The sequence below is a fragment of the Halorhabdus sp. SVX81 genome, assembly GCF_029207715.1.
Classification (GTDB): Archaea; Halobacteriota; Halobacteria; order Halobacteriales; family Haloarculaceae; genus Halorhabdus.
In genome coordinates, this window is the sequence record NZ_CP104322.1 from 792424 (window position 1) to 901384 (window position 108961).

At 64.1% G+C, this 108961-nt stretch carries 120 protein-coding genes, 4 tRNA genes and 2 pseudogenes (2 of these 126 running past the window's edge); 66 read left to right on the plus strand and 60 right to left on the minus strand.

The features are described from left to right. Positions 1-176, plus strand: the 3' end of a protein-coding gene (locus SVXhr_RS03820; RefSeq protein ID WP_275739605.1) for an SDR family NAD(P)-dependent oxidoreductase. 616 nt of this gene lie to the left of the window's left edge; the window shows 176 of its 792 coding nt (coding positions 617-792); its start codon lies off the left edge, out of view; its stop codon occupies positions 174-176. Between the two features lie 139 nt (positions 177-315). Continuing rightward, positions 316-2667, plus strand: coding sequence for a glycoside hydrolase family 3 N-terminal domain-containing protein (locus SVXhr_RS03825; RefSeq protein ID WP_275739607.1), 2352 nt, complete (start codon positions 316-318; stop codon positions 2665-2667). Positions 2668-2729: 62 nt separating this feature from the next. Here the strand turns inward: SVXhr_RS03825 and SVXhr_RS03830 are convergent, their stop codons facing one another. From SVXhr_RS03830 to SVXhr_RS03855, 6 genes are all read right to left on the minus strand, one after another. Next, positions 2730-3218, minus strand: coding sequence for a hypothetical protein (locus tag SVXhr_RS03830; RefSeq protein WP_275739609.1), 489 nt, complete (start codon positions 3216-3218; stop codon positions 2730-2732). Beyond that, positions 3211-3900 (minus strand): nucleotidyltransferase domain-containing protein, encoded by a 690-nt coding sequence (locus SVXhr_RS03835; protein WP_275739610.1) that lies wholly within the window; start codon positions 3898-3900, stop codon positions 3211-3213. The genes SVXhr_RS03830 and SVXhr_RS03835 overlap by 8 nt, the downstream gene beginning before the upstream one ends. 176 nt (positions 3901-4076) lie before the next feature. Further along, positions 4077-4559: a hypothetical protein gene (locus tag SVXhr_RS03840; RefSeq protein ID WP_275739612.1), complete on the minus strand. Its 483-nt coding sequence runs from the start codon at positions 4557-4559 to the stop codon at positions 4077-4079. A 3-nt stretch (positions 4560-4562) separates the two neighbouring features. Next, positions 4563-5153, minus strand: coding sequence for an Rrf2 family transcriptional regulator (locus SVXhr_RS03845; RefSeq protein WP_275739614.1), 591 nt, complete (start codon positions 5151-5153; stop codon positions 4563-4565). A 105-nt stretch (positions 5154-5258) separates the two neighbouring features. Beyond that, complete coding sequence (locus SVXhr_RS03850) at positions 5259-5807, minus strand: hypothetical protein (protein ID WP_275739616.1); 549 nt, start codon at positions 5805-5807, stop codon at positions 5259-5261. Between the two features lie 104 nt (positions 5808-5911). Continuing rightward, on the minus strand, positions 5912-7369 hold the full coding sequence (locus SVXhr_RS03855) for a glycoside hydrolase family 4 (RefSeq protein ID WP_275739618.1): 1458 nt from the start codon (positions 7367-7369) through the stop codon (positions 5912-5914). Between the two features lie 210 nt (positions 7370-7579). Here SVXhr_RS03855 and SVXhr_RS03860 point away from each other — a divergent pair, with 210 nt between their 5' ends. The 5 genes from SVXhr_RS03860 (at position 7580) to SVXhr_RS03880 (ending at position 14233) form a co-directional block, all read left to right on the plus strand. Further along, positions 7580-8761, plus strand: a complete 1182-nt coding sequence (locus SVXhr_RS03860) for an ABC transporter substrate-binding protein (protein ID WP_275739619.1) — start codon at positions 7580-7582, stop codon at positions 8759-8761. 139 nt (positions 8762-8900) lie between these two features. Further along, entirely contained in the window at positions 8901-9782 is an 882-nt protein-coding gene (locus SVXhr_RS03865; RefSeq protein WP_275739621.1) for a transketolase, read from the plus strand. Then, positions 9779-10711: a transketolase family protein gene (locus SVXhr_RS03870; protein ID WP_275739623.1), complete on the plus strand. Its 933-nt coding sequence runs from the start codon at positions 9779-9781 to the stop codon at positions 10709-10711. The genes SVXhr_RS03865 and SVXhr_RS03870 overlap by 4 nt, the downstream gene beginning before the upstream one ends. Positions 10712-10733: 22 nt before the next feature. Continuing rightward, a complete protein-coding gene (gene fsa, locus SVXhr_RS03875) occupies positions 10734-11390 on the plus strand; it encodes a fructose-6-phosphate aldolase (protein ID WP_275739625.1) in 657 nt (218 codons plus the stop codon). 143 nt (positions 11391-11533) lie between these two features. Then, positions 11534-14233 carry a PAS domain S-box protein gene (locus SVXhr_RS03880; protein WP_275739628.1) on the plus strand — a complete coding sequence of 900 codons (2700 nt, stop codon included), beginning with the start codon at positions 11534-11536 and terminating at the stop codon, positions 14231-14233. Between the two features lie 16 nt (positions 14234-14249). On the opposite strand, the gene SVXhr_RS03885 is transcribed toward SVXhr_RS03880, so the two are convergent. From SVXhr_RS03885 to SVXhr_RS03900, 4 genes and pseudogenes are all read right to left on the minus strand, one after another. Further along, positions 14250-15089, minus strand: coding sequence for an aldo/keto reductase (locus tag SVXhr_RS03885; RefSeq protein WP_275739630.1), 840 nt, complete (start codon positions 15087-15089; stop codon positions 14250-14252). Between the two features lie 66 nt (positions 15090-15155). Further along, entirely contained in the window at positions 15156-15842 is a 687-nt protein-coding gene (locus tag SVXhr_RS03890; RefSeq protein WP_275739631.1) for a triose-phosphate isomerase, read from the minus strand. A 77-nt stretch (positions 15843-15919) separates the two neighbouring features. Further along, on the minus strand, positions 15920-16885 hold the full coding sequence (locus SVXhr_RS03895; protein WP_275739633.1) for a patatin-like phospholipase family protein: 966 nt from the start codon (positions 16883-16885) through the stop codon (positions 15920-15922). A 23-nt stretch (positions 16886-16908) separates the two neighbouring features. Beyond that, positions 16909-17029 (minus strand): annotated as a pseudogene (locus SVXhr_RS03900) (D-beta-hydroxybutyrate dehydrogenase); the annotation flags it as partial. A 73-nt stretch (positions 17030-17102) separates the two neighbouring features. Between SVXhr_RS03900 and SVXhr_RS03905 the strand changes: the two are divergent. Then, positions 17103-17546 carry a hypothetical protein gene (locus SVXhr_RS03905; protein ID WP_275739636.1) on the plus strand — a complete coding sequence of 148 codons (444 nt, stop codon included), beginning with the start codon at positions 17103-17105 and terminating at the stop codon, positions 17544-17546. A 358-nt stretch (positions 17547-17904) separates the two neighbouring features. Here the strand turns inward: SVXhr_RS03905 and SVXhr_RS03910 are convergent, their stop codons facing one another. The 4 genes from SVXhr_RS03910 to SVXhr_RS03925 form a co-directional block, all read right to left on the minus strand. Then, positions 17905-18657, minus strand: a complete 753-nt coding sequence (locus SVXhr_RS03910) for a DUF6293 family protein (RefSeq protein WP_275739639.1) — start codon at positions 18655-18657, stop codon at positions 17905-17907. Positions 18658-18928: 271 nt separating this feature from the next. After that, a complete protein-coding gene (locus tag SVXhr_RS03915) occupies positions 18929-19306 on the minus strand; it encodes a hypothetical protein (protein WP_275739641.1) in 378 nt (125 codons plus the stop codon). Between the two features lie 2 nt (positions 19307-19308). Then, on the minus strand, positions 19309-19533 hold the full coding sequence (locus tag SVXhr_RS03920) for a hypothetical protein (RefSeq protein ID WP_275739643.1): 225 nt from the start codon (positions 19531-19533) through the stop codon (positions 19309-19311). Positions 19534-19945: 412 nt separating this feature from the next. Then, positions 19946-20176: a hypothetical protein gene (locus SVXhr_RS03925; RefSeq protein ID WP_275739645.1), complete on the minus strand. Its 231-nt coding sequence runs from the start codon at positions 20174-20176 to the stop codon at positions 19946-19948. Between the two features lie 193 nt (positions 20177-20369). On the opposite strand from SVXhr_RS03925, the gene SVXhr_RS03930 reads away from it, so the two are divergent. The 3 genes from SVXhr_RS03930 to prs all read left to right on the plus strand — a co-directional run bounded on the left by SVXhr_RS03930 (position 20370) and on the right by prs (position 23042). Continuing rightward, a complete protein-coding gene (locus SVXhr_RS03930; protein ID WP_275739647.1) occupies positions 20370-20753 on the plus strand; it encodes a winged helix-turn-helix transcriptional regulator in 384 nt (127 codons plus the stop codon). Next, positions 20754-22121 carry a dihydrolipoyl dehydrogenase gene (locus tag SVXhr_RS03935; RefSeq protein WP_275739649.1) on the plus strand — a complete coding sequence of 456 codons (1368 nt, stop codon included), beginning with the start codon at positions 20754-20756 and terminating at the stop codon, positions 22119-22121. 78 nt (positions 22122-22199) lie between these two features. Beyond that, on the plus strand, positions 22200-23042 hold the full coding sequence (prs, locus tag SVXhr_RS03940; RefSeq protein WP_275739650.1) for a ribose-phosphate diphosphokinase: 843 nt from the start codon (positions 22200-22202) through the stop codon (positions 23040-23042). Between the two features lie 28 nt (positions 23043-23070). On the opposite strand, the gene rpe is transcribed toward prs, so the two are convergent. Both rpe and SVXhr_RS03950 read right to left on the minus strand, forming a co-directional pair. Next, positions 23071-23721 (minus strand): ribulose-phosphate 3-epimerase, encoded by a 651-nt coding sequence (gene rpe / locus SVXhr_RS03945; RefSeq protein WP_275739653.1) that lies wholly within the window; start codon positions 23719-23721, stop codon positions 23071-23073. A gap of 58 nt (positions 23722-23779) precedes the next feature. Continuing rightward, positions 23780-25717, minus strand: coding sequence for a methyl-accepting chemotaxis protein (locus SVXhr_RS03950; protein ID WP_275739654.1), 1938 nt, complete (start codon positions 25715-25717; stop codon positions 23780-23782). A 148-nt stretch (positions 25718-25865) separates the two neighbouring features. Between SVXhr_RS03950 and rpiA the strand changes: the two genes are divergently transcribed. Then, a complete protein-coding gene (gene rpiA / locus SVXhr_RS03955) occupies positions 25866-26552 on the plus strand; it encodes a ribose-5-phosphate isomerase RpiA (protein ID WP_275739656.1) in 687 nt (228 codons plus the stop codon). A gap of 10 nt (positions 26553-26562) precedes the next feature. Here rpiA and SVXhr_RS03960 read toward each other — a convergent pair whose 3' ends face one another. Next, the gene (locus SVXhr_RS03960; protein ID WP_275739661.1) at positions 26563-27234 is read right to left on the minus strand and encodes a ThuA domain-containing protein; all 672 of its coding nucleotides are present in this window, start codon (positions 27232-27234) and stop codon (positions 26563-26565) included. Positions 27235-27460: 226 nt separating this feature from the next. Here SVXhr_RS03960 and SVXhr_RS03965 point away from each other — a divergent pair, with 226 nt between their 5' ends. Genes SVXhr_RS03965 through hflX form a run of 3 tightly spaced genes read left to right on the plus strand, consistent with a single transcriptional unit; the run spans position 27461 to position 29647 of the window. Continuing rightward, positions 27461-27805, plus strand: coding sequence for an HTH domain-containing protein (locus SVXhr_RS03965; RefSeq protein WP_275739662.1), 345 nt, complete (start codon positions 27461-27463; stop codon positions 27803-27805). A gap of 3 nt (positions 27806-27808) precedes the next feature. Further along, the gene (locus SVXhr_RS03970; RefSeq protein ID WP_275739663.1) at positions 27809-28270 is read left to right on the plus strand and encodes a PIN domain-containing protein; all 462 of its coding nucleotides are present in this window, start codon (positions 27809-27811) and stop codon (positions 28268-28270) included. Positions 28271-28327: 57 nt separating this feature from the next. Further along, on the plus strand, positions 28328-29647 hold the full coding sequence (gene hflX / locus SVXhr_RS03975; RefSeq protein WP_275739664.1) for a GTPase HflX: 1320 nt from the start codon (positions 28328-28330) through the stop codon (positions 29645-29647). 14 nt (positions 29648-29661) lie between these two features. Here hflX and SVXhr_RS03980 read toward each other — a convergent pair whose 3' ends face one another. Continuing rightward, on the minus strand, positions 29662-30108 hold the full coding sequence (locus SVXhr_RS03980) for an acyl-CoA thioesterase (RefSeq protein WP_275739665.1): 447 nt from the start codon (positions 30106-30108) through the stop codon (positions 29662-29664). Between the two features lie 54 nt (positions 30109-30162). Further along, entirely contained in the window at positions 30163-31614 is a 1452-nt protein-coding gene (locus SVXhr_RS03985) for an NAD(P)H-hydrate dehydratase (RefSeq protein WP_275739666.1), read from the minus strand. A 109-nt stretch (positions 31615-31723) separates the two neighbouring features. On the opposite strand from SVXhr_RS03985, the gene SVXhr_RS03990 reads away from it, so the two are divergent. Beyond that, on the plus strand, positions 31724-31876 hold the full coding sequence (locus SVXhr_RS03990; RefSeq protein ID WP_020936015.1) for a hypothetical protein: 153 nt from the start codon (positions 31724-31726) through the stop codon (positions 31874-31876). A gap of 26 nt (positions 31877-31902) precedes the next feature. Here SVXhr_RS03990 and SVXhr_RS03995 read toward each other — a convergent pair whose 3' ends face one another. After that, positions 31903-32181: an acylphosphatase gene (locus SVXhr_RS03995; RefSeq protein WP_275739667.1), complete on the minus strand. Its 279-nt coding sequence runs from the start codon at positions 32179-32181 to the stop codon at positions 31903-31905. 57 nt (positions 32182-32238) lie between these two features. Beyond that, positions 32239-33159 (minus strand): DNA glycosylase, encoded by a 921-nt coding sequence (locus SVXhr_RS04000; RefSeq protein WP_275739668.1) that lies wholly within the window; start codon positions 33157-33159, stop codon positions 32239-32241. A gap of 84 nt (positions 33160-33243) precedes the next feature. Here SVXhr_RS04000 and SVXhr_RS04005 point away from each other — a divergent pair, with 84 nt between their 5' ends. After that, positions 33244-33747, plus strand: coding sequence for a DUF555 domain-containing protein (locus SVXhr_RS04005; protein WP_275739669.1), 504 nt, complete (start codon positions 33244-33246; stop codon positions 33745-33747). 147 nt (positions 33748-33894) lie between these two features. Here SVXhr_RS04005 and SVXhr_RS04010 read toward each other — a convergent pair whose 3' ends face one another. After that, positions 33895-34134 carry a UPF0058 family protein gene (locus SVXhr_RS04010; protein WP_275739670.1) on the minus strand — a complete coding sequence of 80 codons (240 nt, stop codon included), beginning with the start codon at positions 34132-34134 and terminating at the stop codon, positions 33895-33897. Between the two features lie 274 nt (positions 34135-34408). On the opposite strand from SVXhr_RS04010, the gene SVXhr_RS04015 reads away from it, so the two are divergent. Further along, the gene (locus SVXhr_RS04015) at positions 34409-34813 is read left to right on the plus strand and encodes a translation initiation factor IF-2 subunit beta (RefSeq protein ID WP_275739672.1); all 405 of its coding nucleotides are present in this window, start codon (positions 34409-34411) and stop codon (positions 34811-34813) included. Between the two features lie 45 nt (positions 34814-34858). On the opposite strand, the gene SVXhr_RS04020 is transcribed toward SVXhr_RS04015, so the two are convergent. After that, positions 34859-35038, minus strand: a complete 180-nt coding sequence (locus SVXhr_RS04020) for a hypothetical protein (RefSeq protein WP_275739674.1) — start codon at positions 35036-35038, stop codon at positions 34859-34861. Between the two features lie 89 nt (positions 35039-35127). After that, positions 35128-35538 (minus strand): thioredoxin, encoded by a 411-nt coding sequence (trxA, locus tag SVXhr_RS04025; RefSeq protein WP_275739676.1) that lies wholly within the window; start codon positions 35536-35538, stop codon positions 35128-35130. Between the two features lie 247 nt (positions 35539-35785). Between trxA and SVXhr_RS04030 the strand changes: the two genes are divergently transcribed. Continuing rightward, positions 35786-36190, plus strand: a complete 405-nt coding sequence (locus SVXhr_RS04030) for a helix-turn-helix domain-containing protein (RefSeq protein WP_275739679.1) — start codon at positions 35786-35788, stop codon at positions 36188-36190. A gap of 123 nt (positions 36191-36313) precedes the next feature. Beyond that, positions 36314-37120, plus strand: coding sequence for a DnaJ domain-containing protein (locus SVXhr_RS04035; protein WP_275739680.1), 807 nt, complete (start codon positions 36314-36316; stop codon positions 37118-37120). A gap of 26 nt (positions 37121-37146) precedes the next feature. On the opposite strand, the gene menD is transcribed toward SVXhr_RS04035, so the two are convergent. Further along, on the minus strand, positions 37147-38901 hold the full coding sequence (gene menD / locus SVXhr_RS04040; protein ID WP_275739682.1) for a 2-succinyl-5-enolpyruvyl-6-hydroxy-3-cyclohexene-1-carboxylic-acid synthase: 1755 nt from the start codon (positions 38899-38901) through the stop codon (positions 37147-37149). Then, positions 38898-40253 (minus strand): isochorismate synthase, encoded by a 1356-nt coding sequence (locus SVXhr_RS04045; protein WP_275739684.1) that lies wholly within the window; start codon positions 40251-40253, stop codon positions 38898-38900. Before SVXhr_RS04045 ends, menD begins: the two co-directional genes overlap by 4 nt. A gap of 216 nt (positions 40254-40469) precedes the next feature. Here SVXhr_RS04045 and SVXhr_RS04050 point away from each other — a divergent pair, with 216 nt between their 5' ends. Both SVXhr_RS04050 and SVXhr_RS04055 read left to right on the plus strand, forming a co-directional pair. Continuing rightward, positions 40470-41000 (plus strand): amino acid-binding protein, encoded by a 531-nt coding sequence (locus SVXhr_RS04050; RefSeq protein WP_275739686.1) that lies wholly within the window; start codon positions 40470-40472, stop codon positions 40998-41000. Then, positions 41000-41968: a homoserine dehydrogenase gene (locus SVXhr_RS04055; protein ID WP_275739687.1), complete on the plus strand. Its 969-nt coding sequence runs from the start codon at positions 41000-41002 to the stop codon at positions 41966-41968. The genes SVXhr_RS04050 and SVXhr_RS04055 overlap by 1 nt, the downstream gene beginning before the upstream one ends. Before the next feature lie 34 nt (positions 41969-42002). Here SVXhr_RS04055 and SVXhr_RS04060 read toward each other — a convergent pair whose 3' ends face one another. Then, positions 42003-42488, minus strand: a complete 486-nt coding sequence (locus SVXhr_RS04060; protein ID WP_275739689.1) for an SHOCT domain-containing protein — start codon at positions 42486-42488, stop codon at positions 42003-42005. 272 nt (positions 42489-42760) lie between these two features. Between SVXhr_RS04060 and tuf the strand changes: the two genes are divergently transcribed. From tuf to SVXhr_RS04075, 3 genes are all read left to right on the plus strand, one after another. Next, the gene (tuf, locus tag SVXhr_RS04065) at positions 42761-44032 is read left to right on the plus strand and encodes a translation elongation factor EF-1 subunit alpha (protein ID WP_275739691.1); all 1272 of its coding nucleotides are present in this window, start codon (positions 42761-42763) and stop codon (positions 44030-44032) included. Beyond that, a complete protein-coding gene (gene rpsJ, locus SVXhr_RS04070) occupies positions 44029-44340 on the plus strand; it encodes a 30S ribosomal protein S10 (protein ID WP_198408540.1) in 312 nt (103 codons plus the stop codon). The genes tuf and rpsJ overlap by 4 nt, the downstream gene beginning before the upstream one ends. 121 nt (positions 44341-44461) lie before the next feature. After that, positions 44462-44533: transfer RNA gene (locus SVXhr_RS04075), tRNA-Ala, on the plus strand. A gap of 460 nt (positions 44534-44993) precedes the next feature. On the opposite strand, the gene SVXhr_RS04080 is transcribed toward SVXhr_RS04075, so the two are convergent. Further along, positions 44994-45140 (minus strand): hypothetical protein, encoded by a 147-nt coding sequence (locus tag SVXhr_RS04080; protein ID WP_275739693.1) that lies wholly within the window; start codon positions 45138-45140, stop codon positions 44994-44996. Positions 45141-45526: 386 nt separating this feature from the next. Between SVXhr_RS04080 and SVXhr_RS04085 the strand changes: the two genes are divergently transcribed. From SVXhr_RS04085 to SVXhr_RS04095, 3 genes are all read left to right on the plus strand, one after another. Continuing rightward, the gene (locus SVXhr_RS04085; RefSeq protein WP_275739695.1) at positions 45527-46138 is read left to right on the plus strand and encodes a hypothetical protein; all 612 of its coding nucleotides are present in this window, start codon (positions 45527-45529) and stop codon (positions 46136-46138) included. A 356-nt stretch (positions 46139-46494) separates the two neighbouring features. Then, a complete protein-coding gene (locus SVXhr_RS04090; RefSeq protein ID WP_275739697.1) occupies positions 46495-47748 on the plus strand; it encodes a hypothetical protein in 1254 nt (417 codons plus the stop codon). 162 nt (positions 47749-47910) lie between these two features. Further along, a complete protein-coding gene (locus SVXhr_RS04095; protein ID WP_275739699.1) occupies positions 47911-49014 on the plus strand; it encodes an aminotransferase class V-fold PLP-dependent enzyme in 1104 nt (367 codons plus the stop codon). 20 nt (positions 49015-49034) lie between these two features. Here the strand turns inward: SVXhr_RS04095 and SVXhr_RS04100 are convergent, their stop codons facing one another. Beyond that, complete coding sequence (locus tag SVXhr_RS04100) at positions 49035-49694, minus strand: hypothetical protein (protein ID WP_275739701.1); 660 nt, start codon at positions 49692-49694, stop codon at positions 49035-49037. A gap of 494 nt (positions 49695-50188) precedes the next feature. On the opposite strand from SVXhr_RS04100, the gene SVXhr_RS04105 reads away from it, so the two are divergent. Next, complete coding sequence (locus tag SVXhr_RS04105; protein ID WP_275739703.1) at positions 50189-50635, plus strand: zinc ribbon domain-containing protein; 447 nt, start codon at positions 50189-50191, stop codon at positions 50633-50635. Between the two features lie 459 nt (positions 50636-51094). Here the strand turns inward: SVXhr_RS04105 and SVXhr_RS04110 are convergent. Continuing rightward, positions 51095-51167: transfer RNA gene (locus SVXhr_RS04110), tRNA-Asp, on the minus strand. Between the two features lie 279 nt (positions 51168-51446). On the opposite strand from SVXhr_RS04110, the gene SVXhr_RS04115 reads away from it, so the two are divergent. From SVXhr_RS04115 to SVXhr_RS04140, 6 genes are read left to right on the plus strand one after another with little or no spacing between them, the layout of a single operon-like run. Beyond that, positions 51447-51674 carry a DNA-directed RNA polymerase subunit H gene (locus SVXhr_RS04115; protein ID WP_275739705.1) on the plus strand — a complete coding sequence of 76 codons (228 nt, stop codon included), beginning with the start codon at positions 51447-51449 and terminating at the stop codon, positions 51672-51674. 1 nt (position 51675) lies between these two features. Continuing rightward, positions 51676-53241, plus strand: coding sequence for a DNA-directed RNA polymerase subunit B'' (locus SVXhr_RS04120; protein ID WP_275739707.1), 1566 nt, complete (start codon positions 51676-51678; stop codon positions 53239-53241). A gap of 1 nt (position 53242) precedes the next feature. Next, on the plus strand, positions 53243-55069 hold the full coding sequence (rpoB, locus tag SVXhr_RS04125; protein ID WP_275739709.1) for a DNA-directed RNA polymerase subunit B: 1827 nt from the start codon (positions 53243-53245) through the stop codon (positions 55067-55069). Between the two features lies 1 nt (position 55070). Next, positions 55071-58112: a DNA-directed RNA polymerase subunit A' gene (locus tag SVXhr_RS04130; RefSeq protein ID WP_275739711.1), complete on the plus strand. Its 3042-nt coding sequence runs from the start codon at positions 55071-55073 to the stop codon at positions 58110-58112. 10 nt (positions 58113-58122) lie between these two features. Further along, positions 58123-59373 (plus strand): DNA-directed RNA polymerase subunit A'', encoded by a 1251-nt coding sequence (gene rpoA2 / locus SVXhr_RS04135; protein WP_345799500.1) that lies wholly within the window; start codon positions 58123-58125, stop codon positions 59371-59373. 3 nt (positions 59374-59376) lie between these two features. Further along, complete coding sequence (locus SVXhr_RS04140; protein WP_275739712.1) at positions 59377-59805, plus strand: NusA-like transcription termination signal-binding factor; 429 nt, start codon at positions 59377-59379, stop codon at positions 59803-59805. 80 nt (positions 59806-59885) lie between these two features. Here the strand turns inward: SVXhr_RS04140 and SVXhr_RS04145 are convergent, their stop codons facing one another. Beyond that, positions 59886-60500 carry a translation initiation factor IF-2 subunit beta gene (locus tag SVXhr_RS04145; protein WP_275739714.1) on the minus strand — a complete coding sequence of 205 codons (615 nt, stop codon included), beginning with the start codon at positions 60498-60500 and terminating at the stop codon, positions 59886-59888. A 100-nt stretch (positions 60501-60600) separates the two neighbouring features. Continuing rightward, positions 60601-61602: a glycosyltransferase family 4 protein gene (locus tag SVXhr_RS04150; protein ID WP_275739716.1), complete on the minus strand. Its 1002-nt coding sequence runs from the start codon at positions 61600-61602 to the stop codon at positions 60601-60603. Between the two features lie 132 nt (positions 61603-61734). Here SVXhr_RS04150 and eif1A point away from each other — a divergent pair, with 132 nt between their 5' ends. Next, positions 61735-62019: a translation initiation factor eIF-1A gene (eif1A, locus tag SVXhr_RS04155; RefSeq protein WP_275739718.1), complete on the plus strand. Its 285-nt coding sequence runs from the start codon at positions 61735-61737 to the stop codon at positions 62017-62019. A gap of 51 nt (positions 62020-62070) precedes the next feature. On the opposite strand, the gene SVXhr_RS04160 is transcribed toward eif1A, so the two are convergent. Beyond that, positions 62071-62484 (minus strand): dCTP deaminase, encoded by a 414-nt coding sequence (locus SVXhr_RS04160; RefSeq protein WP_275739720.1) that lies wholly within the window; start codon positions 62482-62484, stop codon positions 62071-62073. Positions 62485-62612: 128 nt separating this feature from the next. On the opposite strand from SVXhr_RS04160, the gene SVXhr_RS04165 reads away from it, so the two are divergent. Beyond that, entirely contained in the window at positions 62613-63251 is a 639-nt protein-coding gene (locus tag SVXhr_RS04165; protein ID WP_345799507.1) for an NAD(P)H-binding protein, read from the plus strand. A gap of 39 nt (positions 63252-63290) precedes the next feature. Here the strand turns inward: SVXhr_RS04165 and SVXhr_RS04170 are convergent. The 4 genes from SVXhr_RS04170 to SVXhr_RS04185 all read right to left on the minus strand — a co-directional run bounded on the left by SVXhr_RS04170 (position 63291) and on the right by SVXhr_RS04185 (position 65988). After that, positions 63291-63364 (minus strand) — tRNA-Thr (locus SVXhr_RS04170). Between the two features lie 11 nt (positions 63365-63375). Next, positions 63376-63858: a GNAT family N-acetyltransferase gene (locus SVXhr_RS04175; protein ID WP_345799501.1), complete on the minus strand. Its 483-nt coding sequence runs from the start codon at positions 63856-63858 to the stop codon at positions 63376-63378. Between the two features lie 101 nt (positions 63859-63959). Further along, entirely contained in the window at positions 63960-65324 is a 1365-nt protein-coding gene (locus SVXhr_RS04180) for an NAD(P)/FAD-dependent oxidoreductase (protein WP_275739724.1), read from the minus strand. Positions 65325-65385: 61 nt separating this feature from the next. Next, entirely contained in the window at positions 65386-65988 is a 603-nt protein-coding gene (locus tag SVXhr_RS04185) for a response regulator (protein WP_275739726.1), read from the minus strand. A 225-nt stretch (positions 65989-66213) separates the two neighbouring features. Here SVXhr_RS04185 and SVXhr_RS04190 point away from each other — a divergent pair, with 225 nt between their 5' ends. After that, positions 66214-67179 (plus strand): D-2-hydroxyacid dehydrogenase, encoded by a 966-nt coding sequence (locus SVXhr_RS04190; RefSeq protein WP_275739727.1) that lies wholly within the window; start codon positions 66214-66216, stop codon positions 67177-67179. Positions 67180-67196: 17 nt separating this feature from the next. On the opposite strand, the gene SVXhr_RS04195 is transcribed toward SVXhr_RS04190, so the two are convergent. From SVXhr_RS04195 to asd, 3 genes are all read right to left on the minus strand, one after another. Continuing rightward, positions 67197-67598: a hypothetical protein gene (locus tag SVXhr_RS04195; protein ID WP_275739730.1), complete on the minus strand. Its 402-nt coding sequence runs from the start codon at positions 67596-67598 to the stop codon at positions 67197-67199. Between the two features lie 68 nt (positions 67599-67666). Next, entirely contained in the window at positions 67667-68053 is a 387-nt protein-coding gene (locus SVXhr_RS04200; RefSeq protein ID WP_275739732.1) for a hypothetical protein, read from the minus strand. 67 nt (positions 68054-68120) lie between these two features. After that, positions 68121-69158 carry an aspartate-semialdehyde dehydrogenase gene (asd, locus tag SVXhr_RS04205; protein ID WP_275739734.1) on the minus strand — a complete coding sequence of 346 codons (1038 nt, stop codon included), beginning with the start codon at positions 69156-69158 and terminating at the stop codon, positions 68121-68123. Between the two features lie 126 nt (positions 69159-69284). On the opposite strand from asd, the gene SVXhr_RS04210 reads away from it, so the two are divergent. Beyond that, a complete protein-coding gene (locus tag SVXhr_RS04210) occupies positions 69285-70469 on the plus strand; it encodes a hypothetical protein (RefSeq protein WP_275739736.1) in 1185 nt (394 codons plus the stop codon). Positions 70470-70748: 279 nt separating this feature from the next. Next, positions 70749-71264, plus strand: a complete 516-nt coding sequence (locus tag SVXhr_RS04215; protein ID WP_275739737.1) for a hypothetical protein — start codon at positions 70749-70751, stop codon at positions 71262-71264. A gap of 197 nt (positions 71265-71461) precedes the next feature. On the opposite strand, the gene SVXhr_RS04220 is transcribed toward SVXhr_RS04215, so the two are convergent. Genes SVXhr_RS04220 through cofD form a run of 5 tightly spaced genes read right to left on the minus strand, consistent with a single transcriptional unit; the run spans position 71462 to position 74884 of the window. After that, complete coding sequence (locus tag SVXhr_RS04220; RefSeq protein ID WP_275739739.1) at positions 71462-71653, minus strand: 30S ribosomal protein S17e; 192 nt, start codon at positions 71651-71653, stop codon at positions 71462-71464. Positions 71654-71677: 24 nt separating this feature from the next. Next, positions 71678-72274, minus strand: a complete 597-nt coding sequence (locus SVXhr_RS04225) for a DUF447 domain-containing protein (RefSeq protein WP_275739741.1) — start codon at positions 72272-72274, stop codon at positions 71678-71680. Then, on the minus strand, positions 72271-73113 hold the full coding sequence (locus SVXhr_RS04230; protein ID WP_275739743.1) for a triphosphoribosyl-dephospho-CoA synthase: 843 nt from the start codon (positions 73111-73113) through the stop codon (positions 72271-72273). Before SVXhr_RS04230 ends, SVXhr_RS04225 begins: the two co-directional genes overlap by 4 nt. Then, positions 73110-73895, minus strand: a complete 786-nt coding sequence (locus tag SVXhr_RS04235; protein ID WP_275739745.1) for a tRNA-dihydrouridine synthase — start codon at positions 73893-73895, stop codon at positions 73110-73112. Before SVXhr_RS04235 ends, SVXhr_RS04230 begins: the two co-directional genes overlap by 4 nt. After that, on the minus strand, positions 73892-74884 hold the full coding sequence (gene cofD, locus SVXhr_RS04240) for a 2-phospho-L-lactate transferase (RefSeq protein WP_275739747.1): 993 nt from the start codon (positions 74882-74884) through the stop codon (positions 73892-73894). The genes SVXhr_RS04235 and cofD overlap by 4 nt, the downstream gene beginning before the upstream one ends. A 126-nt stretch (positions 74885-75010) precedes the next feature. On the opposite strand from cofD, the gene SVXhr_RS04245 reads away from it, so the two are divergent. The 4 genes from SVXhr_RS04245 (at position 75011) to SVXhr_RS04260 (ending at position 78550) form a co-directional block, all read left to right on the plus strand. Continuing rightward, entirely contained in the window at positions 75011-75538 is a 528-nt protein-coding gene (locus SVXhr_RS04245; protein WP_275739749.1) for a protein phosphatase, read from the plus strand. 153 nt (positions 75539-75691) lie between these two features. Continuing rightward, complete coding sequence (locus SVXhr_RS04250) at positions 75692-76915, plus strand: HD domain-containing protein (protein ID WP_275739751.1); 1224 nt, start codon at positions 75692-75694, stop codon at positions 76913-76915. 70 nt (positions 76916-76985) lie between these two features. Further along, complete coding sequence (locus SVXhr_RS04255) at positions 76986-78005, plus strand: amidohydrolase family protein (protein WP_275739752.1); 1020 nt, start codon at positions 76986-76988, stop codon at positions 78003-78005. A gap of 86 nt (positions 78006-78091) precedes the next feature. After that, positions 78092-78550: a universal stress protein gene (locus SVXhr_RS04260; RefSeq protein ID WP_275739754.1), complete on the plus strand. Its 459-nt coding sequence runs from the start codon at positions 78092-78094 to the stop codon at positions 78548-78550. Between the two features lie 79 nt (positions 78551-78629). On the opposite strand, the gene ndk is transcribed toward SVXhr_RS04260, so the two are convergent. Genes ndk through rpl7ae form a run of 4 tightly spaced genes read right to left on the minus strand, consistent with a single transcriptional unit; the run spans position 78630 to position 80126 of the window. After that, a complete protein-coding gene (gene ndk, locus SVXhr_RS04265; RefSeq protein WP_015788518.1) occupies positions 78630-79112 on the minus strand; it encodes a nucleoside-diphosphate kinase in 483 nt (160 codons plus the stop codon). Next, on the minus strand, positions 79109-79525 hold the full coding sequence (locus tag SVXhr_RS04270; RefSeq protein ID WP_275739756.1) for a 50S ribosomal protein L24e: 417 nt from the start codon (positions 79523-79525) through the stop codon (positions 79109-79111). The genes ndk and SVXhr_RS04270 overlap by 4 nt, the downstream gene beginning before the upstream one ends. After that, positions 79525-79752 carry a 30S ribosomal protein S28e gene (locus SVXhr_RS04275; protein ID WP_275739758.1) on the minus strand — a complete coding sequence of 76 codons (228 nt, stop codon included), beginning with the start codon at positions 79750-79752 and terminating at the stop codon, positions 79525-79527. The genes SVXhr_RS04270 and SVXhr_RS04275 overlap by 1 nt, the downstream gene beginning before the upstream one ends. 11 nt (positions 79753-79763) lie before the next feature. Continuing rightward, a complete protein-coding gene (gene rpl7ae / locus SVXhr_RS04280) occupies positions 79764-80126 on the minus strand; it encodes a 50S ribosomal protein L7Ae (RefSeq protein WP_275739760.1) in 363 nt (120 codons plus the stop codon). Positions 80127-80384: 258 nt separating this feature from the next. Here rpl7ae and tmcA point away from each other — a divergent pair, with 258 nt between their 5' ends. From tmcA to ilvD, 4 genes are all read left to right on the plus strand, one after another. Next, positions 80385-82700, plus strand: a complete 2316-nt coding sequence (gene tmcA, locus SVXhr_RS04285; RefSeq protein WP_275739762.1) for a tRNA(Met) cytidine acetyltransferase TmcA — start codon at positions 80385-80387, stop codon at positions 82698-82700. Between the two features lie 73 nt (positions 82701-82773). After that, the gene (locus SVXhr_RS04290; RefSeq protein ID WP_275739765.1) at positions 82774-82917 is read left to right on the plus strand and encodes a hypothetical protein; all 144 of its coding nucleotides are present in this window, start codon (positions 82774-82776) and stop codon (positions 82915-82917) included. Beyond that, complete coding sequence (locus SVXhr_RS04295; RefSeq protein ID WP_275739766.1) at positions 82914-84389, plus strand: MATE family efflux transporter; 1476 nt, start codon at positions 82914-82916, stop codon at positions 84387-84389. Before SVXhr_RS04290 ends, SVXhr_RS04295 begins: the two co-directional genes overlap by 4 nt. Before the next feature lie 70 nt (positions 84390-84459). Beyond that, entirely contained in the window at positions 84460-86199 is a 1740-nt protein-coding gene (gene ilvD, locus SVXhr_RS04300; RefSeq protein ID WP_275739768.1) for a dihydroxy-acid dehydratase, read from the plus strand. Between the two features lie 6 nt (positions 86200-86205). Here ilvD and SVXhr_RS04305 read toward each other — a convergent pair whose 3' ends face one another. Continuing rightward, positions 86206-86871 (minus strand): helix-turn-helix domain-containing protein, encoded by a 666-nt coding sequence (locus tag SVXhr_RS04305; RefSeq protein ID WP_275739770.1) that lies wholly within the window; start codon positions 86869-86871, stop codon positions 86206-86208. 82 nt (positions 86872-86953) lie between these two features. On the opposite strand from SVXhr_RS04305, the gene SVXhr_RS04310 reads away from it, so the two are divergent. Then, entirely contained in the window at positions 86954-87619 is a 666-nt protein-coding gene (locus SVXhr_RS04310) for a cytochrome P450 (protein WP_275739772.1), read from the plus strand. Continuing rightward, positions 87517-88311 (plus strand): cytochrome P450, encoded by a 795-nt coding sequence (locus SVXhr_RS04315; protein WP_275739773.1) that lies wholly within the window; start codon positions 87517-87519, stop codon positions 88309-88311. The genes SVXhr_RS04310 and SVXhr_RS04315 overlap by 103 nt, the downstream gene beginning before the upstream one ends. A gap of 17 nt (positions 88312-88328) precedes the next feature. On the opposite strand, the gene SVXhr_RS04320 is transcribed toward SVXhr_RS04315, so the two are convergent. Then, a complete protein-coding gene (locus SVXhr_RS04320; protein ID WP_275739775.1) occupies positions 88329-89420 on the minus strand; it encodes an aminopeptidase in 1092 nt (363 codons plus the stop codon). Between the two features lie 107 nt (positions 89421-89527). On the opposite strand from SVXhr_RS04320, the gene SVXhr_RS04325 reads away from it, so the two are divergent. After that, on the plus strand, positions 89528-90022 hold the full coding sequence (locus tag SVXhr_RS04325; RefSeq protein WP_275739777.1) for a hypothetical protein: 495 nt from the start codon (positions 89528-89530) through the stop codon (positions 90020-90022). Positions 90023-90067: 45 nt separating this feature from the next. Here SVXhr_RS04325 and SVXhr_RS04330 read toward each other — a convergent pair whose 3' ends face one another. The 4 genes from SVXhr_RS04330 to SVXhr_RS04345 all read right to left on the minus strand — a co-directional run bounded on the left by SVXhr_RS04330 (position 90068) and on the right by SVXhr_RS04345 (position 91660). Beyond that, complete coding sequence (locus SVXhr_RS04330; protein WP_275739779.1) at positions 90068-90550, minus strand: halocyanin domain-containing protein; 483 nt, start codon at positions 90548-90550, stop codon at positions 90068-90070. A gap of 79 nt (positions 90551-90629) precedes the next feature. Further along, positions 90630-90929, minus strand: a complete 300-nt coding sequence (locus tag SVXhr_RS04335) for a hypothetical protein (protein ID WP_275739781.1) — start codon at positions 90927-90929, stop codon at positions 90630-90632. Between the two features lie 75 nt (positions 90930-91004). After that, entirely contained in the window at positions 91005-91286 is a 282-nt protein-coding gene (locus tag SVXhr_RS04340) for a hypothetical protein (RefSeq protein ID WP_275739783.1), read from the minus strand. Next, a complete protein-coding gene (locus SVXhr_RS04345) occupies positions 91283-91660 on the minus strand; it encodes a helix-turn-helix domain-containing protein (RefSeq protein WP_275739785.1) in 378 nt (125 codons plus the stop codon). Before SVXhr_RS04345 ends, SVXhr_RS04340 begins: the two co-directional genes overlap by 4 nt. A 422-nt stretch (positions 91661-92082) precedes the next feature. Between SVXhr_RS04345 and SVXhr_RS04350 the strand changes: the two genes are divergently transcribed. The 5 genes from SVXhr_RS04350 to SVXhr_RS04370 all read left to right on the plus strand — a co-directional run bounded on the left by SVXhr_RS04350 (position 92083) and on the right by SVXhr_RS04370 (position 96724). Beyond that, a complete protein-coding gene (locus SVXhr_RS04350) occupies positions 92083-92340 on the plus strand; it encodes an Htur_1727 family rSAM-partnered candidate RiPP (RefSeq protein WP_275739787.1) in 258 nt (85 codons plus the stop codon). Then, positions 92337-93539, plus strand: a complete 1203-nt coding sequence (locus SVXhr_RS04355; RefSeq protein ID WP_275739789.1) for a TIGR04347 family pseudo-SAM/SPASM protein — start codon at positions 92337-92339, stop codon at positions 93537-93539. Before SVXhr_RS04350 ends, SVXhr_RS04355 begins: the two co-directional genes overlap by 4 nt. Before the next feature lie 84 nt (positions 93540-93623). Continuing rightward, entirely contained in the window at positions 93624-94310 is a 687-nt protein-coding gene (locus SVXhr_RS04360) for a PHP domain-containing protein (protein ID WP_275739791.1), read from the plus strand. A 2-nt stretch (positions 94311-94312) separates the two neighbouring features. Then, positions 94313-95422 carry an asparagine synthase-related protein gene (locus SVXhr_RS04365; protein WP_275739793.1) on the plus strand — a complete coding sequence of 370 codons (1110 nt, stop codon included), beginning with the start codon at positions 94313-94315 and terminating at the stop codon, positions 95420-95422. Between the two features lie 465 nt (positions 95423-95887). Beyond that, entirely contained in the window at positions 95888-96724 is an 837-nt protein-coding gene (locus tag SVXhr_RS04370; RefSeq protein ID WP_275739794.1) for a CAP domain-containing protein, read from the plus strand. Positions 96725-97252: 528 nt separating this feature from the next. Here SVXhr_RS04370 and SVXhr_RS04375 read toward each other — a convergent pair. After that, positions 97253-97324: transfer RNA gene (locus tag SVXhr_RS04375), tRNA-Ala, on the minus strand. 289 nt (positions 97325-97613) lie between these two features. Here SVXhr_RS04375 and SVXhr_RS04380 point away from each other — a divergent pair. From SVXhr_RS04380 to SVXhr_RS04395, 4 genes are read left to right on the plus strand one after another with little or no spacing between them, the layout of a single operon-like run. Next, positions 97614-98078 carry a 30S ribosomal protein S15 gene (locus SVXhr_RS04380; protein WP_275739796.1) on the plus strand — a complete coding sequence of 155 codons (465 nt, stop codon included), beginning with the start codon at positions 97614-97616 and terminating at the stop codon, positions 98076-98078. After that, positions 98079-99227: a recombinase RecJ gene (locus SVXhr_RS04385; RefSeq protein ID WP_275739798.1), complete on the plus strand. Its 1149-nt coding sequence runs from the start codon at positions 98079-98081 to the stop codon at positions 99225-99227. Continuing rightward, positions 99220-99465: a KEOPS complex subunit Pcc1 gene (locus SVXhr_RS04390; protein WP_275739800.1), complete on the plus strand. Its 246-nt coding sequence runs from the start codon at positions 99220-99222 to the stop codon at positions 99463-99465. The genes SVXhr_RS04385 and SVXhr_RS04390 overlap by 8 nt, the downstream gene beginning before the upstream one ends. After that, complete coding sequence (locus SVXhr_RS04395; RefSeq protein WP_275739802.1) at positions 99458-100078, plus strand: 30S ribosomal protein S3ae; 621 nt, start codon at positions 99458-99460, stop codon at positions 100076-100078. Before SVXhr_RS04390 ends, SVXhr_RS04395 begins: the two co-directional genes overlap by 8 nt. 39 nt (positions 100079-100117) lie before the next feature. Here the strand turns inward: SVXhr_RS04395 and SVXhr_RS04400 are convergent, their stop codons facing one another. Continuing rightward, positions 100118-100552: a plastocyanin/azurin family copper-binding protein gene (locus tag SVXhr_RS04400; protein ID WP_275739804.1), complete on the minus strand. Its 435-nt coding sequence runs from the start codon at positions 100550-100552 to the stop codon at positions 100118-100120. Between the two features lie 125 nt (positions 100553-100677). On the opposite strand from SVXhr_RS04400, the gene SVXhr_RS04405 reads away from it, so the two are divergent. The 3 genes from SVXhr_RS04405 to SVXhr_RS04415 all read left to right on the plus strand — a co-directional run bounded on the left by SVXhr_RS04405 (position 100678) and on the right by SVXhr_RS04415 (position 104540). After that, positions 100678-101385 (plus strand): protein sorting system archaetidylserine synthase, encoded by a 708-nt coding sequence (locus tag SVXhr_RS04405; RefSeq protein WP_275739805.1) that lies wholly within the window; start codon positions 100678-100680, stop codon positions 101383-101385. A gap of 120 nt (positions 101386-101505) precedes the next feature. Further along, complete coding sequence (locus SVXhr_RS04410) at positions 101506-102777, plus strand: HEAT repeat domain-containing protein (protein ID WP_275739807.1); 1272 nt, start codon at positions 101506-101508, stop codon at positions 102775-102777. A gap of 71 nt (positions 102778-102848) precedes the next feature. Beyond that, positions 102849-104540: a phospholipase D-like domain-containing protein gene (locus tag SVXhr_RS04415; protein ID WP_275739809.1), complete on the plus strand. Its 1692-nt coding sequence runs from the start codon at positions 102849-102851 to the stop codon at positions 104538-104540. A gap of 42 nt (positions 104541-104582) precedes the next feature. Here SVXhr_RS04415 and SVXhr_RS04420 read toward each other — a convergent pair whose 3' ends face one another. Further along, positions 104583-106508: an OB-fold nucleic acid binding domain-containing protein gene (locus SVXhr_RS04420; RefSeq protein ID WP_275739811.1), complete on the minus strand. Its 1926-nt coding sequence runs from the start codon at positions 106506-106508 to the stop codon at positions 104583-104585. 186 nt (positions 106509-106694) lie between these two features. Here SVXhr_RS04420 and SVXhr_RS04425 point away from each other — a divergent pair, with 186 nt between their 5' ends. The 3 genes from SVXhr_RS04425 (at position 106695) to SVXhr_RS04435 (ending at position 108170) form a co-directional block, all read left to right on the plus strand. Further along, positions 106695-107204 carry a Mov34/MPN/PAD-1 family protein gene (locus SVXhr_RS04425; protein WP_275739813.1) on the plus strand — a complete coding sequence of 170 codons (510 nt, stop codon included), beginning with the start codon at positions 106695-106697 and terminating at the stop codon, positions 107202-107204. Next, positions 107205-107633 (plus strand): FAD synthase, encoded by a 429-nt coding sequence (locus SVXhr_RS04430; RefSeq protein WP_275739815.1) that lies wholly within the window; start codon positions 107205-107207, stop codon positions 107631-107633. 84 nt (positions 107634-107717) lie between these two features. Beyond that, complete coding sequence (locus SVXhr_RS04435; RefSeq protein WP_275739817.1) at positions 107718-108170, plus strand: hypothetical protein; 453 nt, start codon at positions 107718-107720, stop codon at positions 108168-108170. A gap of 13 nt (positions 108171-108183) precedes the next feature. On the opposite strand, the pseudogene SVXhr_RS04440 reads toward SVXhr_RS04435, so the two are convergent. Then, positions 108184-108303 (minus strand): annotated as a pseudogene (locus tag SVXhr_RS04440) (pyridoxal phosphate-dependent aminotransferase); the annotation flags it as partial. Between the two features lie 32 nt (positions 108304-108335). After that, on the minus strand, positions 108336-108961 hold the 3' portion of the coding sequence (locus SVXhr_RS04445; protein ID WP_275739819.1) for a hypothetical protein. 694 nt of this gene lie beyond the right edge of the window; only the last 626 of its 1320 coding nucleotides appear in the window; its start codon lies beyond the right edge, outside the window; it ends in the stop codon at positions 108336-108338.

The window sequence follows — 108961 nt, forward strand, 5'->3', positions numbered from 1 at the left end:
CCGCCGACTACTCCAACGAGGACATCCGCCGACGGACGCCGGTCGGTCGCTACGGGACGCCCGAGGAGATGGCCGAGAACATCCTCTTCCTTGCCCGTGACGACCACTTCGTCACTGGCGAAGTTCTCCACGCCGACGGCGGCTGGAGCGCCGACGGCTGGGGCTACCGGGAGTAGCGGCCTGTTCGACCGCTTCGTACCGGACTGGCGTCGCCTCGACGATCGATTCGATTTCTGTGTTCTGCTTGTGATTGTGGGTATGTACGTTCCGAAACGTTGAATGGTGCTACCCGAGCACGAAGGGACGGTACTCTCCATGACTGACTCCGATATCATTCAGGACTCGACGGCACCGACGGAACGCCGGATCGACGCGATACTCGCGGAGATGACGCTCGAGGAGAAAGCCGGCCAGCTGAGCGGGATTCCCCCGAAGCAGATCGGCGTGATCCCCGAGAAGGAAATGATCGACGACGACGGTGAGATCGACGATGACGTGGTCGAGGAGTATCTCGGAAACGGGATCGGCCACCTGACCCAGATCGCCAGTCAGGGACTGCTCGATCCCGAAGACGCGGCCGAGATGATCAACACCTTCCAGGAGTATCTCGTCGAGGAGACGCGGCTGGGTATCCCCGCCATCGAACACGAGGAGTGTCTGACCGGCTACCGGGGTCCTGGCGGAACCATTTTCCCGCAGTCGATCGGGCTGGCGAGTACGTGGTCGCCGGCGCTCGTCGAATCGATCACGGACTCGATCCGCAAACGACTTGCGGCAGTCGGCGCGGTCCAGGCGCTCTCGCCGGTGCTCGACGTCTCCCGGGACATGCGGTGGGGCCGCGTCGAGGAGACCTACGGCGAGGACCCGCAACTCGTCGGTGCGTTGGGTGCCGCCTACGTCTCGGGGCTCCAGAACGACGGCGACGGGATCGACGCGACGCTGAAGCACTTCGCGGCCCACGGAAGCGGTGAAGGCGGCAAGAACCGCTCGTCGGTCCAGATCGGCGAGCGCGAATTGAGAGAGGTACATCTCTACCCCTTCGAGGTCGCGATCCGGGAGGCCGACGCCAGGGCCGTGATGAACGCGTATCACGACATCGACGGCGTCCCGTGTGCGAGTTCCGAGTGGCTGCTGACGGACGTCCTCCGTGGCGAGTGGGGCTTCGATGGCCACGTCGTCGCGGACTACTTCAGCGTCGACTTGCTCAAGACCGAGCACGGGATCGCCGACTCCCAGCGCGAGGCCGGCGTTGCCGCACTGGAGGCAGGCCTCGATATCGAACTCCCGGCGACCGACTGCTACGGCGAGAACCTCCTCAAGGCCGTCGAGGACGGCGAGTTGAGCGAGGCGACGGTCGACACCGCTGTCCGTCGAGTGCTTCGGGCGAAGATCGAGTCCGGCGTCTTCGACGATCCGTTCGTCGACCCGGAGGCTGCGTCCGAGCCGTTCGGCACCGACGAGCAGACCGAACTCGCCGCCCGGGCCGCACGCGAGTCGATGACCTTGCTCGAAAACGACGATCTCCTGCCGCTCTCGCCCGCGGAACTTGACTCGGTCGCGCTCGTCGGGCCGCAGGCCGACGCCGGCCGGGGCCAGGTCGGCGATTACACCCACGCCGCCCGATTCGATAGCGAGGCAGACGGTGACTTCGAGTGTGTCACGCCGCGGGACGCGCTGGAAGCCCGGGCCGAGACCGCCGGCTTCGACGTCGAGTACGTCGAAGGAGCCACCACGACCGGCCCCTCGACCGAGGGGTTCGACGCGGCCGCCGATGCCGTCGAAAACGCCGACGTCGCCGTCGCCTGTGTCGGCGCACGCTCGGACATCGACTTCGCGGATCGTGAGAACCCGTCCGAACTGCCTGACGTCCCGACCAGCGGCGAGAACTGCGACGTCACCGACCTCGAGCTACCGGGTGTCCAGGCGGAACTGATCGACCGTCTCGCCGAGACCGACACGCCACTGGTCGTCGTCCAGGTGAGCGGCAAACCCCACGCGATCCCGGAGATCGCCGAGACTGTCCCGGCCATGCTACACGCCTGGCTGCCGGGTCAGGAAGGCGGCACCGCCATCGCGGACGTACTCTTCGGCGAGTACAATCCGAGCGGGCATCTGCCGGTGTCGATCCCGAAATCCGTCGGCCAGCAGCCGGTCTACTACAGCCGCAAGCCCAACTCGGCCAACGAGGAGCACGTCTACATGGACGGCGAGCCGCTGTACTCCTTTGGCTACGGGCTCTCCTACACCGACTTCGAGTACGGCGAGCTGGAACTCGAGGCCGAGACGGTCGCCCCGATGGGCACGCTAACCGCGAGCGTCACGGTCACGAACGCGGGCGAGCGGGCTGGTGACGACGTCGTCCAGCTCTACCAGCACGCCGAGAACCCGAGCCAGGCCCGTCCCGTCCAGGAACTGCTCGGCTTCGAACGCGTCCATCTCGAACCCGGCGAGACCAAGCGTGTCACGTTCACCTTCGACGCGACGCAACTCGCCTACTATGATCTCAATATGAATCTCGCCGTCGAGGAAGGCCCCTACGAACTCCGCGTCGGGAAATCCGCTGCCGAGATCGTCGACACTGCTGATTTCGAAGTTACCGACACGAAGGTCGTTCCGCGGTCCGCTCGATCGTATCTCACTGAGACCAGCGTCGAGAGAGTAGAGTAAATCAGCCGTCCCGGTCGACGGAAGCTTCTCATTTTCGACTGCGGTGAGCAGCTAGATCGCCATCACTCACAGAGACACTCAAATCCCTGTGAGGAACGGCCGACGACGAAGGAGTGAATCTCACTCGCGAGTGCGTACGTTTCGTCGGCTCGGTCCGCCGCTGCGAGCCCGTCCTGGTAGTAGGTTTTTGCCCGATGGTCGCGCCAGAGATCCGCCAGATCCTCGGCTGTCGATTCGGCGACGATCCCGGCGGCCGCTGCCTCGCGGTACACACCCGGGTGTGTGCCCGGCAGATCGGTAGGCTGCAGTGTCCCCCGCTCCAGCAATCGAAACTCGATCGATCGCTCGATGGCGACGAAGGACGCCTCGATCACGAGCGTGAAGTAGCCATCACGACGAAGCGACTCGGCACCGGCGAGCAACCGGCACGCTTTACGTAGCTGCAGGAGTGCAGCGTCTTCGACGTCGAGACCCTCTTCGATTTCCCGTGGTGGCCGATCGAACGCGGCTTGCACGTCGTCGATAAGCTGTTCGATACGGGTGCTACTCATTGGCGAACACCGCCTTGCGGATGGACTGCAGCCGATCGTCACCGTAGACAGTGAGGCCCTCTTCGAAGATATCCTGCAGTTTTTCTCCGGCCCGTTGGGCACTCGCGGCTGATTCGACGTACGGCTCGAAGTCGAATCGATCGCCGTGGAAACGCTCCTCACGGAGGTCAGCGACAACATCAGTCACTAGTCTTCTCGCCGTCGTTCGATCGCCTTCGATGACGACGAACAGATCGATATCACTCTGTCTGTCGGCGGTCCCCCGGGCGACACTCCCAAAGACGACGATCCCCACCAGGTCTTCGATGGCGTCGGCCTCCTCGACCGCCTCCCGGACTCGCTGGACGAACGTTCGGACCGGGGCGTGGAACGCGGGCTGTTCGATGGCGAGGATCGGGTCGTTTTTCCGGAGTCGCTCCGGGTCGATGGCGACGTAGTTCCGCTGTGGCGTTTCCCTGATGCGAACGACGCCGATGCTGTCGAGGAGATCGACGGCCCGCCAGACGGTCGATCGGGCGGCCCCGGTCACGTCGACGAGTTCGGCGATCGTGAATTCCGTCTCGTGAGCGTCCGCTAGCAGGCGGAGTATCTGGTCAGCCGCCTCGATGCGGAAGACGTCGACATCGCTCTCTGGACGGACATCGATGCAGGCTTTTATCCCTTGTTTTGTATTCTCGGACACTATCCGGATTTGTACAACGAGGTATAAATAAATAGCGGCTGTGAGGGGTCGAACCGGACATGAGGGCCAGTGAGGGGAAAAATACGACGGAGCACCAAGCGCTCTGGAGGTCCGCGGCCGAGATCGTCGACACTGCTGAGTTCAACGTTACGAACACGAAAGTCCTGCGTACTGTCCTATGGCGGGTTGCTCCCCGCGTTGAGAGGTTCGTATGCGTCGGTGTGGTAGGCCACACGCCAGAGTTTGAGGACGGCACGGGTGAGGAGTGCCTCCGAAGACTGTGTGATGCAGGAGTCCTGGACCTCGTCAGGATCGGAACTCGCATCCGGCGGTGGGTGATGGTGTTCGAGTCCATTGACCCGTTTATATTCACTCCCGTGGGGATGGCTCCCCCAGCGGACGTTCACCCCGTCCGTGTCCGTATAGTGGAACGCGTAGTCTCCCCGTGTCGTCCATCGGATATCGATCCGTGCGCTGTCTGCCTCACCGAGTCCGTCGTCGAGAGTGACTTCGACACGTGACGGATCGAGATAGTCGTCGAGTCGGGCTGTCGCGAGCGGTTCCATCTCCTCGACGATATCCCGAATGGTGAGTAGTGCCGGGCGATCTATTGCTCCTCGAAGGCTATGCTGTTCCGGCTGATCGGTCGGCCCCGTCATGTCTCAGGCGGGAATGCTCTCGTCAGTCGAGCGATCGTCCTCGCCGACGAACTGCTCGGCGGTCCCGATCGAGAGGGCAGCGTTCGCGAACGCGAGGTTTCGACGGAGCGTCTTCCAGTCACGGACCGTTTCCGGATCGATCTCCTGCCCGGCGGAACCAGACTCGGACAGCGTTTGATTCGTCCGCTCGACGGCGAGTTCTTCCGGGGAATCGACGCCGTACTCGGTGCGGTACTCGTTGAGTCGCTCACGCATCTCGGTGACCCGCGTGACGAGTTCGTCAGTCGAGACGTGCTCGAGGATGTCCGCGGCCTGTTCGACGACGAGTGATTCCGGGGACCGGCAATACAGCGTGCCGCCATGCTCGCCTGGCGACGTCTCGACGAACCCCTCCTCGGCGAGCGTCTCGAGGTGTTTTCGCGCCGTCTTCGGGGTCGTTAGCGCGTCTTCGGCGACTGCATCGGCCGAGACCGGGGAGTACGCGTGGGCGACGACGTGCCGGATGCGTTCGTAGGGAGTCGTCTCGGCCTCCCATTCGTCTTCGACCACCTCGTTGACATCCGCGAACTCTTCCGGTTGACTTTGATCGTTCATGTGGACAGCTACTGGTTGGAGTAACATAGTCCTTCGGTACGGTTCTATACTCCCTTCACTCTTCGTTCCGGCATTCCTTCCTTCGAGATCTCTGTCGCTGGCCAGTCAGCAGTCGTAGGTTCGCGTCCCCTTTTTGACAGGGATTGACGTTGTGCTGTTGGCCACCGTCGAATTACCCGACAGCACGCTGATTTCAACCCCTGCCGTCTCGTTCACGGCGAGGGTTTCGTCGTCGTCCAGGATCCAGAAGACGTCCGTCGTCACGTCGCCGGTCCGCGTCAGTGGCTGCGTGGTCCGTTCGGCCGTGTGATCGATACTCACTGCGAGTGTCAGTCGCTCCGCCCTCGCGTCGGTTCGGGTTCTCTCGGCCGGGATCCGGACGGACACGTCCCCGAGGACGCTGATACTGTCACCCGGCGTTCCGTATCCCATACACGTTTGCACCGAGTCATTTTCCACGTCCGGGAACGTCACCTCGTCGTTCAATCGGACGGTGAGGTCGGTTGACTCGATGGTGACGTTCTCGGCCGTAGCTTCGTCAGTCACGCCGCCGAACAGCACGAGCGTCCCGACGCTGAATGCAGTCAGGACCACGAAGACGGCGATCGTACCGCGACTCGGGGGCCAATCGAGCAGCCACGGGAGCGAATTCATGCGGGATTCGAATCATCGCGGACGGACGGCATAAATCGTGGCGACCTGCGCGTGGATCGTCGTGTCTTCGATCGGCGGTGTCGCTCGAAAACGAAGCGAACAGTTTAGGCGTCGTAGGCGTCGGCTTCGGCCAGTACGTCCGAGCCGTCGAGATCCCAGTCCTGGAGATACTCCTCCTCGGCAGCGACTAACTCGGCGAACATCTCGCGAGCCTCCTCGGTCTGGAGCGTCCGGACCTGCTGGTCGAGCAGGAAGCCGGCGAAGGCTGCATCGACGTCACCGGTGCGGGAGGCTTCGATGATCGTCTCGATGGTGTCGACGTGGCCGTCGATCAACGACCGGACCGGGCGGGGGAACCCGCCGGCGGTGGTCGGCTTGATCTCGCCCTCGCGGACCACGGCGTTGGTCTCGACGACGGCTCCGTCCTCGAGGTCGGTGACCTGGCCCTCGTTGGGCATGTTGACGTTCGCCACCATCGTGTCCTCGCCGCCGAGTGCTGCGACCATGTCGTCGAAGATCTCGTTCGAGTGGTAGAGGTCGAACTCCCGATCGCCGTCCATCCAGGCCTCGACGTTGGTAGTCTGGTCGGACTCGGCAGGGTTCCAGTGTTTCGCGCGATAGTCGCTGGTGGTCCGTTTGACACCCCAGCGGTTGAGTCCCTCCTTGCCGCCGACGAGGAACGACGTCGCGTACTCGACGAGGTGGCGATCGCCCGCCGCCGGGAAGACGCCAAAGCGGCGGAACAGTTCCCAGGTGACCTGTTGTTTGTCAGTGAACGGCGAGTCGTCTTCGAGATCCTCGGGCGTGAACTCGCGGTTCGCGCGATCGGTATCGACCAGGTCCTCGAGTAGCGGCCAGAGATCCCGGCCCTTGTATCGGGCTTCGTCGATCCACGTGAAGTGGTTGATACCCTTGACGTTGATCGAGATGTCCGAGCGCTCGGCCTCTTCGTCGAGTTCCTCCTCGACGATCTTCGCCAGATGATGGCGCGTCCACAGCACTTCGTGACAGAAGCCGACAGCGTTGATGTCGGGATACTCGTCGTACAGTGCGCGGGTGACGAAGTGGACGGGGTTGGTGAAGTTGAACACCCAGGCGTCGGGACACTGCTCGCGGATGGAGGCGGCGAACTCCCGGTAGACGGGGATCGTCCGCATCGCCCGGAAGATCCCGCCCGGGCCGATCGTGGCGGCGACCGCGCCGTAGATACCGTGGTCCTTCGGGATGTCGAGGTCGTGGACGAACGTCTCCGCGGGGTTGTACTGCGTCGAGAGGACGACGACGTCAGCACCGTCGAGCGCCTCGTCGCGATCCGCGACGGCCTCGTACTCCCATTCGGCCTCGACCTCGTCGCGATCCTGGACCCAGTTGCCGAATTCGGCGTTGAGCTCTGCGCTCTCGTGGTCGATGTCGTGTAGTCGCACTTCCCCCGAGAGGTCCGAGAGCGCGAGGTCCCGGAAGAACTTCGGTGCCCATTCGCGGCTCCCGCCGCCGATGTAGGCGATCGTCACGTCGTCGGTATCGATACCCTCCGCCTGTACGCCGTGTACTGATTCCGTCATTGTATGTCGTCAGGGGCTCCGGGTAGCCGATGTCCATGTGATCGTATAGTGTTTTCGAAAATCGGAACTAATTGTTCGTAACGGTCACACGACCGGGGCCGAACCGGTGGGCGTCGCGCGTTCGGTCCCGGTAGTCCTGTCGGTGTGTTTCGACATTCAACAATCGGGACAGACGTATACTTAAGAGGGTCGGCAAGCTACGTCCGGGATATGGCACAGACCCAGTCGACACAGCAGCGCTTCGAGCTTTTACACCAGTTAGTGGGGGCTGAGTGGGGCGGGGCAGCGCTGAACGCGCTCGTTGACGGCTACGAGCGACGGACGTCCTACACTGTCGAGGAGACGACAACGTCGGCCGATGATCTCTCCATCCGGGTCAAGATACGGATTCTCCAGGAACGAGCCCCGGACGCCTGGATCGAATGGCCGGGCCAGCACGTCACGCCGTACATCGATTCCGGTGCAGTCCGGGACATCACCCACATCTGGGAGGACAACGGCTTCGAGGAAGTCTTCACCGATGGGGCCAAAGAACAGGTCCGCTTCGACGGCACCTATCACGCGATCCCGCTGAACATCCACCGGATCAACAACCTGTTTTACAACGTCGAGATGATCGAGGAGGCTGGCGTCGATATCGACGCTAACTCGCCGCGGGCGTTTGTCGACGTCCTCGAACAGCTCGAGGGCGCACTCGACGTGACGCCCTTTTTGATGGCACTTCGCAATCCCTGGGGAACCATCCACGTCTGGGAGACGATCCTGCTCGGGGAGACCGACGCCCGGACGTACCGCGATGTCGTCGACGGGAACCCGGGGCGCCATCGCGACGCGATCGAGACGACGCTTTCGGTGCTGGCGCGATATCTCGACTTTGCCAACGACGACGCCCAGTTCGCCTCGCTGCCGGATGCCAACGCCCACTTCGTCGACGACGAGGGTGCGCTGTTCTTGATGGGCGATTGGGCCGCGAGTGCCTATGACCAGGACGCCTACGGCGAGACCTGGGACGCGATCCCGTTCCCGGGGACCGAGGGCGACTACCCGCTCAACATGGACGCGCTCGTCCCGTCGAGTTCCGAGGCGGACACGACGGCCATCGACGAGTTCCTCGCCTACGCCGGGTCACAGGAGGCACAGACCGCGTTCAACCGCCACAAGGGGTCGATGCCGCCCCGGACCGACACCGATCCGTCCGAGTTCACGCCGTTCCTGCAGGACCAGCGGGACGATTTCGACGCCGCCACCTCTCAACCGCCGTCGATCGCCCACGGGCTGGCGGTCCATCCCGAGACACTCATCGAGGTCAAATCACTGATGGCCGAGTTCGTCTCGGAGCCGGAGCCCGCGTCCACTGCCGATCGACTTGTCGACGCCCTCTCCGAAACGTAGCGGTAGCAGATGCGTCGTCGGCCGCCCCCGACCGCGACGCTTCGAACTCATCGATCAGACGTCAAAAGACGGCCACGATTCGACGGTGACTACGGCCGATAGGAAGCTTTTTACTGCCGAAATGGGAAAATCTCGCCGGGTGAAAAGTTTGCCTGGAAATAGTACGTCAGATGGCGATCTGGACGATCGAATCGAGCAGTATCGCCAGACAGCACAGGAAGTCCGCAGAGACATCATCGAGATGGTCTATGCGGCCCAGTCAGGGCATCCAGGCGGTTCGCTTTCGGCCGTCGAGTATTTGCTCTGGCTGTACAACGAGGAACTGAACGTCGATCCCGAGAACCCGGACGATCCGGACCGTGACCGTCTCATCTACAGCAAAGGTCACGCGTGTCCGGTTCTGTACGCGTTGCTCGCTCGATACGACTTCGTCGATTGTGATCCCAACGAGGAGTTCCGCCGCCTCGGCGGCGAGCTTCCGGGCCACTCCTCGCCGAAGGTCCCGGGCGTCGAATTCCCCTCGGGATCGCTCGGCCAGGGGCTCTCGTACGCCAACGGGCAGGCGATGGGAGCCGACTTCGACGACGCCGATTACGACGTCTACGCCATCCTTGGCGACGGCGAGACCCAGGAAGGCAACATCTGGGAGGCCGCGATGTCCGCGGGCGAGAAGGGACTGGACGTCGTCGCGATCGTCGACCGCAACAAAAAACAGAACGACCTTCCCGTCGCCGAGACGATGGAAATCGACCCGCTCGACGAGAAGTTCGAATCCTTCGGCTGGGACGTCTGGGAGGTCGACGGCCACGACTTCGGTGAGATCGCCGACGCCTTCGATGAAATCAACGAGGCGGACGGTCCGCGACTGTTGATCGCCAACACCGTCAAGGGCTACCCGATCGACTTCATGGAAGCCCAGCCCAACGGCTATCACGCCGGCGCGATCACCGACGACGAACTTGCGGAGGCGATGGAAGAACTTGGGTTCGACCCCGACACTGTGGAGGTGACGACCAAATGAGCGAGAAGATTTCGACCCGGAACGGGTTCGGGAACGGACTGTTGCGCGAGGCTGAGGAACGCGAGGACTTCATCGTCATGGACGCCGACCTGGCGAAATCCACCCGCGGGGGCTGGTTCCGTGACGAGTACCCCGAGCGCTGGATCAACGTCGGCATCTCCGAGCAGGATCTGTTCGCGACGGCGGCCGGTATCGCCGAGACCGGTCGGCCGGTCTTCGCCAACACCTTTGCCATCTTCTCTCAGCGTGGCTTCGAACAGGTTCGCCAGCAGATCGCCCGCCCGAAGCGCAACGTGACCGTCGTCGGCAGTCACGCCGGCGTCATCACGGGCGAGGACGGCCCCAGCGCCCAGACCGTCGAAGACATTTCCGCCTATCGCGGGATCCCGAACCTGCGTGTCATCTCGCCGGCCGACGCCGTCGAGGCCAACGCGCTCGTGACTGCCCTCGCCGAGGACGACGATCCGGCCTACCTCCGACTGATCCGTGAGTCCGTGCCCGTCATCCACGACGAGGACGAGTACGAACCCGAGATCGGCACGGGTGAAGTCCTCCGTGACGGCACGGATGTGACGCTGATCGCTCACGGTGCGATGGTCCACGTCGTCCAGGAAGCAGCCGAAGTCCTGGCCGACGATGGCATCGACGCCCGCGTGATCAACATGTCGACGATCAAGCCCCTTGACGAGGAGCTGGTCGTCGAATCCGCCGAGCAGACCGGCGCGATTCTCACAGCCGAGGACCACAACATCTACGGCGGCCTGGGCAGCGCCGTCGCCGAGGTCCTGGCCGAGCAGCGCCCGACCCCCATGAAACGGATCGGCATCGAGGACGAGTTCGGCACCTCCGGCAACGGGCTGGATCTCTACGAGTACTACGGCTTCACCGGCGAGGACATCGCCGAGACGGCGAAAGACCTACTGGCCTGAGCCGACTAGACCGATTGCAACCATGAGAACATACATCGATTCAGCGGAAGTCGAAAACGTACGGGAAGCATACGACCTCGGACTTGTCGACGGGGTCACGACGAACCCGTCGCTGGTCGCCGGGACCGACCGGGAGTACCGGGACATCATCGACGAACTGACGGAGTTCGTCGACGGTCCGATCAGCGTCGAGGTCATCGCGACCGACTACGAGGAGATGCTCGAGGAGGCCCGGGAGTACGACACCTGGGGCGACAACATCGCGGTGAAGCTCCCGATGACTCGTGACGGCATGAAGGCCCTCCGGACCCTCTCCGATGAGGGTGTCCAGACCAACATCACGCTGATCTTCTCCGTCAACCAGGCGCTCATCGCCGCCAAGAACGGCGCGACGATGGTCTCGCCGTTCATCGGTCGACTGGACGACAACGGCCACGACGGCGTCGAACTCATCGAGGACATCCGGACTGTCTACGACAACTACGACTTCGAGACGGACATCCTCGCGGCGTCGATCCGCCACCCCTTCCACGTCCAGGAAGTCGCCAAAGCCGGTGCGGACATCGCGACCTTGCCGCCGGACGTGGCAGACTCGATGTTCGATCACCCGCGAACCGACAGCGGACTCGAAGCGTTCCTCGACGACTGGGGCGACCGCGAAAGTCCCGCACTGAAGTGACGCCGTCTCTCTAGGGATTCGCCGATCGCCCTGACGGAACATCCGTCGTTTCGCCGTCTTGTTTTGGACGGGTCCGTCACAGTCTCTGTTCTGAGAATTGCCACCGCAGCCTTTTGAATTAGGGGAGCGAACTGGTAGTATTGATGACGGATGCATCGACGGGCATCAACGTCCTGCACGTTGACGACCAAGCGGACCTCGCGGCAGTCGTCGCTGAGATGCTCGAACGGGACGCGGACATCACGGTCGAAACAGCGACGAGCGCGACCGAGGCGCTTGAGCGGCTCTCTGGGGGGCAGTTTGACTGTCTGATCTCCGACTATGCGATGCCGGGAATGGACGGCATCGAGTTCCTCGAGGCAGTTCGGGCGGACGATCCCGACCTCCCGTTCATTCTCTATACCGGCAAGGGGAGCGAAGAAGTCGCCAGCGAGGCCATCACTGCCGGGGCGACCGATTACCTCCAGAAGGGTGGCGGGACCGAACAGTACGAGCTACTCGAAAACCGCATCCGGAACGCCGTTGCCCAGTATCGCTCCGGGCAGCGTGCGGCCAAACTTGATCGGATCCGGTCGCTCGCCAGCGACCTCAATCAGGTGTTAGTCCGGGCGGATTCCCGTGAAGAAGCGGAGGCTGCCGTCTGTGAACGTATCGTGGACACCGATCGCTACGAGTTCGCGTGGATCGGCACGGTCGATCCGGACACGGACCGACTCGTCGTCCGGGAGCGGGCCGGCGAGAGCGACGGGTATCTCGAGGAGATCACGGTCACGGCTGACGAGAGCCCGACGGGGAAAGGCCCAACCGGGACCGCGGCGCGGGAGCGACGTGTCGCTGTCTCCCAGAACATCGCCGAGGATCCCGACCTCGACCGGTGGGCGGACGCGGCGACCGCCCGTGGCTTCCAGTCGGTCGCGGCCGTCCCGCTCGAACACGAGGATACACTGTACGGCGTCCTCACGCTGTACGCGGACGAACCGCAGCCGTTCGACGGGGACGAACGCGACTTACTTTCGGAACTCGGGGCTGATATCGGCCATGCGCTTCACTCCTTTGCCATCGACGAAAAGCGCCGCGAGGAGCGCGATCGTCGGGAGGCACTGTTCGCGAACGCGCCGACGCCTGTGGCAGCCTCACGTCCACGGGGTGAGGACCACAAGCAGTATATTACGGACGTCAACGAGTCCTTCGAGACTGTCTTCGGGTTCGAGCGCGATGCCATCGTCGGGGAGGAAGTGACGGATGTCCTCGTCCCTCCGGAGTATCACGACGAACATGTCCGATTCCGGAAGCGAACCGCGGACGGTGAGGCGATCACGGCAACCGTCGAGCGACTGACCCGCGACGGGATCCGGGAGTTCATCATGCATATCATTCCGCACGGACTCGACGACGGATCACCTGTCGGGAACTACGTCTGGTATACTGACGTCACCGATTGGGGGGAACGCGAACGGCAACTCCGGGCGTTCCGTGAGGTAGTCGAACACGCCGGTCACGCGGTGTACTGGACGGATCCTGACGGGGTTATCGAGTACGTCAACCCGGCGTTCGAAACCCAGTCCGGGTATTCGGCCGAGGAGGCGATCGGCCACGATTCGGCGATCATCAGCTCCGGCGAACACGACGAAGCGTTCTACGAGACCCTCTGGGAGACGATTCTCGACGGCGAGACCTGGGAGGGTGAGCTTGTCAACGAACGCAAAAGCGGCGAGCGGTACGTCGTCGAACAGACGATCACACCCGTCACGGACGAGGAGGGGGAGATCGAGCGGTTCGTCGCGATCAACGCCGACGTCACCGAGCGCGAGGAGCGCGAACGGAACCGCAAACAGATCAATACAGTCCTCCGGACGATCGTAGAGCACCTTCCGATGGGCGTTCTCGTCGAGGATGCCGATCGGGACGTCTTGATGGTCAACGAGCGACTGGGGGCTGTCTTGGACGTCTCCGCCTCTGCCGAGGACCTGATCGGCCGTGACTGTGGGCGGGCGGCCGAAGACCTCAAGGGGCTGTTCGCCGATCCCGAGGGCTTCATCGAGGGGATAGCACGACGGATAGACGCGCGCGAACCCGTGAAAAACGAGCGACTCGAACTCGAGGATGGGCGCATTCTCGAACGTGATTACGTCCCCTACACGTTGCCGGACGGCGAGGCCAACCTCTGGCTGTATCGGGACGTCACCGATCGAACCCGGAACGAGCGACGCCTGAAACACCAAAACCAGCGCCTCGAACAGTTTTCGAGCGTCGTCAGCCACGATCTCCGAAACCCGTTGAACGTCGCCACGAGCCGACTCGAACTCGCCGAAGAGACGTGTGACAGCACCCACCTCGAACACGCGCGGACGGCGGTCGAGCGAAGTCTCTCGCTGCTCGAAGACCTTCGAGCACTCGCCATCGAGGGGCGCACGGCCATCGAGACGGAACCGGTCGCGATCGCGGGGACGATCAAGGACTGCTGGCGGACGGTGCCAACGGGCGAGGACGCGACGCTTTCGGCCGAGACTGACCGACTGATCCGGGCCGACCCCGGCCGGCTGAAACAGTTGTTCGAGAACCTGGTTTCGAATGCCGTGACACACGGGGGCGACGGCGTAACCATCACGGTCGGCTCACTCGCCGAGGGGTTCTACGTCGAAGACGACGGCCCGGGCATTCCCGAGGACAGCCGCGAGACGGTCTTCGAACTGGGTCACTCCACAGCCGACGAGGGGACGGGATTCGGGCTCGCCATCGTCAGGGCGATCGCCGACGCCCACGACTGGACGGTCACTGTCACGGAAAGCGAGACCGGCGGCGCACGCTTCGAGTTCACCGGCGTCGACGTCATCGAGGAGTGAGTCCGTTCGGCGACCGCTACTCCGCCATGCCCCAGACGTCGTCGTCCCACGACCGGGCGCGGTCGTCGTAGGACGGCTCGCCACGATCGAGGTCGTCGATGCGGGCGTGGTCTTCCGCTTCGAGTTCGAAGTCGAAGAGATCGAAGTTCTCCTCGATGTGACCTCGGGAGGTCGAGCGCGGAAGCACGACGATATCCTTCTCGACCGCCCACCGGAGGGCGACCTGAACGGGCGTCTTGTCGTATTTCTCGCCCAGTTCCTGCAGCGTCGGATCCGAGAGAACTTCGCCGCGAGCGATCGGCGCGGCGGCTTCGACGACGATGTCGTTGTCCTGGCAGTACTCGACCAGGTCGGTGCGCTGGAAGTAGGGATTGAACTCGATCTGATTGACCGCGATCGGCACGTCGGCGACGTGCTGGGCAGCACTCAGCTGGTAGCGGCTGAAGTTCGAGACGCCGACGTTCCGGACCAGCCCCTCCGCTTTGAGCGTCGCCATCGCGTCCATGGTTTCTCGCACGGAGATCGCCGGGTTCGGCCAGTGGATCAGATAGAGATCGAGATAGTCCGTCCCCAGGTCCGCCAGGGTTTGCTTGGCCGTCTCGATCACCGACTCGTAGTTGAGGTGCTTGGGCAGGACTTTCGAAGTCAGGAACAGGTCCTCGCGGTCGTGGTCGGCGAGGACCTCGCCCAGGGCGGCCTCGTTCATGTACCCCTCGGCGGTATCGATATGGGTGTACCCCGATTCGAGCGCGATCTCGACCGGTTCCTGGACGGTCTCGCCTTCGAGTTCGTAGGTGCCTTTACCGACGAGGGGCAGTTCGTCGCCACTCGGCAATGTCGTGGTTGGGACAGTCATGGTTCACGTGGAAATTCACTCGCCCGATCCTTAACGTGACCGTTCCCGTCGTCCCGGGGCGCGGCGTCACCCGATCGACGCGACGACCTCGCCGATCGCTCGAAGTCGGCTTTCGGGAGCCGGCGCAGCCGCGATCGCCGAGGCCGCCCCCGTCGCGTCCACCCCGAGTTCGAACGCACGACGGACGTCTTCGGCGGTCGAGATTCCGCCGCCGACGCGGACCGGTGTCCCCGGTGCCACGTCGTCGCGCATGTCGAGAAACGCTCTGATGCGGTCGGGATGCGTCCGGGTGATCGCTCGCTCGGTCGCGATGTCGCCCGGCCGTTCGAAGAGCAACTGGTCCGGTTCGAACGCGGCGACTGCGCGCCCCATTTCGACGCTGTCGACACAGACGATCGCATCCAGCCCGACCGTCTGACAGCGCTCGATCTTGGTCTCGATGTCGGCGAGCGTATCCCGGTTTTCGGCGTGGTTGATGATCGCCCCGACCGCTCCCGCCTCGACCAGCGCTTCGGGGAGCAGCCTGCCCATCCCCCGACCCGGTTCGACTGGATCGACGGCCGGCGCGAAGACGGGGAGGTCGGTCTCGCGGGCGACCGATCGCAGGTCCGGGAGTTGGGGCGTCAGGACGAACGGCGCGCCGGTCTCCTCGCTTACCCGCTCGATCGTCCCCGCGAGCGCGAGTCCGTCTTCGCCCCACGTCCCCGGATACACTTTGAAGTTGATCTGGAAGTGTGGATACGGCAGACTCATCGACGGGGGTTACTCTCGTGGCGCGCAAAAATCCCGCGCTGGATCGCCCCCGATATCCGGCGGTTCGGGCCAGCGATTCACCGTTGGTCGAGAAACGCTCCACACTGCCTTCGACCGAGGTCCATCAACTCGGCGATGAACTCGGGATCGCGGTCGAGTTTGGTCGAGCAGTGGTAATCGCGGCCCATCTCGATGCGGTGGATCTCCGTCTGTGCGAACTCTTCGGTCGGGAGTGTTCCATCGGCGACCCACTCGTTGATCTGCCTGACGAACCCCAGTTCCTGATTCAGCGAGATGTTGCCCGACAGCTCGTTTCGTCGGTCGGCGATCTCCTCTAAGGTCGTCGGTTCGCCTTCCAATTCCTGGGGATTGATCTGGATGATCCAGAGTTCCTCGGGCTTGCGTTCGGGCGGTTGATGCATCATGTCCCGGACGGGCGGATTCTGAGAGAACAGGCCGTCCCAGTGGTAATGGCCGTGAATCTCGACGGCCTCGAAGACGTTTGGCACAGCCGCCGACGCGAGGACGGCCTCGACGGTGACGTCCTCGTCGACGAAGGTTTCGAAGACGCCCGCGTTGACGTTGACCGTCCCGACGACCAACTCCGGCGTCTTGCTCCGACAGAACTCGGGGATCGTACCGAAGTCGATGTGGGTCTGTAAAACCTCTCGAATGCGTTCTTTACCCATCTCCTTGCCTGGGACCTGATAGGGGCTGAGCCGGGGGAGGGGCCAGCCGCTCTCGCCCAGCCGGTTGATGTTTGTCAGCCAGGAGTTGAGCATCCGATCGCCGTAGTCACTGGCCGCGAGATCATCCCAGATCGCGTTCAGGAGGTCAGCCGCCCGTTCGGGGCCATCGGTTACGAGGCCATACCAGGTGGCGAGTGCGTTGAACGCCCCGCCGGAGGTCCCGCTGATCCCCACGAGTTCGAACTCATCCTCCCAGTCGCACTCAAGCAGCATCTCCTCGAGGACACCCGCTGTAAACGCCGTGTGGCTGCCGCCGCCCTGGCAGGCGATGGCCACGTTCGTTTGCTCACCCATCTGTGACTTGCTCTACACGCCACTCATTCATAGGTGGTAGTGTACACCCGCCCTCGAAGCAGAGGTCGCCGCCGTTGAGGGGCTGGCATGGCTGGAGAAGCCAAAGACGAAGCGGTTCGCGACCTCGACGGGCGTCATCATCTTCCAGAAGAACCGGCTAGCAACCGCTGCAGCCCAGCAACACTAAAGTTTGAATACGACGTTTCTCTTCTACTGGATGGCATATCGCACCACTCTTCGTGGGGTCCTGGCCGGGCTGGCGGGGATCGGGATTGTGCTGACATTCCTGTTTGCCCGGATTGGACTCGTGTCGCCCGAAGTAGTGGTCGGCTTTGCGGTCGCAACGCTGACCGCGCTATTCGCATCGGGTGGGCGGACGGCTTTCAGGCGATTGTTCGGGCGTACCCCACCGACCGATTCGCCGGCCGACGACGCAGATTGGTGGCTCGCCCGGCTCGAACCGGCGCTCGAACCGTCCTGGAATGGATGGTCGGATCTGGTCGTGACTGTTGGGCTGGCCGTGGTTGGCCTCGGCACATTCGGACTCATCGTCACCGTCCGCAGGGACGATCCGCCGATCGAACTCCTGCTCGTCGGCTTTTTCGGCCTCACCGGCGCACTCATTTCGATCGGCTTTGCCATCAGCGGTGACGCCGGTTGAGGGTCTTTGAGTACGTCCGCGTTCCGTACGCTGCTTTGCTGGAGTACTCGAAAATACGATAGCTGATTCACACGCCCACGGGAAATGGGCGGTGTCGAAATGCACAGGGAGGCGGGATGTGACTTGGAGGGCCGAAGTGGGCAGGGACGACATCCAGCAGGGTTACTCCACCCCCGCCATCCTGCGCAATCTCAGCTAAACCCGGGTAGTTTGTAGGTTCTATCGTGATACAATACTTACTACCGATAGTAACAATACTATCTTTACAATCGATACTGCCTTCAAGACAGATGGTATCTTTAACACAATGACAATCGAAACAGCTCCGTCGGCCGAGAGAGCGTTTCTGTCGGGACAGTTAGCTGTCGTCCTGTAACTTGTGCCGGAACGCGTGGAGGACGTTCCAGCCGGTTTCCGTGAGTTCGATCTGTTTCTGGCGACCGACTGCCTCGACCGCGATGTAGCCGTCGGATTCGAGCGGATCGACGATGTTGGCGTTCAACAGCGCGAACTTGGCCTTGTCGTTGGCCGGATCGGCCTCGGTCATGAAGGATAGTTCGGCGGACTCGGCGAACGCGATCAGGTCAGACTTCTTTGCCGTGTAGGCGTCGGTGTTCGTCTCGGCCAGGTAATCGAGGACGGCGACCTGATCGTAGGAGACGGCTTCGATCGGATACGACGGGAGGACTTCGGCCTCGTCGAATCCCCGCGTTCGTGGATTCGATTCGAGATCCGGGACGTGCTCCTCGACGTGGACGTAATAGGCGGTCGCGTCGGTCGCCATGCAGGCGATCGCGCTGCCGATAGCCGCGAGCTTTCCGCCGCTGGAGACGTTGACGCGGACCACGTCTTCGGCGTGTTCCGCGACGACAGTCGTGACGACCGCGAGCACGTCGTAGATGTCGGCGAGGTCGGCTTCTCGAAACGCAACCGTACGACTGTCCGCTTGGAGTTCCTCGACGAGCGCTTCCTGGTAGGGTGTCAGGTCGCGGTCGTGGTGATCTCTCGCGAGTAGATAGACACGGTCGGCGTCGTGTTCGCGAATCGGCGAGAGAATCCGGTCGTGCTCGTACCCCAGGGGCACGACGTGGACTTCCTCGATGGGTTGCATGTCACAGATACCAACGCCGATTGTCAGGAACGTTTCGGTCGTCGTCGAGTGGGCGCTACTGTGAGCGTGCCTTGATCTCCCACCCCATATCTAGTACAGACTCATTTCTCGGGACTCTCGGCGTGAAGATTCTATCGCCGTTTGCCACCACGGTCAATTCGGCCCAGCGTTGCGGTCCGGATCGCAGGCCACCTCCATCCGGTTGTCACCGAATCGCCCACATGCTCGATCATTTTCCGTCTCCGCTTTCTCCCGGGATGGGACTGCTACATCACTGAACCCGTAGTACCGCCGCCACAAGCGCCCGGAGGCGAACCTCGAGTGGCCCCACTGCGAGTCGGTCCGACAGCCGCCCGGGAACGGCGTCCGCCCCGGCGATCGCAATCACGGCACTGCCGACTCGTATCTCCGCGGTCAGGTCAGCCGCCGAGAGCACTCGCGTGAGGCGCGGTAACCGGCCGCGTTCACTCCATAGCAGACGGCACCCGGCCCACACCGACGGTACCTGGATGCGGATGCGTTCCTCGACAGTACTGATAGCGAGGTCGATGTCGTCGACGGTGACCGAAAGATTGGCGGTGACACTGAGGTCGGGGCCGCGACGAGCGAGTGTCTCAACCGTTGCGAGCAGGTCACCGCTCGCTGGCACAGTTACTCACGCTCGTTGGTCGTGACCCGGACCGTTCCGTCGACGTGCCAGTGGGCGTGGTCGGCGTCCTCGCCGACTTTGCTCGGAACGGCCACGTCCAAGTCCTCAAAGTCGTAGACGATTTCGGCTCCCCGACCCGTCAGTCGGTCGTACAGCCCGACCGCGAGCTCGGGCCAGTTGGTCGTCTCCTCGATGGTGTTCTCGGCTCCCGTGTCAGATTCACTCATCATCTTTAATTAAGGTTCAATACAGATATACTTGTGGCACGGGTTGAACGTGGCCCCAAAGCAGCCCTTTCCGGATTTTCGGGAACCGGGCGGGCGCAGAGCGGTCACGATCACTGAACCGAGCGGTCTCTTCGTCGTTACTGCATCTCTTTCGTGTATGGCCAGCGTTTCCTGATATCCCGTCTCCTCTCGGCACATCCGGTCGGTTACCTTCCTGTGACAGCCTTTCCCACCGGACTCTATTCGCTGTGGAGTGCCAGTTCGGCAAGCGAAATGGTGCTCAGTGGCTGGCTGATGCTCGGTCTCGGCGTCGTCGTCCTCGTTCACGGCACCGTCCTGCTGACGGATCTCGCCGACCGACTCGGGACGGCCAGCGGGCCGCTGGTGATCGGCTACGCGGCGATCGTCCTGCTCAACCAGGCGCTGCTGGCGTCCGGACTCGCCGGCGTCTTCGATCCGACCGGATGTCTTCGAGGACATCCGTCACCAGGTCCGAGCCGTGGCGGGACTCGACGTCCTCCCGGCGGTAGACGTCGCGATGGCGCGTCTCGTCGTAGATCACGATCGCCTGCAGGGTCTCGCCCGCGTGGGACTTGACAACGTCGAGACCCAGTCGGTCCGTGTTCGACGATGTCTTCGACATCGGCAGGCACACCGGGGGTTTCAGCAGGACGTGTCTTTTGCATTGGGGCTTCGACTGGTACTTTCTTTCAGTCACGCCGCGGCTGAGTGTATCGTTCCCACGGACCTCGTAGTTGAATCTGTTGGTGATCTGGACTCCCAGTGGTTGCCCGGGACAGCTTAAATATGTCTCCGGTATAACGTGTTGATAGATCATGAGTTTCGACACGCAGACAGCAACGAGGGTTCCCGAACACGCGATGGCGAATCCGCCGCGCATTTTCGACCCCGGAGAGGCGTTCGATACGATTCAGGGGATCACTGGCCGGAAGTGGTACCTCCGAATCGTCTATCACTCCCTTTTGGATGGGCCGATAGGTTTCAGTGCGCTGAAGCACGCTCTCGACGGGGTGTCTTCGAAAATATCATCGGAGAGTCCGTTCGCTCTGGAAAACCAACGTCTCGTCGCCCGTGAAATCGTCAGCGACCAACCCGTCCCCGGCGAGTACTTCGTGACCGATCGCGGCGAAGCGTTAGCACCCGCCGTCGCGGCACTCCTCCAGTGGGACGCCGCGTTCGACCGAGAGGAGGCCGACTGAATGGCTCACTACGACGTGCTGGTCATCGGTGGCGGGACGGGGAACAACGTCGCGGCGGCCGCGGCCGACGCCGGACTCGACACGGCCCTGGTCGAGAAGGGGCCACTGGGCGGGACCTGTCTGAACCGGGGGTGCAACCCCTCGAAGATGCTCATTCAGGCCGCAAACGCTGCCCAGGAAGTACGGGAGGCTGACCGATTCTTCCTCGATGCCTCCTTGGATGATGTGGATTTCTCGGCCATCGTCTCCGACATGGACGAGACACTGTCCGGACTCGCCGAAGGCATGGAAGCCGACTACCGCGAGAAAGACGATCTCACGCTGTATCAGGACGAAGCCGTCTTCGTCGACGAGCGGACCATCCTGGTCGATGACGAGCACGTCAGTGGGGGGAACGTGGTCGTCGCGGCCGGGAGCCGCCCGTTCATTCCACCGATCGATGGCCTCGGAAACGTGGATTATCTCACGAGCCGCGAGGCGCTGTATCTCGACGACCAACCCGAGAGCCTGGTGATCATCGGCGGTGGATACATCGCCGTGGAACTGGGCTACTTCTTCGAGACGGTGGGGACCGGCGTGACGATCATCGAGAGCGGCGAGATGCTCCTCGGCCGTGTGGATCCCGAGGTGCGCGAGACGTTCACGGAAATCGCCAGAGAGCGTCACGATGTACACACGGGCTATCGCGCCACAGCGATCGAGCCGCTCGGTGAGGGCGTCCGAGTCTTTGCCGAGTCCGGGGATGATGACGTCATCGAATGTTCCGGCGAGGACGTGCTCGTGGCTGCCGGTCGGCGGCCGAACACCGACTCGCTCGACGTCGCCTCGGCCGGCATCGAGACCGACAACCGGGGCTTTGTCGTGACGGATGAACGCCTCGAAACTACCGCCGAAAACGTCTGGGCGCAGGGCGACATCGCCGGCAACGCGATGTTCAAACATTCCGGCGATTACGAGACCCGCGTGGTAATCGACAACGTGGTCCATGACACCGGCCGGGAGATCGACCTCTCTGCGCTGCCCCACGCTGTGTTCACCGAACCACAGATCGCCGGCGTCGGCGCGACGGAAGCCGAACTCAAGACAGCTGATCACCCGTATGTCGTCGGTCGGCAGGCTCTGCCCGACACCCCCATGGGACGGGCGAAGAAACTCGAGGAAGGGTTCGTGAAGGTGCTCGCCACTCCCGACGGCGAGATCCTGGGCTGTCACATGCTCGGCGAGGAAGTCTCGACGATGATCCACGAGGTGCTCGTGGCGATGCGGGCAGGGTCAGGACACGTCAGCGATATCACGGACACCATTCACGCACATCCGACGCTGAACAAGGCTGTCGAGTCCGCCTTCCGGGACGCGTTGGATACCTGACGGTGTGTAACTCCCACCGTTCATCCGGGGCGAGCGAAGACCGAAGTGTCTTATTCACCTCTGACGAAGGAGGGATACATGATCACGGGGACCTCGACTGCCCAGCCCATCGCGATGGAAGTCTCGAACATCCTTGGGGAGCCACTGGTCGATCTGGCCTTCGACGGGAGCGTCGAGGCGGCCGAGGACGTCACCGTCGGCGACGACGAGCGAGTCGTCATCGTCGGCTCGACGACGTCGAGTCAGGCCCACCTCGAACTCCTGGAACTCCAGGAGCGGGCCGTCCAGCGCGATCCTGACGAGATCGTCACGGTCATCGGCTACATGGGATATTCCCGCCAGGACAAGCTGTTCAACCCTGGCGAGGCCGTCTCGGTTCGGGCCATCGCGAAGGCCCTCAGCCCGAGCACGGATCGCGTCTACTCGGTCAACCCGCACAACGTCTCCGTACTGGATTACTTTGACGTCCCGGCCGAGCCGATCGACGCGGCCCCCCAGCTCGCCGAGCCCCTGCCCGATGATCTCTCCGATCCCGTCTTCCTCGGCCCCGACGAGGACGCGGTCTGGCTCGCCGAGTCCGTCCAGGAGACGTACGGCGAGGGACACGTCGATAACTTCGAGAAGATCCGCCACTCCGCGACCGAAGTCGAGATGAGCGCCGAGGACAAGGACTTCACCGACCGTGACGTCGTCCTCGTCGACGACATGATTGCGACCGGCGGCACGATGAGCGAGGCCGTCCGGCTCATCAGCAAGCAGGACACCAACCACGTGTACGTCTCCTGTGTCCACCCGCTGCTGGTCGACAATGCCCTGAGCAAGCTCTCGCGAGCCGGCGTCAAGTCGCTGTACGCGACCGACACGATCGACCGTTCGATCAGCCGCGTCAGCGCCGCGCCGCCGATCGCCGACGTGCTGTAAGCTGTTGCTGTTTTCCCGACCGTTCCTGCTACTGCGACTTGGCCTCGATGCCGACGCTTTCTCTCAGATCCGCGAGCGCCCCTGCCACGTCCGACTGGCCGAACAGCGACGAACCGATGACGAGCGTGTCCACCCCGCTCTCGACGCACTGCGGTCCCGTCTCACTGTTCACACCGCCATCGACCTCGATTTCGGGGGCCCCCATCGCGTCGAGTCGCTCGATCCGGTCGAGCGTCTCCGGCATGAACGACTGGCCGCCGAAACCTGGCTGGACGCTCATCACGAGGACGACTTCGACGTCGTCGAGGTACGGCTCGACTGCCTCGACGTCGGTGTCGGGATTCAGTGCGATCCCGGCGTCCATGCCGTGGTCGTGGATCGACTCGATGACCGCTCCCGGATCGTCCTCGCTTTCGACGTGGACGGTAAGCCGGTCAGCACCGGCGTCCTGAAACGCTTCGACGTACTCACCCGGGTGCTCGATCATCAGATGGGTGTCGAAGTAGAGATCAGTCCGGTCCCGGAGCGAACTGATCACCGGCGGGCCAAAGGAGATGTTCGGCACGAAGTGGCCGTCCATGACATCGAGATGGAGGATCTCGGCCGACTCGACGTCGCTGACGTCGCCGTAGAGATCAGCGAAGTCCGCTGCGAGGATCGACGGTGCGATGCGACACATACCGGTCAGTTCAGAACGGAGTCGTATCAACTCGTCGCCTCGCCTCGGCGGACGAGCCCTATTCCATACGTCCACCGTCGGCCGGCCTATTCCGTTCGCCACCGCCATCGGGGACTTCGAAGTTCGATAGCAGTGCCTGGAGCCGAGCGGCGCGATCGCTGAGCGATTCGACGGTGGTGTTGATCTGGGACATCGACGCGGTCTGCTGTTGGGCCGCTGCCGAGGCACTTTCGCTTTCGGCCGCGACCGTCCGGCTGCCGTCGGCGACATCCTCGATCGCCGAGACGGCGGATTCGGTGCTCGTGGCCTGGTCGTCGGTCGTCGCGCTGATCTCCTGGATCCCCTCGTCGGTCTCCTCGGCGTTGGTCGCGACCTGTCCGAACGCCTCGGCCACTGTCTCGACGGCCTCGACCGCTTCGAGGACGTACTGTTCGGCCGTCCGCGCCTCCTCGACGGTCCGTTCGGTTTCTGTCTTGACTGCCGTGATGAGCGACTCGATGTCGCCCGCCGATGCCTGGGTCTGCTCGGCCAGACTCTTGACCTCGTCGGCGACCACAGCGAACCCGTCGCCGCTGTTCCCGTCGCCGGACGCCCGGGCCGCCTCTATGTTGGCGTTCAGCGCCAGCATGTTCGTCCGCTCGGCGATGTCGCCGATTAGTTCGACGATCTCCCCGATTTCGGCCATTCGATCGTCGAGGGATTCGACGTTCCGGACGGTAGAGTCGATCGCGTCCCGGGCCTGTCGGGCGTCCTCGATCGCCCCCTGGGCCGTCTGTTCGCCTTCGTCGGCGATGCGAGCCGTCTCGTGTGAGCGCTCGGCGACCGCTTCGGCCGAGGCTGCCACCTCCTCGACGCCCGCCGAGAGGTTCGACAGTTCCCCGGAGAGCGCGTCGAGCATCTCCCGCTGATCGGCCGTCGCGCTCGCGATCTCCGTGACTGCGTCGCTTACCTCCGCGCTCGCGCTCGCGGCTTCATCCGTCCCGGCGGTCGCGTCAGCGCTCGCCTCGGCGACGGCCTCGGCGAAGGACTGGAGTTCCGCCATCGCCGTGGCCGTCTCCGTCACCATCCCGTTGAACGCGGTGGCGATCTGGGCCATAGCCTCGTTCTCGACGTCGGTGTCGAGTCGGGCCGTGAGGTCGCCGTCGGCAGCCTGTCGAATCGTGGCGCTGTAGGCGTCGGCCGTCGCTTCGAGACGCTGGTTTGCTCGCTCGATTTCAGCCTGGCGGGCCTGGGCCTCGGCCTTCATCTCCTGGGCCTCTGCCCGTGCCTCCTCGATTTCGGCCTGTTTGGCTTCGAGATCCTCGATCTCCCGGCTCTTCTCCCGGGCTTCCCGAAGTTGTGCGCGGGCCTCTTCGCGGGAGCGCTCAGTCGAGTACCATTGAGACATCAGTGCGATGGCCAGCGCCAGAACGAAGATCCCATGGATGAACCCCCACGCCCAGGGGTTGTTTATCGCGGCGGTATGGTTGTAGACGCGACTCGGGTTTATCATGCCGAAGACGCCGTGGGTAAGCACGACGTACCCGATTCCAAGCCCGAACGGCAGCCAGTCCTCGTAGACCGCGACGACGGCCATCCCGACGAAGAAGTGAAAGTGCGCCTCGATGAACCCGCCGGAAAGGTGGACCAGCACGACCGATGTCGACAACAGTCCCGTCGTCGCCAGCGCGGTCCGTGCCCGCCGGGGGAGTCGTGGGATTGCCGCCGCCAGGGCGAGGGCGACCACGATCGCGAGTTCGGCCAGGACGTGTGTCACCGGGATCGCCGGGATCGTCGCGCCGGTCACGACCGATTCCGTCCCCTCGTACGTTCCAAGCAGAAACAGGAAGGGGACGTGTGCAAGTATCAGTACGACGATGTTCCGGTGTCGACGCCGCCAGGACGCCTGGGGTATCGACCGCCCGTTCGGCACGTATCTCACCGCTTCCCGTATTCGGCGTGTCAACCCACCGAACCGGGAAAAATCGCCGGTATTGATCGGTTCGGTGCGTTCCATACCAGTAGGCCGACGTACCCGGTGAAAAGCTCATCTTCCGAGGTATCAAATTCTGAAATCGGAGGGCAAAACGAGCCTGTTTCGTCTCTTCCGAGGTGCCGCCAGCGGCGAACAGTAGCTATTTGACGCGGAGTCCTCACGTACGGATATGGACGAGGAAACTCGCGATGCGGCCAAGCGACGGGCGAGCGAGAGTGCGGTCGAGGCCGTCAGCGATGGCGACGTCGTCGGCCTCGGCAGCGGTTCCACGGCCGAGCACGCCATCCGCATCCTCGGCGATCGAGTCGAGGAGGGGCTGGATATCGTCGGCGTGACGACCTCCTTTCAGGCTCGCGAGATCGCCATCGAGAAGGGGATCGACCTCACGACGCTGGACGAAACCGACGGCCACATCGACGTGACGATCGACGGCGCGGACCAGTTCGCCGGCCCCGACCTGATCAAGGGCGGCGGCGCGGCCCACGCCCGCGAGAAGATCGTCGCGAGCGCGACCGACAGCCTCCAGATCGTCGCCGATCCGACCAAGGAGACCGACGTGCTGGACACCGTGGTCCCCGTCGAGGTCCTCCCCGACGCCCGGACGACGGTCGCGAATGCCATCCGCGAGATGGGCGGCGAACCCGAACTCCGGTGGGCCAAGCGCAAGAGCGGCCCCGTGGTGACTGACAACGGGAATCTTCTCTTCGATGCCGACTTCGGCGCGATCGACGATCCCGAGGGACTCGCGACGGAGATCGCGACGATCCCCAGCGTGGTCGAACACGGGATCTTCCCCGGCTACGCCGACGCCGTTCACATGGGGACTGAGGACGGTGTGACCGTCTTCGAGTACTGAACTGATTGATTTACGCCCGGCCGCCGGCCCACCGCACGCCGGCCCCGAGCAGCGCCCGCGCCTCTCCTTCAAATGACGACCGGAAGTGCCCGAGCGCGGTATAGAAGGACCGCCCGTCGCCGTAGGGTTTCACCCACGCGACCGGCATGTCCCCCAGATCGGGGTGATCCATCCGCGCGAGGACGCGCACGTCGCCGGTGACGACCTCGTAGGGTTCGTCGTAAGCCTGGAAGTCCTCGCGGTTGATTGTGATCGGGTGGTGGGAGTCGACGATCCGGACGTCGAAGACCTCCGGCTCGGGATGCTGGATGAATCGCCCGCCGATGAGTGCCTCCAGTTCGGGGTTTGGCTCCTCGCGCTCCCCGACGACGTCGTCGGGGTCTGCGGGCACCGTGGTCGTCAGCGCCGCTGCGCCGTGGACACCGGCATACCCGCCCCCTCCCTCGACGAACTCGAGCAACCCTGACAGCTGGGCGTCGGTCATCTTGCTGTCGGTCGTGTAGTCGATGAAGACGTCGTACTCGCTGTCGGGCAACGTCGCGAGTCGCTCGCGGTCGGTCGTGCTCTCGGCGTCGATACCTTCGGCCGAAAGCGCCGACTCGATGTGCGGACCGAGTTCCTCGATGTCGTGGAACGGGAACGCCGTGCCGCCGAGCAGGAGTGCCTGGAGGTCTCGCGTCATCGGTCTGCCCCCGCGTGATCGTGTACAGTCATCGTCCGTCGCAGGATTTCGGTCGGCACGCACAAAGAAACGCCGGTCGTGTGGGGATCGAGTTCATAGAATGTATTGCAAGCTAACTATACCTACCTGTGTGTTGATAGTGTCTGACTGTAGGCTGCTATGTCAGCTACTCTTTGGCCAATCCGTCCGAGAAAGATTTTTCATTCCTACGTGCGTAGGGTTGGATATGGGGAAACCAGGCCCGAATCCGGAAGTCGTCGCCGAGGACGTACTCGAAGTCTTCCGCGATCGTGCTGACGATAGCGAGCCGCTTACCGCCCCGGAGATCGCGGACGATCTCAACTGCTCGCGGCGGACAGTGCTCGACCGGCTCCACGAGCTGGCGGAGCGTGGCCACATTACGAGCAAAAAGGTCGGTGGGCGAAGCCGTGTGTGGTGGGTTCCGGACGACAATGCGTCCGCACACGATTTCCCGGCGGACGATCCGCTGTTCAGCGGCGAGCCATTGCTTTCTCCTGACGACCCGGTCGACGAGACCGAGATCGACGACGTTCTCTACAGCGAGGGCTGAGACGTGTCGCGGACTGTTGCTCCCGGCGCGATACCGCTTTTTATCGACACCGGTGCGTTTTACGCCCGGTTCGTAGGGACGGCACAGCGCCACGACCGCGCCACCGCGGTGTTCGAAGCGATCGGCACCGGGGAGGTTGCGTATCGGCCGCTGTATACCTCGACCTACGTCCTCGACGAACTGGCGACACTCATCCTGAGCCATCGGGACCACGACGCTGCGACCGCCGCGCTCGAGCGCGTTCGCGAGTCACCGACGACCGTCATCCAGCCGGACCGGGCGGACTTCGACCGGGCCTGCGAGGAGTTCGCACGCTACGATGATCACGAGATCTCACTCACGGACCACATGAGCGGTGTGCTGGCTGCCGATCGAGATATCGAGCACGTGTTCACGTTCGATCCTGATCACTTCCGAACGCTTGGGTTCACGGCCGTTCCCGACGACACCGGCGAGAAATTTTGATCCACCCACCGAAAATCGACGCAAACTTAAATATCGGTAGGCCGTAGCACGGAGTGAGTGACCGGAACAGACCGATCTACCGACGGGGCGCTCGTCGTCAAGCGGGTCGACGAGGGGTCCGCCGACACGACCGAAATCAAGCGACTCGCCGACGCCGCGGGCTACGACGTCCTGGCGACGCTCACCCAGACGCGGACCGAGGACCCCGCCTACCACGTGGGGGAGGGCAAGGCCGCCGAGATCGCCGATGAGATCCGCGCTCGCGACGCAACCGTCGTCATCTTCGACAACCAACTCGGGCCCTACCAGACGTACAACCTCGGCACCGAGTTCCCCGAGGGCGTCCAACTCCTGGATCGGTTTCGGCTGATCCTCGAAATCTTCGGCCAGCGCGCCCAGACCCGGAAGGCCCAGTTGCAGGTCGAACTCGCGGAACTCCGGTACGAACTCCCGCGGGCGGAGGCCAAGGCCAGCCTCGCCCGGCGCGAGGAGCATCCGGGGTTCATGGGGCTGGGGGAGTACGACGAGAGCCGCGAGCAGGACATCAAAAACCGGATCTCCCGGATCCGCGACGAACTCGAGAAGATCGAGCGGACCGACGAACACCGTCGCGAACAGCGCCGGGAGTCGGGCTTCGATCTCGTGGCGCTTGCGGGCTACACCAACGCGGGCAAGTCGACGCTGCTCCGCCGGCTGGCGGAAGATCTGGACGTCGACGAGAACGAGGGCGTCCATCCTGACCTCGACGAAACGGCCGCGTCAGAGGATCGACTGTTCACGACGCTGGGAACCACGACCCGCCGGGCCGACTTCGATCGCCGGGACGTGCTCGTGACCGACACGGTCGGGTTCATCTCCGACCTCCCACACTGGCTGGTTGAGTCCTTCAAGTCCACGCTGGGTTCGGTCTATCAGGCCGACCTCGTGCTGCTGGTGGTCGACGTGGGCGAGTCCGTCGAGTCGATCCGCGAGAAACTGGTCACCGCCCACGACACGCTCTACGAGCGCAACGAGGCCCCGATCCTGACCGTCCTCAACAAGATCGACACCGTCGAGGCGGCGGAACTCGACCGCAAGCGCGAGGCCCTCTCGGCGCTCGCGCCGAATCCCGTCGCCGTCAGTGCCAGGACCGGGGAGAACGTCGACGCGCTCCGCGAGCGGATCGACGAATCATTGCCGGCCCTCGAACGCGAGCGCCTCGTCCTCCCGATGACTGACGACGCGATGAGCGTCGTCTCCTGGATCCACGACCACGCCCACGTCGAGGATGTCGACTACGGCGAGGAAGTCGTCGTCGAGTTCGAGGGTCGGCCCGCTGTCGTCGAACAGTCACGAGCGAAGGCGAGCGATCTCGTCCCCGCGGAGTCGGCGTCCTGAGTTTGGTTTTCCGCTCAGCTGTCATCGCGCTCGCGTTCGAGTGCCCGCTCGCGGAGTCGCCGGCAGCGGTCGCTGTCGACCGTCAGATCGGGAACCGACACGGGGGCCCCGTCCTCGTCGATGGCGACGAAGACGAACCGGGAGTTCGTCGTCGGCTCACGCTCACCCGTCCGGGGGTTCTCGCGGGCGGCGTCGAGTGCCACCTTGACGCTGGTTCGACCTGTCTCGTAGGCGTAGGATTCGATGATCACGGTCTCGCCGGTCGGGATCGGCCGGTGGAAGCTCATCTGATCGATCGAGGCCGTGGCGCAGGGCTCGTTGGCGGCGCGCATCGCCGACATCGCGCCGAGTTCGTCCATCCACTTCATGACGTTGCCACCGTGGACCGTGCCGTAGTTGTTTGCGTGGTTGGGCTGGACGCGCCAGCGGTTCTCCAGGTAGGTGTCGCTGATCGTCGGCATGGGTCGGTTTCGGGCCAGCCAGATGTTGATTCTATCGACCGGCTGTCGACGCGCTCAGGGCTGTTCGTCCCACATCGCGGTCGGCACGCGATCCAGCAGGTCACTCGCGACGAGCCCGTATCCCCGCTCCTCGACGACGAGATCGCCTGCCCGGCCGGTGACGTACGCGCCGAGTGACGCCGCCGGATGCGGATCGAGCGTCGCCGCGAGCGCACCCGTGACGCCCGCGAGCACGTCGCCGGTCCCGCCAACGGTCATGCCGGGGTTGCCGGTCCGACTGACTCGCGTCGATTTGCCGTCCGAGATGATATCTGCTGGCCCCTTCACGAGCAGCGTCGCGTCGAGTTCGGCCGCCAGATCGGCGACGTTCTCGGCCCGCGTCTCCCAGTCGGCCGCGTCGTGGCCGCCCATGCGCTCGAACTCGCCCCGGTGGGGCGTACAGATCAGGGTCGCCCCGGTCTCAACGTCCGGGACGACCCGGAGGGCGTCGGCGTCGACGACTGCGGTCCCTTCAAAGTCCGCGAGGAACGCCTCGACGGCAGAAAGCGTCGCCTCGCCGGCACCCAGTCCGGGCCCGAGGACCACGCTGTCGTGGTCGGTTGCCAGGTCCAGCAGGGGGTCGACGGCGGGTTCAGTGAGCTGGGTGCCGTCGAACGGCCGGACGATCAGGTCCTCGCTGTAGCCCTGCACTTCGTCGGCGATGGCGGCCGGGACGGCGACCCGGACGAGATCAGCGCCCGCCCGAAGTGCCGACTGGGCCGCGAGTGCCGGCGCGCCGGTGTAGGGCCCGCCCCCGATCACCAGCACCTCGCCGAAGTCGCCCTTGTGACTGTCCGCGGGCCGCGAGAGCCGAAGGAGATCGCCGCGTTCGACGAAGTACTCCGCGCCGGGCGGGACGCCGATGTCGGCCACCTCGAGTGGCGCGTCGAGATCGGCAAGTCCCGGCTTGGACTTGTGGAAGGTGACAATGCGGTCCGGTCGGACGGCATCCTCGGCGAGCGTTCCTGCGGACGCGTCGAGGCCGGAGGGGACGTCGAGACTGACGACCGTCGCGTCGGCGGCGTTGATCGCGTCGGCGGCAGTGGCCACTGGCTCCCGGAGCGCACCCGAGATCCCCGTTCCAAGCATCGCGTCGACGATCACGTCCGGGTCCGAGAGATCGAACGCCGTCGAGTCGCTGATCGTCCGGGTTTCCACGGTCGAGCGCTCGAGAGCGTTCCAGTTCTCGCGGGCAATGTCGGTCCCGATGTCGTCGGGATCGCCCAGGAGTGTGACGCGACAGTCGTACGCGCCGAGGAACCGTGCCGCGACGAGCGCGTCCCCGCCGTTGTTGCCACGGCCGGCCACGATCTCGATCCGATCGTCGGCGTCGGCGACATCGCGGATCACTCCAGCGGCGGCGTTGCCGGCCGATTCCATGAGTTGTTTCCGGGTTACACCCAGCGCGGCGGCATTTGCGTCGACGATGGCGATCTCCCGGCCAGTGAGTTCGCTCCCGAAGGTCATGGCCGGGGGTTCGAACGCTCGGCGGTTAACAGTTCAGCATTATCAGCGATTGAAGGTGGATCCGGGTGCTTTTCGGCGTCGATGAGCAACTATGCCGTGCATGCCGCTGATGTCAGATGACGACTTCTCCATCCACGACGACGACTGCGAGAAGCAAGAGAGCGGCTGGATGCCTGTCTCGGATCTGCCGGACGAGGTCACCTCCATGGACGACCTCGACTGTGCGTGCTGGGAGGAGTACGATTCGATCGCCGAGATTTGATCGGCCGCCGGGCCGCCATTCGACGGTCACCGCCTGATCTCGAAGCCGTCCAGTCCCTGGGGCTCCTCGTGCGTCACCTCGACATCGTCCACCCGGGCCGCCGGACTGCCCTCGTGACAGAACTCGACCATCGCGTCGACTGCCGACTCGCTCCCCTCGAAGACTGCCTCGACGCGGCCGTCGGGCAGGTTCTTCACCCAGCCGTCGACGCCGTGCTCCTCGGCTGTGTCGCGGGTCGTCGCCCGGAAGAAAACGCCCTGTACGTTGCCGGAGACGTGGACGTGTGCGCGAACTTGATCACTCATGTGCTGCAGTTCGGACGCCGAGGCAAAAATGCTACTCCCGGGTGTCGTCTGTCGTCCTCACTCAGTCGACCCGCCGCCGTTACGGAGATGATGAAAGACGTACGTCTGGGCGTAGCCGGCGTACTGCCCGCCGAAGCGCTCCCGAATCGCCCGGGAGGTCTCGGCGTAGGAGCCCCGGTCACATTCAGGGTAATACTCCTCGATCGTCGACCGGATCCAGGTGTCAAGCGGGACCGCCTCGACGAATCCCAGCGAGAACAACAGCACGCAATCGGCCACTTTCTCGCCGACGCCGACGAACCGGGTGAGATACTCCCGGGCGTCTTCGTATGCCAGGTCCGTCGCCTCCTGGGGGTGGGCCGTCCCCTCCGCAACCATCTCGGCCGTCCGCTGAACGTACGGAGCGCGATAGCCCAGGCCGAGGTCCCGGAGGTCCCCTTCCGTCGCCTCGGCGAGTCGTCCGGGCGTCGGAAAGGCATGGTACTCCTCCCCGTCGAAGGTGATCACCTCGCCGAAGCGTTCCTCCAGCGCGCGCTGCATCTCGTGAATCCGGCCGATCCGCATCTGGGCCGAGCAGATGAACGCGATCAACGTTGCAAACGGGGGGTCTTGGACGAGACGGAGCCCCCAGTAGCGGTCGAAGGCGGCTTCGAGCAGTGGGTCCGCAGGTGTTGCGTCCCTGATCTCCGCGAGGTCGTCATCCAGTCGGAGGCGTCGTCGGAGCGTTGCTTCCGCCTCGAAACTCGCTTCCCACTCCAGCCGATCGTCGACTTGCCGGACGCGAACGATGTCGTGGTCCCCTTCGCTCAAGCCCCCGTCATTGTCGATGACTGTCGCGTACCACGCGTCCCCACCGTACGCATTGCTGGTTTCGTACATCTGGCCGTCCAAACGCGTCCAGCGAAAGCTCTGGCCGCTCTCCACTGTCGACTGGAGATCGAACGCGACCGACGAAAGCGACAGCGTCCCGCGGTTCATACCACCGCTCCGGGCGAGTCACCTTTGTCCGTTTCGCGTTCGACCGGCCTAACCTTCTTATCAGAGGCGTGCAAAGTTGTTCACATGAACTGTCGAGTTGTCGTCGAAGCGGCTGTGCCCGTATACGACGTCGAAACCGCAGACGAGGCCGTACGCATCGCCATCTCGAAGACGGGGGAGATGCTCAATCCGGATCTCAACTACGTCGAGATCAACATGAGCGGGCGTCACTGTCCCCACTGTGGCGAGGAACTCGACCCCGCCTTCATCGCCGCCGACGAGAGCCTCGTCGCCCTCGAACTCGAGATGACGGTGTTCAACGTCGAGCGTGACGAACACGCCGCCCGTATCGCTCGCAAGGAGATCGGCCAGCGCCTCGAAAACATCCCGCTGGAGATCGTCGAGATCGAGGCGATCGAAGACGAAGCGGACGACACTGACGAGGACGGTTCTGACGAGAGCGAACCAGTCGAGGAAGCGTCGACGGCCGTCTCGGAGACTGCCGGGGACACTGATACCGATCCCGTGGCTGAGGACGACCGGGACGATGACGTCCTCCCGGAATTCGAGGAACTGATCGACGAATAACCCGATAAGTACAGCTGACTCCGACGCAGCTTCCTCGACAGTCACACGACGACTCGATTTTGCGGATGGCGACACGATTCACGATCAGCAACGCAGTCGCTGGCGAACGTGAGACGCCGAAAACTGTCGGGGCGCTTCCCAGCAGAGTCAGTCAGCAGTCGCGGAGACGCGCTCGGTGTCCGTCGTGGACTCCATTTCTCCGGTGATGCCCTCGGCGAGAGCGAACACGGCCGCCTTGTGGTCCGTCTTGGACTTGTGGATCGACGTCGGCTTCACGCCGAGTTCCGTGTATCGCTGGTGGTCGACTTTCGTGTCGAGTGTTTGTTCGTAGTGATCGCGTACCTGCGCAAGCAGCCCATGGAGATGGATGAGCTCCTGCTTTTTCATGGTCACTCAATCGTAACGACTGGAGGGTTATAGTAGTATCCTGAGTACTGTTACCACACTTCTCTGGTAGCGAGGGCGTTCCTAACGGTTGTTTTCGATGGATCTGTGGAGACGACCGCACCCCGATCGGCGATTCGAGACGTATCAATTATCATGATAATTCGGCAGCGGTCCAGTGGGGCGGTCAGTCGTCGGCCGACACGGCACGCCCCGTGCTGGGGGCGTTTCGCACCGGTTTGAAAGATTTTTATTCGATCGTAGACGACGTAGGGATATGGACTACGATGACATGCTCGATCGGGCGATCGAGGACACGCCGGACATCGAGTCGGGGGCCGACCGGTTCGACGTGCCCGATCCGGACGTTCGCCAGGAGGGGAACATGACGGTATACGAAAACTTCCAGGCGACGACCCGTCGGCTCGGCCGTGAGGACGAGCACGTGATGAAATTCCTGCAGGACGAACTTGGGACCAGCGGTCACATCGACGAAAGCGGGCGCGCCCGGCTCACCGGCGAGTTCAAGCAGCGCCGGATTCAGGCGGCGCTCGACGCCTACACTGAGGAGTTCGTCATCTGCTCGGAGTGTGGCCTTCCGGACACGCGGCTCATCCGCGAGCAGGGTGCAATTTTGCTCCGGTGTGAGGCCTGTGGTGCGCGGTCCGCCACCAGCGGGTAGCTCCGATTTTCGAACGGACTGTTCCCGCCCGACACTGGACGGTACTCAGCGAAGCTCTCGCAGCGTTTCGAGATCGCGGTCGGTCCGCATGAACTCGGAGAGCCGGCGCTGTTCCGCACAGTCGGGGCACGTGAAGAGTTCCTCGGGGGCCGGAAGATCGCGCGGCGTCGATTCCCACTCTTTGCGACACTCGGGACAGACGAGTCTGACGTACGCTTCCTCCATCGATGGGTGTGTATGACACACCTACGGAAATAAGGTTTGTTGCTCCCAACGGGGGAACCCGCGCCGACTGAAGGATTGCTCGACGGTGATCAGGCACCTGCGTGTCGGTCGATCAGGCTCCTGTAGTGACTCTGGTCGCGGACGCCGACGACCTGTTCGGCGACCTCGCCGCCGGCGAAGACGACCACCGTCGGGACGCCCCGGACCTGGTACTGACTCGCCAATTCCTGGTGGGCGTCGACGTCGACTTTGGCGACGGCCGCGTCGGTCTCGGCGGCGAGTTCCTCGACGATCGGCTCCAGCATCTTGCACGGTCCACACCAGTCCGCATAGAAATCCACCATGACGACGTCGTGGGTCGCGACGACCTCGTCGAAGTCGTCGATGCTGTCGACGTGAATCGGTTCGTTCGGGGCTGTCGTCGGCGCTGAATCGTCCTGTTGCATGAGTTGCTCTTTCTTGCGTTGTTTGATCGTCTCGATATCGTCTCCGCCGGTCATAGCATCCGCCGATAGGCCCCACCGATGCTTAAGTGTTGTGAATAGACCATACAATACCGATGTGAAGCTCGTTCCCCATCTAGCGGGTGATTTCCCGTCAGATCCGTGCCTGTATTGGCCCGTAAAGATCTGTTACGTCTATGATGTGACGGGTGGTCGGGCCCCGAAACTCCCTCCGTTGCAGTGTTAGAGTGATGCACAGCACTCACAACACTTTTGAACGCGCTTCGCCTAGACGGGGCTACGAATGGCAGAGTCGATCAACGAGTACCTCAAGCAGGACATGGAGTGTGAGGGGTTGCTCGAATGCATCCACGGGCTCAAGGAACTCGATAAGGAGGTGTTTGTGACCCTGACTGATACGACGGAGCCGATGACTATCGACGAGATCGCCGACGCCGTCGATCGGGAGCGCTCGACCGCGTATCGAGCAGTCCAGCGCCTCCTCCAGTCGGGCTTCATCCAGAAGGAACAGGTCAATTACGATCAGGGTGGGTACTATCACGTCTACCACCCGACGGACCCTGATCAGATCGCGGATAAGATGCAGCGGACGCTCAACGACTGGTACGCCAAGATGGGCCAACTTATCGGCGAGTTCCGCGAGAAGTACGACCCAGAGGCGGCGGTCGATCCGGCGGCTGACAGCTAGTCACGACGGTTGGATTGTGATCCGCCTCATCTTTCATGTCGGTCACGCTGACCGTTTGTGCTTGCCGGCGACCGACGGATGTTTGTAGTATGGGCCGGTTGACACGACCAGGTTACCCGTCGGATGGCTCGAACGTACTACGATGTCCTCGGCGTCGAGGAATCGGCCTCAACTGCCGATATCGAGGCTGCCTACCGCGAGCGGCTCAAGGAGACCCATCCCGACGTCACGGACGATCCCGACGCGACTGACACAGTGCAGGAAGTCATCGACGCCAGGGACGTGCTGACTGACGAGGCCGAGCGTGCCCGTTACGACCGATTGGGCCACGAAGCGTACGTCTCCGGTGATCCCACTGGGACGGCGTCTGCATCGGCAAGGGAGTCCACGGACGAGGGGGCAGGGGAAACGCACTCCGCCGCGTCTGCGCACAGCCAGTCCGACGGCAGTTCGACGTCCGTCGGCGATAACACACGGGTCCGATCCGGGTCACGTGACGCGACGCGAGGTCAGTCATCCACCCCTACCGACAGAGACCGGACGTGGGCACATGGGTCAGGGGGAAGGGTCACCCAGCCGGGCGATCCGAACACGGTCCGGTGGAGTCGCCTGTTCCCGCCGAACCAGTCGGTCGTCCTGCTGCTCGCGGCGTTCATCTGTTACCCTCCCTTTGTCCTTTTTAGCGTCTACCCACCGTTCCCAGCCGTGTTTAATCTCATCGTCGCCGCGTGTACGCTGGCGCTCGTGGGCTATCTCATCTCGCTGCCCGAGATCGGCGTGCTCGTGTTCGGCTTCTGGGGTCTCGTTACAGCCGGGTCCTTCCTGATCGGGTCGCTCGGCATGATCTCGCTGTCCGGCGTCCTTGCGATGACGGCGACCTGGCTCCCACTTGGCCTCTCGATCGTGGTATTTCGACTCATTCGACACTGACCGCGAGTCACGGGTGCCCCATCCAGTCACCGCAATTCGGTCCGGACATCCTCGTGGATCGTCTCCCGGACACGATGGCTCTCCGCTGCGTCGAAGGTAATTTCGATGATCTGGGTGCCGGGGGCGGCCAGGGATTCCCGATAGAGCGATTCGAACGCATCGAGGGACCCTGCACGGACGAATTCGGCATCGTAGAGTTCCCCGACGGGCGAGAAATCCAGGCCGTGTGGCGTCTTGAAAAAGTCAGTGAACGGTGGGTCGAAGTCCTCGATCGGCAGCATGTGGAAGATGCCACCGCCGTCGTTGTTGAGCAGGACGATCGTCGCCTCGACCTCGGCCCGGGCCAGCGCGAGTAGTCCGTTCATGTCGTGATAGAAGGAGACATCGCCGAGGACGCCGACCAGGGGACCGTCGGTCGCGCTTGCGGCCCCCAGTGCCGTGCTGGTGACGCCGTCGATCCCGCTCACGCCGCGATTCCCCAGGACGCGGACTGATCTCGCCCGTGGCTGTCCGAACCGGTCGAGATCCCGAACTGGCATGCTGTTGCCGACGACCAAGGTCGCACCGGCAGGAATCTCCGCTGCCACCGTCGACAGGACCGCTCCTTCGAAGTTGGCGTCCGTCGTTGTCCGATCCAGCAGTGACCAGTACGTCTCCTCGGCGCGCTCGAAGCGCTCACGCCACGCGTCGTCCCCGCCGGTCGCGATCCGGTCGGCCAGGTCGTCGGCCAGCCGGGTCGGATCGGCGACGAGCAGGTCGCTCGCCGTGAACTCGGCTTCGGTCCATTCGCCGGCCGGGTCGACCACGAACTGGCGGGCCTCGCTATCCCGGAGATAGTGCCTGAGGACCTTCGACGTGGGTGAGGCACCGAACCGGACGACGACCTCGGGGTCCGGCCAGCCCCACTCCGCCTTCGCGTCGAGATACGAGTCGTAGCCGCCACAGATCCCCACGCTGTCGGCGTGACCGAATCGGTGGCCCGAGAGTGGATCGGCGAGGACAGGGAAATCGGTTGCGCGGGCGAGCCCGACCAGTGCCTCTCTGGCCGGTGTCGGTTGGCTCGCCGGCCCAGCGACGATCAGTCCCCGGTCGGCTCCCTCGATGACTCCGGCGACGCGGTCGAGTTCCTCGTCGGCAAGCGTCACCGCCCCCTGGGAAATCCCGACGAACGGGCCGTCCCGCCCCTCGACTGCCAGGGGCGCACGCTCGCCGAGATCGTCGGGAACGTCACCCTCGACGTGGACCGGTTCGAGTGGCTTTCGGAAGGGGATATTGAGATGAACCGGGCCCGCCGGCGTCCCTATCGCGTCGGCGACAGCCCGATCCGCCGTCACGCGGAGCGACCGTAGCGCTCGCGGACGCGGTGCGGGTTCGGGGAGTGTCCGGTACTGTCTGACGGCCGACCCGTAGAGCTTCGTCTGGTCGGCAGTCTGGTTTGCGCCGCTGTCCTGAAGTTCGGGTGGCCGGTCGGCCGTGAGCACGACAAGCGGCACCCGACCCTCGTCGGCTTCCATCACGGCCGGGTGGAGATTCGCCGTCGCCGTCCCCGAGGTCGTGACGACGGCCGTCGGCTCGCCACTCTGGCGGCCCCGACCGAGCGCGAAGAAGGCGGCCGAGCGTTCGTCGAGCAACGAGACCACCTCGACCTCGCTGGCCGCGAACGCGGTCGTCAACGGCGTCGACCGGCTCCCGGGCGCGAGACAGGCATATTCGACCCCGGCGGCCGCGAGTTCGTCGACGAGCACGTTCGCCCACAGCGTGTTGCGGTTCGGGGCCATCATCGTAAGGCGTCGAGGATCGGGCGGTACTTGAGCTGAATCTCGTCCCACTCGGCGTCGGGGTCGCTATCGGCGACGATCCCCGCCCCGGCAAACAGCGTGGCCCGGCGCTCTCTTGTGAGTGCCGACCGAATGCCCACGGCAAACTCCCCATCACCGGCCGCGTCGAACCAGCCGATCGGCGCGGCGTACCACCCGCGATCGAAGGCTTCAGCCTCCTGAATCGCCGCCAACGCATCGTCCGGCGGCAGTCCGCCGACGGCCGGCGTGGGATGTAACGCTTCGACCAGCGAGAGGACGTGTACCTCCGTATCGAGGATCGCCTCGATCGGCGTCTGGAGGTGCTGGACCGTGGCGAGTTGTCTGATGGTTCGTTCGCCAGTCGTGACGGTCTCGGCGAAGCCATCGAGTTGCTCGCGGATGGCTTCGACGACGAGGGCGTGTTCGTGGCTGTCCTTCGGACTGTCCGTGAGCTCCTCGGCGAGCCACTCGTCTTCGGCCCCCGTGTCCCCGCGGCCGATCGACCCCGCCAGTGCCGCTGTCTGCACCCGGGGACCGTCACGCCTGAGCAGTCGCTCGGGGGTCGCCCCGAAGAAAGTCCCCGCGCCTGCTTGCTCGGGTGCGAACGCGAAGCGGTAGCAGTCAGGGTAGGTCTCGCTGAGCCGATCGAGGGCGGCGGGCACTGACAGCGACCCTGCGAGGTCAACGGTCTGAGCGCCGGCCAGGACGACCTTCCGCAGGTCGCCCCGATCGATGCGCTCGACGGCAGCGTCGACCTGTTCGGTCCAGGCGCCGCGCTCGGGGATCTGTGATCGGGCGGCGATGCCTGGTGGCGACTCGGTCGACGGCTGGGCGTTCGTGAGTCGTTCCTGCCAGCGTTCGAGGGTTTGTTCGGCGGTACTCGGGGCGTCCGGACCGACAGCGGCGGCCGTCAGCCAGGTTTCGCCGTCGCGCTCGATGACCGAGACGGCCGGCAGGTGGAAATAGGCGTCCGGAAACCCCGTCCAGTCGGCGTCAGCGTGGCGATCGACCCCGACGTCGTGGAAGGCGAAGCCACCGAACAGCCGGGGACGGGCGAACGGCGGCAGGTTCGTGGCGACATCCTGGTTCGCAAAGAGTCCACTCGCTCGCTCGCGGACCGCTTCGAATCGGTCGCCGCTCGTCACGGAGATCGTCGCCGCGCTGCCCGTCCCCGCGACCGTCTCGTCGGGGCTAGCCCATGCCGTCCACGGTCGCCTGCGGATCTCGTCGGCGAGCAGCGTGGCGGGATCGACGGCGTCGAGTTGGCAGCCACGGATGGCGAGAACGTCGCTGGCGTGATCGGTCCCGACTGCGTCGGCACGCACTGACTCCATCTGGCCTGTCTAGGGGCACAATCCATTAAGGGCTGACGATACCCCCACCATCGGACGCTCGTTCGGACTGGCCGCCACCATCGACGGATGCCCGCTCGGACGAGTCACCCTCTCGGCGGGCGTCAGTTCAAGCAGATTCTTATACCTCCCTCCCTGTGGATGGGATACGATGTACGCGCCCAGACACGCGTCTTCGATAGCCGAGGTGAACGTGGGATGAGCGATCCGCAGGACGAAGTCCGGGCGTACACAGTTCGGCTCGAACTCGTCGACGAACCCGGTGAACTCCTCCGGGCGCTATCCCCGATCGCCGACAACGGCGGTAACCTGCTGAGTATCTACCACGAACGCGGGAACATGACCCCGCGCGGGCACATCCCAGTTGAGGTCGATCTCGAAGCGTCGCCCGAGCGTTTCGACGTGATCGTCGACGCGCTTCGGGAGGCCGGCGTCAACGTGATCCAGGCCGGCAAGGAGCGCTACAGCGAGGAACTCACCGTGGTCCTCGTCGGCCATCTCGTCGATACTGATCTCTCTGATACGCTCTCGCAACTCCGGGCGGAGAACGGGGCCGTGACAGATATCTCGCTGGCTGCCCCTCAGGGCGCCGACGAGGTGTCGAGTGCGCGCCTCCGACTCCGGACCGAGCAGGGGGCCGTCGAGGACACCCTCAGTGCGGTCCGGTCGGTGGCTGACCAGAAGGACCTTCGTGTTGTCGAACCCCTCGCGCCGGGAGGTGAGGCCTGATGGATCTCGCAATCATGGGGACGGGGACGGTCGGTAGCTCCGTCGCCGAACTCGCAAGCGAGTACGGGCACCGGGTCACCGCCATGGCCAACGTCGACGCCGCGGCGATCGACCCTGACGGCATCGACACGGCGACAGCACTGGAACGCCAGCGCTCCGAGGGGATGGCACATCTCGGTGACGGCGATCCCGACGACGTGCTGGCTGCCGAGTACGACGCGCTGATCGAGGTGACGCCGGTGACGCTGGGCGACGCCGAACCGGGATTCAGCCACGTCCAAGCGGCCCTGGAGCGGGACAAACACGTCGTGCTCGCGAACAAGGGGCCGATGGCCGAACGCTACGCCGACGTCCGTGCGCTCGAAGCCGAAAGCGCGGGCGAGGTCCGCTTCGAGGCCACCGTCGCAGGTGCGATCCCGGTACTCTCGACGATCGAGGACTACGGGCCGGGCACGATGTCCGCCGTTCGGGGTGTGTTCAACGGCACGGCGAACTTCATCCTCACGCGGATGGCCGCCGAGGGACTGGGTTACGAGCACGTCCTCGCGGAGGCACAGGACCTGGGCGTCGCCGAGGCCGATCCCGCTTTCGACGTCGAGGGGACCGACGCCGCCCTGAAGTGTGTCATCCTCGCGAACGTCCTCGCGCAGGGCGACCGTGCGTTCTCCCTCGAAGATGCGACCGTCGAGGGCATCAAGGACATCCCGGGCAGCGCGCTCGAACTCGCCCGCGAGGACGGCCGGACGATCCGGCTGATCGGCGAGGTCGCCGGCGACGAGATCCGGGTGAGTCCGCGACTGGTTCCCGAGCACAGCGAACTCGCCGTCAGCGGGACGACCAATATCGTTCAACTGGAGACCGACAACGCCGGTCGGCTCAACCTCTCCGGCCGCGGTGCGGGTGGTCCCGAAACTGCGACGGCGATCCTCGCGGACGTCAATCGGCTTCCCGAGCTAACCACGGACTGATTGTGGCCGGTTTCCTCCGTCGCCTGAGACGGAGTCACTCGACGTCGAGGGCCGCCTCCGGACTCCCGCTCTCTTCTGTCTCTCGGGACGGTGTGTCCTGTCTGTCCCGTCTTTCGAGGACCGCTCTGATCGCATCCGTGTCGTCCGTCCGGACGTCTTCGGTCTCCAGCAGCGCGTCGAGTCCCCGTTCGAGTTCCCGCTCGTCGATCTCCCCTTTCGCGTACCGGCGTCGGAGTTCGTCCAGTGGGTCCGCGGTCTCCCCGCCGTCACGGGTGGTCTCGCTCTCGTCGATCCCCACTGCCAGGTCCCGCAGTTTCCGTGCCCGTTCGATCTCCTCGGCCGGATCGGCCAGACTCCCGGCGAGGACGCCAGCGACCGGGACCAAAAAGAGCCAGCCGACGACGAACACCCACAACGCCGCCTGTGGCCCCGTGTTCATATACGCGGCAATGCCGGCTGGCAGCGTCGCGACCGCAAACACGCCCGCGAGCGCTTCGAAAACGCGATGGTAGCTACCCATGCGTGAGGCTTGGGTATGCCTGTTGTATAATTGTATTGTCACGGACATCGACGGCTGATCGGACCACGCGTGATTGACTCTCGCCAGCCCGGCCCATACCGGCCGCCGGTGACCTCTATCGCCGGAACTGATGGACACAGGCCGACCGCAATCCGTGACAGCAGTTCCCAAATCGCAAGACAGCGGCGGCATGGTCTACGCTCGCTATCGAAATGGTTTTAACACCAACAGCCGAACGATTCCGATACAGCGCCTCTGCGCGTGAGATTCAAATGAGTGAGGACAAACCGCACCAGAACCTCGCCATCATCGGACACGTCGACCACGGGAAATCCACTCTCGTCGGTCGACTCCTGTTCGAGACCGGCAGCGTTCCGGAGCACGTCATCGAGCAGCACCGAGAGGAAGCCGAAGAGAAGGGCAAAGGCGGCTTCGAGTTCGCCTATGTGATGGACAACCTCGCCGAGGAGCGAGAGCGTGGTGTCACCATCGACATCGCCCACCAGGAGTTCGACACCGACGAGTACTACTTCACCATCGTCGACTGTCCGGGCCACCGTGACTTCGTGAAGAACATGATCACGGGCGCGTCCCAGGCCGACAACGCCGTGCTCGTGGTCGCCGCCGACGACGGCGTCCAGCCCCAGACCCAGGAGCACGTCTTCCTGGCCCGCACCCTGGGTATCGACGAGCTCATCGTCGCCGTCAACAAGATGGACCTCGTCGACTACGAGGAATCCCGCTATAAGGAGACCGTCCAGGAGGTCACGGAACTCCTCAAGCAGGTCCAGTTCAACACCGACGACGCGAGTTTCATCCCCTCCTCGGCGTTCGAGGGCGACAACATCAACGAACTCAGCGACAACATGCCGTGGTACGACGGGCCGACCGTCCTCGAGTCGCTGAACGACCTGCCCGAGCCGGAGCCGCCGACGGACGCGCCGCTCCGACTCCCGATTCAGGACGTTTACACCATCTCCGGTATCGGGACCGTCCCGGTCGGTCGAATCGAGACCGGCGAGATGTTCCCCGGCGACGACGTCACGTTCCAGCCGTCTGACGTCGGCGGCGAGGTCAAGACCGTCGAGATGCACCACGAGGAAGTCGACCGCGCCGGCCCCGGCGACAACGTCGGATTCAACGTCCGCGGCGTCGGCAAGGACGACATCCGCCGTGGTGACGTCTGTGGTCCCGCAGACGATCCGCCGTCGGTCGCCGAGACCTTCCAGGCGCAGATCGTCGTCATGCAGCACCCGAGCGTGATCACCGCGGGCTACACCCCGGTCTTCCACGCCCACACCGCCCAGGTCGCCTGTACGATCGAGTCCATCGATCAGAAGATCGACCCCTCCTCCGGCGAGGTCGCCGAGGAGAACCCCGACTTCATCCAGTCGGGTGATGCGGCTGTCGTCACCATCCGACCGCAAAAGCCCCTCAGCATCGAACCGTCGGGCGAGATTCCGGAGCTCGGCAGCTTCGCCATCCGTGACATGGGTCAGACCATCGCGGCCGGCAAAGTGCTGAGCGTCGACGAGCGCGAATAATGCAGCAGGCACGCGTCCGTCTCGCCGGAACCAGCCCCGCGGACCTGGACGACATCTGCGACGACGTCCAGGAGATCGCGAACAAGACCGGTGTCGAGCTGTCCGGTCCGGTGCCGCTCCCGACGAAGACGCTGGAAGTGCCCGCGCGCAAGTCCCCCGACGGCGAGGGGACCGCCACGTGGGAGCACTGGGAGATGCGCGTCCACAAACGGCTCATCGACATCGACGCCGACGAGCGCGCCCTTCGACAGCTGATGCGCATTCAGGTGCCGAACGACGTCTCGATCGAGATCGTCCTCGAAGACTGAGCGATCGGTGCTTCGGGTTTCGAACCCGACGCTCTCAGTCGGTCGTCGACGATTTCCGTGCGCCCTCACGCGCAGGTCGAATCGTCGGATTCAACTATCCGTATCACGGATATCCCGTTGCGGGCTCGTAGATCAGTGGCAGATCGCTTCCTTCGCAAGGAAGAGGCCCGGGGTTCAAATCCCCGCGAGTCCATAATTGCTATCGCTCGCAAACTCGCGAGCGATGCAATTCTGATTGCTCGAGCGGGGATTTGAGCCTGGAAGTCGCAGCGCCGAGCGGAGCGAGGCGATCGTCTTCCATTGTTCAATATCCCCGCGAGTCCACTCGTGGTTCGCGCGTTGCGCGAACCCACTCGTTCCCTCGCGTGGTCTCACTCGCTGCGCTCGCGAGACCCCCGCGAGTCCATGTTTACTGTCGCTCGCAAACTCGCGAGCGATGCAATTCTGATTGCTCGAGCGGGGATTTGAGCCTGGAAGTCGCAGCCCCGAGCGGAGCGAGGCGATCGTCTTCCATTGTTCAATATCCCCGCGAGTCCACTCGTGGTTCGCGCGTTGCGCGAACACACTCGTTCCCTCGCGTGGTCACACTCACTGCGAGACGTTCGCGGTGCTCACGTCTCGCACCTCGCGTGACCCCCGCGAGTCCACTCTTGTTACCGCCCGGCCCGTTGTCGATCCATGACCGACTTCGAGAAGTCGAAGCCGAACAGGACGAGCGCGAAGAGCTTCGCCTGAACGCCACTCGCGAGCACGAAGCACGGACTCACGAACGCGTCGTTCAGGTCGATCCGCTTTTCCATCACGCACCGACCTCCACAGCGGTCGAAATCGGTGCGCAGACGGTGCAATACTCCGTTCCGAACACCCGGACTTTAATCCGGTTCAGTCGGCTGCCACAACACTTGCAATGCTGCACACCCGAGCGACCTGTCTAGTACGGTAAAAGACAGAGGGGCATTCCATTTATCAGTCAGATTTATTATCGAATGGGGTAAGATGAGATTGGATGAGAGTACTTCGGATTCTTCTTATTGGTCTATTTTATCTCCTATTTGGGATTGTGCTGAGAATTATCTTCGTCCCAGTGAATGTTATGTCGTTTATTGGCAGAAAAATCCAATTACAGTCCCGGATTAGTGGGGTCCTGAGATTATCTACGATTGATTCTGAACGGATTCGAGATGATATGATCGATCAAATGCAGGACCCTGCAGACTCTATTCTTGCAGAAGAGGATTACGGACATCTCCCTGTTACGAGACACCACTTGCGGAGGAAAGGATTGCAAGCGATAGATGAGATGGAGAACCGGATGATTGAGGGAGAAACAATAATTAGTGGATTGATTGCTATTATTGGGGTTCTCCTCTCTTTATTCGCACTTTATCCAAATACTGTAAGGACCCTCTCAAGTGGATATGTGAGGCCCGCGGAAGAACCCGTTACAATGGTATCTGTGTTAGCTACCTTGGCCGGTCTATTTGTGGTGATCTTGATTGTAACTAGATACACAATCATTTCAAATATGATGTTTTCAGACAAGGAACTTTCCCAAGGGAAACCACGGATACTTTTCATAAAACAAGCCTGGAATAGTTTTGTAGCAAAACAGCCAATAATGGCTCTTACTGGCTTCTATCTACTACACTTTGCAGATATTGCTGGTGAAGAAGTGTATAACGAGCTACTTGATATGATGGGGGATGCAATGCAACCAAATTTAAATAAAGTGGAATTTATGAGAACCAATTCCCATAGGATAATTGGTGCAATGTCGCGCGAATTTAGATCGGAATGAGGTTTGATGCAGTTCTGGATTAGTGAACCTCGTCTCATCAAATGTGTCTCCTCCAGGGTTCACACGTAGAGAAATACGCTCCTCTCCATATGCACACGAGATGCTCGCCAGCGTGTGCATATTTCGCGGCTGCCGAGCCGGTCGGGTGGGTGTCCGGCATGATCGAACAGGCCGACGGGTATTGGACCGAACCGAGAGGCGGGTGCTGTTCGCTAGGCACTTTTGAGTCCGGCTGTGGCAGTGAAGCGTGAGATCGCAGCTTGACCATTCCTTCCAATACAATCACAAAAATGTAGTTATAATTCAGTAATATTCTAACGGATACTAATATATAACCTCCAGATGGGGATACAGATATGACACAATCGACGCCGTCGCGTCGCCGGATGCTTCGTGTGGTCGGTGCCGTTGGTCTGGCTGGGCTTGCAGGCTGTGGCGCGCTCAACAGCAACGCAGCCGATCCGACCGGAACGGACACCGAACACACGACTTCGGCGGCCAAGGGGGACGAAACAGGGGACTACGAGCGGTGGCTCCTCGCACCCAGTGAGGTTGCCTTCGGCGATACGATCCTGTTGACATCGGCCCGAGTCAACGAGATACGGGGCCATCGTGATGGCTTACCGCGAATCGATGACGGATTCGGGTTCGGTAGTGATACGATGGTCCCTGTTGACACTATTGAACGTTTCCACAGTTTCGGCTCGCTGATTGCAATGACCGGGACCTTCGACGCGGAGACAGCCACGGGGGGGATTAGCGACCAATTCAGCGAGACAGACACGCACCGGGGCTACTCGGTGTTTGCTGCCGGGGACGTGCAAGCGTACGGCATTGCTGATGGCACAGTCCTCGTCTCACTTTCATACGAAGGTGCCGACGTGAGGCAGAACCTCCGGGAATTCATCGATACAAGCGAGGGGGCGATCCCGCGACTGCAGGACGTAAACGATGCCGGGCAAGCACTGGTGGACGCCCTCCCTACGGGCTCGTCGGTTCGGATCCACACCGACGCGGATCGAATTCAGGTTCCTGATGCGGTAATGGCGGGCTCGACGGTCAATCTTGGTCAGTCAGAGAGTGAGGTCAGCACTGCTGTCGTCTTCGAGAATGCGGCGGCTGTCGATGCCGAACGAGTCAGGGCGACGGTCGGACACACGGCATTCTTCGACAGTCCCGACGCTGTCAGCGTCACTACCAACGGCCGGGCGGTCCTCGCCCAGGGGACAGTACCGACAGAGGAACTGCAGTCACTACAGGTCAGACTTGATGGAGACATCGCAGGCGGCCAACGGCAGATCAACGCCACGATGGACTACCGTGTCGGGAACGATGGCGGACGACTCGTCATTACCCACAACGGCGGTGACCCTGTTCCGCGAGACAACCTCAGTATCCATGGCTCGGGGTTTGCCAACGTGCCCAACGTCGACGCCACCGAGCAAGGCCAGTGGGCCGGCACCGCCTCCGGCACGGTCGATGGCCAGCCGGCAGTCGTTTTCGGCGATACGATGACCGTCGGTGTCACTCCGTCCTATGACATCAGTCTGTGGGTGTCCTCTTCGGGCGGGAGTGAGACTGCAGAACGCAGTAGCGGTCCCGAGGCGTAGCCACCACACACGACAACCGCCACAGTTCGACGAGGGCGGGCACGCCGACCTACGGTGGCGTGTCCAGTCATTCCGGACAGCTCTGTTGGCGAAGCCGTTTCCGAACAGCCCCACCTCTTTCCCGTTCCGTGGATTCACGTAGCGTCCGCCCCACCGTCCGATATGGACCTCGACGCACTCCGGGACGACATTCCCGTCCTCGAAGAGATCGCGTACCTGAACACCGGTGCGAGCAGCCCCGCCCCGCGGTCAGTCGTCGAAGCGACGACGGACTGGATCGAGTATCACAATTTCGAGGCCCCGATCGACGAGGGAATCTATCCGCACGCCTGGGACAGCTACGAGGCGGCCCGCGAAACCATCGCTCCCTTCCTTGGCGTTTCGCCGGAGACGATCGCCCTCACGTCGAGCACGGTCCACGGCATCAACCTGATCGTCTCGTCGATCGAGTGGCAACCCGGCGACGTTGTCGTCAGAACCGATCTTGAGCATCCCGCCGGCGTCCTCCCGTTCGATCGCATGGCCGATCTCCATGGAATCGAAGTCCGGACGCTCGAAACCACCGACGGGCGAATCGACCGCGACGAACTCGCGACTGCCGTTGAGGACGCTCGACTGCTGGCGATGAGTTCTCTCACCTGGAGTCACGGCACCCGGTTGCCGGTCGAGGAGGCAGTCGATATCGCCCACGACGCTGGGGCGCGAGTATTGATCGACGCCGTCCAGTCGCCGGGCCAGCGCCCCGTCGACTTCGAGGCCTGGGACGCGGATTTCGTCGCCGGGTCGGGTCACAAGTGGCTGCTCGGCCCCTGGGGGGCTGGCTTTCTCTATGTCGCGCCCGAGGCGATCGACGCGCTCACCCCCCAGCAGATCGGCTACCGGAGCGTCGAGGAGTCCGGGGCTACGTCCTACGAGTACAAGACCGGCGCACCGCGATTCGAACTCGGGACGGCCTCGCCAGCCCCGCACGTCGGCCTCGCCGCGGCGATCGACCTGCTGGAATCGATCGGGATGGAAACTGTTCAGACACGGATCGAACGACTGACTGACCGGCTGAAGGCGGGACTCGGCGAGCGGCTCATCAGCCCCCGGGAGTACGAATCGGGCCTTGTCACGTTCGCAGCCGACGATCCCGAAGCCACGGTCGAGCGGCTGGCGGACGCCGGTGTCGTCGTTCGATCACTGCCGTATCCTGAGGCTGTACGGGCCTCGATTCACGGGTTCAATACGGCCGAGGATGTCGATCGGTTGCTCGAAGCACTCTGAGTCGGACCAGTCACACGCTCTCACTCGTCACCGATCGGCCGGCGGCGGAGTTCGTCGATCTGGTCGCGTAGCCGGTCGAGTTCGGATTCGAGCTCTTCCCGGCGGTCGATGAGGTTGCTCAACTCCTCGGTGTTCACGGAGAACTCCTCGTCGAGTGCGGCGTCGAGCGAGTCGGCCGTCGACTGGACGAACTGCGTGGCGACGCCGAGAATCTCCTCCGGTGATTCACATCCTTCGTAGAGATCCACCGATCCAGAGGAGACGGTGTAACGGATCAGCGGCAACTCCTCTTCGGCATGATAGCTGGTCGTCGTCTGGAGTCCAGTCACCGGATTTTGTCGGTCGTGGGCCTGTTCACGCCTGACGATGCTGAACGGCTGCTCCAAGGCGGGATAGGAGTCGGCGAGGTCTCGGAGCCGATCGGCGGCCGTCACGTCAAGCTGGGCCTCGACGTCGCCGAAGAATTGCGCCGAGCCAGTCAGGCTCAGTGCGATCGTGAAAAAGACGCCCTGGTCGGTCTCGGCAAGCCCTCGAATCCGTTCGCGCACCGCCTCGTGTTCGCCTTCGAGCGCCTGGCGATCGAGATCGTCAAGCAGTGCCCGCACCCCTGCCTCGCGCTGTAAATACTCCTCGGCGAGCATGCCCGGGAGTTCGCCGCTGGGTTCGTCCGGCTGGTCCATGCCGAGCGTTTCGGGCCGCGGTACAAAACCCTTCTCGCCTAGCATTGTCTGTATCCAATCCTGTAAGCCTCCCAGGAGTGGCTGGGAAACAGACTGAGAACAGCAAGAAAGCCCCAGCCGGCTACGCTCCCGGGCCTCGCTGCGCGCGCTCGCTTCGCTACGCGTGCTTATTCCGGGAGCGCAAGCGCTCCCGACGCTCGTCTCGCTCCACTCGACTCGCCGTCGGCCGGGTTCGCGTAGCCGGCTGCCCCTTTCAGTCCCGCCCAATATGGTTTGCCACGCCGGGTGGGACTGAAAGGGGCGTGTCGTTCGACGAGCGAGACGACGCAAGGACCGCAACGAACACGGGTGAGTGAGGACCGCAGCGAGTCGCAGTCGTCGAACGACACGGGGCTTTCTTGCTGTTGAAAGAAGAGCTGACGTCACCACACTAGACGAGTATTGAACTCCATATCGGCGAAAGGCAATTGACGGGGTGGGTCGAACCAGTCCCCATGATCGAGTGTCCGTACTGTGGTGCAGACGCCGAGGACGACGCCCGCTATTGCGATCGGTGTGGCGAACGGCTCAGCTTCGCGGAGTCTTCCCGTGACGGGTTCTTACGGCGGTCGTCGATCCAGTATCTCCAGGGGGTTCGCCACGGGGCACGACCGCTCGACCCCGAGGTGACCTACCACGAAGAACTTCTCACGGACGTTCAGGCCGGCCTCGCGGACTTCTCCCATCTCACCGACGTCGACGAACTGGACCTCCACGAGATCCTGGACATCGACGACGACACGCTTGGCGATCTTACGGACGCTCCCTCTCCCGATACCGATCTGGATACTGACGTCAGACAGGCGCTCGGCGTCGCCGCACTCGTCGCCCTGCTGGAGAACTCCTATGACGGCACGACCCTCGACGAGATCCGTGCTCAGGCTGCCAGCATGGACGAGTAGACGCGGCTGGACAGTGGTATCGATTTGCCGAACTCGGGTCGTTCAGCGACGAGACGCCTTGCTCGCGGATTGAGCTTGGCAAAAAGACGCCCGGAGCGGGACTGAACGGCGACATCGTCGCCGCGAAGGTCGGAAGACGCTCCGCGTCTTCCGGGATTTGAACCCGTTCACAGACGTTCCGGGCGTGCGGCCTCACTTCGTTCGGCGTTCCGGGGCTGCGACTGTTCGTGTTCAAATCCCTCGCGACCGCACAGCAAATTCGGGACGCGGCGCGATGAAACGCGCTGCTCGTCGTTTCGAATTTGCAGAAGCGCCCGGAGCGGGATTGTGAACCGAAGCCAGACGTGCTCACTCCGTTGCGCGCGACTGGCAGGGTTCAAATCCCTTCTGAGGTATTTGCCGAACTCGGGTCGCTCGGCGGCGAGACGCCTCGCTCGTAAATTGAGTTCGGCAAAAATACGCCCGGAGCGGGATTTGAACCCGCGTCACGACCGTGACAGGGTCGTATGATGGGCCACTACACCATCCGGGCCTGCTACACTACTCCGTATCGGGGTGCCATTATTAAGACTTTCCAAACAGATCCGGACTGCGGACGGATGCCGTGGGGCGATCTGTCGTGATCTGCGGTCTCAATTCCGTTTGGCACCGACCAGAACACATTTATCCATGGTTACCCAACACACGGGTACTGGTCGCCCGCACGTCGATAGCTGTTGCCGGGCTTTTTGACAAGCGTTAAATGCCTCCCAGTAGTAGCCGCCTGTAGTATCTCGAACAGCCTTCTCCAGTCGATACAGCCACACCACACATGGTAGATGTAAGCCAACATGAACTCGTCCCGGAGCACACCATCCTCGACGACGGCGAACTCGAGGACGTGCTTGGGGAATACGACATCAAACGGACAGATCTCCCGAAGATCAAGCGCGCGGATCCGGCCCTGCCGTCGGAGGCGGAAGTCGGGGACGTCATCGAGATCGCCCGGGATTCACGAACAACCGACACTGCGGTCGTTTATCGACTCGTCGTGGAATAACATGGACACGGAAAACCGACGCACCATATCACGGGAGTACTTCTCGAGGGATCGACTCGCCGAACACCACTTCCGGTCGTTCAACGCGTTCCTCGACCGGGGCATGCAGGAAGTCGTCGACGAGAAAGCCACCATCGAAACCGACATCGGCGACAAGGAGGGCGAGGAACCGGTCTGGGTCGAGTTGGGCGACGTCCGGATCGTCACCCCGCGAGTCCGGGAGGCCGACGGCAGCGAGGAGCTGCTGTACCCCCAGGAAGCCCGCCTCCGGAACATCACCTACGCCGCGCCCGTCTTCATGGAAATGGCGATCGTCAAGGGCGGCGAGGAAGAGGAAGAGCGGGTAGTCGACCAGACCGAGACCAAGGTCGGCCGGATGCCGATCATGGTCGGCTCACAGAAGTGTAACATCGCCGGCTTCTCCGACGAGGAACTCATCGACATCGGCGAGGATCCCGCCGACCCCGGTGGGTACTTCATCGTCAACGGCTCCGAGCGCGTGTTGATGACCAGTGAGGACCTTGCGCCGAACAAGATCCTCGCCGAATACGACACGAAGTACGGCGACGAGGTGCAGGTCGCCAAAACGTTCTCTCAGCGCCGTGGCTACCGTGCCCTCGTGTTGACCGAGCGGACGCGTGACGGGCTGCTCGAAGTCTCGTTCCCGAGCGTTTCGGGCTCGGTCAACTTCGTCACGCTCGTGCGAGCACTCGGCTTAGAGAGCGACGAGGAGATCGTCCACCAGGTCAGTGACGATCCCGAGATCGTGAAGTTCATGCTCGAAAACCTGGAGGCTGCCGAAGTCCAGACCCAGGAGGAAGCCATCGAGACGCTGGGTCAGCGCGTCGCCTCCGGACAGGGCAAAAACTACCAGCTCAAGCGGGCGAACTACGTTATCGACCGGTACCTCCTGCCACACCTCCACGAGGAGGGCGTCGACGAGGAGGAAGTCCGGATCAACAAGGCCTACTACCTCTGTCGGATGGCCGAGGCGTGTTTCGAACTCGCACTCGACCGCCGGGAGTCAGACGACAAGGACCACTACGCCAACAAGCGTCTGAAAGTCTCCGGGGACCTCATGCGGGACCTCTTCCGGACGGCGCTGAACAAGCTGGCACGCGACGTGAAATACCAGCTCGAACGCGCCAACATGCGCAACCGCCAACTGTCCGTCTCGACGGTCGTCCGGTCGGACGTGCTGACCGAACGGCTCGAACACCCGATTGCGACCGGGAACTGGGTCGGCGGGCGCTCCGGCGTGAGCCAGCTGGTCGATCGGACCGACTTCATGGGTGTGCTTTCCCACCTTCGTCGGCTGCGCTCGCCGCTGAGTCGGTCACAGCCACACTTCGAAGCGCGTGACCTCCACGCCACGCAGTGGGGCCGGATCTGTCCCTCCGAGACGCCGGAGGGGCCCAACTGTGGGCTGGTGAAGAACTTCGCGCAGGCGATGGAACTCTCCCAGCACGTCGAGGACGAACGGGAACTCAAACAGACGCTCGCTGAGATGGGGGTCGAGGGCATCCCCGCCATCGAGACAGCCGCACAACAGCCCGCGGACGATTAACATGAGTCAGGGACGCGACGCCAAAGTCTACGTCAACGGAAGTCTCGTCGGGACCCATCCCGAACCGAACCAGCTCGCCGATCAGGTACGGAGAGCCCGCCGCCGCGGCGAGATCAGCGAGATGGTCAACGTCTCGGTGAAACCGCGCACCGGCGAAGTCATCATCAACGCCGACGCCGGCCGGGCACGTCGCCCGTTGCTGGTCGTCGAGGACGGCGAACCGCTGATCTCCGAGGAGGAGTACGCCGCGATCGAGAACGGCGAACTCACCTTCGAGGAGCTTGTCGAACGCGGGTTCGTCGAGTTCATCGACGCCGAGGAGGAAGAGGACATCCTCGTCGCCGTCGATACGGACGAACTCACCGAGAAACACACCCATCTCGAAGTCGACCCGCAGCTCATCTTCGGGATCGGTGCAGGGATGATCCCCTACCCCGAGCACAACGCCAGCCCGCGGATTACCATGGGTTCGGGGATGATCAAGCAGAGTCTGGGGCTCCCGAGCGCGAACTACCGGGTACGCCCGGACACGCGCCAGCACCTGCTGCATTACCCCCAGCTCTCGATGGTCAAGACCCAGACCACCGAACAGATCGGTTACGACGACCGCCCCGCGGCACAGAACTTCACGGTCGCGGTCATGTCCTACGAGGGGTTCAACATCGAGGACGCCCTCGTCATGAACAAGGGGTCGGTCGAGCGTGCGCTCGCCCGCTCGCACTTCTTCCGGACCTACGAGGGCGAGGAACGCCGCTACCCCGGCGGCCAGGAGGATCGCTTCGAGATCCCGGACGACGAGGTTCGGGGTGCTCGTGGTGAGGACGCCTACACCCACCTCGACGAGGACGGCCTGGTCAACCCCGAGACGAAGGTCGGCGAGAACGCCGTCCTGCTCGGGAAGACTTCGCCGCCCCGGTTCCTCGAAGAACCGGACGACATGGGTGGGCTCTCCCCCCAGAAGCGCCGCGAGACCAGCGTCACGATGCGATCCGGCGAGAGCGGGGTCGTCGACACAGTCACCCTGATGGAGGGTGAGGACGGCTCGAAACTCTCGAAGGTCAAGGTCCGCGACGAGCGGATCCCGGAACTGGGAGACAAGTTCGCCTCACGGCACGGCCAGAAGGGGATCGTCGGTCACATCGCTCCCCAGCAGGACATGCCGTTCACCGAGCAAGGTGTCGTCCCGGACCTCATCATCAATCCCCACGCCTTGCCCTCGCGGATGACCGTCGGCCACATCCTCGAAATGATCGGCGGGAAGGTCGGTGCACTCGAGGGCCGACGCGTCGATGGCACGGCCTTCACGGGCGAGGACGAGGAGGACCTCCGGGACTCTCTGGAGGACCACGGCTTTGACTCCTCGGGCAAGGAGGTCATGTACTCGGGCATCACGGGCGAGAAGATCGAGGCCGAGATCTTCGTCGGGAACATCTTCTATCAGAAGCTCTATCACATGGTCTCGAACAAGATCCACGCCCGCTCGCGTGGGCCGGTCCAGGTGCTGACCCGCCAGCCGACCGAGGGGCGCGCCCGTGAGGGTGGTCTCCGGATCGGGGAGATGGAACGTGACGTCTTCATCGGGCACGGGGCCGCACTCACGCTCAAGGAGCGCTTGCTCGACGAGTCAGACCAGGAGTGGATCCACGTCTGTGGGCAGTGTGGCATGACCGCCGTCGAGAACGTCGATCAACGGCGGGTGTATTGCCCCAACTGCGACGAGGAGACAGACGTCCACGAGGTCGAGATGAGTTACGCCTTCAAACTCCTCTTAGACGAGATGAAGGCCCTGGGTATTGCTCCGCGGATCGAACTGGAGGACGCAGTCTAACATGAGCACAGGACAATCACCCAAGTCGATCGGGCGTCTCAGCTTCGGGCTGATGAACCCCGAGGAGTACCGCGATATGAGTGCCACGAAGGTCATCACGGCCGACACCTACGACGACGACGGCTTCCCCATCGACATGGGGCTGATGGACCCGCGACTCGGCGTGATCGACCCCGGCCTGGAGTGTAAGACCTGTGGCAAACACTCGGGATCGTGTAACGGCCACTTCGGCCATATCGAACTCGCCGCTCCCGTCATCCACGTCGGCTTCTCGAAGCTCATTCGCCGATTGCTGCGCGGAACCTGTCGGGAATGCTCCCGGCTGACGGCCGTCGACGGCTCGAAGTACACTGATGGCGACGGCAACGTCGATCTCGAAGCAGCTTCGGCCGCTGCCGAGGACAAGAAACGCGAATTCAAGGAGGAGCTCCGGCGGGCGCGAGAACTCTCGAACGACCCTTCGGACGTCCTCAAGTCCGCGATCCGGCAGGCCCGCTCGGCCAGCCGGTGTCCCCACTGTGGGGAAAAGCAGTTCGACGTCAAACACGAGAAACCGACGACGTACTACGAGATCATCGAGGTCCCCCACGCCGAACTCGCCGAACGCCTCAGCATGGCGATGGACCCGCCGGAAGGCGAACCCGTCACGCCGGACGAACTCGAAGAGGCGACCGACGGCGCGTTCGACGCCGGTCGGATCCGGGAACTCCTCTCGGACACCTACCGGCCGGACCGCAACGACATCCCCGCGCTCCAGGAGATCGGCAGCGCGCTCCACCGGTTCAACGACCTCGAGGAGCATCTCGGCGACGAACTCGACATCGAGAGTCCGTCGTCGTACCTCTTAGAGGAGGACATGGACAAGCTGATGCCGAGTGACATCCGGGACTGGTTCGAGGAGATCCCGGACGACGACCTCGAGGCGATCGGGGTCAACCCCGAGACCTCGCGGCCGGAGTGGATGATCCTCACCGTTTTGCCGGTGCCGCCGGTGACGGCCCGTCCCTCGATCACGCTGGACAACGGCCAGCGCTCAGAGGACGACCTCACCCACAAGCTGGTGGACATCATCCGGATCAACCAGCGGTTCATGGAGAACCGCGAGGCCGGCGCGCCCCAGCTCATCATCGAGGACCTCTGGGAACTGCTGCAGTACCACGTCACCACCTTCATGGACAACGAGATCAGCGGGACGCCGCCGGCCCGACACCGTTCGGGCCGACCGCTGAAAACCCTCAGCCAGCGCCTGAAGGGCAAGGAGGGGCGCTTCCGTGGGAGCCTCTCCGGGAAACGGGTGAACTTCTCGGCCCGGACTGTCATCTCGCCGGACCCGACCCTTAGCCTGAACGAGGTCGGCGTGCCAGACCGGGTCGCCAGCGAGATGACCCAGACGATGAACGTCAACGAGCGCAACCTCGCGGAGGCGCGCCAGTACGTCTCCAACGGACCGGAGGCCCATCCGGGCGCGAACTACGTCCGACGGCCTGACGGCCGACGATTGAAGGTGACGGAGAAGAACTGCGAGGAGCTCGCCGAGAAGGTCGAGCCGGGCTGGGAAGTGGCTCGCCACCTGCTCGACGGCGACATCGTGATCTTCAACCGCCAGCCGAGTCTCCACCGGATGTCCATCATGGCCCACGAGGTCGTGGTGATGCCCTACAAGACGTTCCGGCTGAACACCGTCGTCTGTCCGCCGTACAACGCCGACTTCGACGGCGACGAGATGAACATGCACGCCCTCCAGAACGAGGAGGCCCGTGCCGAGGCCCGCGTCCTCATGCGCGTCCAGGAACAGATGCTCTCGCCGCGCTTCGGCGAGAACATCATCGGGGCGATCCAGGACCACATCACGTCGGTGTACCTGCTGACCCACCAGAACCCCCACTTCAACGAGACCCAGGCCCTGGACCTCCTGCGGGCGACGAACGTCGACGAACTGCCGAAACCTGATGGAGAGGAAGACGGCCGGGCCTACTGGACGGGTCGGTCGATCTTCTCGGAACTGTTGCCGGACGACCTCGACCTCGAATTTACGAGCGAGGCCGGCGACGACGTCGTCATCGAGGACGGCCAGTTGCTCGAAGGGACGATCGACGACAGCGCAGTCGGGGCCTTCGGCGGCGAGATCGTCGACACGATCGCGAAGGTCTACGACAAGACGCGGGCGCGGATCTTCATCAACGAGGTCTCGACGCTCGCGGTCCGGACGATCATGCACTTCGGGTTCTCGATCGGGATCGACGACGAGTCGATCCCGCCGGCAGCCCAGGAACAGGTCGAGGAGGCAATCGGCAGCGCCTACGACCGCGTCCAGGAACTCATCGAGACCTACGAACAGGGCGATCTCGAATCGCTCCCGGGCCGGACGGTCGACGAGACTCTGGAGATGAAGATCATGCAGACGCTCGGCCAGGCCCGTGACAGCGCGGGTGACATCGCCGAGGACCACTTCGCCGAGGACAACCCGGCAGTGGTGATGGCCGACTCCGGGGCGCGTGGGTCGATGCTGAACCTGACCCAGATGGCCGGGTGTGTCGGCCAGCAGGCAGTCCGCGGCGAGCGGATCAACCGTGGCTACGAGGACCGCACCCTCTCGCACTTCGAAGAGAACGACCTCTCGGCAGAAGCACACGGCTTCGTCGAGCACTCCTATCGTGAGGGCCTCGGCCCGAAGGAGTTCTTCTTCCACGCGATGGGTGGCCGCGAGGGCCTGGTCGACACGGCAGTCCGGACCTCCAAGTCCGGGTACCTCCAGCGTCGGCTGATCAACGCCCTCTCCGAACTGGAAACTCAGTACGACGGCACCGTCCGGGACACAAGCGACACCGTCGTCCAGTTCGAGTTCGGCGAGGACGGCACCTCGCCCGTGGATGTTTCCTCCAACGAGGACTTCGACATCGACGTCGAGGCGATCACCGAGCGGATCGTCGAGGCCGAGTTCGACGATGAAAGCGAGAAGGCGACGTTCCTCGAGCGCGAGGCGAGTCCGACCAACCTCTCGGAACACGCGGACGAGTGGTGGCACGCGGAGGCCGGAGACTGAGGTGGTTACCATGACAGACACGCCAACCGAATACGATCCGATGAACCGCTATGCGGCCGTCGACACGGACATCGCGGCCGTCGTCGAGGACACGGACCTGCCGCGCCGGCTGAAAACTCGCGTCTACGAGGCCATCGAGGACCGCGACGGCGTCACGGTCGAGCAGGCCGACGACATCGCCAAGGCCGTCGAGTCCCGCTATCTCGACACGCGCGTCGATCCGCTCGACCCCGTCGGGACGGTTTCGGCCCAGTCGATCGGGGAACCCGGCACCCAGATGACGATGAACACCTTCCACTACGCGGGTGTCGCCGAGATCGACGTCACCCAGGGGCTACCGCGGCTCATCGAGCTGGTCGACGCCCGCAAGGAGCCCGACACGCCGATGATGACCGTCCATCTGGACGGCGAGTACGCCACCGAACGCGAGCGCGCCCACGAGGTCGTCTGGAAGATCGAGGCGACGCGCATCCTCGCGCTGGGCGACGTCTCGACGAACGTCGCGGACATGCTCGTTCAGGTCGATCTCAACCCCGACACGCTCGAGGAGCGCTGGCCGACGGCCGACAGCGTCGAGAGCGTCGCCGAGGAGATCGCGGCCACGATCGAGTCCCAGCTGGGCGTCGAAACCCAGCGCAAGGAGACGGTCATCCAGTTCGGCCCCGAGGAACCGTCCTACCGGGATCTCCTCCAGCTGGTCGAGGAGTTACGCGAGATCGTCTTCAAAGGGATCGAGGAAGTCTCCCGGGTCGTCATCCGCAAGGAGGAGATGGACGAGGACCACGAGAACGACGAGGAGTTCGTCCTTTACACCGAGGGGTCGGCCTTCGGCGACGTCCTCGGGATCGAGGGGGTCGACGCCTCCCGGACGACGTGTAACAACATCCACGAGATCTACAGCAACCTCGGCGTCGAGGCCGCCCGCGAGTCGATCATCGAGGAGACGATGAACACCCTCGAGGAACAGGGGCTGGACGACGTGAACGTCCGTCACCTGATGCTGGTCGCCGACATCATGACCAACAACGGGGTCATCGAGTCGATCGGTCGCCACGGCATCTCCGGCAGCAAGGACTCCGTGCTCGCGCGAGCGGCCTTCGAGGTCACCGTCTCACACCTGCTGGACGCCGCCATCCACGGCGAGATCGACGCGCTGAACGGCGTCACGGAGAACGTCATCGTCGGCAAGCCGATCAAACTCGGCACCGGCGACGTCAACCTCCGGATGGGCAGTCACACCGGCGGCGGCGCGGCCGACTGACCCGTGACCATCTCGCTGTCGGACGACGAGCGCCGGGCGATCGTCGTCGCCGAGGAGATCGCCGACGTGACTATCCGGGACTGTCTCATCGACGACGAGCACGGCCGGATCGCCTTCGTCGTCAAGGCCGGGGAAGTCGGGAAGGCGATCGGTCGGGACGGCGAGACAGTCGCCCGGATCGAAGACCGTCTCGGCCGCGACGTTACGCTCGTCGAGGACGCGCCCACTCCGGAAGGGTTCGTCGCCAACGCACTCGCGCCGGCCGCGGTCTACGACGTCACGATCGAGGAGCGCGACGAGAAACGCGTCGCTTTCGCCGATGTCGACGAGGCGGACACCGGCGCAGCGATCGGCACAGAGGGGCGGACGATCGAACTCGCCCGCCGACTTGCCGGCCGTCACTTCGAGATCGACGACATCCAGCTTGCGTGACGGGCTGGATTGCATGGTAGGACGTATCTGAAAGCGTTGCCACTACGGTGGTGGTTTGAATCACTTTCGAGACGAATGGCCTACGCCAGCTGTGCGAAGGCCAGATGGCCGTTGATCGATTCGATATAGGCCGAAACGACGTCGCCCTCCTGTGCGCCGGGGACGAAAATAGTGTAGTTGCCCTTCTCGGCGACACCGTCTCCCTTTCGGCCGGTGCCAACGATCTCGACCTCGTAGGTTTTGCCTTCCTCGACCGTGGGGCGGTCTCGCTGTGCGCTGCTTGACGTGGTCCCAGTCTCGACCGGCCGGAAGGCTCCACAGGCCTGGCATCGGAGCATTTCGATACCGTCTTCGGTCGTCAGGACCGTGTCCGGGAGTCCACATTCCGAACACGTGACGAACTCCGTGACGTATCGGTCGATTGCGGCGTCGAAGTCACCGGCGTCGAACGACCCGTTGTATCGGGCGCGGTTCTCGTCGAACTGGCCGCTGGTCCCGAGATCGCGCTGGATCGAGCGATGGAGGTGTTCGGCCTCCCGAGAGAGGGCATCGGCGATGTCCCGGAGGTTCGTGAGGCGAGTGAACGCCCCGTCAGTCTGGGCCTCGGGATCCGGAACGGACAGCCGCTCGTCACCGTCTGCAGGCCGCTCAGGAAGCGAATCGTAGGCGCGATCGAGTGCCTGATCGTAGTTCATACCCACAATACGTTTTCCAGACGTAAGCCAACTCTGTGAGTCGTGATACACCCCAACACGCTCCCGGCTTGTTGTTCGCCGCCGAAGTTGTCAATAGAATTCAGCTCGACAGAACCTGCCGATAGAGGTCGACGAGATCATCACCGATGGTGTCGAGTGTGAAGGCCTCGCTCCGCTCGGCGGCGCGTTGGCCAAGTCGCTCGCGCAGTTCCGGATCCCGCAGCCGGTCGAGCGGGTCGGTGAAATCTTCGGACGCTTTCAGGCAGTCCTCGCCGTCCTCGAGCCACTCGAAGGTGGGGATGTCCCGGACGACCGGCGGGCGGCCACACGCCATCGCCTCCAGTAGCGCCATCCCTTCGTTTTCGTTTTTGGTCGGGAAAAAGAAGATGTCGCCGGCCGCAAACCCGCCGCGGATGTCCTCGACGTAGCCGGTAAAGGTGCAGTTCTCGGGGGCGTTCTCGACGAGCCGCGTCGTCTCGCTGGACCGAAGGAGTCGATCCACGGGCCCGCCGCCGGTCGGGTTCAGATAGCCGAACCACGCGAAGTCGAGATCCGGCATGGCGCGGGCCGTCTCGACGAACGCTTCCAATCCCTTCCGTGGGATGACGTGGCCGACGGTAAAGACGACCGGCGGGTCGAGGTCGTACCGATTCAGGTATTCTTCGCGAAGCGATTCGAAACCGGTCAGTCGGTCGGGGTCGAAGCCGTTCGAGAGGACCGTCGTCGGCGTGTCGGTGTAGGTCTCGATCACGTCCCGGTTGTGCTCGGAGGGACAGATCAGGTGATCTGCCAGTGAGTAGGCGTACTCGAGATAGGGGCGCATCGGTCGGGCAAGCGCGTTCGAGAAGGCGAAACTCTCCCGGAAGTCCTCGGCTGTCTGGTGGGCATGAACCACGACCGGGACATCCGCGCGCTGGGCCCGCTTCGCGTAGTAGATCGATCGCGGCCCCATGTTGTTGAGGTGGAGGATGTCGGCGTCCAGGACGGGTTCGGTCGTGTACTCGACGTCGCGGGCGTCGAGCATCTTCCGCTGGTTTTGGACCGACTGGGCGTGGCCGCCGGTAATGACGTCCGCCCACTCGAAGTAGTGGCTGATCAACACACGTACCGGGTTCTCACGTCCGATCGTCCAGTAGTTTCCGGAATCGATTGACCGTTATCGCTAGCCCCGCCGCATGTCACACGATACCGGGAATCGCGGATCACTTAATCGTGCCCCGTCCCTAGGGACGGTATGAGTGAAGAATCAGGGCGACGGAACCTCCGCATGCCCGATAGCAACGAAGTGTTCGCGGTCGTGACCGAACACCTCGGCGGGAACCACGTCCGGTTGCGGTGTGCGGACGGCGAGACTCGCATGGGTCGGATCCCCGGCCGCATGAAGTACCGCGTCTGGATCGAAGAGGACGACGTCGTCATCGCCGAGCCGTGGGACTGGCAGGACGAGAAGGCGACCATCGAATGGCGCTACGACAACCAGGACGCCGACCAGCTGCGACGCGAAGGCCACATCGAGTGACCCGCTCGTCGGCGTGAGGGCGGGACGACGGTAGGGTTTTCTTCTACTTCTTCACCGGGGCAGCAGCGTCGAGACTCGCGCGTTCTCCTTGAGTCGGAGTCCGGCCCCGCCGACTGTGAGCGGTACGCGCGGCAGTTCCGCAACCTGGAGCGTCGGATGGCTCGCCCCACGTTCGACGATCCCGATCCGTGGCTGGAGCAGTGCCGTGCCCGAGAGGGATTCGTTGTACTCGATCAGGTAGGTTCCCGCGTCGAGATGCCACCACTGGTAGTCGTCGTCCTCGTTGCGCCAAACTCGGGGATGAGGGTCCAGGTCCGCCGGTTGTAGTTCGCCACCGCCGAAGTCGACTCGTCCCGGGGCGTCGACGGTGTAGATTTCCGTCACTGTGAGATCGACGCCCCCGTCCTCATGCACTTGCGTCGGTTCGTGGACGATGCCGTCGACCGCGTCGACGAGGTTGCTCATGTCTGGGGGGTAGTGTCGGTAGAAACAAAAAGCATCGACCGTCGGCGAAGTGCCTTCCCGGGAACCGGAAAGCAATTCACCGAGGCAGAAACGCTATGGCACTCCCTGAAGTATATGTCTCCTACATCATGGACGTCTTACTTCTCGGCGCAAGCGGGCGGATCGGACAACGAATCGCGACGGAACTGCTCGACCGCGGCCACGCCGTCACGGGCGTCTCCCGGAGCGGCGACACGGGAGGAATCGACGACCCGTCGTTCGTCGCCGTCGCGGGCGACGCGACCGATCCCGACGACGTTGCGAAACTCGCGACCGGCCACGACGCCGTCGCGTCCGCGCTCGGTCCCGACGAGGACACGCCACCGGACGTGCTCGTCGACATGATGGACGCCGTCATAGACGGGATGGAACGCGCCTCAGTCGAGCGACTCGTCTGGACGGGTGGCGCTGGTGGGCTGCATGTCGGCCCGGAGACCCGCCTCGTCGAGACCGAGGAGTTCCCCGAGGAATGGGAACCCGTTGCCCGGGCAGCGATCGACGCCTACGACCGACTCGCGGAGACCCAGGATCTCGCGTGGACGTACGTCGCGCCCGCCGCCCTGATCGAACCCGGCGAGCGGACCGGCGAGTACCGCACCGCCGAGGGTGAACTCGTCGCCGACGAGGACGGCGACAGCTACATCTCGATGGCGGACTTCGCGATCGCGTTCGTCGACGAACTCGAATCCGGGGACGCTGTCCACACCTACCTTGGGACCGGGTATTGAGCGGCCGACTGGGACGCAGTACTGGCGAATAGAAAAGTAAGCCAGGGGTGGGATTTGAACCCACGCATTCTCGATTACAAGTCGAGTGCTTGAACCACCCAAGCTCCCCTGGCGCAGTCGGTAGTTATTCCTGCCCCTTTGAGTGCGTATCGCTTTCGATCGACTTCTCGACGGTCACGCGATGTGGTTCGTACCCATGGGATCGGTAGAATTCCCGAGCAGCCTCGTTGTCGGCCAGGACATCGAGCACGACGACAGTTGCGCCTTCCTCACGCAGTGTCGCTTCGGCCACTTCGAGAAGTTGCGTCCCGATGCTCTCACCCCGCCGGTCGGAGACGACGTAGAGGTTCTCGACGAGGCCGCGTGTGACTGTCCGTTCGAGCGTGTCCGACTCGATCGTGAACATCACGAAGCCGACGATACGGTCGTCCGCGCGGGCGACCCGGATGCGGCCGGTTACGACGTGGCGACTGATCGACTCGCGAACTCCGGCTCTGTTCGAGTCTGCGGCGAGGTGGGAACCGTAGGTCCGCTGGCCCTCGGCGAGTTCCACCCAGCGATCTGTGAGCGCGTCGACAGCACTCATCGACGGCGTTTCGATGCGCACATCTCCTACAGTGCCCCCCGTGAAGTATGGATGTTGCGTCTGAACGCCGCGGGGACTTGTCCATCGACGTCTTGGTGGCGATCGGAGGAACTGATTTCGCCTCAAACTGTGTATTTCGACTCCGGAAGCTGGACGTATCGATCACCGCGATACGCCCACCGCTTGCGTCGGTACCGGAGATAGACGCCGATCCCGTTGGTCCCCGCCGCGATCGCCTGTCGCTTGCGTGACCCCCCGCTTTCGAGCATCCGTCGAATCGTCCGGAAGTTCCGGTCCCAGTCCGCCGGCTGCATACCACGAACCAGTTCGGCGAACGTGACGTTCCGGCGCATTTCGGGACCGAGCGCGTCTTTCCAGGCAGCGTTGTACCGACCGAGAGCATCGCTAGCAGCGAGGTCACCGGCGATCTTCCCCGTCCGAATGGCGACGTGATCGCCACCTTCGTGGAACGCGGAGGTGCCGCCCATCGCCCCGCCGACGACCGCGATGTTCGCTCCGGTCGGCGACTCTACCGGCCGTGTCGAGGAGATCGGGTAGGCTTCGGTGCCGGATTGTTTGCCACGGTCTTCGACGATCGGGAAGTCCTCGAGGTCGTAGTCGGGGAACTCCGTTTCGAGGAGTCGACGGATGTAGACGCGTCCCGGCGGAATGCTCTCGTCGTCCGGGTCGAGCAACGCGTAGGACTCCCGGTCGGCAACGTCGTCGATGTCCATCCCGATGGGCATCGTCAGGCCGATCCTGGCGACGTTGTCGTCGTTCGGGAAGATCCAGGGATAGGCCGTGTGGCCGGGCATGACGCCCCACCAGAACTCGATGTGGTCCGGGGTGAACAACTCCTCGGGCATGCGTCGGTGTTCCTGATAGGCGATGTGATTTGCTCGATCCGGAGAGAGATACTTCCCCGCGTGTTCGTCGTCCGGGAGGAACTGATCCAGAGCGTCGAGGGTCACGGTCCGCTGGGGACCGTCCGCGAGCACCAGCGCATCGGCCTCGATCGCATCGCCGCCGGCCAGCGACAGCGTGTGCGTCGGCGCGGATCCCGAGAGATCGGTTTCGACATCGGTCACACTGGTCCCGACGCGATAGTCGGCTCCCGCATCCTCGGCTCGTTGTCGAAGCCAGTCATCGAACCGGGCTCGGTGCACTGTAAACCCAAAGCTGTCGTAGGATCCATCAAGCCCGGTCTCAGTGATTGTCAACGATTCAGTGGGTCCATGGAAGGTTGCCCCGTCGAGCTCGCTGAGGATGACGTCCTCGGGGATCTCCGAGGGGTCTTCGTCCATGATGTCGACCCAGTAGTCGAGAATACCTGCGGCGTCTGTCGAGTCAGGTCCAAGCCCGTCTCTGTCAGCCCGTGGGACGCCCTTCTCGAAGAGCGTGACGTCGGCCCCAGCCGCTGCCGCCTGTCGAGCCGCTGCTGCACCGCCCGGGCCACCGCCCACGACTGCCACGTCTGTCCGCTCCATACCGCAACCGTGATCCGGTGCCTCTTAAAGGTCTTGTCCTGGGTTCGCCGTGGCCGCTCTCTCATTGCTCGACCGGTGGCGCGACCTCGAGTGGGCGGTCACCGCTGAGGACCGGCGGCAGACAGTCCGCCGCCATCGAGGCCAGCTGTGCCCGCGACGTGTCCCGTCTGACAGTCGCCCACTGGTCGTCTATCCGTCGGGTGAGTTCCGCGAACGCGTCGCTGTCGGCTGGCCGGCAGCCAAGCGACGATTCCAGGCGAGCGCGTCGTGTGACCGATCCGAACAGCGTCCGGACCGCTGGGGGAACCTGCTGTCGAGCGGCCAACCGATCGACGACGGCCCGGAGCTCGGCCGCCTCGACCGGTTTCGTGACGTACTCGTCGATCGGCAGTGTCGCGATGGATGGATCGGGTTCCCGGCCGGTCACCATGGCGATCAACCCCTGAAACCCGTCGGCGTTGAGTCGCCGAGCGACACCGTCACCGTCCATCCCCGGGAGGTCCCGATCCAGCAGGACGACGTCGACGGTCTCGACAGCCGCTTCGAGTGCGGACTCGCCGTCGGCGACCGCGGTGACGTCGTAGTCTTCGGCAAGCCAGAGGCGGTGGAGACACCGCAAATCCGGATCGTCCTCGACGACCAGAACCGACACTGGGGCATCCATTTCACGCTTCTCTCTCGTGGGTACGATTGTATATACTGCCGTTCGTTCGGACCGTTCATGACTGTTTAATCCCCCGATAGCGCGCGCTTGGCCGTATCTTCCGGGAATGTGCACGGAACTGCTCACACACCCGATCAGCGTTGCCGGCCACGACTCTTTTGGGCGCTGGGACCCTGTGATGGAGCATGGCTGACGCTGGCACTGGCAGTCAACGGAGGGGACAGCGTGCGCAGTGAGGATCCCGACGTTTTCGTGTTACGTGAGAAACCCCACGGGATTCCGGGCGTCGCATACGCCGAGGCGCTTCGCCAGCGCCTCTCCGACGACGTCACTGTTCGAGCGGCCCGGACGCCGGCCGAGGAGCGGGCGGCCGTCACCGACGCGCCAGTCGTCTCGGGTGGGCACTTTCGCGAGGCGCTACTCGACCGGGCCGAGGCGCTGGAACTATTCGCCTGTATGTACGCCGGCTACGAGCATTTGCCCCTGGAGACGCTTGCCGAGCGGGACATTGCCGTCACCAACGCCGCCGGTGTTCACGGTCCGAACATCGCCGAGCACGTCGTCGGCGCGTTCCTTCACTTCGCCAGGAATTTCACACGCGCCCGTCGCCAACAGCAACGCCACGAGTGGCGGCATTTCCAGTCCTCGGAGCTCTCCGGGAGTCGGGTCGCCATCGTCGGGATGGGCGCGATCGGACGAACCATCGTCGAACGACTGTCCGGTTTCGACGTGACGACGGTTGGCGTGCGCTACAGTCCGGAAAAAGGGGGGCCGACCGATGAGGTCTACGGACTCGACGAGATCCACGAGGCCCTCGTCGACGCTGAGTACGTCGCTGTCGCCAGTCCGCTGACCGAGGAGACGCGCGGACTCATCGGCCGTGACGAACTCCAGACCCTGCCGCCCTCGGCGGTACTCGTCAACGTCGCCCGGGGACCGATCGTGGACACGGACGCACTCCTCGCCGCACTCCGTCAGAACCACCTCCGGGGCGCAGCCCTGGACGTGACTGACCCCGAACCACTGCCGAACGACCACCCGCTGTGGGACTTCGAGAACGTGCTCATCACGCCCCACGTCTCCGGTCATACGCCCGAATACTACGAGCGGCTGGCCGACATCGTCGCGCCGAACGTCGAGACAATCCTCGCTGGCGGCGATCACGACGACCTCGAAAACAGGGTCGCCTGAGGGGCGTCGTCATTCGGCTAGGGTCGCTCTCTACGCAACTCGGTGCGTCGGCCGTCCACGTAGTGATCACGGACGGCCAATGCGCCGAAGACGACGAGGACGGCGAGTCCGAACCAGGCCAGGACAGCGTCGACGTCGGCCCCAGCGATCTGCCCGTTCGGGCCGAACCGGTTGAGCAGACCAAGCCCGAGGAGCACGAGGAGTGCACCCAGGAACCGCACCCGTCCCGTGATCCGGACGGACTGTTCCTCGCGAAACCACAGATACAGGCTCGTCCCGCCGTAAATCGCGCCGAAATACGCGAGGACGACGGCACCCAACACGACGGGATCGTCCAGATCGGTGAACAGCGAGACCGCGACCAACCCGGCGGTTGCAATCGCCCCGATGACAAACCGGACGCGTTGACGATCGGCCATAGTCCACCTGCGGGCGGTGTCTACGAAGGCGTTGTGGTCCGGTGTCGCCGTCCGAGCCATCTCGCGTGTCAGGTGGGCCGACTGCTTCGGTAGCCGTCCTGTGCTTCCAGGAGCCAGTAGCCGAGGAGGACGACGACACCCAGGCCGGCCATCACTGCATCAGTCGGAACGCCTTGGACAGTCCAGTCAGGCCCCAGCGCACCGACGACCCCGAGGACGAGCCACGCGGCGAGTGCCCACAGGAATCGCCAGCGTGAGGGTATCGGCACGGTACCAGCCTCGCCACGCCAGGCAAAATATGCGTGGGCACCCCCGAAGATCAATGCGTGGTAGCACAGATACACGAAGACGAGCAGCGAACCGTCGAGTGCCGGGAACAGCCATCCTGAGACGACGAGTAGCGACAACGCCGCCAGGACAGAACCGAGGTGAACGAGCGTTTCACGGGAGACCATGCCCAGCATGTGCGGGGACGGGTGAAGTGTCTTCCCCCGTGGATTTCCGTTCCCGTCGTCCGCTGTCTCAGACGTAGCCTTTCTCGACGAGCAACTCGCCGTTGAGGATGCTCGCGCCGGCCGCGCCGCGGAGGGTGTTGTGCGCGAGGGTATTGAACTGGATTCCGGTCTCGGTTTCCTGGATCCCGCCGACGCTGATCTGCATCCCGTCCTCGCGGTTGCGGTCGAGTCGGGGCTGGGGTCGGTCGGGTTCGTCAAAGACCTTGATCAGCGGATCGGGCGAACTGTGGAGGTCCGCGGAGGGGTACGCCGCCATCGCTTCGGCGGCTTCTTCGACGCTGACATCCTCGTCCAGGTCCGCCCAGACGTTCTCCAGATGGCCGTCGAGGGTCGGGATCCGGTTGCACGAAGCAGCGACGTCAGCATCCAACCACTCCACCTCGCTGCCGTCGAACTCGCCGAGGAGCTTCCGTGATTCGGTTTCCATCTTCGTTTCCTCGCCGCCGATGTGCGGGATGGCGTTGTCGATGATCTCCATCGAGGTGACCCCCGAGTAACCGGCCCCGGAGACGGCCTGCAGCGTCGAGACGTCGACGCGCTCGACGCCGAAGGCCTCGTTCAGAGCGGCCAGCGGCGGGACCATCGTGATCGTCGAGCAGTTGGGGTTCTTCAGGAGCGCGCCGTCCCAGCCGCGCTGCTCGCGCTGGACGTCGAGGAGTCCGACGTGCTCGGGATTGACCTCGGGGATGGTGAGTGGGACGTCCGGGTCCGTCCGGAAGTTCGAGGAGTTCGAGGAGACGACGTAGCCCGCCTCGGCGAAGTCGGGTTCGACGGCCTCGCCCACTGCGGAGGGTAACGACGAGAACAGCAGATCGATGTCGTCGGGAACGGCCGCGGGCTCGGTCGCCCGGACGGTCATCTCGCCGATGTGATCGGGGATCGGTGTGTCGATGCGCCATTTGGCAGCCTCGCGATACGACGTGCCGGCACTGTTTTCACTCGCGGTCAGTGCGGCGATCTCGAAGTCCGGATGCGGGTCGAGTAGCTGGACGAGTCGCTGACCCACAGCCCCTGTCGCACCCAGAATTCCGACGGTTACTGGCATGACTGGAGGATTGGGCGAGGACGAGTCAAAACTGTTTGGATCGCCGGTGGGCCGGTTGCCACCGGCCAGCCACATCCATCGGCCCGAACATAAATCTATTTGCACGTTCCCGTGATTGGTCTCCGTATGACTGATCGTCCCCTCCAACGATCACGCGTGCTTTCGGCCCGCTCCTCGCTCATCGAATACGGTGGTGTGGCAGTCCTGCTGGCTGCCGTCGTCGTTGTGGGCACGGTGTTGCGAAGAGTACTCAACCAGCTTATGCATGTCCCCCCGACCAACGATCCCATCATCGGTCCAGGAGGCGCGTTCACCGGACACATCCTCCTGGCGGTCGTCTACACCGTTCTCGTCATGCTCGTGGTCGGTGTCAGCTACGTGCTGATCCGTGACTGGACTGATCGGCCCGACCGGATCGCCGGCTCCGATCTGGTCACGATCGCCGGGACGATCGGCGCGGCCGCATTCGTCATCGCGTACCTCGCGATCGACCCGATACAGCAGTTGGTCACACCGATCGCCGTCGATCTTGCCGGCCCCGCTACAATGGGCGGCCTCGCGGTCGGATATATACAGTATCGCGACGTGACCGTCCAAAGGGCGCTTCCGAGCTCTGACGCACTGCCGACCGTCCTTGGCGTCGTCCTTGTCGCGGTCATCGCAGGGGGTGGCGTCCTGTTCGGTGTGGGGACTGGCCGAGACATGGGGTTCGCGTGGTTTTTCGAGCCACGGATCGGCCCGATCGAGATACTTCGAAGCGTCGTCGTCACCGGTGTGCTCGGCGGTGTAGGGTACGCACTCCTCTATAACGCTGCGATCCAGGGGCGATTGGCTGGGGTAACGGGACCTGCTCAGGCTGTGGCGGCGGTGACAGTACTCTTGCCCGTCCGCGCCTGGGCCAGGGCCAAAATCTCCTCGCTCACTGTCCCGGGACAGCGGGCGATGTCGTCGGTGTCGTTCGCTCAATCGCTCGGCAGAGCGATCGCAGCGGTGGTCGTCGGTGTCATGGCCGCGTGGCTGTTCGCACGCGGTGTGGGGATCGTCCAGTCGCGGGTGGAGAGGGTGACTCCGTTGCAGTCGGGAATCGCCGCTGTCGCAGTGGTCTCGATCGCGGCTGTAATCACAACTCTCGTTCGGGGCTATCCGGCTGTCGGCGCTTTACCGATAGTCACCCTCGCGGCTGTCCCGGCTGCCGCGGCGATCGGCTACGAACGAACGCGATCCGCGTGGACGCCCACACTCGTGTTCGGTGTGTATCTTCTTCTCGTCGATTCACGGCTTGGTCAGTACATTGTCACCGCAATTCTCTGACTAGCTTTTCTGGAACGTGATGAGTCGTGGCGAGGTCAGCGACCCGCCGCTGAAGTAGCCGGTCAGTAGTTGTCACACCTTTGTACGCCCTCACCACCCTGACAGGCGTGGGCTTGTGCGCGGTACCACTGTGGCTGCGTCGCGACCCATCGAACGCAACGGTCGTACGTACAGACGGGTCCCCCGACGCTTTACTGGTCTTTCAAATGCTAGCCTGGTCAACTGGTGGCCGTCGGCACGATCGCAACCAATTTTTACCACCGCGTCGATACCCTGGGCATGGATCGCAATCGGTTGCGAACAGTTCTCGGCGCGGCAGCCGTCCTGGGGTTCGCGATGCTTCTGGGGCTGTTAGCACTCCCCGGGTCCCCGTTTCTCGATGCGAACGCCACTCCGTCACCTGGTCCATACCCACCGGAGCAAGCAGCCAATGGCACGCCACCAACAGCGGTCTACGAGGCAAGTACCGATGTGCTGAATACGACCGTATATCCCCATCCGTCCGTGTCCCCAAAGTACATCTTCGCCGTCGAAGATCCAGTCCCCTATAGCGGTGAGGTCGAATTCGGGCTGCTTGCCGTCGGCAATGGCACTGTCGACTGGGTGCACAATGTGAGCTTGACAGTCGGCGAAGCGCTCCAGTCTGCGGAGTCGGATGACCTGGACGCCGGTGTGGGTCTCCCCGGCGACACGTTCAACAGCGCACCACCAAACGCGACGCTGTACGTCATTGAGAGAACCGGCACCGAACCGTGGGAAGTCGTCCCAAATGGGACGATTCGGAGTCTCCCCTAACCCCGGGGTCGTCGACCGGCCGCCATCCGCGCCCCTGTATTGCTGACTGGATCACACGATCATCCGCTGTCTCTTCCTCGGAAGTGACGTCGAACTCCCACGACGGGACGGATCCACAACAGTGATGAATCTGTCCAAGACTCTCGAATAGGCCACAAGTCCTGCTGGGCGAGCGGCAGTATCGTCCGAGAAGATGATCAGGCTTCGACGGCCGAACCCTGCTTGTGGGTGACGTAGCCGGCGATCCGGTTGCGCACGCCCTTCGATTCGATGTTGGTGAGCTCCTCGACGAGGTCCTTGTTGTGCTCGAAGTCCGCCGAGAACGCCCGCGGATACCGCTCCAGCAGGATCGTCCCGGTCTTTTTGACGTAGGCGGGTTTGATAGCCATGTACGCTTCTTACCGACTCGGGGCCTAAAAGGATTCGAATCGCCGGTCCCCTTCGGGGAGATCGACGGCCCCCTCCAGGCGCTGCCAGGCCACCTGTTCGCGCTCGCCGCCACATCGTTCGATGACGTCCGAAAAGTACGCTAGCCGCGCCGCGAGGCGGTCGTCGTCGTAGGCCGGAACGCCGAGTCTGGAGGCCGCGACCGTCGCCTCGATCACGGCGGCGTATCCCCGATTCGTCGTTGAAACTGTCTCGCGTTCGATCGCCGATTCGATCGGGTCGAGCCTCCATTTTACCCACTCGGTGCCGTCTTCCGTGCCGGTGTCGATCTCCTCGGTCGTCACCCGCGCCCAGGCGTCGGCCGTCGGGAGGACCGGCTCATCGGTTTCCCGGACAGTCAGCGCCGCTTCGACGAAATCCACCGGATCGCGAGTGAACTGCACGTATCCCTCCCCCTCACGCTCGAAATTTTGACGCGTTCGTGTCTGCCCCCACGTCGTGGCGGTGACTGGATCGCCGGCTGAAAGCCCCAGCGCGGCGACGTTGTACGTCCCGTCGGGCCCCCGCGTCGTCACGACTGACTCGGTGATCCCACGCAATTCGACGGGCCACCCGTCGCTCACACTTCGGCCCCCCGTTCGAGCGCGACGAACAGCCCGCCGGCCAGGATGTCGGCCGTGGTTCCGGGGTTGATCCCCTCGGCGACGAGTTCGTCGGCGAGCGTTTCGGGATCGATACGTCCGTCCCGGGCGGCTTCAGCCCGCTCCCGGATGTCGTTGGCCGTCTCTTGTCCGTGGTTGATCGCCACGAAGGTGTCCGGGTCGGCTGCGAGCAGGTCGAGAAACACGTCGGCGGCACGATCGAGGAGCGGTCCGTCGCGGGCTGGCAGGCGATCCGCGGCGTCGAAGGTCCGCTCGAACCCGGTCGTCCACTCGCGAGCGATGCCGTCGTGATCGGCTGATCGAGCAAGCACGTCAAACAGTGACAGGTTTCGGTCCCGAATCTCGGGAACGGCATCGCGCCCACGACGAACGTCCAGGGCATCCATGTCCTCGGGTGGGTCGGCAACCGCGACATCGACGTGCTCGAACGCCCGGTAGAAGCCGGCGGCGTCCTCGACGCCGGTCCCTTCGGCGACGGCTGTGGCCCGTTCCGGAGTCAGATCCCCAAGCACGGCAGCCCGGACCAGGGGGGCGAGCAACAACAACCCGCCGAACTGGGTGTTCCCGCCGGACTGGTTGCTCATGCCGGAGACGGCATGCTCGAAGGCCACCCCGATCGGCGGCCCGTCAGGGTCGGCGAGGTCTCCAAGCCCCTCGCTCGCGCCCACGGCACCCGCGAGAAAGTGCTCGAACCGGAGCGTATCGTGATCGCGGTGTCGATCGACGTTGCCCGGTGTGGGCGTCGTCGCCACTTCGAGCAGGAGCGCGAGTTCGGCCTGTTGGGCGACGGGACGGGTCATTGTGTGGCTTCCCCTGTCGCTGTCTCGTCCGCTTCGAACCACGCCTCGGTCGCCTCTCGGACCCGCGTGAGCACCGCGGGACGATCGCTCGGTCGCCCGACGCTGACGGCGTCCGCGCCGTAGGCCAGGTACTCGCGGACCGTCTCCCGGTCGCGGACGCCGTTGTTGGCGATGACGAACAGGTCCGTCGCCGCGACGATCTGGGCGACGACGCCTTCGCTGTCCATGGCGTCGACGTGGATCATGTCCGCTCCCGCCGTTTCGACCTGCCGGGCGATCGCCGGGAGGTCCAGGCCGTCCACTTCCGTTCGGACTTTGACGCTCACGTTCGGGCCTGCCTGGGCCGCGGCCTCGACCTGTTCGGCGAGCCGGTCCGGATCGGACAGCAACGCCTGCCCGGCCCCCGTCTCGCACATCTCGGCCTGTCGGCAGTGTGCGTTGATTTCACAGATCGCACCTCGGTCGGCACAGATCTCGGCGATCCGTTCGAGTGGGGCGAGCGAACTGCTCCGGACGTTCACCCCGGCGACGAGCGGGGCATCCGCCAGCATGTCCAACTGCTGATCGGCGAACGCGAACGGATCTGCGGGCAGGAACTCCTCGCGGTCGCGCGTTTGGACCATCTCCCGGGCAGCCTCACGGGTCGACTCGTCGACTGCCAGGCCGCCGAGAAACGCCGCGCCGACGTGCGGGATAGCTGCTTTTGCCCATGCGGCGTCGGACGCCCCGCTCAGGCTGGCGGCGGCCACTCGCGGCTCGAAGGCGAGCCGATCACGCGTCACGTCACCACCTCCAGTGCCGTCTTGACGGCACTGGCGACGCGCGCGGCGTCTTCCCGGGTATCGAGGGTCGTGTCCGTCCGGACTGTCGGTCGATCGAGGTCGGTTCCGTCCGCGTCGTCGAGAACAAATGCGTCGACGAATGGGTAGGCCGCCGCGACACCCGCCGTCGAGGGCTCGTACCCCGCCGCATCCATGAGTTTCGCCGCGGGGCCGGAGAAGACCTGGTCCTCGACGAACGGGGAGACGGCGACCACTGGCGTTTCCCGGAGGGCAGCCGCGATCCCGTCGATGGCCGTCATCGCCCCGATACTCGTGATCGGGTTCGACGGGCCGATAACCACCGGGTCGGAAAGCGCGTCGGAGACTGCATCAGTCGCTGTTGCCGACTCGGCACCGCGAAATTCGACTGAATCGACCGCGGGGGTCCCGTCGTGGGCCACCCAGAACTCCTGGAAGTGCATCGGTCCGTCTGGCGTGTGGACGATCGAGGCGACGGGATCGTCGCTCATCGGCAGGATCTCACGGTCGGCCCCGAGTGCGTCGCCAAGGATCCGTGTCGCCTCCGTGAGGGTATACCCCTCGTCGAGGAGACTCGTCCGCATCGTGTGGATCGCCCGATCGCGGTCGCCGATGTGCATGAACTCGCCGACGGCCGAAAACCGCCGCCACCGGGCGAGTTCCCGGCCGGCAGTCTGGCGGTCGTCGGCGAGATATCGCGGCCCGCCGTCGAGACCAGCCTCCGCGGTCAACGTCCGGACATATTCGTGAGTCTCGGCCGTGTCCTCGGCGATGCCCCACCAGGTGGCCGTATCGAGTATTTCGCCCGCTTGAAAGAGACACGTGTCGACATCGGGACAGACCAGCAACCCGCCGAGTTCGACGTCGTCGCCGGTGTTGGCGACGACGGTCGTCTCCGCGGGCGGAAAGATGTCGTCAGTGCCGGCGAGGAGTTTCGGTGTCCCCGTCCCGCCGGCCAGGAATGTACCCATATCGGCTGTTGCGGCCAGCGTCCTCATAAGCGTGTCTTCGGCAGCCGGACTCGTCAGTACAGTTCCACTTTCAATCCTGAGAATTGGGGACATAGACTCAAGGGTATGGACGGCGGCTGGACAGACATGGACGATGCGTATCGGTTCGCGCCGGCTGCCCCCGAAGAGGAGTACGTCTATGGGGCGGCTGCGCCGGGCTGGCATTCGGCTGTCGACCACGAGACGGCGGTCTCGGCCTGGCTCGAGTTCATGCGTGACCGGGGAATCCAACGGGTCTGCTGTCTGTTACCGGGGGGTGGTTCTGACGGGTGTCGGTACAACCTGGATCGCTACGTCGCGGTGTTCGGTGCGGACAATGTCATTCACGCGCCGCTACTGGATCGACGGCTGGGGGACACTACCGTGCTGGAGGACACCATCTTACCGTTCCTCGAGGCATCCGTTCGGCGGGAAGCGCCAGTTGTCGTCCAGGGACTCTCGGGACTGGGTCGCACCGGACAGGTACTGGCTGCCTGGCTGGTCTATGGCCGCGGGTACGGGGCCGAACCGGCTGTCGAAACCGTCGAGGAGATGGGTCGGTTTCCCGAGGAGCCTATCGAAGACGGCCCGACGACCGAAGAGGAACTCCTCGATCACCTGGCGACTGTCGGCTGAACTGGGTTGCCGTCGCGTCCGCGGCGCTGACTGTGTCGCAATCGCCGAGTGCACTGCTTGATTCTTCATTTCTCACTGCGTTGAGCCGGCTGTTCGACGCTGTCGACGACAGAGCCACCCACTGTTTTGAGGGAACCCGTCCTACGGGAGATCATGAAGACGATCAAGGACAGCGTGCACGACTACATCGAGGTCGAGGGCGTGGCGCTGTCGCTGCTGGATACGCCGCCACTCCAGCGACTCCGACACGTGAGCCAACTCGGCACGGTCACGCTGGTGTATCCCTCAGCCAACCACACCCGCTTCGAACACAGCCTTGGCGTCTATCATCTCGCCGATCAGGCGCTGGCCCACCTCGGTATCTCCGGCCAGCAGGCCGAACGGGTTCGGGCGGCTGCGCTGTTGCACGACGTGGGTCACGGCCCCTACAGCCACAACGTCGAGGGGTTGATTCATCGCCACACGGGCAAGTACCACGACGACGTCCACGACCTGATCGGCGACGGCGAGGTCGCACGGGTCCTGACCGAGCACGGCTTGAACCCCGATGCCGTCGCCGACCTCGTGGCTGGGGACGGTGAGCTCGGCCAACTCGTCTCCGGCGAACTCGACGTCGACCGGATGGACTATCTCGTCCGGGACGCCCACCATACGGGTGTTCCCTACGGTACGATCGACCACGGGCGGCTGGTTCGGGAACTGCGCTTCCGGGACGGGGAGCTGGTGCTCGCGGAGGGCAACGTCCAGACGGCCGAGAGCCTCCTGCTCGCTCGCGCGCTGATGACGCCGACGGTGTACAGCCATCACGTTGCCCGCATCGCCAAGGCGATGCTCCGGCGTGCCAGTGCCCGGCTTCTCGAAGCGACGGAGACGGCCCCCGCGACGTTCCGGCGGATGGACGACGCGGAACTGCTCGTGACGCTCCGCTCGACCGCGGAGACGGCCGAGATCGGGCGGCGGTTGACCTACCGCGACCTCTACAAGCGAGCGGTCTGGGCCGAACGCGGCGCTGTCCCCGAGGATCTGCTGGAGATGGAGCAAGCGGCGATCCGCGAGCGAGAGCGGGATATCGCCGAAGAGGCGGGCGTCGATCCGGCGGCAGTGATTCTCGACGTGCCACCGGACCCCTCGATGGCCGAGTCGAGTTCGCGTGTGCTCGTCAACGGGACTGTGCGACGCCTCGACGAACAGTCGACGCTCGTCCGGGCGCTACAGGCGGCCCAGCGCGACCGCTGGCGACTCGGCGTCTACGCCCCACGGGACGCCCGCGAGCGCGTCGGCGACGCCGCCGTGCGGACGCTCGGGCTCGACATCGACGGCGCACGCGTCACCGACACGCCCCGGGGCATTCACGCGACGTTGGACGAGTTCGAGTGACGGTTCGTCGCTCGGCCCGAGCTTTGCACTCTCGAAACTGTCAAACCCCGCTTACCCCAACGCACTGAATATGCAACTGGAAGGGACGGTTCTTCGCGGGCGGGACTTCGAGCCGGTCGAAGGCCGCGTCGTCGTCGAGGACGGTGAGATCACCGCCGTCGAGGAGACCACTACACACAGCGAGAAGATCATTCTCCCGGCGTTCGTCAACGCCCACACGCACATCGGCGATTCGATCGCCAAGGAGGCCGGGGCCGGCCTCAGCCTCGACGAACTCGTCGCCCCGCCCGACGGGCTGAAACACCAGCTACTCCGGGAGGCCAGCCAGGACGAACTGATCGCCGCCATGCGGCGCTCGCTTTCCGTTATGGAACGGGCCGGAACCGGGGCGTTCGTCGAGTTCCGGGAGGGCGGCGTTGCGGGCGTCGAGGCGATCGAGGCGGCGCTTGACGGGCTCGCTATCGAGGGCGTCATCCTGGGTCGGGAGACGATCGATGCGATGGCGGCCGCCGACGGGTTCGGGGCCAGCGGGGCGCGCGACGGGGAGTTTGGCGCCGAACGCACGGCGACCCGTGAGGCGGACAAGCTCTTTGGCATTCACGCCGGCGAGCGCGACAGCGACGACGTCAATCCCGCGCTGGACCTCGATCCTGACTTTCTCGTCCACATGGTCCATCTCGAAGCCCTCCACTACGAGCGCCTCGACGACGAGAAGGTCCCGGTCGTCCTCTGTCCGCGCTCGAACCTCGTCACCGACGCCGGCGTCGCGCCGGCACGGGAGTTGCTCGACCGCACGACGGTCGCACTCGGTACGGACAACGTGATGCTCAACAGCCCGTCGATGTTCCGCGAGATGGAGTTCGCCGCCAAACTCTACGATATCTCCGCGCGTGAGGTTCTCGGCATGGCGACCGTCGCCGGAGCCGAAATCGCCGGCCTGAACGCCGGCGTGATCGAAGCAGGCAGGGACGCCCGACTGATCGTGCTCGACGGCGATTCGGACAATCTCGCCGGTGCTCAAGACGTCGTCCGTGCGGTCGTCCGCCGGGCCGGCGTCGACGACGTGACCGACGTGATTCTCGGCGACTGAACACATTTTGGCGGATATCGACCCTTCAACTCATCTGGCTTACATTAGCTCTTAAGCCGGATGCCGGCGTACATACATAGACAATCATGTATGATCGAATTTTGGTTCCGACTGATGGGTCAGACGGCATCGAGCCCGTGATCGAGCACGCCCTGGAACTGGCAGCGGTTCACAACGCGACCGTCCACGGACTGTACGTCTTGGATACGGCGACGATGAGTCGAATGCCGATGGACACGTCCTGGGAAGCCGTCTCCGGCATGTTACGCGAGGAGGCAGAGCAAGCGCTCACAGAGATCGAGGAGCTGGCCGGCGAGGCTGTGACGGTCGAGACGACATTGGTCGAGGGGGCACCCAGCCGGGAAATCGTCGCCCGTGCCGAAAACGCGGCCGTCGACCTGATCGTCATGGGCACCCACGGCCGGGGCGGGCTCAATCGACTCCTCCTGGGCAGTGTCGCCGAGCGCGTGATCCGGTCTGCGCCAGTGCCGGTGTTGACCTATCGGGTCGGCGAACCGCCGGAAGTACGCAGTCCTGAAGAATGATGTGACGGGAGCGTTCACCCCGGAGTGACGCGACTGCTCGGTTCAGCGGTCGTTGAAAAGTCGGGCCGCGAATCGGCGATCAGTGATCGCCGGTGTCTTCGTAGACCCACTCGGCGTCGGCGCGCTCGTAGTCGACCAGTTCCTCGTCGTCGAAGAACAGTTCGATCTCGCGCTCGTTCGCTCCGGGGTCCTCGTTGTCCGAGCCGTGGATGATGTTGTGCCCCAGATCGAGCCCGTAGTCGCCCCGGATCGTGCCGGGGGCGGCCTCGGCGGGGTCGGTCGCGCCCATCATCTGGCGGACCTGCCGCGTCGCGTCGGCACCTTCCCAGACCATCGCCATGACCGGTCCGGAGGTGATGAACTCGACGAGTCCGTCGAAGAAGGGCTTGTCTTCGTGTTCGCCGTAGTGCTCGTGAGCGAGGTCCTCGTCGATCTGCATGAACTTCGCGCCGACGAGTTTCAGGCCGCGCTCTTCGAGTCGGGAGACGATTTCGCCGATGAGTCCGCGCTGGACAGCGTCGGGCTTGGCCATGACGAACGTGCGCTCGTCGTGATGGCTCATGCGTCAGCCTCCGTCGGCTCCTCGGCTTCGGCGTCATCTCCGGATTCGTCGGCGTCCGCAGATTCAGCGTCTTCGGTAGCGTCGTCTTCGGCCTCGTCCGCCTCGGCCTCGTCGTCTACGGATTCGGCGTCCTCGGTCTCCTCGTCGGCTTCGGACGCTTCGGCCTCGACGCTTTCCTCGACTTGCTCGTCAGCGTCGGCGGTGTCCGTTTGCTGCTCGGCGGCAGCGTCGCCGCCCGTTCCGCGACCGGCCTCCGTCCAGGAGAGATCGCGTGCCTCCCGACCGAGGTCGGCGTTCTTCTCGCATTTCGACGAACAGAAGTGGATCGTCGTCCCGTTCTTCCGGACGAACATCGTCCCGGTGCCGGGCTCGATGTCCGCGCCGCAGTAGTCACATTCGCGTGTCTGTGGCATTATTGGCCTCCGATGGCGTCCGCCTCGCGTGCGGTCTCGCGCAGCTGGAGGACGTCCCCCTCGCGCACGGCACCGAGCACGTTGCGGGTGATGATTCGGCCCTTGTTCTCGCCCTCGCGGATGCGGCACTTGACCTGCATGGCCTCGCCGTGCATCCCCGTCCGGCCCACGACCTCGATGACCTCGGCGGGCGTGGATCCGTCGTCGGTGGACTCCTCAGCGCTCATGCGTGATCACCTCAGCGGAGGTCCTCGACCTTCCCGGCGATGTCCTCGACGTCGCCGTCGGCGTCGCCCGAATCGACGATGGCGGCCGCCGCGGAGCCGACTTCGAGGCCCGCCGCGTGACCGAGGTCGTCCTGGGCGCCGACGAAGAGATACGGGACGTCCTTCTCGTCAGCGAGCTCCGGAATGTGCATCACGATCTCCTCCGGCTGAACGTCCTCGGCGACGACGACGAGCTCGGCGTTGCCGCGCTCGATCGCCTTGGTCGTCTCGTTGGTTCCTTTCTTTACTCCACCTGTGTCTCGCGCGATCTCGAGCGCCTCGAGGGCGTCGTCTTCGAGATCCGCGGGAACATCGAAATCGACGTATACTGGCATGGGTTGGATCACCTCCTGCACGTGGGCTCACACTCCCCCGCCGTCGGGACCGTCCCCGGACGGGCCGATCCCGGCGTCGCCCCGGAGATCGAGGCGGCGCGAAAGTCCTAGATGGCTAGGAGTATCATCAACCCCGTGCAGGCTGTACCCGAACGTGGTCCGGCGGACGTAAAAGCGCTTTCGAAGCCGCACGGGCGTGTGAGCCCGCCACACGACCGTCGGGAGCCGCTGTCTCTCACCCGTTGGATCGATGGTTCCATGTGCGCACTCACCTATGGCGAAAGCATGATCGAGGACGTGGTCGCCCCGCTCCGCGCGGAGGCCCGGAACGCCGGCGAACGCCGGCTACTTGTCATTCACGGCGATCCCGCAAGCACGCGATCGGCCGCCGCGACAGCCGTCCAAACGGTCCTCGACGCCGACGAAACCGTCAGTACCGTCAGTCCAGTCGCCCTCCTGGCTGGCGAATCCCCCGAACCGTCTCAATCTGGACGTTTCGATCAGACTCACGTCGAACACCTCGAACCGGCTCATGCTGACCGCCTTCTCGGCCGAACCCGTGACGTGGTCGTCCTTGACTGCCACGAACGGTGTGATCCCAGCGCCATCGGTTGCGTCGTCGGTGCGGTCGACGGTGGGGGCCTGCTCGTCTTGCTCGCCCCGCCGCTCGACCGGTGGCCCGACCGCCGGGACGCGTTCGACGAATCGCTTTCGGTCCCTCCATTCGACCGGGCGGACGTGACTGGACACTTCCGGTCCCGACTCGTCGAGACGCTTCGAGCCCATCCGGGGATCGCCATCGTCGACACCGAGGCGGATCGTGTCGAGCGGGACGGATTGACCCGTCCGGCCCCACGACTGGACGGCGACGACCCACCGGTTCCCGACAGTCACACGTTTCCGAGCGCTGCCTACGACGCGTGCTTGACGGCGGATCAGGTCGCGTGTCTCTCGGCGCTCGAAGCTCTCCGTGAAGCGGGCAACGCTGTGGTGATCGAAGCTGACCGGGGTCGCGGGAAATCCAGCGCGGCCGGGCTAGCAGCCGGGAGTCTCGCCCTCGATGGCCAGGACGTGCTCGTAACTGCTCCCCAGTACCGGAGTGCAGGCGAACTATTCGCCCGCGTCGAAGAACTCGCGGCGGCAGTCGGCGTCCCGATCGAACCCGATCAGGAATCCAATCCGCGGGAGATTTCTGTCGGTGACGGGTGCGTGCGGTTCGAGTGTCCACCCGGCGCGATCACTCACGCCGACGAACCCGACGCCGTGATCGTCGACGAGGCTGCAGCACTGCCGGTTCGCCTTCTCGAAGCCTTCCTGGCCGCGCCTGCTGTCGCGTTCACGACAACCGTCCACGGCTACGAGGGTGCAGGACGGGGATTTTCCGTCCGGTTCCGGGATCGGCTGGCCGAGTCGGACGTGGCCGTGACCGAGCGGACGATGGACGAACCGATCCGGTACGCAGCGGGGGATCCGATCGAGGTCTGGGCCTTCCGGGCACTGTTGCTCGACGCACGCCCGCCGGTCGAGCAGTTGATCGCCGACGCGACGCCGGCCACTGTCGAGTACGCACGGATCGACTCCACCGACTTGCTCGCGGACGAGCACCTGCTTCGGGAGGTCTTCGGGCTACTGGTCGTCGCGCACTACCGGACGGAACCCGCCGATCTCGCCCGGTTGCTCGACGCGCCGAACGTCACCGTGCGGGCACTCACTCACAACGGCCACGTGGTCTCGGTCGCCCTGCTGGCTCGGGAGGGGGGACTGTCGGCCGATCGGCGGGCTGAAATGTACGAAGGTGCCCGCGTCGCGGGCAACATGATACCGGACGTGCTGACGAGCCAACTCCGGGACGAAGCCGCGGGGATGCCAGTCGGCCTGCGCGTGATGCGGATCGCCTCGCACGACGCCGTCCGGGGGCGGGGACTGGGATCACACCTGCTAACTGAGATCGAGAGCGAGTTCCGCGAGGACGTGGACTGGCTCGGCACTGGGTACGGTGCGACGCCGCCACTCGTCGACTTCTGGGCGCAGAACGGGTACCGGTCAGTCCACCTCTCGACCTCGCGCAACGAGCGCAGCGGCGAGCACTCCGCGATCATGCTGAAAGCGACTACAGCGGACGGTCGGGACCTGCTCGATCGGCACACCGAGTGGTTCCGCGACCGGATCGAGGGGACGCTGGCGGATCCCCTCTCCGACCTCGATCCCGACATCGTCAGGGCCGTGCTTCGGACCGTCGACGGCACGCCGGACCTTGATCTCTCCGTGTTCGAATGGCGCGTACTTGCCGGGTCGCCCCACGGGGCTGGACTGTACGACACGGTGCCCGAGGCCTTCGGGAAACTGGCGCTGTGGTACTGCTCCGGGTCGCATGACGAACTCGGGCTCACGGACCGCCAGGAGCGATTGTTGGTCACGAAAGCCCTTCAACACCGGTCGTGGAGCGCCGTGACTGACCAGCTTGACTTTCATTCCCAGCGGGAGTGTATGCGTACACTGGGCGCTACTGTCGGGGTGCTGGTCGACGCTACCGGTAACGACGTGGCACAGTCCGAGCGTGATCGATTCGGCTAACGCGGAGTGGATGAGGCGAACCAACTACCCAGCCAGTACGTTTTTCTCGGTCGATCGGCTAGCGGGGGTATTGATGGACGGCGCGACTAACCAGCTGATTCTTCGAGCGGCCGGTAGCGCGATCTGTGCTCACGGGGATGTGGATCCGACGATCAGGCCCTTACTCGAGGACACGTTCGTGCACCTGCGGGGATGGATGCCGGGGGTCGACGTGTGAGCCTGTTCAAGGGCCAGTCCGAGCTAGAGCTGACCGAGGGCGGGATCCTGCGACCGCTGTTTTACCTCTCGCTGCCGATCGTCGTCACCAACCTGCTCCAGGTCGCCTACAACATCGCCGATACCTTCTGGCTGGCCGGGATCGCGGGCGAGGCCGGCACGGACGCGGTGGCGGGGATCACCTTCGCCTTCCCGATCGTCTTCCTGCTCATCTCGATGGGGATGGGGCTGTCAGTGGCCGGGAGCGTCCTCGTTGCCCAACACACCGGAGCCGGCGAATCCGATCAGGCGTCCGTTGCGGCGTCCCAGACGGTTACCTGGGCGATCCTGGGGTCGGCAGTGCTGGGCCTGCTCGGCTTCCCGCTGGTCGGCCCGCTGATCGAGTTTCTGGGAGCGTCGCCGAGCGTGCTCCCCGGCGCGCGAGCCTACATGCAGGTCATCTCGCTGGGGCTGCCGTTCATGTTCGGTTTCTTCGTGTTCATCGCCCTGATGCGCGGGGCCGGCGACACGATCACGCCGATGGTCGTCATGTTCGGGACGGTCGTGCTGAACATCGCCCTGGACCCGTTCCTTATCTACGGGTGGACGCTCGTCGAGAACGCGCCATTCGTGGGGACCGTCGCGTTCCCGCAACTCGGGATCCAGGGGGCGGCCATCGCGACCGTCTTCTCCCGCAGTCTGGCGATGATCGTCGGGCTGGCGATCATGTTCTCCGGCCGGCGGGGCGTCCCGATCGACCCACGGGCGATGGTCCCCGATCTGGGCTATTTGCGGACGCTGCTGCGGGTCGGGTTGCCGGCCAGCGTCGAGTCCACCGGCCGGGCGCTGTCGGTCAATGCCATGCTGCTCGTCGTCGGGACGTTCGCGGATCCGGTGGTCGCCGCCTTCGGCATCGGAACGCGCGTGTTCTCGGTGATCTTCCTGCCGGCGATCGCCGTCGGGCGGGGGGTCGAGACGATGACCGGCCAGAACATCGGTGCGGGCAAGCCCGATCGGGCGGGAACGGCCGCCTACGCCGCCGCGAAGGTGATGTTCGCCATTCTGTCGATCCTCGGCCTGATCATCTTCCTCGTCCCGCGACCGATCGTCACACCGCTGTCTCCGAACGCCGAGGTGACTGCCATCGCCGTCGAGTTCATGCGCTACACCGCGCTTTCGTTCGGATTTATCGGTATCATCCGCGCGTTCTCGGGGAGTTTCCGCGGCGCCGGCAAGACCCTGATCGCCGCGGCGATCGCCGTCCTCACGCTCGGCGTCGTCCGCCTGTCGGTGGCTGCCGTCGCCTCCCAGTATTGGCTCGGCGTCCAGGGCATCTGGGTCGCCTTTTTCGTCTCGAACGTCGCCGGTGCCCTCATCGCCTGGCTGTGGTATCGCCGGGGGTCCTGGCGGGACGGCGACGTCCGGGAGACGTCGGGGACCGGATCTGGAGGTCCCGTCGAAGACGAACCCGAACCGACCGTGGGTGACGACTGATCCGAACCGGAACGACGTCACGTTCGAACCGAAACCTACTCCCGGGGCAGTCACCGATCTAGCGCCAGCAATGGCCGACTCACAGAAAGACGGCCTCCGGAGTGCGGAGGTCACTGAAGGGGCCGACCGCGCTCCCCACCGATCGCTGTTTCGCGCGGCGGGACTGACCGACGAGGAGATCCACAATCCCCACATCGGGATCGCCAACTCCTGGAACGAGATCGTCCCCGGCCACGTCCACCTGGACGAACTCGCCGAGTACGTCAAGGAAGGCGTCCGCGAGGCTGGCGGGACGCCCCTGGAGTTCAACACCATCGCCGTCGACGACGGCATTGCGATGGGTCACGAGGGGATGCGCTCCTCGCTGCCTTCCCGGGAAGTCATCGCCGACTCGGTCGAACTGATGGCCAACGCCCACCAGTTCGACGGGATCATCGCGTTGGCGTCCTGCGACAAGATCGTCCCCGGGATGCTCATGGCGATCGCTCGCCTGGACATTCCGGCGATCGTCGTCACCGGCGGGCACATGGCCGCCGGCGAGTTCGAGGACGAACCGGCCGACCTCGTGACCGTCTTCGAGGGCGTCAGCCAGTACGAGGAAGGCGAGATGACCGACGACGAACTCTATGAACTCGAATGCAACGCCTGTCCGGGCGAGGGATCCTGCGCCGGGATGTTCACCGCGAACACGATGGCTTGCGTCACGGAGACGCTCGGACTCTCCTGGACGGAATGTGCGACCCACGGCGCGACCGACGAGCGGAAGTTCGAGATCGCTCGCGAGAGCGGTCGGCAGATTCTCGACCTCGTCCAGCAGGACGTCCGCCCCTCCGAGTTCCTGACGCGGGAGGCTTTCGAGAACGCCGTCGCGGTCGATCTGGCCCTGGGTGGATCCACGAACACCATGCTGCATATCCCGGCCATCGCCCAGGAGGCGGGCCTGGATATCACGCTCACCGACTTCGAGGAGATTGCGGCACGCACGCCCCACCTCGCACACATGAGTCCCGCCGGGCCCTGGCGGATGGAACACCTCCGCGAGGATGGCGGATTGCCGGCCCTCTATCGTCGGATCGAGGATCTCCTCCACCTCGATCTTCCCACCGTCGACGAGAAGACCATCGGCGAGCGCCTAACGGAAGGCGACGAACCGGGCGAGGTCATCCAGCCCCGCGACGATCCCGTCCACGAGGAGGGCGGCCTGTCAGTGCTCCGGGGGAACCTCGCGCCCGAGGGCGCGGTCGTCAAATCCGGCGCGATGGACGAGGACATGCACCAATTCGAAGGCCGCGCACGGGTCTTCGAGTCCCAGCAGGCGATGCTCGACGCCTACGACCAGGGTGCGATCGAGCCCGGCGACTTCGTCGTCATCCGCTACGAGGGCCCGAAGGGCGGCCCCGGCATGCCCGAGATGCTCGAACCGACCTCGAAGATCAGCGGATCACCGCGTCTCTCGGGCGAAGTCGCGCTGCTGACCGACGGCCGCTTCTCGGGCGGCACGCGCGGCGCGGCCATCGGCCACGCCAGTCCCGAGGCGGCCGCGGGTGGCCCGATCGCCCTGGTCGAAGAGGGCGATACCATCCGGATCGACGTCGACGAGGGCGTGCTGTCGCTGGAGGTCTCGGACGAGGAGTTGCGCGAGCGGGCCGCCGAGTGGGAACCGCCGGAACTCGAGGCAAGCGGGAACCTCGAACGGTTCGCCGCGATGGCAACCAGCGCCGCCACTGGTGGGGTCCTGGAAGTGCCGGACCTGCCGACGCCGTCGATCCAGGTGCCGTCCGATGGCACGTCGACACCGGCGGACGACTGAGTCCTGTTAGGCCCCGACCAGCGCCCCCATCACCGCCGATTCCGCCCGTCGGAGAACCGTCGAGGCCGTGCTTCGCGCGACGCCCGCCGCGTCGGCGACCGCCTCCAGTGACGCCTCTCGGGGCACTTCGTAGTATCCGAGTTCGGCGGCGGTCTCGACGAGTTCGAGCTGACGACCGGTCAACTGGCCGGCGATCGCCCCGTGTCTGCGGTCGAAGTCACCCAGCTCCAGCACCTCGACGTCGACGCCCGGACCCGCCTCCAGCTGCTCGACGAGGGTGCTCAGCGAGTCGTCGGTGCCGACGACCGTGATGTGGGTTCGGGCGCGGCTGTCGTAGACGATCGGCGGCATGACAACGAGGTTCAGGTCGGCGAAGACCGTTCGCCAGACCCGCTCTTCCTCGCGAGTCTCCTGGCAGACGTAGCTGTAGAAGCTTTCATCGTCGATTGGCGTCAGCGTGTACTCGGGAATCGAGTCGACGTCGTCGATCGCCTCGCGGTAGGCTGCCCGGTCGCCGACTGCGTAGAACAGCGCGTACTCGACGTCGCGGCCGGGCAGGACGTTCCAGGTCAGCAACTCCTCGCGCTCCATGCGGTCGCTCTCCCGGAGGAACTCCTGCATCGGATGGTGCAACTCCGCCGGCAGGTCCAGCCTGGCACGGAGGTATCGCATGCCCGGGCCGACGGCGGGGGATAATAAATAGCCTAGTGACGTCGGCCGAGCGCTGGTTGGGCCGCGCGGCGAACGAACAGCCATGGCAGAGACACAGGGGTCGTCGACCGAGCGGGGCGAACAGCCGAGTGAGACGCCACCGGGACCGGGCGGGTTGCCGCTGCTGGGGAACACGCTGGATCTCTATCGCGATCCGTGGGCGTTGTACGAGGAGCTGGAATCGTACGGCGATGTCGTCCACTATACGGCCGGTGGGAACGACTTCAACGTCGTTCTCGATCCGACTCTCGTCGAGCAGGTATTGTTGACCGATCACGATGCCTACGGCAAGTGGGCGTTGGGAGACGTCGGCGGCGGTATCGGGAGCGAGGGACTGGTCCTCGCGGAGGGCGAGCAGTGGCAGCGCCAGCGCCGGGTGATTCAGGAGGCGTTCACGATGGACCGAATCAGGGCGTACGGCGACGCGATGGGGCAGTACGCCGCCGAGGCCGTCGAGGCGTGGGACGACGGCGAGGAGATCGCGCTGAACGAGGCGTTCTCCCGGCTCACGCTCCGGATCCTGGCACACTCGCTGTTCGATCTGGACATCGACGCGGAGGCGGGGACGGTCGCCGAGTTCACGCGGACGGTCAACGACCGCTGGACGTGGACAATCTCACCGCGTTCGTCCCGCTGTGGGTCCCGCTGCCCAGGAACCGCCGGTTCAAGCGGCGCGTCGCGGCCTTCGAATCGTTCGTCGAGGAGCTGATCGAGCAGCGCCGGGCCGACGCCGCCGAGCGCGATGACCTGCTGTCACTCCTGCTGGCCCACGAGGGCGACGGGCTCACCGAGACGGAGATCCGCGACCAGATGACCACGTTCCTGTTCGCCGGACACGAGACGACCTCGCTGGCGTTGACCTACGCCTGCATGGCACTTGCCACCCATCCTGGTCCACGTGAGCGTCTGGACCGGGAGCACGAGAGAGTCCTGAATGGCGGGATTCCCAGCCTCGCGCAGGTCCCGCAGCTGGAGGCGACCGAGCGGGCGATCAAAGAAGCGCTCAGGCTCTACCCGCCGGTGTACGTCCTCTTTCGGGAGGCCAACCGGGACGTCGAACTCGGCGGCTACCGCGTGCCGTCGGGACAGAAGATCACCGTCCCGCAGTTCTGGATCCACCGCAAGGAGGCGTTCTACGACGATCCCGACGAGTTCGATCCGAGCCGATGGACAGACGGGTTCGAGGACGAGCTACACGACTACGCCTACTTCCCGTTCGGTGGCGGTCCGCGCCACTGCATCGGGATGCGATTCGCCATGCAGGAACTGAAGACAGTGCTCCCGACAGTGCTCCAGCGCGCCGACTTCGAGTTGCTCTCGGATCCGGATCCGGACTTCTCCATGGGGGCGACCCTGCGGCCCGCCGAGGATGTCCGTGTGCGAGTCCGAAAACGGGACTGAAACGCACACACCTTCGGTCAGAACCCGTCTTCCCACCGGAAGACGCCGTTTCGCTGGATCACTTCGCCGTCGACCGACAGCGTCGCGTCCTCGCTCGTGTCGGCGATCAGGTCGACGTGGATCGCGCTGTCGTTGCCGGATTCGCCCTCGGGCAGACAGGCGTCGTAGGCCCGGCCCAGCGCCAGATGGAGCGTCTCGGCCATCTTCTCGTCGAAGAGGATATTGTCCGTGTAGCGGTCGATGCCGCGATTCATCCCCACCCCGAGTTCGCCGAGCCGTCGAGCGCCGTCGTCGGTTTCCAGTAGCCCCGCGAGCGTGTCTTCCCCCGCTGCCGCCTCGAAGTCGACCACTTCGCCGTCCTCGAAGACGAGATGAACATCCCGTAGCGTCTTGCCCCTCACAGTCATCGGCACGTCGAAGGTGACCTCGCCCTCGGCGTCGGCGGGCGCGGTGAAGACTTCGCCGCTGGGGAGGTTATGAGAGTCGTAGGCCACCGACGCGGCGCTGTTGACCGCCGTCCGCCCCGCGATCGAGAGCGTGAGATCGGTGCCGGGGGCGTCGATGTGGACCTCGCTGCCCTCGTCGAGGATCGTCTTGAGTCGGTCCATCTCCGCAGCGAGTGATTCCCAGTCCCGGAGGGTGGCGTCGTAAACGAACTCGCGGTACTCCTCGAAGGCCATGCCGGCCCCCTGGGCGAGCGCGCGTGTTGGGTGCAACGTCGAGACCCAGTCGGTGTCCAGGCGCGCTTCTCGGACCTCTTCTCTGGCGCGGGCAAACGCCTGCTGACGGTCGTCTGGCACGTCGGCCATTCCAGCGGTGTTGCGTGTACCCTTCAGCACGAGGACGCTATCAGCCTGCTCGTAGAGTGTCTGCTCGTAGTCAGGATCCTCGTCGAAATCGTCGTCGTGCGCTTGGAGATACGCACGCTGAATCTCGTCAGAGCGATAGACGTTCACCAGGTTCGCGCCCCGGTCACCCAGCTTTTCGGCGACCGCGACAGCGAGATCGTGTGCGCCCTCGTCGACCGAAAGAACGACGTCGTAACCCGACTCGATGCGGGCGCTCCAGTCGACCAGCACTGCGGCGTGTTCGTGGATGCGATCGTCCATGCCGGCTGCACGGGCGACGGCGGTAAAACGACGGCGGATGGTCGTCACACAGCCAGTCCGTCGCGAGTTACGCTTTTTTGCTCGAATCGCTTACGTTCGATCGAACCATGTCGTGGCGCAGTCGTTTGCAGGGTCGCCAGACACAGTTTTACATCGAGTTCCTCTACGGCTTCCTGTTTATCGCCGGGTTCGCGCTGCTCATGTTCCAGTTCGATCCGCGCGTCGCGGCGTTCGAAGGGGGGCTCGTGATCGGCTACATCCTCCGCGTCTGGGAGAAGATGTCCATTTACGAGCGCATCATCGAAGAGCGTGTTTCGGAAGCCGCGGAGTCCCAGGTCGAGGCCGAACTCGACGAACAGGTTCCCGAGGAGGTCCAGACCGAACTACAGGAACAGGTCCCGGCGGAAGTCGAGACGGAACTCGACGACCAGGTGCAAGCACAGGTGACGGACGAACTCGAAGAACAGGTCGAGGCACAGGTGTCAGACGAGGTCGAAACCGAACTCGACGACCGGCTGGATGACCGGCTTGACGAGGACTCGCGGGCGAGGACCGAGGCGGCCGAGTCCGCAACTACTGATACTGGGTCTAGTACCGAGTGAGGCGGTGCGGACGAACCCTTCGGTTCCTCTTATCGGGTACTCCCGTCAGACGACGACGATCGCGCCTTTCATCCCCTGGATTCTGTGGGGGTCACAGACGTACAGGTAGGTTCCTGACTCCTCGAAGGTGTAGGCGTAGGTTTCGCTGTCACTGTTGACCTGGGGGCCGCTATACAGCGGTTCCTGGTCATCAGGCGAGGCAACGTTGTGAGCGCCGCCACGCCCGTTCCACTCCCAGACGATCGTCGTCCCCGGACTGATCGCGACGACGGCGGGGTCGAATGCCAGGTACCCGGTATTCCCGCGGGCACCGACGGTAACCGAGACTTCGTCCGCGTCAGTTCGGTCGACGCCGGTCCCGTCGAAATTACTCGTGTTCGAGAGATACTCTTCGGCTTCGTCCGGCACGTCAGTGTATTCGGGGTAGTCGCTTTCGGTGGATTCGCTCGGGTCGTCGCTCGAGCAACCGGCCAGTGATCCACCAGCAATGCCACCGATCGCAGCGAGCACCGCCCGTCGTCGTACCATGTCGCTAACCTACGGTCGCCGGGATTCAAAACCGCGTCGTTCACTACAAAACCGACAGTCACTTTTCGACCGTGCTGTCTCACGGGGTCACGCCGCCGCCGGCGTCACCCACGTACAGCGCATAGAGGACGACAAGAAACCCGGCCGCCGAGAGGCTACTTTCGATGCCGATGCAGGCACCGAAATCGAACGATCCGAACTGGTGGAGGAGCCCCCCGGCGAGTGTCCCGGTTGCGACGAGTCCGAGGCCGAGGGTAAGCGTCCGAAGAGATGTCGAGCCAGTCCGTCGATAGGCCTGATAGGCCAGATACGTAAGGATGCCCGTACACCCGAGGACGATCATCTCCGCCACAGTGACGACAACCACACTACTTTGCATTATCTCTCCGTATCGGGATACTCCACACGCTGGCCGGATATAAACCGCCGTCAGTTACCACCTCTTGGGAACGTCTCACTCGGCGGCGTACAGCGAGTAGACGATGACAATGAATCCGCCCGCGGTCAATCCGGATTCCAGCATGACACTCGCTTCGAGCCCCAACGAGAAGATCTGGTTTCCGGCCCCGGCGAGGAACGCGCCGAGTGTAATCACGCCGAATCCAAGCGCGAGCGAACCCAGTGACTGTGACCGGGTTCGCCTGTAGGCCCGGTAGGCGAGAAACGTTATCAGGCCACCCAACAGCAGGATGAGCGTCTTCAGTGCGATGACGGTTATCGAGGCGTGGGGACTCATGTTTCTTTGCGAACCTCCGACCACAGGGTTTCGAGGCGTTCGTCGGCTGTCTGGGCCCGACGAGCGATCTTGACCTCACACTCGCGATCGTCCGAGAGGCCGATGATGACCTCCTCGAACGCGATCTCGTAGGTACTTGCGTGCTGACCGTCCGGCCTGATTTCGACGCCCTCTGTCAACAGCGACGCCTCCGTCAATAGATCGAGTTTCCGGTAGGTGGTCGACAGCGGGATGTCGCTCGCGTCGGAGATCTCCGAAGCTGTCATGGGTTCGTCGAGCTCCTCGACGATCCGGCGACACTCCGGATCGTCGAGTGCGTCGAGAACGGCCTGCAGATCGGGAGATTCGTCGGCTGCAAACGGATCGCGGACCATTTCATTCCGACCCTCCCCGTCCTCTCGGGAATGCGGGTCCGGAATGGATGGGGATGGCACGCGTTCGTCGAGACCGGTGCATATCACAGATTCGGCGCTTCACGGGAATTTGTGTTTCGGTTCGTCTCCCCTCACTCTTTCGTTACCGGATCGTCGAGTATCGCCGTCCTGACCGCTCGACACTGGCGAATCTCGACAGCGGATTCTATGCCAGTAATCGAAACGCTTCCTGGTTGTTTTGGCTTGCAAAAACCTCTCTACTTTGTGACGATAACGGCCATAGATGCGGAAAATGTTGCTGGTTGTCCGATACAGATCCACCGATAGAATTCTTCTCGCGGGTGCATCAAAGCGATCCCTCGCGTTCCCAGCGAGTGAGAATCAGCAGGATTGGTTTGTAGGTTCCTGGAGAAGTACGGGCGATGACAGCTAATGCGGACGGTCGACGCGAGGTGATCGACCAGCCGCGCGGCCGACACTCCCGCGAGTGGGAAGTGTTCGTCCGCGAGACGGTTGAGGATCCTCTCACTCATGTTGGTAGCGTCACGGCGGCGGAGAAAGCAACTGCCCGCGAACAGGCTGAAACGCTGTTTTCGGATGTCGTTGCCGTCTGGCTTTGTCCCGGGAGTGCCGTCCAGCGGTACGCCGATCCGGAACTCGCGCCGGGTGAGAGCGCATGATCCCGGTCAGCGATCTTCTCGTCGACGTTGCGGACGATACGGGGGAGAGTACGACCGCGGGGGATAGCGGTGAAGAAATCACTGTGGCGGATCGGCACCATCCAATCGTCGTCTGGCACGTGACTGGCGCGAACAATCTCGACCCCGAGTACGGGGACGCCGGGGCTGGCCCTGGCCACGGCGACGGCGAGTTGACGACCGCGGAAGCGACGGCCGTCATCGAGGATCTCGCCGCCTACGGTGTGGCAGCGATCCGGTTTACCGGCGGTGAGCCACTATTGCGCGACGATCTCGAACCACTGATCGAGCGGGCAACCGATGCCGGTCTCCGGACGAAACTTTCGACAAACGGAACCTTACTCACTGACGAACGGGCCGAGTCCCTCGTGGCGGCTGGACTCGACGACATCGATGTCACTATCGATGGGCTGCCGGACCATCACGACGAACTTTACGGCCGCGAGGGGGCATTCGATGACGCGCTCGATGGCATTCAGGCGGCCCAGGACGCGGGGCTCGATCCCGGTGTTCGCTTTACGCTCACCGAGGCCAACACGGCCGACATGGAGGAGCTCGTCGATCTGCTCGCCCTCCAGGGTGTCGAACGCTTCCGGTTCCATCACCTCGAGTACAGCAGCCAGGACGAGGAAGTCATCGATCTCGACGTTGATCACGAGGCCCAGCGACGTGCCGTCCGGCGAGTCTGTGATATCACGCTGGACGCCCACGATCGTGGCCACGATGTCGAGACGCTACTCGACGGCAATTATGCTGATACGGGCTACGTCTATCAGTACGCACGCGAGGAGCTGAGTGAGGACCGCGCCGCGGCGATCCGGGACCGCCTGGAAGCCGACGGCGGCGATCCCGCCGGCGAGCGCATCGCCGACATCGACTACCAGGGGAACGTCCATCTCACGCCGTACTGGCAGGAGTATTCGCTGGGGAACGTCCGGGACCGACCGTTCAGCGCCATCTGGGAGGACGAGTCCAACCCACTCCTGGCAAAGCTTCGGGACCGCAAGGAGTACGTCCCAGATCGATGCCCGGACTGTGAGTACTATGCGATGTGCCGCGGTGGCTCGCGCCATCGGGCACTCGCGGCCGAGGGCGACGTCTGGGCGCGCGATCCCCAGTGTTATCTCACCGACGAGGAGATCGGTCTGGACGCCGACGGCTCGCCCTCGTCTGCTGATTGAGCCGCTCGTTTTCCCGGATCCCCACTCCGGCGAATGCCACGGGGGATCGGGGTGCTTTTTGCCCTCGCCCGTGTACCCGGCCGTGTGCTTTCGGTCGAGTTGCATGCCCATTCGTCGCTGTCGTACGACGGACGGGATCCCGTCGAGAAATTGCTTGCCAGGGCAGCAGACGCGGGACTCGACGCGCTTGCGGTCACCGATCACGACGAGATCGCGGCGAGCCTTCGGGCAGTCGAGTTGGCCCCCGAGTACGGCCTGCTCGGCATTCCGGGGATGGAAGTGACCAGCGCCGCGGGTCACGTCCTCGCGCTCGGGGTCGACGAACAGATTCCGGACGGCCTTCCGTTCGAGACGACACTCGATCGGATCCACGACCAGGACGGCGTGGCGGTCGTCCCGCATCCGTTTCAGGAATCCCGGAGCGGAGTGATGGCAAACATCTCCCGCGCCGAGTTGGCGCAGGCTGACGCCATCGAGGTGTACAATTCCCGACTGCTGACCGGGCGGGCCAATCGCCAGGCTCGGACGTTCGCTCGCGAACACGGGGTTCCCCAGACTGCCGGCAGCGACGCCCATATCAGCGAGATGGTCGGCCGGGCCGTCACGCTCGTCGAGACCGACGAGTGCTCGGTCCCGGCGATCCTCGCGGCGATCCGGGACGGACGCACCCACATCGAGGGGCGACGAACGCCCTGGCACATCAGCTTCCGACAGGCAGCCGGCGGCGCGAAACGCAAGGCTCGGGAGCGCCTCGCCTCGCTGTTCGAGTGACGATGGCTGGCAACCCCGTCGACTCAGGGGCGACGAGACTCCAGGGAGCCGACCCGGATGTCGTCCGGGCGGCGATCGACTCGCGCGATCCACTGCCCGGGACCAGGGGGTTTGCCGGGCTGGTTGACGGCCGGCTCGTCCGGGACGTGCTCGGTCGATATCCACTCTTCGTCGAATGGAACGACCCGACGACGTGGGCGTTCGAACCGGGCAACCTTTTGGCACCGGTTGCCGTCCCGGCTGGCCACGTCCAGGACCATCAGGGATTCACGCAATACTGGACGCTCCCGGAGCCATCGTTACAGCGCGGACGCGACGCGATCGAGACCGTCCGTTCTGCACTCAAAACAGCGCTGGGTACCGTCGAGACGGGCGGACTCGCCATCGCGTTTTCCGGCGGTGTCGATTCCGCACTTCTCGCGGCCAGGTTGGATGTTCCGTTGTACGTCGCCGGCTTTCCGGAGAGCCACGATATTGCGGCGGCCAGGGAGGCTGCCGCGTTTCTCGATGCGGACCTTCGCGTCGTCGAACTCGATCACGAGACGCTCAGAGCGCGCGTCCCGGATGTCGTCGCGGCGACGGGACGAACCAACGCGATGGATGTCGAGATCGCCCTCCCGCTGTATCAGGTGGCTTCGACGGCCGCCAGCGACGGGTTCGACCGCCTGGCCGTCGGCCAAGGGGCCGACGAACTGTTCGGGGGCTATGCCAAGGTCGCGAATCCATCGGCACACTCTCGCGTCGCGGCTGATACTGTCCGGGCGGCTCGTCGTGAGGGACTAGAGACACTTCCGGATCAGTTAGAACGCGACGTTCTGGCGATCCGTGCCGGCGGGGTCGAACCCGTCGCGCCGTTACTCGACGACCGCGTCGTCGAATCGGCACTTTCGTTGCCTGGATCGTTACTCGTCTCTGCCCGAGGTGACCGGAAGTATGCGTTCCGACTTGCCAGCCGGGCCTGGGTCCCCGATCGAATCGCGTTCAGGGAAAAAAAGGCACTCCAGTATGGAAGCCTCGTCGCGCGCGAACTCGACCGCCAGGCTCGGCAGGCAGGGTTCAAGCGTCGCATGGACGATCACGTCACCCAATACGTCGAATCGATCGAAGATTAAGAGAACGGCGGACCGGACGAATCGGGGGGTATCGGGCCATCGGGGGAGAAGGCCCGACACATTACGTGGCAATTGACGCGGCGTATCGCCGGGGGCAATCGTCCGATCCAATTATGTCATGTAGGAGGTTACTTGTAAAACTTTCGTATATGTATTTGAATGTGAATGACTATTCAATCATCGCATTTCTGTGTCTCTGCTTGTCGCTTTGCGTGAATCATCTCAAAGATGGACGACTTCTGTCTCCTACACACGGTATGTTACAAGCCTCCATGGATGGGGGCCCTCCGATTCGAACCCGAGAAAACCGACCTGTTCTTCCAGGGGTCAGCTGGGTGGTCTCGCTTTAGACTGCTTCGTTTGGGCACACGCCGGTCGCGTATTCGTCCACATACCACAACTACGCTTCTCGATATCATCGAATCGAAACATAACTTCTATTGAACGAGAGTCCAACATGATGGTATGGGGCTACGTGACCGATGGCGAAGAGTTGTCTCTCCCGTCCTCGTGTGGGCCAAACGCAGTCTCATCCTCGGTCTCGTCATCGGCCTGTTCGTCGTCGGCATCTCAGCGACGGTCGGCACTGGCATACCGGCTATTGATACTACGACAGCGATCATTACTGATTCCGAACGAGACATTTTCCACAACGAAGATGCCCTCGATGAAGGCACGATTCCGGGCGAACAATCCACACCCAGCGACGGAGGAACCGCAATTGCTCACGATACCCTCACCGGGGAGGGGACGCCGAGCAGCCAGGTGGATCCGGATACCGCCCAGACCACGAATGACCGGGAGATAGTGAACGCTGCTCGAATAAACCAGACTCAAATCGAATCCCAGGTCCATCAGTTCATCAACGAGGAACGCTCTGAACGGGGGCTAGCTTCTCTTTCTTTCAATGATGCACTACAAGAGATCGCTCGATATCATAGCCAAGATATGGCTGAAAGACGGTATTTCGCTCACACGGCTCCGGACGGTGAGGACATGGGGGCCCGATATTCGAGGTTTGACTTCCAGTGTGAAGTGCAGATATCCGACCGGCAATATGCAACTGGGGCCGAAAATATCGCATACACCTATGCTGATACCAACGTCGTGACCGATGGCGGCACGGTAAATTACAATCGCAACGAAACTCGCATCGCGCAGGGCCTCGTCGACGGGTGGATGAACTCCCCTGGCCACCGTGCGAACATTCTCAAATCTTACTGGCAGTCCGAAGGGATCGGGATTGCGATCACGGAGACGGACGAAGGCATCCGAGTCTACGCCACCCAGAATTTCTGTTGATGACCTCCCGGAGTCATTTTCCTCACAAGCGGGCGAGACTGAGCGGCGATATCGTCGCCGCGAAGGTTGAGAGACGATCGCGTCTCTCAGGACTGGGCGGATCCGGCGGATTCGCGAGGGTCGCCGCGCGAATGGTCCGAGGGAGCAAGCTCCCTCGCTACTCCCGAGGACGGCGGGATTTGAACCCGATGGCGAGATTCGCTACGCTCGCCTCGCGTGATTCAAATCCGGCCACGAACAAACAGAAGTGCGTCGCTCGCGAGTTTGCGAGCGACAGAACTTATGGACTCGGCGGGACTGAGCGAATCCGGAGGATTCGCGAAGGTCGCCGAGGGAACGAGACGAACGAAGTGAGTCGAGTGGACTCGGCGGGATTTGAACCAGAGGAAGACGGTCCGGGGTGCTCGCTCACTCCGTTCGCTGCGCTCCCGGGGCTGCGACTTCCAGGGGTTCAAATCCGGCCGTCGTCGCTTTACACACCCGGCGCTGGCGTTCACTTCGTTCACGCAGTCGCCGGGAGAAGTTCAGTGGACTCGGCGGGATTTGAACCCGCGGCCTTCCCCGTGCCAGGGGGATGATCTACCGCTGATCTACGAGCCCGCGTCAACACCGCTACGTTTCCGGTGAGTTTTCTTAAACCCATCGAAGCCCGGCGTTCGGGGACGCCAACGAGTAGAAACCGTTTAGTGGCCAAGCCACCAGTTATAGCTTGGGAACACACGACCGCAAATCTGACGCGTCGCGCAGGTGTCTCAGACACTTTCGGCCTCTTTCGCCGGGCGCGACTTGGGATTGCGGACGTGTCCGGCAGGGATCGTCGGCCCGACCAGTCGGTCGCGTCGCTCGATCCGTGCCACACGTGGCGGTCTGTGGTGTTCCAATTTAGACCATGGCACGAATGCATACACGCCGCCGCGGCTCGTCCGATTCGGACAAGCCAGTGGCAGATGACCCACCGGAGTGGAGCGACGTAGACGAAGACGCGATCGAGGAGCGCGTCGTCGAGCTCGCCGAACAGGGCCACAGCCCGAGCGAGATCGGCGTCAAGTTGCGCGACGAAGGCGTCCAGGGGACACCGATCCCGGACGTCTCGCTGGCCACCGGCAAGAAGGTGACCGAGATCCTCGAAGACAACGACGCCGACCCCGAGATTCCGGAGGACCTCCGGAACCTGATGGAGCGGGCCGTGCGCCTCCGGGAGCACATGAACGACAACCCCGGCGACGCCCAGAACAAGCGCGCGCTCCAGAACACGGAGTCGAAGATCCGCCGTCTCGTCGACTACTACCACGGCGACAAACTCGACGAGGACTTCACCTACAGCTACGACGTCGCTGTCGAACTCCTCGAATAGATGTCCACCACCGGTCGCCAGTCAGGAGACGGGGCTCACGACGCCGCCAGTAGCCTCCGCGAGGCTGGACTCGTCCACCTCGCCCCTGCAGCGACCGGTGACGCCATCGCCGCGACGGGCGTTCTCGCCCGTGCGCTTGATGCCGTCGACGTTCCGTTCCAGATCAGCGTCGTCCAGACGCCAGCGGACGCCGCTCGCGCGACTGAAGCGGATCGAACCGTCGCACTCGGCCGAGCGAGTCCGGACGCGGATCGGACGCTCGGTTCGGGTCGACCGGCCAGCGTGGCGGCCTTCGAGGTTGCCCGGTCGCTCGACGCGACGACAGCACAGTCGGCTGATGTCGCCACACTTGCCGCGACGGGCGTTGTTGGGGCCGGCGAGGAGCCGACTGACCCGATCGCCGAGGCACTCGAAGAGGCCGATATCGAGCGTCGACCGGGCGTGGCCGTCCCGACGGCTGACCTCGCCGATGGACTCGCTCATTCGACGCTCGTCCACGCGCCCTTCTCGGGTGATCCGGAAGCGGCCAGGGCGACGCTCATCGAACACGACGCAGCCGACCCGGGGGACGACGAAGCGCGTCGTCGCACGGCGTCGATCGTCGCGTTGAGGGCTGTCGACGCCGCGGACGCTGACACCCGGGCCGCAATGGCAGTCGAAGACGTCCTTCGGCCATACGCGGGCGGCCCGTTCGAAACCGTCGGTGGGTACGCGGACGTCCTTGACGCCGCTGTGCGTGAACAACCAGGCGTCGCAATCGCGCTGGCACTCGGCCACGACGCAGTCTCCGAGGCAGCGCTGTCGGCCTGGCGGACCCACGCCGAGCGAGCCCACGACGCCGTTCGGGACGCGACCGTCCGGCGACACGCTGGACTCGTCGTCGCGGAGACTGCGGGGCCGACCGGCACTGTCGCCCGCCTGCTGCGGGACTTCCGTTCGCCCGAACCGCTCGCGCTCGTCGCCGACGGCGACCGCGCCGTTCTGGCGACAGTCCCGGAGTACGACGCACGCGCGACCCTCGAATCGGCCACCGAGTCGCTGGAGCACGCCGGGGCGGTCGCCGGTGACGCCGACCGGGCGCACCTGACTGTCTCCGGCGCAACCGAGACGCTGGTCGCGGCCGTTCGCGAGGTGATCGCCGATGCGTGAGCGCCGAGCGACGATCAGGACGACCCACGAGGACGAAGAGACGGCGTCGCGGATCGCCGCGGCGCTGGCACCGGACAACACCGCGGAGATGACGACGACAGTCGAGGCGGCGACCGTCGAGACGACGATCGACCGGGAGACGACTCCTGGACTCGCCGCGACGGTCGACGACTACGTCGTGAACCTCTCCGTCGCCGTACAGCTATCGAACGAGAAGACACACCCTACTCATGAGTGAACGATCAGTATCACGACAGACACAGGAAAAGCGGTGGTACACCGTGATCGCGCCCGAGGAGTTCGGTCGCGAGGAACTCGGCACCACCCCTGCAGACGAACCGGAACAGGTGCTCGGCCGGACCATCGAGACGACCCTCGGTGACCTCCGGAACGACGCCGGCGAGAACAACACGAAGCTGACCTTCAAGATCCGCGATATCGGCAGCGACACGGCCTACACGGAGTTCATCCGACACGAACTCACGCGGGACTACCTGCGGAGTCTCGTGCGCCGTGGCTCCTCGAAGGTCGAGGCCTACGTCACCGTGCTGACGACGGACGACTACCGCGTCCAGATCCAGCCCGTCGCGCTGACGACGAAGAAGGCCGACGCGAGCCAGGAGCAGGCCATCCGCGAGCAGATGGTCGAGATGATCGAAGAGGCCGCCGAGGAACGGACCTTCGACGACCTGATCGACAGCGTCGTCGAGGGACGGCTCTCGAGTGCGATCTACAACGAGGCGAAGACGATCTACCCGCTTCGCCGCGTCGAGATCCAGAAGACGACGCTCGAAGCCCATCCCGAAGAAGTCGCCGAAGAGGAAGAGACGAGCGTCGACGTCGAGGAATAACGCCGTTTCTGCTTCGGTTTCGGTTGCAACGACCGGCGATCAGTCATCTGTTTCCTCCACGTCACCGACGAGGATGACGCCGGCCATGTTGCTTGACTCGTGTGGGATGCAGACGTACGAGTAGCGGCCGGGTTCTTCGAAGGTATGTGAGAACGTTTTGCCGGCGTAGATCGCGCCGCCACCGCTCTCGTACCACGCGTCGCGGGCCCCCTGCTCGGTCTCGTAACCGCCGGAAGCGAAGTATTCGGTTCCGTCGGGGAGCGTGTTTTCGTATGCCGTAACGGTGTGGGCGTGAGTACTCGTGTTCTTCCAGGTCACTGTCGTTCCAGGTTCGACCCGATACTCCGCGGGGAGGAAGGCGCTGCTGGACATCCCGATATCGTGGTCCGCATCGCCCGCGCCACGTCCGAGACAGCCGGCGAGGCCGGCCGCGAAGGCGCCCGTCGTCGCGAGGAACGTCCGCCGATCGACCATGCCCGACCTTGGGCCGAAGGCGACAAAGGCTTCGCGGTCCCCGCCGCCCCTGCCGGGACAGCATCGCTAGCCAGTCTCTCGGCATGGATCGAACCGACTAAGTCGACCCTGGCCAACGCCAGGATATGCAACTGCGGCCCCGATTCCTCGGGCGACTCGGCGTCGCCGACGTCGTCACCGTCGCCAACATCGTCGTCGGGTTCGTCGCGATTATCGTCGCCCCGCTGGATCCGGCGCTCGCCGCCCGGTTGATCCTCCTCGCGGCGATCGCCGACGGCCTCGACGGCCTGATCGCCCGTACCTACGGCTCGACGCCCGTCGGCGAGTTCTTCGACTCGCTCGCGGACACCGTCTCCTTCGGCGTCGCCCCGGCCGCCGTGGTCGTGAGTCTGGCCGGCGATGTCGTCCACCTCGAAACTATCGAAACCCTGGTCGGTTCCGTCGAGGCCGCACTGGTCGTCGGCGTTCCGGCGTTGTTCGTCGCTGCCGCGGTGATCCGGCTGGCGATGTACACCGCCTACGATATCGAAGAACGCGTCACGGAGGGCGTCCAGTCGACGCTCGCGGCGACAGTCCTTTCGGCGGCGGTCCTGGCCGTCGATATCCCGCTGGGCTGGCTGATTGGCGCGGTCGGCCTCCTCGCGTATCTGATGATCACCCGGATCCCCTATCCTGACCTTCGAACTCGGGATGCGTTGAGCATGGGTCTCGTCCAGGCCGGAGCAGTACTCGCCCCCGGCCTCGCTTCACGGGCGTTTCCGCGACTTCTCCTTACGGTCGCGCTGGCGTATCTGTTGCTCGCGCCACGGTTCTATCCACGGGTCGAGAAGTGACGGACGACTGGGGCCCAGTGCTGGACTTTCGACAGGAGTGACTCCCTTCAGATCCCGCGATTGCGGCCAACTGTGGCGGGAAGGGAAACGCTCTTGGCCGCGACAGTCCCAGTCGAGACCATGACTAACGGTGACGACGACGCCGAGCCGGACGAAACTGACGGGGCGTCCGGAGAGGGCGAGGAGCTCGGAGTCGAGGACTTCGAGGCGCGTCTCGACGAGGCCGAGGACACGCTCGATGCTGCCGAGACGGAAGCCGACCTCGATGCCGTCGAGGAGACGCTGTCGGCCATCGAGGACGACCTGGCGGACGCCGACCTCCCGGAACCGGACGAGGACGAGGACGATCCTCAGGAAGCGCTCGAAGATCGGCTGAGCGACCTTCGGGACGGCGTCGACGAACAGCGCGGTCCATACGTCGAAGACGTCGCCGAACAGATCGAGACCGCCGCGGGGACGGTCAGCGAGACGCGTTGGACTGACGACGGCGAGGAAGAAGTGATCGCTGCTGTCGAAGCCTTCGGCGAGGCGGTCGCCGAGCACGTCGACGTGAACGGCGCGGGCGACGTCCAGGCCGCAAGCGAGGCACTCACCGCAGCAAGCAATGTCGTCGCCGATCTCGATCTTGATCCCGACGACGACAGCGAGGCGATCGCGTCGCTGCTCGACGCGGCCGAGACCCTCGCCGATGACATCGAGGCCGCCGAGGCCTTCGACGACCTCTCCGTCCGGGCAAAACTCCGCTATGAGGGATTCTACGAGGTTATCGAGGGCGAGCACCGCAAGGACTTCCCGCCGGAGCTCAACGCCGTGCTTTCCTGGGAGCACCGCTACAAGCAGAGCCGCGATCCCGACGACATCGAGCAGATCCTCCTGGCACTCGATCTCATGGACTCGGAGTTCATGGAGGAGAACATCCTCGACGCGTTCGAGCGAGTCGGCCCGCCCGAGGCGTTCGATCCGGTCCACCAGCGTGCCCAGCGCCGGGACAAGCAGGCGATCCGCGCCCTTGGGAAGATCGGCGACGAGCGTGCGGTCGAAACGCTCGCCGACTTCCTCGACGGGGATCCCGCACTCCAGCGCGTCACATTGCGCGCCCTGGGCGAGATCGGCAGTACGGAGGCCACACAGGCGGTGGCGAACTGTCTGGCCGACGACAACGACAGCGTCCGGAGTTCGGCTGCTCGCTCGCTTGGACTCATCGGAGATACGCGAGCGATCGACCCCCTGGCGGACGTCCTCGCCGATGACGACGCCGACGACGCCCGGGCCAGCGCGGCGTGGGCGCTCAACCAGATCGGGACCGAACGCGCCAAAGAGATCGCCGCCGAGTACGCCGACGACCGCGCCTACGTCGTCCAGGTCGAGGCCGAGAAGGCCGCCGGCGTCTGACCGGCCGCGGCCGGAGACAACGTTCACCGCGCCCCGCGATTTTATATACCAGAACCAACCCAGCACTCGCCGTGCGTCGTGCGTTCGCCTGTCTGGTGGTCGGGCTGGTAGTGGGGGTGTTCGGGGCCGGTATCGCGGTTGCGGGGCCCGGTCCGAATGCGACCGAGCAGACGCCCGCCAACGCCTCCATCGAAGCGATCTATCCGAATCCGGTCGCCGACGGTGACGCCGGTGAGTACGTCGTCCTCTCAGTGGCCAGGGAAACGAACGTGACTGGCTGGTCCCTGGCTGACGATCACTCGACGGCACGGCTCCCGAACGCGACCGTCTCCGGCCGCTTCGCGCTCTCGACCGATCCGGCGCGGGCGCGCAACTACACGGATGTGCCCGTCTACACGCTCGATGGCCACGTTCCACTGGCCAACAGCGGCGAGAACCTGACGCTCCGGGACGGCCAGCGGACTGTCGCCAGTGTCAGCTACGAGGACACCCCCGAGGGGGAACTCGGTCGCGTCGAAAACGGGACGATCGTCTGGGAGCCACTCGGGGTGACGAACTTCGCCGTCCGGCGGGGCGATGGCGGACAGGTGCGGACGTTCGTCCTTCCGGACGCGGGCGGTCTGCCGAGTGACGTGCTCGCGAGCGCGGACGACCGGATCCTGCTGGCGGCCTATACGTTCACGTCGCGGGACGCCTCTGAGACCCTCATCGCCGCGAGCGAGCGCGGTGTCGACGTTCGGGTGCTCGTCGAGGGTGGGCCGGTCGGGGGCATGAGTCGACGGCAAGCGCGATTCCTCGATCGACTCGCCGCGGGTGGCGTCGAAGTGAAAGCCGTCGGCGGCGACGCCGCCCGCGTCGATCACCACCACGCGAAATACGCCGTCGTGGATGAGCGGGCGATGGTGCTGACCGAGAACTGGAAACCCGCCGGTACAGGTGGCCGGTCGAGTCGTGGCTGGGGCGTCGTCCTGTCCGATTCGTCGCTCGTCGATGGGCTCGTCGACACCTTCCGGGCGGACGCCCGGTGGCGCGATGCGATTCCGTGGCGGGAGTTCCGTGAGGGCCGGGAGTTTAGTGAACCCACGCCCTCCGACGGGAGTTTCGCCCGCCGCTACGCCCCACGGCGACACGACGCGAGGGGTGTGGCCCTGCTCGTGGCTCCTGACAACGCCGAGGCTGCCGTCATTGAGCGCCTCGACGCCGCCGAGACGTCGATCGACGTCGTCCAGGCCGGTGTGGGCGGGGCCAACCAGTCGTTCGTCCGGGCGCTGAAACGCGCCGCCGACAGGGGTGTCGAGGTGCGACTGTTGCTCTCGCGAGCGTGGTACGCCGTCGAGGAGAATCAAGCAGTCGCCGACCGACTCGAACGGTGGGCCAAGAAGGCAGACGCGTCACTATCAGTTCGGCTGGCCCGACCACGCGATCGCTTCGGGAAGATCCACGCCAAGGGCGTCGTCATCGACGGCGAAACCGTGCTGGTGGGGAGCCTCAACTGGAACGATCACTCGGCGCGGGAGAATCGGGAGGTCGTCGTCGCGCTGGCGGGGCAGGGACCCGCCGGATACTTCGGTCGTGTCTTCGCCGACGACTGGCAGGCGGCCGTCTGGCGGCTGTCCGTTGGCCTCTCCGTGGTCGTGGCCGTGGCAGCCCTCGGGGCGGTTCTCATCGGTCGACGTATCGAATTCGCCGACGCCACCGGAACCACCGGCGAGGACAGGCTTCTGGCGGAGGATTTCGGCGAACTACCCGATCGGGAGTTCTGAAGATGTCGAGAATCAGCACCCAGAAGTTCGCTTTCGCGCGCGTCAGACGTCGTCGGGGAGTGCGGCCGAACTGTGGAGTTCCTCGTCGATCTCGGCGTCGGCCATCTTCTCGACGAGAGCGTCGACGACGTCCTCGCGTCGTCCCTCGACGAACTTGATCGAGCCGACGACGAGGTGGCCGCCGCCGCTGACGCCGCCACTCGGGATCTCCTCGCGGAGTTCGGTGACCATCGTCGGGATGTCCAGCCGGACGCCGTCACTCCGGAGCACGGCGAAGTCCGGGCCGTACCCGATCGTGATGACGGGATCGCCGGTCTCCTCGACCTTCCGGTCGTGGATGGTCCCCGTCGTCTTGCCAGGGGCGGGGTAGGTGAACCGCCGGGCGGCGTTCTCGACGTCGAGGCGGTAGAGATGTGCGCCGTTGTCGAGTTCCTCGTGCTCGACGTGGTCTATCGCCGCGTCGAGTTGCTCCTCCACGTCGCGTTCGGCCCGCGTCGCGAGGAACTCAACGATCTCCTCGTGGCGATCGCGATCGTCACACGCGACGTTGAGGACGTCGGTGATCAGCGGGCCGCCGTCGTCGTAGCGAAGCCAGTGAGTGGCGTAATCGAGCGCCTCACCGATGTCACGGAGGTCCGCCTGCTCGTAGCCGACTCCCTCGGCCAGTGCGAGGTAGTCGGTCATCGCCTCGGCCTCCGAGCGGTCGGCCAGGCCGGCGACCGCCGGGACGTGCGTGAGGTCGTCGGTCAGGTCGGGGTCGATCATGCGGGCGAGTTCGACACACAGCATGCCCGTCGTGATCCGGTAGTCCTCGTCGTGAAGGTAGGGATTGACGTGGTCGTCGACGAGCCCCTCGACCGCTTCGGGGTCGGGGTGGTGGTGATCGATCACGACGATCGGGACGTCGTAGTGGGCCAGATTCTGGTAGGCTGGGACGTCCTCCTCGGTCGAGCCGTTGTCCAGCATCATCAGCAGCGGGAGCTTCTGGCCGTGGCGCTCGCGACTCTCCAGGGCGTGATTGAGGTCACGGGTGACGTCCTCCATCTCGTAGTACGGCGCACGGCTCGGGAGGCGCTTGAGCAGGTGCCGTGAGGCGTCGGCGTCGGCATGGACCTCCTCGATGAAGTTCTCGAGGGCGACTGCAAGCGGGACGCTCGCGGCGATCCCGTCGCCGTCGGCGTGATGGCGCATCCGAACGGGGCGTCCTTCGAGCACGGCGCGACGGAGTCGGCGGGCGACAGCTTCGAGATCATCGAGCAGTGGATCGAGTGCGTCCCACTCGACGAGCGGTTCGACATCGTGAGGGGCGGCGGCCTCCCGGGTTGACTCTTCGAGTCGAGCCTTGAGATCAACCGCGGCTTCCTCCGTGACTCGCTCCAGGGATTCGACTTCGATCTGGATGCCGCCGTCGCGTTCCTCGACGCGCCCGCGGATCTGGACCAAATCGTTGATGTCGACGTCGGGGTATGCCCTGACGCCCGCGTCCTCGAAGGCGGCACACGGGACGACCGACTCGCCGTCCCGAATATGGAAGATCGTGGGGCCTCCGGTCTGTTTGATCTGGACGACTTCACCTTCCAGCCGAACTGATTCGCCGACGTTGTCAGTGAGGTCGGGACTCTCGACGTCCGTATCGGCTTCGACGGCAACGGTGCGGTAATCGCCCGGCCGACGTTCGGCGAACGCGAGATCGCCGTTTTCACGGACGTCTTCGAGGGCGACGATGAGTTTGTCGCCGCGGTTGTAGCCGCCATGGAGGTTCGACTCGTGAACCAGCCCCGAGACTTCCTCGGAGAGATCGACGAAGACGCCGTACTCGACGACGCCGTTGACTGTCGCGTGGTACTGCTCGCCCGCTTCGACGTCCTCAAACGTACAACGAGGATCGAGATCGTAGACGACCGGACGGTCGCCGTCCGAAGAATCCGGATCGGCGCTTCCGGCGTTGGAATCTGACGAAATCGGCATTGTGTATGTGCGTTCGGCGTCGTCGCCGTTTTAAGCTTTGGAAACGACCGTCAGGGCTTCTATGCTGGAGGCCGGTCGCTCACATCCGGGTTGGGACACGCCCACAGCAACGGCGGGAGACAGTGCCGATCGTTCGAGGTTGATCGCATCGGAACCCTTAGAAGGAACCCGGCCGGAACGGGAACCATGCGGCTGTTTCGCTCCGCGGGTGTCGTCGGCATCGCCGAGGCCGCCCTGTCGTTCGCGCTTGCAGCCAGTCGCGACAGCCACCCCCACGAGTACATGGGGATGCTCCGGGGCGAGGATGCGCGTTCGCTCGGCCTCGACCGGGACGGGACAGTCATCACGGACGTCCTCGTCATTCCGGGGACTGAATCGAATTCGGTGAGTGCGACCGTCAAGACGAGTATGATTCCCAACGATGTCCAGAGCGTGGGCTCGGTTCACTCTCATCCCAACGGCGTCCTCAGACCGAGCGACGCCGACCTGGCTTCCTTTCAGCGTGGGGACGTCCACCTCATCGTCGGCGCCCCCTACGAGCGCGGCGACTGGCAGGCCTTCGACAGCGACGGGGAGCCGATCGAATTGCCGGTTTTCGACGTCGAACCACCCGAGGAGTCCTTTTTCGACTTCACGCAGGAAGATATCGACCGGGAACTCCGCGAGGAGAGCGACAACTGGGAGGGACGGCGCTGAATGACCACCGTCGTCGCCCAGGGCACCTTTGACTTGCTCCATCCGGGCCACCTCCACTATCTCCGCGAGGCCGCGGGCATGGGTGATCAGCTTCACGTCATCCTCGCCCGGCGGGAGAACGTCACCCACAAGGACCCGCCGATCCTGCCGAACGAACAGCGCCGCGAGATGGTCGCCGCGCTCGAGCCGGTCGACGAGGCGATCGTCGGCCACGCCGATGATATCTTCGTCCCTGTCGAGCGGATCGACCCCGACATTCTGGTGCTCGGCTACGACCAGCATCACGACCGGGGGGACATCGCCGACGTGCTCGCCGAACGCGGGATCGACTGCGTGGTCAAGCGGGCCAGCGAGTACGAACCCGATTACGAAGGGGCCGTCCTCTCGACGGGGCGGATCATCGAGCGGATCCTCGAAACGCGGGACTGACGTCTCCGGCCGGCCCTCTGTCGACGTGGCACTCTCCGTCCGGAGGGAAACGTTTAGGTAGTCCACACTTGTAGACGGAATAATATGTCAGTGGATACAAAGCGCCAAAACGGGCAACTCGACGTCGGGACGGGACTGATCGGCGTCGGCACGCTGGTGGCGATCGTTGGCGCGTTCCTCCCGTGGCTCACGGCCGGTGGCTGGCTTGGCGAGAGCACCGCCAGTGGTCTCACTATGATTTCGGACGCGGCGCTGCCGATCTACAGCCCGATCCTGACCGTCGGGCTCGCCGTTCTCGCCGTCGTGTTGAGCGTCGGTGTACCGGACAACGACCTTGCCCGGATGGGTGAGATCGCCGCCGGCGTCGTGATGGCCCTCGTCGCCGTGATCTTCGTCGTCTCGCCGGAGACGGTCTTCGGCGGTGGGATAGAGGGTGCCTTCCGCGATGCCGTCTCGGACCCCGGCATCGGGATCATCGCGACGCTGGCTGCGGGCATCGCGATTGCCGTCGGCGGGGCCGTAAACATGTCCGGGTGAGCGAACGATCGTGCTATAGCAAGTCTGCCTCGGCCAGTCGCTCGACGCCTTCCCGGAGTCGCTCCCGACTCGCCGCATACGAGAGCCGGACGTACCCCGGCGTCCCGAACGGGCTCCCCAGAACAGTCGCGACTCTGAGATGTGTTCTGTCTGCGGTCGAGACTATCACCCGTCGATCGCCGCTATGATCGTCTCTGTCGCAGCCGGCACCGCCTCTGCCACGAGCCGGGTCCAGACGTACTCGCTGTGAGCGCTCGCGACTGTCTGCAGGTCTGGGTCAGATTCCGTCAGTGCATCGTCCGCTTCAGTGAGTGTTTCGGCGAGTCGGGATCCGACGAACCGCTCCAGTGGCTGATCGGATCCAACCAACGTCTCGACAGCCTCGATAGCCTCCTGTCGCGTGCTCTCGATAGTCGCGGCGTCAGGAGGGAATAGATCTTCCCCGTCGTCGATACGGGCGATCACCGTCTCGAGGGCGTCGAGGGCGGCATACACCCAGTGGGTTTCGCGAAGTCGATAGGCCGGGTAGGATCGCTGGTCGGACCAGACGACTGTTCGCAAGTCGTAGTCGGGATATACTTCGCCAAGCTTCTCCCCCAATAGCGCCATTCCCGGCTCACCTTGCCGGACGTCCCGCTCGACGAGCGCGTCCCTGTCGGGCCGTCTGTATAGCTTCTCGTCCGACTCCGACGGCCGGAACTCGACCAACCGTTCTCTGGTGGGTTCAACCAGCGTGGCGACGGCTTCCTCGAGGGCGTCACCGACGGGCTCGGGATCCGTCAGGCTCGATT

Coding starts and splice junctions, on each gene's coding strand:
- SVXhr_RS04195 (WP_275739730.1), bottom strand. CDS start 67,598: ATGGCCGATCGTCAACGCGTCCGGTTTGTCATCGGGGCGATTGCAACC.
- SVXhr_RS04405 (WP_275739805.1), top strand. CDS start 100,678: ATGCAACTGCGGCCCCGATTCCTCGGGCGACTCGGCGTCGCCGACGTC.
- menD (WP_275739682.1), bottom strand. CDS start 38,901: ATGATGGCCCCGAACCGCAACACGCTGTGGGCGAACGTGCTCGTCGAC.
- SVXhr_RS03885 (WP_275739630.1), bottom strand. CDS start 15,089: ATGACTGTCCCAACCACGACATTGCCGAGTGGCGACGAACTGCCCCTC.
- SVXhr_RS04380 (WP_275739796.1), top strand. CDS start 97,614: ATGGCACGAATGCATACACGCCGCCGCGGCTCGTCCGATTCGGACAAG.
- SVXhr_RS04425 (WP_275739813.1), top strand. CDS start 106,695: ATGCGGCTGTTTCGCTCCGCGGGTGTCGTCGGCATCGCCGAGGCCGCC.
- eif1A (WP_275739718.1), top strand. CDS start 61,735: ATGAGTGAAGAATCAGGGCGACGGAACCTCCGCATGCCCGATAGCAAC.
- rpl7ae (WP_275739760.1), bottom strand. CDS start 80,126: ATGCCAGTATACGTCGATTTCGATGTTCCCGCGGATCTCGAAGACGAC.
- SVXhr_RS03845 (WP_275739614.1), bottom strand. CDS start 5,153: ATGAACGATCAAAGTCAACCGGAAGAGTTCGCGGATGTCAACGAGGTG.
- SVXhr_RS04260 (WP_275739754.1), top strand. CDS start 78,092: ATGTATGATCGAATTTTGGTTCCGACTGATGGGTCAGACGGCATCGAG.
- SVXhr_RS04055 (WP_275739687.1), top strand. CDS start 41,000: ATGGATCTCGCAATCATGGGGACGGGGACGGTCGGTAGCTCCGTCGCC.
- SVXhr_RS03950 (WP_275739654.1), bottom strand. CDS start 25,717: ATGGAACGCACCGAACCGATCAATACCGGCGATTTTTCCCGGTTCGGT.
- SVXhr_RS04105 (WP_275739703.1), top strand. CDS start 50,189: ATGATCGAGTGTCCGTACTGTGGTGCAGACGCCGAGGACGACGCCCGC.
- SVXhr_RS04355 (WP_275739789.1), top strand. CDS start 92,337: ATGATCCCGGTCAGCGATCTTCTCGTCGACGTTGCGGACGATACGGGG.
- SVXhr_RS04120 (WP_275739707.1), top strand. CDS start 51,676: ATGGACACGGAAAACCGACGCACCATATCACGGGAGTACTTCTCGAGG.
- SVXhr_RS04220 (WP_275739739.1), bottom strand. CDS start 71,653: ATGGCTATCAAACCCGCCTACGTCAAAAAGACCGGGACGATCCTGCTG.
- ilvD (WP_275739768.1), top strand. CDS start 84,460: ATGGCCGACTCACAGAAAGACGGCCTCCGGAGTGCGGAGGTCACTGAA.
- SVXhr_RS04035 (WP_275739680.1), top strand. CDS start 36,314: ATGGCTCGAACGTACTACGATGTCCTCGGCGTCGAGGAATCGGCCTCA.
- SVXhr_RS04325 (WP_275739777.1), top strand. CDS start 89,528: ATGTCGTGGCGCAGTCGTTTGCAGGGTCGCCAGACACAGTTTTACATC.
- SVXhr_RS04270 (WP_275739756.1), bottom strand. CDS start 79,525: ATGCCACAGACACGCGAATGTGACTACTGCGGCGCGGACATCGAGCCC.
- SVXhr_RS04015 (WP_275739672.1), top strand. CDS start 34,409: ATGGACTACGATGACATGCTCGATCGGGCGATCGAGGACACGCCGGAC.
- SVXhr_RS04350 (WP_275739787.1), top strand. CDS start 92,083: ATGACAGCTAATGCGGACGGTCGACGCGAGGTGATCGACCAGCCGCGC.
- SVXhr_RS04395 (WP_275739802.1), top strand. CDS start 99,458: ATGAGTGAACGATCAGTATCACGACAGACACAGGAAAAGCGGTGGTAC.
- SVXhr_RS04215 (WP_275739737.1), top strand. CDS start 70,749: ATGGATCGCAATCGGTTGCGAACAGTTCTCGGCGCGGCAGCCGTCCTG.
- SVXhr_RS03980 (WP_275739665.1), bottom strand. CDS start 30,108: ATGCCGACGATCAGCGACACCTACCTGGAGAACCGCTGGCGCGTCCAG.
- SVXhr_RS03895 (WP_275739633.1), bottom strand. CDS start 16,885: ATGGGTGAGCAAACGAACGTGGCCATCGCCTGCCAGGGCGGCGGCAGC.
- SVXhr_RS04165 (WP_345799507.1), top strand. CDS start 62,613: ATGGACGTCTTACTTCTCGGCGCAAGCGGGCGGATCGGACAACGAATC.
- tuf (WP_275739691.1), top strand. CDS start 42,761: ATGAGTGAGGACAAACCGCACCAGAACCTCGCCATCATCGGACACGTC.
- SVXhr_RS04045 (WP_275739684.1), bottom strand. CDS start 40,253: ATGGAGTCAGTGCGTGCCGACGCAGTCGGGACCGATCACGCCAGCGAC.
- rpoB (WP_275739709.1), top strand. CDS start 53,243: ATGAGTCAGGGACGCGACGCCAAAGTCTACGTCAACGGAAGTCTCGTC.
- SVXhr_RS04340 (WP_275739783.1), bottom strand. CDS start 91,286: ATGAGTCCCCACGCCTCGATAACCGTCATCGCACTGAAGACGCTCATC.
- rpiA (WP_275739656.1), top strand. CDS start 25,866: ATGGACGAGGAAACTCGCGATGCGGCCAAGCGACGGGCGAGCGAGAGT.
- SVXhr_RS03825 (WP_275739607.1), top strand. CDS start 316: ATGACTGACTCCGATATCATTCAGGACTCGACGGCACCGACGGAACGC.
- SVXhr_RS04145 (WP_275739714.1), bottom strand. CDS start 60,500: ATGAACTACGATCAGGCACTCGATCGCGCCTACGATTCGCTTCCTGAG.
- SVXhr_RS04435 (WP_275739817.1), top strand. CDS start 107,718: ATGTCAGTGGATACAAAGCGCCAAAACGGGCAACTCGACGTCGGGACG.
- SVXhr_RS04365 (WP_275739793.1), top strand. CDS start 94,313: ATGGCTGGCAACCCCGTCGACTCAGGGGCGACGAGACTCCAGGGAGCC.
- SVXhr_RS03925 (WP_275739645.1), bottom strand. CDS start 20,176: ATGTCGAAGACATCGTCGAACACGGACCGACTGGGTCTCGACGTTGTC.
- tmcA (WP_275739762.1), top strand. CDS start 80,385: ATGTGCGCACTCACCTATGGCGAAAGCATGATCGAGGACGTGGTCGCC.
- SVXhr_RS04080 (WP_275739693.1), bottom strand. CDS start 45,140: ATGGAAAAGCGGATCGACCTGAACGACGCGTTCGTGAGTCCGTGCTTC.
- SVXhr_RS03870 (WP_275739623.1), top strand. CDS start 9,779: ATGAGCGAGAAGATTTCGACCCGGAACGGGTTCGGGAACGGACTGTTG.
- SVXhr_RS04370 (WP_275739794.1), top strand. CDS start 95,888: ATGGGGCTACGTGACCGATGGCGAAGAGTTGTCTCTCCCGTCCTCGTG.
- SVXhr_RS03930 (WP_275739647.1), top strand. CDS start 20,370: ATGAGTTTCGACACGCAGACAGCAACGAGGGTTCCCGAACACGCGATG.
- SVXhr_RS04095 (WP_275739699.1), top strand. CDS start 47,911: ATGGACCTCGACGCACTCCGGGACGACATTCCCGTCCTCGAAGAGATC.
- SVXhr_RS03965 (WP_275739662.1), top strand. CDS start 27,461: ATGGGGAAACCAGGCCCGAATCCGGAAGTCGTCGCCGAGGACGTACTC.
- SVXhr_RS03860 (WP_275739619.1), top strand. CDS start 7,580: ATGGCACAGACCCAGTCGACACAGCAGCGCTTCGAGCTTTTACACCAG.
- SVXhr_RS04330 (WP_275739779.1), bottom strand. CDS start 90,550: ATGGTACGACGACGGGCGGTGCTCGCTGCGATCGGTGGCATTGCTGGT.
- SVXhr_RS04130 (WP_275739711.1), top strand. CDS start 55,071: ATGAGCACAGGACAATCACCCAAGTCGATCGGGCGTCTCAGCTTCGGG.
- SVXhr_RS04335 (WP_275739781.1), bottom strand. CDS start 90,929: ATGCAAAGTAGTGTGGTTGTCGTCACTGTGGCGGAGATGATCGTCCTC.
- SVXhr_RS04020 (WP_275739674.1), bottom strand. CDS start 35,038: ATGGAGGAAGCGTACGTCAGACTCGTCTGTCCCGAGTGTCGCAAAGAG.
- SVXhr_RS04050 (WP_275739686.1), top strand. CDS start 40,470: ATGAGCGATCCGCAGGACGAAGTCCGGGCGTACACAGTTCGGCTCGAA.
- rpe (WP_275739653.1), bottom strand. CDS start 23,721: ATGTGTCGCATCGCACCGTCGATCCTCGCAGCGGACTTCGCTGATCTC.
- SVXhr_RS04200 (WP_275739732.1), bottom strand. CDS start 68,053: ATGGTCTCCCGTGAAACGCTCGTTCACCTCGGTTCTGTCCTGGCGGCG.
- SVXhr_RS03855 (WP_275739618.1), bottom strand. CDS start 7,369: ATGACGGAATCAGTACACGGCGTACAGGCGGAGGGTATCGATACCGAC.
- SVXhr_RS04345 (WP_275739785.1), bottom strand. CDS start 91,660: ATGGTCCGCGATCCGTTTGCAGCCGACGAATCTCCCGATCTGCAGGCC.
- SVXhr_RS04010 (WP_275739670.1), bottom strand. CDS start 34,134: ATGAAAAAGCAGGAGCTCATCCATCTCCATGGGCTGCTTGCGCAGGTA.
- SVXhr_RS04390 (WP_275739800.1), top strand. CDS start 99,220: ATGCGTGAGCGCCGAGCGACGATCAGGACGACCCACGAGGACGAAGAG.
- SVXhr_RS04310 (WP_275739772.1), top strand. CDS start 86,954: ATGGCAGAGACACAGGGGTCGTCGACCGAGCGGGGCGAACAGCCGAGT.
- SVXhr_RS04420 (WP_275739811.1), bottom strand. CDS start 106,508: ATGCCGATTTCGTCAGATTCCAACGCCGGAAGCGCCGATCCGGATTCT.
- SVXhr_RS04275 (WP_275739758.1), bottom strand. CDS start 79,752: ATGAGCGCTGAGGAGTCCACCGACGACGGATCCACGCCCGCCGAGGTC.
- prs (WP_275739650.1), top strand. CDS start 22,200: ATGATCACGGGGACCTCGACTGCCCAGCCCATCGCGATGGAAGTCTCG.
- SVXhr_RS04185 (WP_275739726.1), bottom strand. CDS start 65,988: ATGGATGCCCCAGTGTCGGTTCTGGTCGTCGAGGACGATCCGGATTTG.
- SVXhr_RS04160 (WP_275739720.1), bottom strand. CDS start 62,484: ATGAGCAACCTCGTCGACGCGGTCGACGGCATCGTCCACGAACCGACG.
- SVXhr_RS03920 (WP_275739643.1), bottom strand. CDS start 19,533: ATGAGTGAATCTGACACGGGAGCCGAGAACACCATCGAGGAGACGACC.
- SVXhr_RS04100 (WP_275739701.1), bottom strand. CDS start 49,694: ATGGACCAGCCGGACGAACCCAGCGGCGAACTCCCGGGCATGCTCGCC.
- SVXhr_RS03985 (WP_275739666.1), bottom strand. CDS start 31,614: ATGACCTTCGGGAGCGAACTCACTGGCCGGGAGATCGCCATCGTCGAC.
- rpoA2 (WP_345799500.1), top strand. CDS start 58,123: ATGACAGACACGCCAACCGAATACGATCCGATGAACCGCTATGCGGCC.
- SVXhr_RS04005 (WP_275739669.1), top strand. CDS start 33,244: ATGAACTGTCGAGTTGTCGTCGAAGCGGCTGTGCCCGTATACGACGTC.
- SVXhr_RS03890 (WP_275739631.1), bottom strand. CDS start 15,842: ATGAGTCTGCCGTATCCACACTTCCAGATCAACTTCAAAGTGTATCCG.
- SVXhr_RS03960 (WP_275739661.1), bottom strand. CDS start 27,234: ATGACGCGAGACCTCCAGGCACTCCTGCTCGGCGGCACGGCGTTCCCG.
- SVXhr_RS03995 (WP_275739667.1), bottom strand. CDS start 32,181: ATGAGTGATCAAGTTCGCGCACACGTCCACGTCTCCGGCAACGTACAG.
- SVXhr_RS03880 (WP_275739628.1), top strand. CDS start 11,534: ATGACGGATGCATCGACGGGCATCAACGTCCTGCACGTTGACGACCAA.
- SVXhr_RS04320 (WP_275739775.1), bottom strand. CDS start 89,420: ATGGACGATCGCATCCACGAACACGCCGCAGTGCTGGTCGACTGGAGC.
- SVXhr_RS04290 (WP_275739765.1), top strand. CDS start 82,774: ATGGACGGCGCGACTAACCAGCTGATTCTTCGAGCGGCCGGTAGCGCG.
- SVXhr_RS04210 (WP_275739736.1), top strand. CDS start 69,285: ATGACTGATCGTCCCCTCCAACGATCACGCGTGCTTTCGGCCCGCTCC.
- SVXhr_RS03830 (WP_275739609.1), bottom strand. CDS start 3,218: ATGAGTAGCACCCGTATCGAACAGCTTATCGACGACGTGCAAGCCGCG.
- SVXhr_RS04250 (WP_275739751.1), top strand. CDS start 75,692: ATGAAGACGATCAAGGACAGCGTGCACGACTACATCGAGGTCGAGGGC.
- SVXhr_RS04245 (WP_275739749.1), top strand. CDS start 75,011: ATGGACGATGCGTATCGGTTCGCGCCGGCTGCCCCCGAAGAGGAGTAC.
- SVXhr_RS04255 (WP_275739752.1), top strand. CDS start 76,986: ATGCAACTGGAAGGGACGGTTCTTCGCGGGCGGGACTTCGAGCCGGTC.
- SVXhr_RS04060 (WP_275739689.1), bottom strand. CDS start 42,488: ATGGGTAGCTACCATCGCGTTTTCGAAGCGCTCGCGGGCGTGTTTGCG.
- trxA (WP_275739676.1), bottom strand. CDS start 35,538: ATGACCGGCGGAGACGATATCGAGACGATCAAACAACGCAAGAAAGAG.
- SVXhr_RS04305 (WP_275739770.1), bottom strand. CDS start 86,871: ATGCGATACCTCCGTGCCAGGCTGGACCTGCCGGCGGAGTTGCACCAT.
- SVXhr_RS04115 (WP_275739705.1), top strand. CDS start 51,447: ATGGTAGATGTAAGCCAACATGAACTCGTCCCGGAGCACACCATCCTC.
- SVXhr_RS03990 (WP_020936015.1), top strand. CDS start 31,724: ATGTCAGATGACGACTTCTCCATCCACGACGACGACTGCGAGAAGCAA.
- SVXhr_RS04400 (WP_275739804.1), bottom strand. CDS start 100,552: ATGGTCGATCGGCGGACGTTCCTCGCGACGACGGGCGCCTTCGCGGCC.
- SVXhr_RS04180 (WP_275739724.1), bottom strand. CDS start 65,324: ATGGAGCGGACAGACGTGGCAGTCGTGGGCGGTGGCCCGGGCGGTGCA.
- fsa (WP_275739625.1), top strand. CDS start 10,734: ATGAGAACATACATCGATTCAGCGGAAGTCGAAAACGTACGGGAAGCA.
- SVXhr_RS04085 (WP_275739695.1), top strand. CDS start 45,527: ATGATCGATCAAATGCAGGACCCTGCAGACTCTATTCTTGCAGAAGAG.
- SVXhr_RS04000 (WP_275739668.1), bottom strand. CDS start 33,159: ATGAACCGCGGGACGCTGTCGCTTTCGTCGGTCGCGTTCGATCTCCAG.
- cofD (WP_275739747.1), bottom strand. CDS start 74,884: ATGGGTACATTCCTGGCCGGCGGGACGGGGACACCGAAACTCCTCGCC.
- SVXhr_RS03905 (WP_275739636.1), top strand. CDS start 17,103: ATGGCATATCGCACCACTCTTCGTGGGGTCCTGGCCGGGCTGGCGGGG.
- SVXhr_RS04410 (WP_275739807.1), top strand. CDS start 101,506: ATGACTAACGGTGACGACGACGCCGAGCCGGACGAAACTGACGGGGCG.
- SVXhr_RS04430 (WP_275739815.1), top strand. CDS start 107,205: ATGACCACCGTCGTCGCCCAGGGCACCTTTGACTTGCTCCATCCGGGC.
- SVXhr_RS03840 (WP_275739612.1), bottom strand. CDS start 4,559: ATGACGGGGCCGACCGATCAGCCGGAACAGCATAGCCTTCGAGGAGCA.
- SVXhr_RS04030 (WP_275739679.1), top strand. CDS start 35,786: ATGGCAGAGTCGATCAACGAGTACCTCAAGCAGGACATGGAGTGTGAG.
- SVXhr_RS04090 (WP_275739697.1), top strand. CDS start 46,495: ATGACACAATCGACGCCGTCGCGTCGCCGGATGCTTCGTGTGGTCGGT.
- asd (WP_275739734.1), bottom strand. CDS start 69,158: ATGCCAGTAACCGTCGGAATTCTGGGTGCGACAGGGGCTGTGGGTCAG.
- SVXhr_RS03935 (WP_275739649.1), top strand. CDS start 20,754: ATGGCTCACTACGACGTGCTGGTCATCGGTGGCGGGACGGGGAACAAC.
- ndk (WP_015788518.1), bottom strand. CDS start 79,112: ATGAGCCATCACGACGAGCGCACGTTCGTCATGGCCAAGCCCGACGCT.
- SVXhr_RS03910 (WP_275739639.1), bottom strand. CDS start 18,657: ATGCAACCCATCGAGGAAGTCCACGTCGTGCCCCTGGGGTACGAGCAC.
- SVXhr_RS04385 (WP_275739798.1), top strand. CDS start 98,079: ATGTCCACCACCGGTCGCCAGTCAGGAGACGGGGCTCACGACGCCGCC.
- SVXhr_RS03850 (WP_275739616.1), bottom strand. CDS start 5,807: ATGAATTCGCTCCCGTGGCTGCTCGATTGGCCCCCGAGTCGCGGTACG.
- SVXhr_RS04230 (WP_275739743.1), bottom strand. CDS start 73,113: ATGACCCGTCCCGTCGCCCAACAGGCCGAACTCGCGCTCCTGCTCGAA.